The organism is Frigoribacterium sp. PhB107 (assembly GCF_003751515.1).
Taxonomy (GTDB): Bacteria; Actinomycetota; Actinomycetes; order Actinomycetales; family Microbacteriaceae; genus Frigoribacterium.
The window spans coordinates 1,017,984-1,129,174 of record NZ_RJKU01000002.1; the positions used below are offsets into that span (position 1 = coordinate 1,017,984).

Annotated in this window: 102 protein-coding genes, 5 tRNA genes and 1 riboswitch (1 of these 108 only partly in view); of the genes, 68 read left to right on the top strand and 39 right to left on the bottom strand. The window is 72.7% G+C overall.

What is annotated here, in order from left to right; translation table 11 throughout:
• Both EDF18_RS12965 and EDF18_RS12970 read left to right on the top strand, forming a co-directional pair.
• Window positions 1–74 carry the 3' end of an ABC transporter permease gene (locus EDF18_RS12965; protein ID WP_123548163.1) on the top strand. It extends 1,492 nt beyond the left edge of the window, so the window shows 74 of its 1,566 coding nt (coding positions 1,493–1,566); its start codon lies beyond the left edge, outside the window; it ends in the stop codon at window positions 72–74.
• 15 nt (window positions 75–89) lie between these two features.
• Window positions 90–350 carry a DUF3039 domain-containing protein gene (locus EDF18_RS12970; RefSeq protein WP_123548164.1) on the top strand — a complete coding sequence of 87 codons (261 nt, stop codon included), beginning with the start codon at window positions 90–92 and terminating at the stop codon, window positions 348–350.
• Between the two features lie 28 nt (window positions 351–378).
• Here the strand turns inward: EDF18_RS12970 and EDF18_RS12975 are convergent, their stop codons facing one another.
• Complete coding sequence (locus EDF18_RS12975; protein WP_123548165.1) at window positions 379–1,671, bottom strand: nicotinate phosphoribosyltransferase; 1,293 nt, start codon at window positions 1,669–1,671, stop codon at window positions 379–381.
• A gap of 82 nt (window positions 1,672–1,753) precedes the next feature.
• Between EDF18_RS12975 and murI the strand changes: the two genes are divergently transcribed.
• The 3 genes from murI (at window position 1,754) to rdgB (ending at window position 4,069) form a co-directional block, all read left to right on the top strand.
• Complete coding sequence (gene murI / locus EDF18_RS12980; RefSeq protein ID WP_123548166.1) at window positions 1,754–2,611, top strand: glutamate racemase; 858 nt, start codon at window positions 1,754–1,756, stop codon at window positions 2,609–2,611.
• A gap of 112 nt (window positions 2,612–2,723) precedes the next feature.
• Window positions 2,724–3,470 carry a ribonuclease PH gene (gene rph, locus EDF18_RS12985; protein ID WP_123548167.1) on the top strand — a complete coding sequence of 249 codons (747 nt, stop codon included), beginning with the start codon at window positions 2,724–2,726 and terminating at the stop codon, window positions 3,468–3,470.
• Window positions 3,467–4,069, top strand: coding sequence for an RdgB/HAM1 family non-canonical purine NTP pyrophosphatase (gene rdgB, locus EDF18_RS12990; protein ID WP_123548168.1), 603 nt, complete (start codon window positions 3,467–3,469; stop codon window positions 4,067–4,069). The genes rph and rdgB overlap by 4 nt, the downstream gene beginning before the upstream one ends.
• Window positions 4,070–4,231: 162 nt before the next feature.
• Here rdgB and EDF18_RS12995 read toward each other — a convergent pair whose 3' ends face one another.
• The 3 genes from EDF18_RS12995 to EDF18_RS13005 all read right to left on the bottom strand — a co-directional run bounded on the left by EDF18_RS12995 (window position 4,232) and on the right by EDF18_RS13005 (window position 6,441).
• Window positions 4,232–4,981 carry a DedA family protein gene (locus tag EDF18_RS12995; RefSeq protein WP_123548169.1) on the bottom strand — a complete coding sequence of 250 codons (750 nt, stop codon included), beginning with the start codon at window positions 4,979–4,981 and terminating at the stop codon, window positions 4,232–4,234.
• 40 nt (window positions 4,982–5,021) lie between these two features.
• Window positions 5,022–5,103: transfer RNA gene (locus tag EDF18_RS13000), tRNA-Leu, on the bottom strand.
• Between the two features lie 66 nt (window positions 5,104–5,169).
• The gene (locus tag EDF18_RS13005) at window positions 5,170–6,441 is read right to left on the bottom strand and encodes an MFS transporter (RefSeq protein WP_123548170.1); all 1,272 of its coding nucleotides are present in this window, start codon (window positions 6,439–6,441) and stop codon (window positions 5,170–5,172) included.
• An 85-nt stretch (window positions 6,442–6,526) separates the two neighbouring features.
• Between EDF18_RS13005 and mnmA the strand changes: the two genes are divergently transcribed.
• The 10 genes from mnmA (at window position 6,527) to EDF18_RS13055 (ending at window position 17,983) form a co-directional block, all read left to right on the top strand.
• Window positions 6,527–7,648, top strand: a complete 1,122-nt coding sequence (gene mnmA / locus EDF18_RS13010) for a tRNA 2-thiouridine(34) synthase MnmA (protein WP_123548171.1) — start codon at window positions 6,527–6,529, stop codon at window positions 7,646–7,648.
• A complete protein-coding gene (ligA, locus tag EDF18_RS13015; RefSeq protein ID WP_233569135.1) occupies window positions 7,645–9,972 on the top strand; it encodes an NAD-dependent DNA ligase LigA in 2,328 nt (775 codons plus the stop codon). Before mnmA ends, ligA begins: the two co-directional genes overlap by 4 nt.
• Window positions 9,973–10,079: 107 nt before the next feature.
• The gene (locus tag EDF18_RS13020; protein ID WP_123548172.1) at window positions 10,080–11,585 is read left to right on the top strand and encodes an alpha/beta hydrolase; all 1,506 of its coding nucleotides are present in this window, start codon (window positions 10,080–10,082) and stop codon (window positions 11,583–11,585) included.
• Window positions 11,586–11,706: 121 nt separating this feature from the next.
• Complete coding sequence (gatC, locus tag EDF18_RS13025) at window positions 11,707–12,006, top strand: Asp-tRNA(Asn)/Glu-tRNA(Gln) amidotransferase subunit GatC (RefSeq protein WP_123548173.1); 300 nt, start codon at window positions 11,707–11,709, stop codon at window positions 12,004–12,006.
• Between the two features lie 2 nt (window positions 12,007–12,008).
• On the top strand, window positions 12,009–13,559 hold the full coding sequence (gene gatA / locus EDF18_RS13030) for an Asp-tRNA(Asn)/Glu-tRNA(Gln) amidotransferase subunit GatA (RefSeq protein ID WP_123548174.1): 1,551 nt from the start codon (window positions 12,009–12,011) through the stop codon (window positions 13,557–13,559).
• On the top strand, window positions 13,559–15,058 hold the full coding sequence (gene gatB / locus EDF18_RS13035; RefSeq protein WP_123548175.1) for an Asp-tRNA(Asn)/Glu-tRNA(Gln) amidotransferase subunit GatB: 1,500 nt from the start codon (window positions 13,559–13,561) through the stop codon (window positions 15,056–15,058). The genes gatA and gatB overlap by 1 nt, the downstream gene beginning before the upstream one ends.
• 37 nt (window positions 15,059–15,095) lie before the next feature.
• A complete protein-coding gene (locus EDF18_RS13040) occupies window positions 15,096–15,938 on the top strand; it encodes a hypothetical protein (protein WP_123548176.1) in 843 nt (280 codons plus the stop codon).
• A complete protein-coding gene (locus tag EDF18_RS13045; protein ID WP_199732431.1) occupies window positions 15,931–16,767 on the top strand; it encodes a DUF3097 domain-containing protein in 837 nt (278 codons plus the stop codon). Before EDF18_RS13040 ends, EDF18_RS13045 begins: the two co-directional genes overlap by 8 nt.
• 188 nt (window positions 16,768–16,955) lie before the next feature.
• Window positions 16,956–17,606, top strand: coding sequence for a spermidine/putrescine ABC transporter substrate-binding protein (locus EDF18_RS13050; protein ID WP_123548177.1), 651 nt, complete (start codon window positions 16,956–16,958; stop codon window positions 17,604–17,606).
• Window positions 17,603–17,983 (top strand): DUF3054 domain-containing protein, encoded by a 381-nt coding sequence (locus EDF18_RS13055; protein ID WP_123548178.1) that lies wholly within the window; start codon window positions 17,603–17,605, stop codon window positions 17,981–17,983. The genes EDF18_RS13050 and EDF18_RS13055 overlap by 4 nt, the downstream gene beginning before the upstream one ends.
• Before the next feature lie 40 nt (window positions 17,984–18,023).
• Here the strand turns inward: EDF18_RS13055 and EDF18_RS13060 are convergent, their stop codons facing one another.
• Window positions 18,024–18,347, bottom strand: coding sequence for an ATP-dependent DNA ligase (locus EDF18_RS13060; protein ID WP_123548179.1), 324 nt, complete (start codon window positions 18,345–18,347; stop codon window positions 18,024–18,026).
• 256 nt (window positions 18,348–18,603) lie between these two features.
• On the opposite strand from EDF18_RS13060, the gene EDF18_RS13065 reads away from it, so the two are divergent.
• From EDF18_RS13065 to EDF18_RS13085, 5 genes are all read left to right on the top strand, one after another.
• A complete protein-coding gene (locus EDF18_RS13065) occupies window positions 18,604–19,311 on the top strand; it encodes a DedA family protein (protein WP_123548354.1) in 708 nt (235 codons plus the stop codon).
• Between the two features lie 127 nt (window positions 19,312–19,438).
• Window positions 19,439–20,188: a hypothetical protein gene (locus tag EDF18_RS13070; RefSeq protein ID WP_123548180.1), complete on the top strand. Its 750-nt coding sequence runs from the start codon at window positions 19,439–19,441 to the stop codon at window positions 20,186–20,188.
• A gap of 74 nt (window positions 20,189–20,262) precedes the next feature.
• Complete coding sequence (locus EDF18_RS13075) at window positions 20,263–21,291, top strand: SDR family oxidoreductase (RefSeq protein WP_197980647.1); 1,029 nt, start codon at window positions 20,263–20,265, stop codon at window positions 21,289–21,291.
• Window positions 21,288–22,754 (top strand): NAD(P)/FAD-dependent oxidoreductase, encoded by a 1,467-nt coding sequence (locus EDF18_RS13080; RefSeq protein WP_123548181.1) that lies wholly within the window; start codon window positions 21,288–21,290, stop codon window positions 22,752–22,754. Before EDF18_RS13075 ends, EDF18_RS13080 begins: the two co-directional genes overlap by 4 nt.
• Window positions 22,751–23,206 carry an SRPBCC family protein gene (locus EDF18_RS13085; RefSeq protein WP_123548182.1) on the top strand — a complete coding sequence of 152 codons (456 nt, stop codon included), beginning with the start codon at window positions 22,751–22,753 and terminating at the stop codon, window positions 23,204–23,206. Before EDF18_RS13080 ends, EDF18_RS13085 begins: the two co-directional genes overlap by 4 nt.
• Before the next feature lie 40 nt (window positions 23,207–23,246).
• Here EDF18_RS13085 and EDF18_RS13090 read toward each other — a convergent pair whose 3' ends face one another.
• Window positions 23,247–24,647: a serine hydrolase gene (locus EDF18_RS13090; protein WP_123548183.1), complete on the bottom strand. Its 1,401-nt coding sequence runs from the start codon at window positions 24,645–24,647 to the stop codon at window positions 23,247–23,249.
• A gap of 81 nt (window positions 24,648–24,728) precedes the next feature.
• The gene (locus EDF18_RS13095) at window positions 24,729–26,411 is read right to left on the bottom strand and encodes a long-chain-fatty-acid--CoA ligase (protein ID WP_123548356.1); all 1,683 of its coding nucleotides are present in this window, start codon (window positions 26,409–26,411) and stop codon (window positions 24,729–24,731) included.
• 120 nt (window positions 26,412–26,531) lie between these two features.
• On the opposite strand from EDF18_RS13095, the gene EDF18_RS13100 reads away from it, so the two are divergent.
• The 3 genes from EDF18_RS13100 (at window position 26,532) to lepB (ending at window position 29,095) form a co-directional block, all read left to right on the top strand.
• A complete protein-coding gene (locus EDF18_RS13100) occupies window positions 26,532–27,350 on the top strand; it encodes an SDR family oxidoreductase (protein WP_123548184.1) in 819 nt (272 codons plus the stop codon).
• A gap of 198 nt (window positions 27,351–27,548) precedes the next feature.
• On the top strand, window positions 27,549–28,466 hold the full coding sequence (locus tag EDF18_RS13105; RefSeq protein WP_123548185.1) for an oxygenase MpaB family protein: 918 nt from the start codon (window positions 27,549–27,551) through the stop codon (window positions 28,464–28,466).
• 23 nt (window positions 28,467–28,489) lie between these two features.
• Window positions 28,490–29,095 (top strand): signal peptidase I, encoded by a 606-nt coding sequence (gene lepB, locus EDF18_RS13110; protein ID WP_123548186.1) that lies wholly within the window; start codon window positions 28,490–28,492, stop codon window positions 29,093–29,095.
• A 66-nt stretch (window positions 29,096–29,161) separates the two neighbouring features.
• Here lepB and EDF18_RS13115 read toward each other — a convergent pair whose 3' ends face one another.
• The gene (locus EDF18_RS13115) at window positions 29,162–30,865 is read right to left on the bottom strand and encodes a long-chain-fatty-acid--CoA ligase (protein ID WP_123548187.1); all 1,704 of its coding nucleotides are present in this window, start codon (window positions 30,863–30,865) and stop codon (window positions 29,162–29,164) included.
• 131 nt (window positions 30,866–30,996) lie between these two features.
• Window positions 30,997–31,554: a TIGR03086 family metal-binding protein gene (locus tag EDF18_RS13120; protein WP_123548188.1), complete on the bottom strand. Its 558-nt coding sequence runs from the start codon at window positions 31,552–31,554 to the stop codon at window positions 30,997–30,999.
• Between the two features lie 136 nt (window positions 31,555–31,690).
• Here EDF18_RS13120 and EDF18_RS13125 point away from each other — a divergent pair, with 136 nt between their 5' ends.
• Together EDF18_RS13125 and yidC are read left to right on the top strand one after the other, a co-directional pair.
• Window positions 31,691–32,002, top strand: coding sequence for a hypothetical protein (locus EDF18_RS13125; RefSeq protein WP_123548189.1), 312 nt, complete (start codon window positions 31,691–31,693; stop codon window positions 32,000–32,002).
• Window positions 32,003–32,062: 60 nt separating this feature from the next.
• Entirely contained in the window at window positions 32,063–32,809 is a 747-nt protein-coding gene (gene yidC / locus EDF18_RS13130; protein ID WP_123548190.1) for a membrane protein insertase YidC, read from the top strand.
• 107 nt (window positions 32,810–32,916) lie between these two features.
• Here the strand turns inward: yidC and EDF18_RS13135 are convergent, their stop codons facing one another.
• Window positions 32,917–33,468 carry a YceI family protein gene (locus EDF18_RS13135; protein ID WP_123548191.1) on the bottom strand — a complete coding sequence of 184 codons (552 nt, stop codon included), beginning with the start codon at window positions 33,466–33,468 and terminating at the stop codon, window positions 32,917–32,919.
• A 179-nt stretch (window positions 33,469–33,647) separates the two neighbouring features.
• Window positions 33,648–34,652 carry an aldo/keto reductase family protein gene (locus tag EDF18_RS13140; RefSeq protein WP_123548192.1) on the bottom strand — a complete coding sequence of 335 codons (1,005 nt, stop codon included), beginning with the start codon at window positions 34,650–34,652 and terminating at the stop codon, window positions 33,648–33,650.
• A 144-nt stretch (window positions 34,653–34,796) separates the two neighbouring features.
• Between EDF18_RS13140 and EDF18_RS13145 the strand changes: the two genes are divergently transcribed.
• The 7 genes from EDF18_RS13145 to EDF18_RS13175 all read left to right on the top strand — a co-directional run bounded on the left by EDF18_RS13145 (window position 34,797) and on the right by EDF18_RS13175 (window position 42,894).
• Window positions 34,797–35,345, top strand: a complete 549-nt coding sequence (locus tag EDF18_RS13145) for a GtrA family protein (protein WP_123548193.1) — start codon at window positions 34,797–34,799, stop codon at window positions 35,343–35,345.
• Between the two features lie 136 nt (window positions 35,346–35,481).
• On the top strand, window positions 35,482–36,975 hold the full coding sequence (locus EDF18_RS13150) for a glycosyltransferase (RefSeq protein WP_233569136.1): 1,494 nt from the start codon (window positions 35,482–35,484) through the stop codon (window positions 36,973–36,975).
• Complete coding sequence (locus EDF18_RS13155) at window positions 36,972–38,975, top strand: glycosyltransferase family 39 protein (protein WP_123548194.1); 2,004 nt, start codon at window positions 36,972–36,974, stop codon at window positions 38,973–38,975. Before EDF18_RS13150 ends, EDF18_RS13155 begins: the two co-directional genes overlap by 4 nt.
• A gap of 97 nt (window positions 38,976–39,072) precedes the next feature.
• Complete coding sequence (locus EDF18_RS13160; protein ID WP_123548195.1) at window positions 39,073–39,948, top strand: DUF4397 domain-containing protein; 876 nt, start codon at window positions 39,073–39,075, stop codon at window positions 39,946–39,948.
• Window positions 39,949–40,077: 129 nt separating this feature from the next.
• Entirely contained in the window at window positions 40,078–41,256 is a 1,179-nt protein-coding gene (locus EDF18_RS13165) for a glycosyl hydrolase family 8 (protein WP_123548196.1), read from the top strand.
• Window positions 41,253–41,954, top strand: coding sequence for a class F sortase (locus EDF18_RS13170; RefSeq protein ID WP_148050098.1), 702 nt, complete (start codon window positions 41,253–41,255; stop codon window positions 41,952–41,954). The genes EDF18_RS13165 and EDF18_RS13170 overlap by 4 nt, the downstream gene beginning before the upstream one ends.
• 133 nt (window positions 41,955–42,087) lie before the next feature.
• Complete coding sequence (locus EDF18_RS13175) at window positions 42,088–42,894, top strand: polyprenol monophosphomannose synthase (RefSeq protein ID WP_255416194.1); 807 nt, start codon at window positions 42,088–42,090, stop codon at window positions 42,892–42,894.
• A gap of 87 nt (window positions 42,895–42,981) precedes the next feature.
• Here EDF18_RS13175 and treZ read toward each other — a convergent pair whose 3' ends face one another.
• The 3 genes from treZ to glgX all read right to left on the bottom strand — a co-directional run bounded on the left by treZ (window position 42,982) and on the right by glgX (window position 49,465).
• Complete coding sequence (gene treZ / locus EDF18_RS13180) at window positions 42,982–44,739, bottom strand: malto-oligosyltrehalose trehalohydrolase (RefSeq protein ID WP_123548198.1); 1,758 nt, start codon at window positions 44,737–44,739, stop codon at window positions 42,982–42,984.
• Window positions 44,740–44,873: 134 nt separating this feature from the next.
• Window positions 44,874–47,270, bottom strand: a complete 2,397-nt coding sequence (gene treY / locus EDF18_RS13185) for a malto-oligosyltrehalose synthase (RefSeq protein ID WP_123548199.1) — start codon at window positions 47,268–47,270, stop codon at window positions 44,874–44,876.
• Window positions 47,267–49,465, bottom strand: a complete 2,199-nt coding sequence (glgX, locus tag EDF18_RS13190) for a glycogen debranching protein GlgX (protein WP_123548200.1) — start codon at window positions 49,463–49,465, stop codon at window positions 47,267–47,269. Before glgX ends, treY begins: the two co-directional genes overlap by 4 nt.
• Before the next feature lie 163 nt (window positions 49,466–49,628).
• Between glgX and EDF18_RS13195 the strand changes: the two genes are divergently transcribed.
• The 5 genes from EDF18_RS13195 (at window position 49,629) to EDF18_RS13215 (ending at window position 54,292) form a co-directional block, all read left to right on the top strand.
• Window positions 49,629–50,576: an NAD(P)-dependent oxidoreductase gene (locus EDF18_RS13195; protein ID WP_233569137.1), complete on the top strand. Its 948-nt coding sequence runs from the start codon at window positions 49,629–49,631 to the stop codon at window positions 50,574–50,576.
• Between the two features lie 31 nt (window positions 50,577–50,607).
• Window positions 50,608–50,718, top strand: a riboswitch (TPP riboswitch).
• Window positions 50,710–51,375 (top strand): ECF transporter S component, encoded by a 666-nt coding sequence (locus EDF18_RS13200; protein ID WP_123548360.1) that lies wholly within the window; start codon window positions 50,710–50,712, stop codon window positions 51,373–51,375. (Overlaps the previous riboswitch by 9 nt.)
• Window positions 51,376–51,469: 94 nt before the next feature.
• Window positions 51,470–52,873, top strand: a complete 1,404-nt coding sequence (locus EDF18_RS13205; RefSeq protein ID WP_123548359.1) for an ABC transporter ATP-binding protein — start codon at window positions 51,470–51,472, stop codon at window positions 52,871–52,873.
• The gene (locus tag EDF18_RS13210) at window positions 52,870–53,664 is read left to right on the top strand and encodes an energy-coupling factor transporter transmembrane protein EcfT (protein WP_123548202.1); all 795 of its coding nucleotides are present in this window, start codon (window positions 52,870–52,872) and stop codon (window positions 53,662–53,664) included. Before EDF18_RS13205 ends, EDF18_RS13210 begins: the two co-directional genes overlap by 4 nt.
• Window positions 53,665–53,680: 16 nt before the next feature.
• Window positions 53,681–54,292 carry an ATP-binding protein gene (locus tag EDF18_RS13215; protein ID WP_233569139.1) on the top strand — a complete coding sequence of 204 codons (612 nt, stop codon included), beginning with the start codon at window positions 53,681–53,683 and terminating at the stop codon, window positions 54,290–54,292.
• On the opposite strand, the gene EDF18_RS13220 is transcribed toward EDF18_RS13215, so the two are convergent.
• Entirely contained in the window at window positions 54,282–56,456 is a 2,175-nt protein-coding gene (locus EDF18_RS13220; RefSeq protein WP_123548203.1) for an acyltransferase family protein, read from the bottom strand. The two genes, EDF18_RS13215 and EDF18_RS13220, sit on opposite strands and share 11 nt — an antisense overlap.
• A gap of 122 nt (window positions 56,457–56,578) precedes the next feature.
• Here EDF18_RS13220 and EDF18_RS13225 point away from each other — a divergent pair, with 122 nt between their 5' ends.
• Entirely contained in the window at window positions 56,579–58,240 is a 1,662-nt protein-coding gene (locus EDF18_RS13225; protein ID WP_123548204.1) for a glycosyl hydrolase family 28-related protein, read from the top strand.
• A gap of 34 nt (window positions 58,241–58,274) precedes the next feature.
• Here EDF18_RS13225 and EDF18_RS13230 read toward each other — a convergent pair whose 3' ends face one another.
• The 5 genes from EDF18_RS13230 to EDF18_RS13250 all read right to left on the bottom strand — a co-directional run bounded on the left by EDF18_RS13230 (window position 58,275) and on the right by EDF18_RS13250 (window position 61,480).
• Entirely contained in the window at window positions 58,275–58,556 is a 282-nt protein-coding gene (locus EDF18_RS13230; RefSeq protein WP_123548362.1) for a metallopeptidase family protein, read from the bottom strand.
• Between the two features lie 372 nt (window positions 58,557–58,928).
• Window positions 58,929–59,004 (bottom strand) — tRNA-His (locus EDF18_RS13235).
• Window positions 59,005–59,044: 40 nt separating this feature from the next.
• A complete protein-coding gene (gene orn / locus EDF18_RS13240) occupies window positions 59,045–59,665 on the bottom strand; it encodes an oligoribonuclease (protein WP_123548205.1) in 621 nt (206 codons plus the stop codon).
• 97 nt (window positions 59,666–59,762) lie between these two features.
• Window positions 59,763–61,046 (bottom strand): MFS transporter, encoded by a 1,284-nt coding sequence (locus EDF18_RS13245; protein ID WP_123548206.1) that lies wholly within the window; start codon window positions 61,044–61,046, stop codon window positions 59,763–59,765.
• Complete coding sequence (locus EDF18_RS13250; RefSeq protein WP_123548207.1) at window positions 61,043–61,480, bottom strand: MarR family winged helix-turn-helix transcriptional regulator; 438 nt, start codon at window positions 61,478–61,480, stop codon at window positions 61,043–61,045. Before EDF18_RS13250 ends, EDF18_RS13245 begins: the two co-directional genes overlap by 4 nt.
• Window positions 61,481–61,608: 128 nt before the next feature.
• Between EDF18_RS13250 and EDF18_RS13255 the strand changes: the two genes are divergently transcribed.
• The 3 genes from EDF18_RS13255 to EDF18_RS13265 all read left to right on the top strand — a co-directional run bounded on the left by EDF18_RS13255 (window position 61,609) and on the right by EDF18_RS13265 (window position 62,355).
• Window positions 61,609–61,905 carry an oligoribonuclease gene (locus EDF18_RS13255; protein WP_123548208.1) on the top strand — a complete coding sequence of 99 codons (297 nt, stop codon included), beginning with the start codon at window positions 61,609–61,611 and terminating at the stop codon, window positions 61,903–61,905.
• 67 nt (window positions 61,906–61,972) lie between these two features.
• Window positions 61,973–62,233, top strand: a complete 261-nt coding sequence (locus tag EDF18_RS13260; protein WP_123548209.1) for a thioredoxin family protein — start codon at window positions 61,973–61,975, stop codon at window positions 62,231–62,233.
• Window positions 62,234–62,282: 49 nt separating this feature from the next.
• Window positions 62,283–62,355: transfer RNA gene (locus EDF18_RS13265), tRNA-Arg, on the top strand.
• 1 nt (window position 62,356) lies between these two features.
• Here the strand turns inward: EDF18_RS13265 and EDF18_RS13270 are convergent.
• The 3 genes from EDF18_RS13270 to EDF18_RS13280 all read right to left on the bottom strand — a co-directional run bounded on the left by EDF18_RS13270 (window position 62,357) and on the right by EDF18_RS13280 (window position 64,731).
• Window positions 62,357–63,181 (bottom strand): hypothetical protein, encoded by an 825-nt coding sequence (locus EDF18_RS13270; protein ID WP_123548210.1) that lies wholly within the window; start codon window positions 63,179–63,181, stop codon window positions 62,357–62,359.
• A gap of 83 nt (window positions 63,182–63,264) precedes the next feature.
• On the bottom strand, window positions 63,265–63,573 hold the full coding sequence (locus tag EDF18_RS13275; protein WP_233569140.1) for a hypothetical protein: 309 nt from the start codon (window positions 63,571–63,573) through the stop codon (window positions 63,265–63,267).
• A 138-nt stretch (window positions 63,574–63,711) separates the two neighbouring features.
• The gene (locus EDF18_RS13280) at window positions 63,712–64,731 is read right to left on the bottom strand and encodes an aldo/keto reductase (protein ID WP_123548211.1); all 1,020 of its coding nucleotides are present in this window, start codon (window positions 64,729–64,731) and stop codon (window positions 63,712–63,714) included.
• Between the two features lie 34 nt (window positions 64,732–64,765).
• Here EDF18_RS13280 and msrA point away from each other — a divergent pair, with 34 nt between their 5' ends.
• The 6 genes from msrA (at window position 64,766) to EDF18_RS13310 (ending at window position 69,057) form a co-directional block, all read left to right on the top strand.
• Complete coding sequence (gene msrA / locus EDF18_RS13285) at window positions 64,766–65,293, top strand: peptide-methionine (S)-S-oxide reductase MsrA (RefSeq protein ID WP_123548212.1); 528 nt, start codon at window positions 64,766–64,768, stop codon at window positions 65,291–65,293.
• A gap of 63 nt (window positions 65,294–65,356) precedes the next feature.
• Window positions 65,357–65,626, top strand: a complete 270-nt coding sequence (locus EDF18_RS13290) for a methyltransferase (RefSeq protein WP_199732432.1) — start codon at window positions 65,357–65,359, stop codon at window positions 65,624–65,626.
• Between the two features lie 112 nt (window positions 65,627–65,738).
• Complete coding sequence (locus tag EDF18_RS13295) at window positions 65,739–66,323, top strand: single-stranded DNA-binding protein (RefSeq protein ID WP_123548213.1); 585 nt, start codon at window positions 65,739–65,741, stop codon at window positions 66,321–66,323.
• An 84-nt stretch (window positions 66,324–66,407) separates the two neighbouring features.
• Entirely contained in the window at window positions 66,408–66,869 is a 462-nt protein-coding gene (locus tag EDF18_RS13300; protein WP_123548214.1) for a hypothetical protein, read from the top strand.
• Between the two features lie 27 nt (window positions 66,870–66,896).
• Complete coding sequence (gene ettA / locus EDF18_RS13305; RefSeq protein WP_123548364.1) at window positions 66,897–68,582, top strand: energy-dependent translational throttle protein EttA; 1,686 nt, start codon at window positions 66,897–66,899, stop codon at window positions 68,580–68,582.
• Window position 68,583: 1 nt separating this feature from the next.
• Window positions 68,584–69,057 (top strand): thioesterase family protein, encoded by a 474-nt coding sequence (locus tag EDF18_RS13310; RefSeq protein WP_123548215.1) that lies wholly within the window; start codon window positions 68,584–68,586, stop codon window positions 69,055–69,057.
• 48 nt (window positions 69,058–69,105) lie between these two features.
• On the opposite strand, the gene EDF18_RS13315 is transcribed toward EDF18_RS13310, so the two are convergent.
• Window positions 69,106–69,978, bottom strand: coding sequence for an acyl-CoA thioesterase II (locus EDF18_RS13315; protein WP_123548216.1), 873 nt, complete (start codon window positions 69,976–69,978; stop codon window positions 69,106–69,108).
• Between the two features lie 21 nt (window positions 69,979–69,999).
• Between EDF18_RS13315 and EDF18_RS13320 the strand changes: the two genes are divergently transcribed.
• On the top strand, window positions 70,000–70,665 hold the full coding sequence (locus EDF18_RS13320; RefSeq protein WP_123548217.1) for a hypothetical protein: 666 nt from the start codon (window positions 70,000–70,002) through the stop codon (window positions 70,663–70,665).
• Here the strand turns inward: EDF18_RS13320 and EDF18_RS13325 are convergent.
• From EDF18_RS13325 to pepN, 3 genes are all read right to left on the bottom strand, one after another.
• Window positions 70,646–71,053: a globin gene (locus tag EDF18_RS13325; protein WP_123548365.1), complete on the bottom strand. Its 408-nt coding sequence runs from the start codon at window positions 71,051–71,053 to the stop codon at window positions 70,646–70,648. The genes EDF18_RS13320 and EDF18_RS13325 overlap by 20 nt on opposite strands.
• 50 nt (window positions 71,054–71,103) lie before the next feature.
• Complete coding sequence (locus tag EDF18_RS13330) at window positions 71,104–72,111, bottom strand: mechanosensitive ion channel family protein (protein WP_233569141.1); 1,008 nt, start codon at window positions 72,109–72,111, stop codon at window positions 71,104–71,106.
• A gap of 140 nt (window positions 72,112–72,251) precedes the next feature.
• Window positions 72,252–74,792, bottom strand: a complete 2,541-nt coding sequence (gene pepN, locus EDF18_RS13335; RefSeq protein WP_123548218.1) for an aminopeptidase N — start codon at window positions 74,790–74,792, stop codon at window positions 72,252–72,254.
• Window positions 74,793–74,900: 108 nt separating this feature from the next.
• Here pepN and EDF18_RS13340 point away from each other — a divergent pair, with 108 nt between their 5' ends.
• The 5 genes from EDF18_RS13340 (at window position 74,901) to EDF18_RS13360 (ending at window position 79,324) form a co-directional block, all read left to right on the top strand.
• Window positions 74,901–75,527 (top strand): DsbA family protein, encoded by a 627-nt coding sequence (locus EDF18_RS13340; RefSeq protein WP_123548219.1) that lies wholly within the window; start codon window positions 74,901–74,903, stop codon window positions 75,525–75,527.
• 38 nt (window positions 75,528–75,565) lie between these two features.
• The gene (locus tag EDF18_RS13345) at window positions 75,566–76,051 is read left to right on the top strand and encodes a ribose-5-phosphate isomerase (RefSeq protein ID WP_123548220.1); all 486 of its coding nucleotides are present in this window, start codon (window positions 75,566–75,568) and stop codon (window positions 76,049–76,051) included.
• A 99-nt stretch (window positions 76,052–76,150) separates the two neighbouring features.
• A complete protein-coding gene (locus EDF18_RS13350; protein ID WP_123548221.1) occupies window positions 76,151–77,125 on the top strand; it encodes an Fpg/Nei family DNA glycosylase in 975 nt (324 codons plus the stop codon).
• A gap of 4 nt (window positions 77,126–77,129) precedes the next feature.
• Window positions 77,130–77,753 carry an FMN-binding negative transcriptional regulator gene (locus EDF18_RS13355; RefSeq protein WP_123548222.1) on the top strand — a complete coding sequence of 208 codons (624 nt, stop codon included), beginning with the start codon at window positions 77,130–77,132 and terminating at the stop codon, window positions 77,751–77,753.
• A complete protein-coding gene (locus EDF18_RS13360; protein ID WP_123548223.1) occupies window positions 77,750–79,324 on the top strand; it encodes an amidohydrolase in 1,575 nt (524 codons plus the stop codon). The genes EDF18_RS13355 and EDF18_RS13360 overlap by 4 nt, the downstream gene beginning before the upstream one ends.
• Window positions 79,325–79,419: 95 nt before the next feature.
• On the opposite strand, the gene EDF18_RS13365 is transcribed toward EDF18_RS13360, so the two are convergent.
• The gene (locus EDF18_RS13365) at window positions 79,420–79,911 is read right to left on the bottom strand and encodes a Dps family protein (protein WP_123548224.1); all 492 of its coding nucleotides are present in this window, start codon (window positions 79,909–79,911) and stop codon (window positions 79,420–79,422) included.
• Between the two features lie 182 nt (window positions 79,912–80,093).
• On the opposite strand from EDF18_RS13365, the gene EDF18_RS13370 reads away from it, so the two are divergent.
• Together EDF18_RS13370 and EDF18_RS13375 are read left to right on the top strand one after the other, a co-directional pair.
• On the top strand, window positions 80,094–81,518 hold the full coding sequence (locus tag EDF18_RS13370) for a sensor histidine kinase (protein ID WP_158614677.1): 1,425 nt from the start codon (window positions 80,094–80,096) through the stop codon (window positions 81,516–81,518).
• 36 nt (window positions 81,519–81,554) lie between these two features.
• On the top strand, window positions 81,555–82,193 hold the full coding sequence (locus EDF18_RS13375) for a response regulator transcription factor (RefSeq protein WP_192041457.1): 639 nt from the start codon (window positions 81,555–81,557) through the stop codon (window positions 82,191–82,193).
• Between the two features lie 22 nt (window positions 82,194–82,215).
• Here EDF18_RS13375 and EDF18_RS13380 read toward each other — a convergent pair whose 3' ends face one another.
• Together EDF18_RS13380 and EDF18_RS13385 are read right to left on the bottom strand one after the other, a co-directional pair.
• Complete coding sequence (locus EDF18_RS13380; protein ID WP_158614678.1) at window positions 82,216–83,019, bottom strand: SGNH/GDSL hydrolase family protein; 804 nt, start codon at window positions 83,017–83,019, stop codon at window positions 82,216–82,218.
• 167 nt (window positions 83,020–83,186) lie between these two features.
• Window positions 83,187–83,257, bottom strand: a tRNA-Gly gene (locus EDF18_RS13385).
• Window positions 83,258–83,409: 152 nt separating this feature from the next.
• Here EDF18_RS13385 and EDF18_RS13390 point away from each other — a divergent pair.
• From EDF18_RS13390 to clpX, 5 genes are all read left to right on the top strand, one after another.
• Window positions 83,410–83,482: transfer RNA gene (locus EDF18_RS13390), tRNA-Pro, on the top strand.
• A gap of 62 nt (window positions 83,483–83,544) precedes the next feature.
• A complete protein-coding gene (gene tig / locus EDF18_RS13395; RefSeq protein WP_123548228.1) occupies window positions 83,545–84,867 on the top strand; it encodes a trigger factor in 1,323 nt (440 codons plus the stop codon).
• Between the two features lie 215 nt (window positions 84,868–85,082).
• Window positions 85,083–85,670, top strand: coding sequence for an ATP-dependent Clp protease proteolytic subunit (locus EDF18_RS13400; protein ID WP_123548229.1), 588 nt, complete (start codon window positions 85,083–85,085; stop codon window positions 85,668–85,670).
• 40 nt (window positions 85,671–85,710) lie between these two features.
• Window positions 85,711–86,373, top strand: coding sequence for an ATP-dependent Clp protease proteolytic subunit (locus EDF18_RS13405; RefSeq protein ID WP_123548230.1), 663 nt, complete (start codon window positions 85,711–85,713; stop codon window positions 86,371–86,373).
• A gap of 161 nt (window positions 86,374–86,534) precedes the next feature.
• Window positions 86,535–87,815 (top strand): ATP-dependent Clp protease ATP-binding subunit ClpX, encoded by a 1,281-nt coding sequence (gene clpX, locus EDF18_RS13410; protein ID WP_123548231.1) that lies wholly within the window; start codon window positions 86,535–86,537, stop codon window positions 87,813–87,815.
• A gap of 84 nt (window positions 87,816–87,899) precedes the next feature.
• Here the strand turns inward: clpX and EDF18_RS13415 are convergent, their stop codons facing one another.
• Window positions 87,900–89,966, bottom strand: coding sequence for a M3 family metallopeptidase (locus tag EDF18_RS13415; protein ID WP_123548232.1), 2,067 nt, complete (start codon window positions 89,964–89,966; stop codon window positions 87,900–87,902).
• A gap of 35 nt (window positions 89,967–90,001) precedes the next feature.
• On the opposite strand from EDF18_RS13415, the gene EDF18_RS13420 reads away from it, so the two are divergent.
• The gene (locus EDF18_RS13420; RefSeq protein WP_123548233.1) at window positions 90,002–90,856 is read left to right on the top strand and encodes a methyltransferase domain-containing protein; all 855 of its coding nucleotides are present in this window, start codon (window positions 90,002–90,004) and stop codon (window positions 90,854–90,856) included.
• A gap of 322 nt (window positions 90,857–91,178) precedes the next feature.
• On the opposite strand, the gene EDF18_RS13425 is transcribed toward EDF18_RS13420, so the two are convergent.
• Together EDF18_RS13425 and valS are read right to left on the bottom strand one after the other, a co-directional pair.
• Window positions 91,179–91,433 carry a hypothetical protein gene (locus EDF18_RS13425; protein ID WP_123548234.1) on the bottom strand — a complete coding sequence of 85 codons (255 nt, stop codon included), beginning with the start codon at window positions 91,431–91,433 and terminating at the stop codon, window positions 91,179–91,181.
• Entirely contained in the window at window positions 91,433–94,063 is a 2,631-nt protein-coding gene (valS, locus tag EDF18_RS13430; RefSeq protein WP_233569142.1) for a valine--tRNA ligase, read from the bottom strand. The genes EDF18_RS13425 and valS overlap by 1 nt, the downstream gene beginning before the upstream one ends.
• 283 nt (window positions 94,064–94,346) lie before the next feature.
• Here valS and proP point away from each other — a divergent pair, with 283 nt between their 5' ends.
• Entirely contained in the window at window positions 94,347–95,891 is a 1,545-nt protein-coding gene (proP, locus tag EDF18_RS13435) for a glycine betaine/L-proline transporter ProP (RefSeq protein ID WP_123548236.1), read from the top strand.
• 128 nt (window positions 95,892–96,019) lie between these two features.
• Here the strand turns inward: proP and EDF18_RS13440 are convergent, their stop codons facing one another.
• Genes EDF18_RS13440 through EDF18_RS13455 form a run of 4 tightly spaced genes read right to left on the bottom strand, consistent with a single transcriptional unit; the run spans window position 96,020 to window position 101,343 of the window.
• Window positions 96,020–97,789, bottom strand: coding sequence for an ABC transporter ATP-binding protein (locus tag EDF18_RS13440; RefSeq protein WP_123548237.1), 1,770 nt, complete (start codon window positions 97,787–97,789; stop codon window positions 96,020–96,022).
• A complete protein-coding gene (locus EDF18_RS13445; RefSeq protein ID WP_123548238.1) occupies window positions 97,786–98,664 on the bottom strand; it encodes an ABC transporter permease in 879 nt (292 codons plus the stop codon). The genes EDF18_RS13440 and EDF18_RS13445 overlap by 4 nt, the downstream gene beginning before the upstream one ends.
• Window positions 98,661–99,728, bottom strand: a complete 1,068-nt coding sequence (locus EDF18_RS13450) for an ABC transporter permease (RefSeq protein WP_123548239.1) — start codon at window positions 99,726–99,728, stop codon at window positions 98,661–98,663. The genes EDF18_RS13445 and EDF18_RS13450 overlap by 4 nt, the downstream gene beginning before the upstream one ends.
• Entirely contained in the window at window positions 99,706–101,343 is a 1,638-nt protein-coding gene (locus tag EDF18_RS13455) for an ABC transporter substrate-binding protein (RefSeq protein WP_123548240.1), read from the bottom strand. Before EDF18_RS13455 ends, EDF18_RS13450 begins: the two co-directional genes overlap by 23 nt.
• 89 nt (window positions 101,344–101,432) lie before the next feature.
• Between EDF18_RS13455 and EDF18_RS16380 the strand changes: the two genes are divergently transcribed.
• The gene (locus EDF18_RS16380) at window positions 101,433–102,065 is read left to right on the top strand and encodes a TetR/AcrR family transcriptional regulator (protein ID WP_158614679.1); all 633 of its coding nucleotides are present in this window, start codon (window positions 101,433–101,435) and stop codon (window positions 102,063–102,065) included.
• Here the strand turns inward: EDF18_RS16380 and EDF18_RS13465 are convergent.
• On the bottom strand, window positions 102,062–102,562 hold the full coding sequence (locus EDF18_RS13465; protein ID WP_123548367.1) for a GtrA family protein: 501 nt from the start codon (window positions 102,560–102,562) through the stop codon (window positions 102,062–102,064). The genes EDF18_RS16380 and EDF18_RS13465 overlap by 4 nt on opposite strands.
• A gap of 266 nt (window positions 102,563–102,828) precedes the next feature.
• On the opposite strand from EDF18_RS13465, the gene EDF18_RS13475 reads away from it, so the two are divergent.
• Window positions 102,829–104,082 (top strand): LPXTG cell wall anchor domain-containing protein, encoded by a 1,254-nt coding sequence (locus EDF18_RS13475; RefSeq protein WP_158614680.1) that lies wholly within the window; start codon window positions 102,829–102,831, stop codon window positions 104,080–104,082.
• A gap of 67 nt (window positions 104,083–104,149) precedes the next feature.
• Here the strand turns inward: EDF18_RS13475 and EDF18_RS13480 are convergent, their stop codons facing one another.
• Window positions 104,150–105,154 (bottom strand): cation diffusion facilitator family transporter, encoded by a 1,005-nt coding sequence (locus tag EDF18_RS13480; protein ID WP_123548243.1) that lies wholly within the window; start codon window positions 105,152–105,154, stop codon window positions 104,150–104,152.
• Between the two features lie 281 nt (window positions 105,155–105,435).
• Here EDF18_RS13480 and ileS point away from each other — a divergent pair, with 281 nt between their 5' ends.
• The 4 genes from ileS to ndk all read left to right on the top strand — a co-directional run bounded on the left by ileS (window position 105,436) and on the right by ndk (window position 111,038).
• Window positions 105,436–108,717 carry an isoleucine--tRNA ligase gene (gene ileS, locus EDF18_RS13485; RefSeq protein WP_123548244.1) on the top strand — a complete coding sequence of 1,094 codons (3,282 nt, stop codon included), beginning with the start codon at window positions 105,436–105,438 and terminating at the stop codon, window positions 108,715–108,717.
• Window positions 108,714–110,117 carry a folylpolyglutamate synthase/dihydrofolate synthase family protein gene (locus tag EDF18_RS13490; protein ID WP_123548245.1) on the top strand — a complete coding sequence of 468 codons (1,404 nt, stop codon included), beginning with the start codon at window positions 108,714–108,716 and terminating at the stop codon, window positions 110,115–110,117. The genes ileS and EDF18_RS13490 overlap by 4 nt, the downstream gene beginning before the upstream one ends.
• A complete protein-coding gene (locus tag EDF18_RS13495; protein ID WP_123548246.1) occupies window positions 110,114–110,542 on the top strand; it encodes a DUF4233 domain-containing protein in 429 nt (142 codons plus the stop codon). The genes EDF18_RS13490 and EDF18_RS13495 overlap by 4 nt, the downstream gene beginning before the upstream one ends.
• Before the next feature lie 79 nt (window positions 110,543–110,621).
• Window positions 110,622–111,038: a nucleoside-diphosphate kinase gene (gene ndk / locus EDF18_RS13500; protein WP_123548247.1), complete on the top strand. Its 417-nt coding sequence runs from the start codon at window positions 110,622–110,624 to the stop codon at window positions 111,036–111,038.
• Window positions 111,039–111,191: the final 153 nt, after the last annotated feature.

Below are 111,191 nucleotides of genomic sequence, written 5' to 3' on the forward strand. Positions count from 1 at the left end.
TCGGCGTCGCGATCGGCTCGCGCACGTTCACTCGTCGTGCGCCCGAGCTGCTCGCCTTCACCCTGCGCAGCTGACGTACGATGGTCGCCATGAGCGACACACAGACCGGCGGCGGACTCGACGTCCTGGATCGCGAGCTCGAGAAGCTCCTCACCGAGGACGCCGTCGACCCCGGCGACCACGAGCGCTTCTCGCACTACGTGAAGAAGGACAAGATCATGGAGTCCGCGCTCAGCGGCAAGCCCGTCAAGGCGCTCTGCGGCAAGAAGTGGACGCCGGGGCGCGACCCCGAGAAGTTCCCCGTCTGCCCGACCTGCAAAGAGGTCTACGAGAAGATGAAGTCCGAGTAGGTCCCGTCCGTCACCCGGCAGGCACCGCTCACTCGTAGACCGTCGGCAGCACGGGGTCGCCCAGGCCGAGCCGGAACGCGCTCGGCGGCAGCTCGTCGACGGCGGCCTGACGGTGGTCCCGCGCGCGCTGCACGCCCTGCGGCCCGGTCCAGCGGTCGTCGACCACGCCGTCGGTGACGAGCGACACGAGCAGCGGTCGCTCCTCGCCCTCGCCCGGGCCCCCGTCGCCGATGCGCACGAGCTCGGTCGTCGCGACGCCGTCGACGAGCACGCGCACCGGTGCCTTGCGGCCGCCGATGGTCGCCTTGTCCGCGGACTTCTTCGCCACCGACGCCCACTCGCCGTCGGTGCCCTGACGGGCGACCAGCTTGAAGACCATCCCGGCCGCCGGGTGGCCCGAGCCCGACACGACGGACGTGCCGACGCCGTAGCTGTCGACCGGCGCCGCCCGCAGCGCCGCGATCGTGTACTCGTCGAGGTCGTTCGTCACGGTGATCTTCGTGCCCGTGGCGCCGAGGTCGTCGAGCTGCGCGCGCACCTGCGACACGAGCGCAGGGAGGTCGCCGCTGTCGATGCGGACCGCGCCGAGGCCGGTGCCGGCGACCTCGACGGCCGTGCGCACCGCCGCCGGGATGTCGTAGGTGTCGACGAGCAGCGTCGTGCCGGGCCCGAGGCTCGCGACCTGCGCCTCGAACGCCTCGCGCTCGGTGTCGTGCAGGAGGGTGAAGGCGTGGGCGGCGGTGCCCATCGTCGGGACGCCCCAGGTGCGTCCTGCCTCCAGGTTGCTCGTGGCGACGAAGCCCGCGACGTAGGCGGCCCGTGCCGCCGCCACGGCGCTGCGCTCGCCGGTGCGCCGCGAGCCCATCTCGGCCAGCGGCCGGCCGTCGGCCGCCGAGACCATCCGTGCCGCGGCGCTCGCGACGGCGGAGTCGTAGTTGAAGACGCTGAGGGCGAGCGTCTCGAGCAGCACGCCCTCGGCGAAGGTCGACTCGACGACGAGGAGGGGCGAGCCCGGCAGGTACACCTCGCCCTCGGCGTAGCCGCGGATGTCGCCCGAGAAGCGGTAGTCGGCGAGCCAGTCGACGGTGCGGTCGTCGACGATGCGGCCGTCGCGCAGCCAGGCGAGCTCGGCGTCGCCGAACCGGAACTGCGTCAGCTCGGCGAGGAAGCGCCCGGTGCCGGCCACGAGGCCGTAGCGGCGACCCTGGGGGAGGCGGCGGGCGAAGAGCTCGAACACGCATCGTCGGTCGGCGGTGCCGGCCTTGAGGGCCGCCTCCACCATCGTGAACTCGTAGCGGTCGGTCAGCAGGGCACTGGTCACCTCTCCACCCTAGGCGGGGGGAGGGGGCCGGGACCAGGGCGCCCGGGTGCGGCGCGCCTCCGTCCGGGTAGGCTCGACGACCGTGACGCACGCACCCATCGGAGTCTTCGACAGCGGCGTGGGCGGCCTGACCGTCTCGCGGGCGATCATCGACCAGCTGCCGCGCGAGTCCGTGCTCTACGTCGGCGACACCGCCCACTCGCCCTACGGCCCGAAGCCCATCGCCGAGGTGCGCGAGTACGCGCTCGCCGTCATGGACGACCTCGTCGCCCAGGGCGTCAAGCTGCTCGTGATCGCCTGCAACACCGCCTCGGCCGCGGTCCTCCGCGACGCGCGCGAGCGCTACACGACGGGTGCCGGCATCCCGGTCGTCGAGGTCATCCAGCCGGCCGTGCGCTCCGCCGTGGGCCAGACGCGGAACAAGCGCATCGGGGTCGTCGGCACCGAGGGCACCGTCCGCTCGCGCGCCTACGAGGACGCCTTCGCGGCGGCCTCCGACCTGCAGCTCTTCACGCAGGCGTGCCCGCGGTTCGTCGAGTTCGTCGAGGCGGGCGACACCTCGAGCCCCGAGCTGCGCGAGGTCGCCGCGGGCTACCTCGCACCGCTCCGCGAGGCCGGCGTCGACACGCTCGTGCTCGGCTGCACCCACTACCCGCTGATGTCGGCCGCCATCCAGTACGTGATGGGGCCGGAGGTGCGCCTCGTCTCCAGCGCGGACGAGACGGCCGCCGACGTCTACCGCACCCTCGTCGACCACGACCTCGAGGCGCCGGCCGGCAGCGTGCCGCACTACGAGTTCGAGGCCACCGGTGCGGACGAGGCGGCGTTCCTGCGGCTGGCGAAGCGGTTCCTCGGGCCCGAGGTGTCGCGCGTCGGCCACCTCGAGACCGGCGCCATCGAGCTGCCGGGCGGGCTGCGCGCCGGCGGTCCGCGCGCCTGACCGCGCCGCCACGGCCTGCCCGCTCCGCACCGCCCCGCACCGCCCCGCGCCGCTCCGCACTGCACGAGACCACGCCAGACCACACCAGATAGACCCGACCAGGGGAGACACCATGACCGAGACCACCACCGACCTCGTCCGCGCCGACGGCCGCCGCGCCGACCAGCTGCGACGCGTCACCATCGAGAAGGGCTGGAGCGCGCAGGCCGAGGGGAGCGCCCTGGTGTCGTTCGGCGACACGAAGGTGCTGTGCACCGCCTCCTTCACGAACGGCGTGCCGCGCTGGCTGGCCGGCAAGGGCAAGGGCTGGGTCACGGCCGAGTACGCCATGCTGCCGCGCGCGACCGGCTCGCGGAACGACCGCGAGAGCGTCAAGGGCAAGATCGGCGGACGCACCCACGAGATCTCCCGCCTGATCGGTCGCAGCCTCCGGGCCGTGGTCGACACGAAGGCCCTCGGCGAGAACACCATCGTGCTCGACTGCGACGTGCTCCAGGCCGACGGCGGCACGCGCACGGCCGCCATCACGGGCGCCTACGTCGCGCTCGCCCAGGCGATCGAGTGGGGCCGCGAGAAGAAGTTCATCGCCCAGAAGGCGGCCCCGCTGACCGACAGCGTCGCCGCCGTCTCGGTCGGCATCGTCGACGGCGTCCCGCTGCTCGACCTCGCCTACGTCGAGGACGTCCGCGCCGAGACCGACATGAACGTCGTCGTCACGGGCTCCGGCCTCTTCGTCGAGGTGCAGGGCACGGCCGAGGGAGCGCCCTTCGACCGGCGCGAGCTCGGCGAGCTGCTCGACCTGGCCGTCGCCGGCGGCGCCGACCTGACCACCCTCCAGGCGGAGGTGCTGGGCGCGTGACGCAGGTCGTCATCGCCACGCACAACCAGGGCAAGGTCCGAGAACTGCGGCTGCTGCTCGCCGAGACCGCACCTGGTGTGGAGCTGGTCGCCTACGACGGCCCGGAGCCCGTCGAGGACGGCGACACGTTCGCCGCGAACGCGCTGATCAAGGCACGCGCGGCGGCGGCCCACACCGGGCTGCCGGCGCTCGCCGACGACAGCGGCATCTCGGCCCACGCCCTCGGGGGCGCGCCCGGCATCCACTCGGCGCGCTACGCCGGCACCCGTGACGACGACGACAACATCGACCTGCTGCTGGCGAACCTGGTCGGCGTGCCCGACCGCTCGGCGCACTTCTCGTGCGCGGCGGCGCTCGTCGTGCCCGCGTCGGCGGACGGCACGGTCGCCGCCCGCGAGCTGGTGGAGCAGGGCGAGTGGCCGGGCGAGGTCCTGGAGGCGCGGGTCGGCACGGGCGGACACGGGTACGACCCCGTGTTCCGGCCCGAGGGCGAGACCCGCAGCGCGGCCGAGCTCACCCCGGACGAGAAGAACGCGGTCAGCCATCGGTCGCGGGCGTTCCGCGCCATCGCGCCGCACGTCGCGGCCCTCCCGGGCTGACCGCCTCTGCTGTTGCCCGCGGGCTGGCTGAGCCCTCGCGGGCCCGACCGCGCGGGCAACTCAGGAAGCGCCTCGACGGGGTTCGTGAACGCTGCAGCAGACAGGAAGATCGGCACCTGATCCGCGAGGATCAGGACCGATCTTCCTGAATGAGGAGGGGGGTCAGGCCTGCGTGGGCGTCTGGCCTGTGGGGGAGTCGACGGGCGCCGACTCGACTGCCGCGGCGTCGACCTCGGCGTCGGGGGTCGTGTCGTCGGCCTCGTGCTTCTTGGCCGTGTGCACGCCGTGGAAGTAGTGGATCGCGACGGGGATCAGCGTCGCGAGCACGGCGCCCAGCAGGATCAGATCGATGTACGAGCTGACGAAGTCGGCGACGGGCGGGATGTGGCCGATGCCGAAGCCGAGCATGGTGACGCCGAAGCCCCAGAGGACCGCGCCGATGCCGTTGTAGAGCGAGTAGCGCCGGTAGCTCATGTGCCCGACGCCGGCCATGATCGGCGCGAAGGTGCGGACGACCGGCACGAACCGGGCGATGATGACCGCGAGCGGGCCGAAGCGCTCGAAGAAGGCGTTCGTCCGGTTCACGTTCGCCTTGCTGAACAGCCCGCTCTCCTTCCGCTCGAAGATGCGCGGCCCGATCTTGTGGCCGATCAGGTAGCCGAGCTCGCCGCCGGCGAAGGCGGCGATGCCGATGAAGATCGCGATGAGCCAGATCGGCAGGCCGAGGGCGCCGGGGTTCGTGGCCGCCAGGATGCCCGTGATGATGAGCAGGGTGTCGCCGGGGAACAGGAACCCGATCAACAGCCCGGTCTCGGCGAAGACGAGCAGGCAGACGCCGAGCACGGCCCACGGGCCGAACGCCGACAGGAGGTACTCGGGGTCGAGCCACGAGATGGTCGCCAGGGGCAGCATGGGTCTCTTTCTCGAGGTGCCGGGAGGCCCAGGCTACTCGTGCGGGAGAAGGGACTTGAACCCTCACGCCCGAAGGCACAGGAACCTAAATCCTGCGTGTCTGCCAGTTTCACCACTCCCGCGGGCAGGACCGAGTGTACCGACGAGCACGAGCACGAGCACGAGCACGAGGCGGCGACGGCCTGGGCTCAGCGCAGCTCCCGCGGCACGTGCGGCGAGTACCGCGGCACGTAGCGCAGCAGGATGACGGCCCCGACGAGGCCGAGCACGCCCATCACCCCGCTCGCCAGCGAGATCGAGACCACGGCGGTCAGCCCCGAGATGAGCAGCGGTGCGGCCGCACTGCCCGCGTCGCCCGTGAACCGCCAGGCGCCGAGGAACGGCGCAGGGTCGGCCCGGTCGGCGAGGTCGGCGCCGAGGGTCATGAGGATGCCGCTGCCGATGCCGTTCGCGAGCGACATGAACATCGCCACCGCCACGAACCAGCCCACCCGGGCGTCGAGGTCGTGGGTGAGCGACAACGCCAGGTACGAGATCGAGAGGCCGACCATCGAGGGGACGGCGCTCCAGAGGCGGCCCCAGCGGTCCATGATCTGGCCGCTCGTGTAGAAGAGCGCGAAGTCGACGGCGCCCGCGATGCCGATGATCAGCGCCGTCTGCGGCGCGCTGATCCCGATGCTCACGGCCCAGAGCGGCAGGATCACCTGGCGCCCGGCCCGCATCGCGCCGATCAGCGCGGCGCCGCTGCCCAGCTTGACGAGGACGCCGCGGTGGCGGGCGAGCGTGCGGAACAGGCCCTCCGCCTCCTTCGCGACCTCCTCCTCGCCGACGGTCGGGGCGTCGACGGGGACGGCGGCCGCCGCCCGCCGCTCGCGGAGCACCTCGGACGGGTCGCGCAGCACGAGCAGCACGACGGCCGCGCCGAGGCAGCCGGCGACGTGGATCCAGAAGGCGGACTGCGTCGAGCCGGTGAGGTGGATGGTGCCGGCCGCGAGGAACGGGCCGACGAAGTAGCCGAGCCGGAAGACCCCGCCGAGGCTCGAGAGCGCCCGCGCCCGGACCTCGACCGGCACGAAGCTCGTCATGAACGCGTGCCGGGCCAGGGCGAACACGGCCGTCGAGAGGCCGATCAGCAGCACGCCCCCGGCCAGGACCCACTCGTTCGGCGCCCACACGCAGGTCAGCAGCCCGACGATGCTCACGAGCGCGGCGGAGATCATCGCGGTGCGCTCGCCGATGCGGGAGACGAGCCAGCCGCTCGGGACGTCGCCGATCAGCTCGCCCACCAGGATGAGCGCGGCGACGAAGGCCGCGAAGGGCAGGGTCGCCCCGAGGTCGCTGGCGACGACCGGGATGATCGGGATGATCGCACCCTCGCCGATCGCGAACAAGGCGGCGGGGAGGAAGGCCGACAGGGCGACGGACCGGAACGAGAAGGCGGGGGAGGGCGTCGACGTCATGGCACCGGCCACACTATGCCTGCCTCGGCCGGGGTCGACCGCCCTGGCCCCGCCGGGCCCGGGCGCGGCTGCTTACACTTGACGGATGAAGATCCTCGCAGCGATGAGCGGCGGCGTCGACTCGGCGGTCGCCGCGGCCAGGGCGGTCGAGGCCGGCCACGACGTCGTCGGGGTGCACCTGGCCCTCAGCCGGATGCCCGGCACCCTCCGCACCGGCAGCCGCGGCTGCTGCACCATCGAGGACTCGATGGACGCCCAGCGTGCCGCCGACGTCATCGGCATCCCCTACTACGTGTGGGACTTCAGCGAGCGGTTCAAGCTCGACGTCGTCGACGACTTCGTGGCCGAGTACACCGCTGGTCGCACCCCGAACCCCTGCATGCGCTGCAACGAGCGCATCAAGTTCGCCGCCCTGCTCGAGAAGGCCCTCGCGCTCGGCTTCGACGCGGTGTGCACCGGGCACTACGCGACCATCGTCACCGACGACCAGGGCGAGCGAGAGCTGCACCGCGCCTCCGCGTGGGCCAAGGACCAGTCGTACGTGCTCGGCGTGCTCACCGCCGAGCAGCTGGCGCACTCGATGTTCCCGCTCGGGGCCACGCCCTCGAAGGCCGAGGTGCGGGCCGAGGCCGCCGCCCGTGGCCTCAGCGTCGCGGCGAAGCCCGACAGCCACGACATCTGCTTCATCCCCGACGGCGACACCCGCGGCTGGCTCGCGGAGCGCGTCGGCGCCGAGCAGGGCGACATCCTCGACCGCTCGGGCGAGACGATCGGCACGCACCAGGGCGCGCACGCGTTCACGGTCGGGCAGCGCAAGGGCCTCAACGTCGGCTTCCCGTCGGACGACGGCAAGCCCCGCTTCGTGCTCGAGGTGCGACCGGTCGACAACACGGTGGTGGTGGGCCCGAAGGAGGCGCTCGACATCGCCGAGATCGCCGGCGGCTCGTACACGTGGGCCGGCCGCGCGCCGGTCGACCCCACGACGGCGTTCGGCTGCGACGTCCAGATCAGGGCCCACGCCGACCCCGTCCCCGCCGTTGCGCGGGTGTCGGTGGTCGAGGGTAGAACGGAGCTCGTGATCACTCCCCACGAGCCCCTCAGCGGCGTCGCCCCCGGGCAGACGGCCGTCGTCTACGTCGGCACCCGCGTGCTCGGCCAGTGCACGATCGACCGGACGGTCAGCGCCGTCCCGGTCCCCGCGCCGTGAGCGACGCGGCCGAGGCCGTCGTGCCCGAGGCGACTCCTGACGACCTCGCCGCCGCGCGTGACGAGGTCGAGCAGCTCACGTCGCGAGTGCTAGAGCTGCGCGACCAGTACTACGAGGGCAACGCCTCGACGGCGTCCGACTCCGACTACGACGCCCTGGTGCGGCGTCTCGCCGAGCTCGAGGGCGAGCACCCCGAGCTGCTCAAGGCGGACAGTCCGACGCAGACCGTGGGCGGCCGGGCCGAGACGACGCAGTTCGCCCCCGTCGAGCACGCCGAGCGCATGCTCAGCCTCGACAACGTCTTCAGCGACGACGAGCTCGCCGAGTGGGCCGGCAAGGTCGAGCGCGACGCCGGCGCCGAGCGTGTCCGTTTCCTCTGCGAGCTCAAGATCGACGGGCTCGCCATCAACCTCCGCTACGAGCAGGGCGTGCTCATCACGGCCGCCACCCGCGGCGACGGCGTCGTGGGCGAAGACGTCACGGGCAACGTCCTCACCATGGGGACGATCCCCGAGCGTCTCGAGGGCACCGGCCACCCTCCGATCGTCGAGGTGCGCGGCGAGATCTTCTTCCCGGTCGCCGAGTTCGACCAGCTGAACGCCCGCCAGCGCGAGGCGGGCGAGCGCGTCTTCGCGAACCCGCGCAACGCCGCGGCCGGGTCGCTGCGCCAGAAGGCCGAGGGCAAGAGCCCCGAGAAGCGCGCCTTGATGGACGCCCGGCTCCGCAGCCTGCGGATGCTCGTGCACGGCATCGGCGCCTGGCCCGTGCGCGAGCTCGAGCGCGACACCGACGTCCACAGCCAGAGCGAGGTCTACGACCTCCTCGCCTCGTGGGGCCTGCCCATCTCGACCCACCACCGCGTGTACGACACCGTGCCCGAGGTCGCCGCGTTCATCCACGACTACGGCGTACGACGGTCCAGCGTCGAGCACCAGATCGACGGCATCGTCGTCAAGGTCGACGACCTCGCGCTGCACGACGAGCTCGGCGCGACGAGCCGGGCGCCGCGCTGGGCCACGGCGTTCAAGTACCCGCCAGAAGAGGTCAACACCGAGCTGCTCGACATCGTCGTGAGCGTGGGCCGTACGGGCCGTGCCACGCCCTTCGCGGTGATGCGCAAGGTGGAGGTCGCGGGCAGCGAGGTGCGCCAGGCGACCCTGCACAACCAGCAGGTGGTCAAGGCCAAGGGCGTGCTGATCGGCGACACCGTCGTGCTGCGCAAGGCCGGCGACGTGATCCCCGAGGTGCTCGGCCCGGTCGTCGAGCTGCGCGACGGCAGCGAGCGCGAGTTCGTGATGCCGACCGAGTGCCCCGAGTGCGGCACGACGCTGCGGCCCGCGAAGGAGGGCGACATCGACCTCCGCTGCCCCAACGCCGAGAGCTGCCCCGCGCAGGTGCGCGGCCGCGTCGAGCACATCGCCTCGCGCGGCTCGCTCGACGTCGAGGGCCTCGGCGAGGTCGCGGCGGCCGCGCTGACGCAGCCCGTCGAGCCGGCGACGCCGCCGCTCCGCACCGAGGCGGGCTTGTTCGACCTGACCATGAGCGACATCTTCCCCGTGCGGGTGGTCGTGCGTGACTCCGAGACGGGCATGGAGAAGCTCGAGGCCGACGGGGTGCCCAAGCTCGTCACGCCGTTCCGGCGGCGTCGTGCGAAGAAGGACGGCCCCTTCGACCCCGGCGCCACGGAGTTCGCCGGTGACGAGACGAGCGTGCCGTCGAAGACGGCGATCGAGATGCTCGCCAACCTCGAGGCAGCGAAGACGAGCCCGCTCTGGCGCATCCTCGTCGGCCTCAGCATCCGCCACGTCGGGCCGGTGGCCGCCCGGGCCCTGGCCGGCCACTTCGGCTCGCTCGACGCGATCCGAGCCGCGACCCGCGACGAGCTGGCCGCGGTCGACGGCGTGGGCGGCATCATCGCCGACGCCCTGCGCGACTGGTTCGAGGTCGACTGGCATGTCGAGATCGTCGACCGCTGGGCCGCGGCCGGCGTCCAGCTGACGACGCCCGACCACCCGGGGCCCGGCGCGGCCGTCGAGGCGGGGGGAGTGCTCTCGGGCCTGACCGTGGTGGCCACGGGCAGCCTCGAGGGCTTCAGCCGGGAGGGCGCGCAGGAGGCGATCCTCGCGGCCGGCGGCAAGGCTGGCAACAGCGTGAGCAAGAAGACCGACTTCGTGGCCGCCGGCCCCGGTGCCGGGTCGAAGCTCACGAAGGCGGAGCAGCTCGGCGTCCGGATCATCGACGCCGCCGAGTTCGCTGTCCTCCTTAAGGAGGGCCCAGCGGGGCTCGCTGTCCCCGATTCGGGGGACGAATCCTCAGCTGGCTGACGAAAACCCTGGTCAGGCGGCACCTCGCGCTCTTAAGATGAGGGCGCGCATCGGCCGGGGCTGTAGGGGGTCGTGGCTCGGGTGCGCACGAGAGGGAAAGACCCGACGTGCTGTTCCTCGCCGCAGCCATCCTGTCCGCATCGATCCACCTCACCGGGGTGGTCGTCGGTCCCGTCGAGCCTGCCGCCGGGCCTGGGGCAGCGGGTGCCGAGGCGCACACGGTGTCCCCGGTGCGCACGGGGTCCGATACGCGAACGGGGTCCGAGACGTCAGCTCGCCAGGACCGAACCGAGTCCGAGCACGCCACGTCCGTCGGCCCGGGGACTTCGCCTGCGCCCACGAGCCTGGCCGAGCCTGCCCGCCCGGCCCTCTCCGACGTCTGCGCGGGAGCCGTCCCCGCGTCCTGCCTCGACGACCTCGCGACGGCGAGGCAGGACGAGCTCGAGGGCCTGGCCGCCTCCCTGGACGCCTCCGGCGACGACACCGGTGCGCTCGTCGACGCGGTCGCCTCCGTCCGGACCGCCTCCGAGGTCGCATCCTGGTGGGCCGGCCTCGACCCCTCGCGCCAGCTGACACTCGTCGCTCGCGTTCCCGGCCTGGTCGGCAACCTCGAGGGCGTGCCCTACACGGCCAGGGACGAGGCCAACCGCCTGTTCCTCGTGGCCGCGCGCACGGCGATCGACGAGCGTCGGGGCACCCGGGACGAACGGCGCGACGACGACGCCCGCGCCGAGATGCTCGACCAGGTCGCCGCGGCGATCGGGGGCCGCGCGGCCGGCGACGCTGAGCGGCACCTCGTCGTCCTGGACACGGTGCTGCCGGGCCGGGCCGCCGTCTCGGTGGGCGACCTCGACACGGCCGACGACGTCAGCGTGCTCGTGCCGGGCATGTTCTTCACCGTCGGCAGCCAGCTCGTCGACTGGACCGACACGGCCGGCGAGCTCTACGACGAACAGCGGTCGTGGACGTACCTCCTGGCGAGGGCCGACGGCGACGGGCTCGACCAGGTCGCCGTCGTGGCGTGGCTCGGCTACCGGACCCCCGACCTGACCAACGTCTACGGGCTCGACCTCGCCCGGGCAGGGGCCGACCGCCTCGGGGACGCGATCACGGGGCTCGACGCGGCCCGCGCCTCCTCGCCTGCCCGGGTGACGGTCGTCGCCCACTCCTACGGGTCGACGACTGCCACGCTCGCCCTGTCGTCCGGGGCCGTCTCGGTCGACTCCCTCGTGCTGCTCGGCTCGCCCGGCAGCGTCGTCCCGTCCGCGTCGATGCTCGACGTCGCCGGCGACGACGTCTACGCCGCGGCGGGCAGCTTCGACCCCGTGGCCGGCAGCGCGTACTTCGGCGCCGACCCCGGCACCGCCGGCTTCGGCGCCGTGCTGCTGCACACCGGGGGAGGCGCGGACGGCTACACGGGACGCGCCCTGGCCGCCGCCCTCGGCCACAACTCCTACCTCGTGCCGGGCACCGAGACCCTGCGCAGCACGGCCCTCATCGGGCTCGGCCGCGGCGACCTGGTGGACGGCGAGCCCGGCGACCCCCGACCGGTCGCCCCCGAGGCGCCCGACCTGTCGCTCGTGCGGCCCCAGGAGCTCTACGTGCGGGACTGACGCCCGCCGGACGCGACCTCGAGGCCGCAGCCGCCGGGACCAGCCGGGCCGGGCGCGGCCCCGTAAGATCGTGGGGTACCCCCAGCCGCGGTACCCCAGACGAACCACGTGACGGAGCAGCATGTCTGAAATCACGCGCGAACAGGTGGAGCACCTCGCAGGTCTCGCCCGCATCGCCCTCACCCCCGACGAGATCGAGACCATGACCCGGGAGCTCGGGCAGATCGTCGACAACGTCGCCAAGGTGTCCGAGGTCGCGACCGACGACGTCCCGGCGACCAGCCACCCGATCCCGTTGACGAACGTCTTCCGCGACGACGTCGTCGGCGAGACCCTCACGGTCGAGCAGGCGCTCTCGGGCGCGCCCGACCACGACGGCTCGCGGTTCCGCGTGACCGCCATCCTGGGAGAGGAGCAGTAGCCGTGGCCGACGCCTCCTCGATCATCCGCCTCAGCGCGGACGACCTCAGCACCCGCCTCGCCTCGCGTGACGTGTCGTCCGTCGAGGTCGTGCAGGCGCACCTCGACCGCATCGCCGCCGTCGACGGCGACGTGCACGCGTTCCTGCACGTCAGCGACCAGGCCTTGGCGACGGCAGCCGACGTCGACCGCCGCCGCGCCGCGGGCGACGCGATGGGCCCCCTCGCGGGCGTGCCGATCGCCGTCAAGGACGTCCTCTGCACGATCGACATGCCGTCGACCTCGGGCAGCCGCATCCTCGAGGGCTGGGTGCCGCCGTACGACGCGACCGTCGTCGCGAAGCTGCGCGCCGCCGATCTCGTGCTCCTCGGCAAGACGAACATGGACGAGTTCGCGATGGGCTCGTCGACCGAGTTCTCCGCCTACGGCCCGACGCACAACCCGTGGTCGCTCGACCGCGTGCCCGGCGGCTCGGGCGGCGGCTCGGCCGCGGCCGTCGCCGCCTTCGAGGCGCCCCTGGCCCTCGGCAGCGACACCGGCGGGTCGATCCGCCAGCCGGGCGCCGTCACCGGAACGGTCGGCGTCAAGCCCACCTACGGCGGCGTCAGCCGCTACGGCGCCATCGCGCTCGCGAGCTCGCTCGACCAGGTCGGCCCCGTCAGCCGCACCGTGCTCGACTCGGCGCTGCTGCACGACGTCATCAAGGGCCACGACCGCCGTGACTCCACCTCGCTGCGCGACGAGTGGCCGTCGTTCGCCGACGCCGCCCGCCGCGGCCTGGCCGGCGGTGCCCTGCAGGGCGTGCGCGTCGGCGTCGTCCGGCAGCTCGCCGGCGAGGGCTTCCAGGCAGGAGTGAAGGCGCGCTTCGCCGAGGCGCTCGACCTGCTGACCGGCGCCGGCGCCGAGGTCGTCGAGATCGACGCCCCGAGCTTCGAGTACGCGATCAGCGCCTACTACCTGATCCTCCCCGCGGAGGCCTCGAGCAACCTCGCGAAGTTCGACTCCGTGCGCTTCGGCATGCGCGTCGTGCCCGAGGGCCGCGGCACCGTCGAGGACGTCATGGCCGCCACCCGCGAGGCCGGCTTCGGCCCGGAGGTGAAGCGCCGCATCATCCTCGGCACCTACGCGCTGAGCGCGGGCTACTACGACGCCTACTACGGCAGCGCCCAGAAGGTGCGCACGCTCGTGCAGCGCGACTTCGCGGCCGCGTTCGAGAAGGTCGACGTGCTCGTCTCGCCGTCGGCGCCGACCACGGCGTTCCCGCTCGGCGAGAAGCTCGACGACCCGCTGTCGATGTACCTGAACGACCTCACGACCATCCCCGCGAACCTCGCCGGCGTGCCCGGCATCACGGTGCCGATGGGGCTCGCCGACGAGGACGGCCTGCCGACGGGCCTGCAGTTCATGGCTCCCGCCCGCGAGGACGCGCGTCTCTACACCTACGGCGCCGCCGTCGAGCAGCTCCTCGAGCGGGGCTGGGGACACACTCTCATCTCGCGTGCGCCCGACCTGAGCAGCACCGAGCAGACCGCCGCCACCGAGGGAGTCATCTGATGGCCAAGGCAGACCTGATGGACTACGACGAGGCGCTCGCCCGCTACGAGGTGGTGCTCGGCTTCGAGGTGCACGTCGAGCTCGGCACGAAGACCAAGATGTTCTCCGACGCGCCGAACTTCTTCGGCGGCGAGCCGAACACGAACGTGACGCCGGTCGACCTGGGGCTGCCGGGCTCGCTGCCGGTGGTCAACGAGCAGGCCGTGACCTACTCGATCAGCCTCGGCCTCGCGCTCGGCTGCTCGATCGCCGAGAGCTCGCGCTTCGCCCGGAAGAACTACTTCTACCCGGACAACCCCAAGAACTACCAGGTCAGCCAGTTCGACGAGCCGATCGCGTTCGAGGGCGAGGTCGAGGTCGAGCTGCCCGACGGCACCGTGTTCCACGTGCCGATCGAGCGGGCGCACATGGAGGAGGACGCCGGCAAGCTCACGCACGTCGGCGGCTCGACCGGTCGCATCCAGGGCGCCGAGTACTCGCTCGTCGACTACAACCGCGCGGGCATCCCGCTCGTCGAGATCGTCACGAAGCCGATCATCGGCGCGGGTGCCCTCGGCCCCGAGCTCGGCGCCGCGTACGTCTCGACGATCCGCGACATCGTCCGCAGCCTCGGCGTCAGCGAGGCGCGGATGGAGCGCGGCAACCTGCGCTGCGACGCCAACGTGTCGCTCCGTCCGCACGGCCAGGAGAAGCTGGGCACGCGCACCGAGACGAAGAACGTCAACTCGTTCCGCTCGGTCGAGCGCGCCGTCCGCCACGAGATCCAGCGCCAGGCGGCGATCCTCGCCGCGGGCGGGACGGTCACCCAGGAGACGCGCCACTGGCACGAGGACACCGGGCGCACCTCCGCCGGGCGCCCGAAGAGCGACGCCGACGACTACCGGTACTTCCCCGAGCCCGACCTGCTGCCGGTCGTCCCGTCGCGCGAGCTCGTCGAGCAGCTCCGCCTGGCCCTGCCGGAGGCGCCGGTGGCCCTGCGTCGCCGTCTCAAGGCCGAGTGGGCCTTCGCCGACCAGGAGTTCCAGGACGTCGTCAACTCGGGCCTCCTGCAGGAGCTCGTCGACACCGTCGCCGCCGGCGCGTCGCCCCAGGCGGCCCGCAAGTGGTGGACCGGCGAGATCGCCCGCACCGCCAACGCGGCCGGCGTCGAGCCGTCGTCGCTCGTGTCGCCCCTGCACGTCAGCGAGCTGATCGCCCTCGTCGAGTCCGGCGAGCTGACCGACCGTCTCGCCCGTCAGGTGCTCGAGGGCGTCGTCGCCGGCGAGGGCTCGCCCGCCGAGGTCGTCACCTCGCGCGGCCTCGCGGTCGTCTCGGACGACGGAGCGCTCATCGCCGCCATCGACGAGGCGCTCGCCCAGCAGCCCGACGTGCTGGCGAAGATCCGCGACGGCAAGGTCCAGGCGGCCGGTGCTGTCATCGGCGCCGTCATGAAGGCGATGAAGGGCCAGGCGGACGCCGCGCGCGTCCGCGAGCTCGTGCTCGAGAGGGCGCAGGCCTGACCACCCGCCTCGACGCCGCAGAGGCGGCCCGGTCACGATGACCGTGCCGCCTCTGCTCCGTGCCGCCGCGCCGATGGGCCTCGCCCTCGTCGCGGCGGCGCTCGTCCTGGTGACCGCCTCGCAGCTGCTGCCCGAGCGCGTGGCGGTGGTCCACCTCCGGGACGGGGCCACGGGGCTGGCGGCGAGCCGGTCCGACCTCGTGCTGATCGCCTCCTCACTGCTCGTCGGCCTCGTGCTGGCGTGGCTGGTGACGGCCGCCGCGCTCGCGTGGACGCCGGCTCGGCACCTGCTCGTGCCGTACGCCGCGCACTGGAAGGCGGCGCCCCGCCGTCGCGAGCTGCGGCTGCGCCTGGCTCGCTGGGCCGCGCGGGCCTTCGCCGCCGCGGTCTGGTTCGTGACGGCCCTCGTCGTCCTCGCGATCGCCGGGCAGAGCGGGGGGCCGCTGTCGGCCTGGTGGCTGCCGCTCGTCGCGTCGGGTCTCTACGTCCTCGTCGTGCTCGGCGGCTTCGCCTGGGCGTTCGGGCTCGGCTTCCGACCGGACGGATCCGCTGGCCCGACGGCTTCGGCGACGACGGCCCCGGCACGATCGGGGGCTGCCGCCTCGGCGTCGTCGTCCACAGCCGCCCCGGCCCTGCGCGCCGACCCTGCGTCACGCCCCACCGCGCCTGCCGACCGCCCCGGGCCCAGGTCGGGGCTCGGCTCCGCCACGGGCCCCGCTGTGGCTCCCCGCGCGACCCGCCCGCCGCCCTCGAGCACCGTGCCAGGGCGTCGACCGACGACGGGGCGCCCCGCCGGCGGCGAGCCCGACGGCAAGGGCCCGCCGCGCCCCTACCAGCCCCGACCCACCCGACCCACCCGAGGAGGACCGCCCCGTGGATGACGACCGCTACGGACAGGACGTGCTGAGCGGCGACTGGAAGCGCTCGTCGCGACCGGCGCCGACGCCCACCGACGCCGTCCGCGACCTCGTCGTCGAGGAGGCGCGCAGCGGCTTCACGGGAGCCGTCGTGCGGGTCGAGGCCGGCACCGTCGAGCTGGAGGACTGGAAGGGCCGCGTCCGCGCCTTCCCCCTCGGCGGGTCGTTCCTGATCGACGGCTCCCCGGTCGCGCTGCGCGTGCCCCGCGCGGCGCCCCAGGGGCGCGCACGGACGGCCTCGGGCTCGTTCGCGGTCGACGGGGCCAGGGCACGGGTCGCCCGCGAGAGCAGGATCTTCGTCGAGGGCCGGCACGACGCCGAGCTCGTCGAGAAGGTCTGGGGCGCCGACCTGCGGGTCGAGGGCGTCGTCGTCGAGTACCTCGAGGGCGTCGACCACCTGGCCGAGGTGCTCGCCGAGTTCCGGCCGACCGCGAGCCGCCGCGTCGGCGTGCTGGTGGACCACCTGGTGGCCGGGTCGAAGGAGAGCCGCATCGCCGACTCGATCGCCCGCGGGCCGTCGGGCGCTCACGTGCTCGTCGTCGGCCACCCGTTCGTCGACGTCTGGCAGGCCGTGAAGCCGGGTCGCCTGGGTCTCGAGGCGTGGCCCACCGTGCCGCGCTCGGTCGAGTGGAAGCACGGCATCTGCGAGCACCTCGGCTGGCCCCACGACGACCAGGCCGACATCGCCGCCGCCTGGCAGCGGATCCTCGGCCGAGTACGGACCTTCGGCGACCTCGAGCCCGCCCTGCTCGGCCGCGTCGAGCAGCTGATCGACTTCGTCACCGTCGACTGACCCGACCCGCCCGCCACCTCCTCATCCAGGAACATCTGTCCTGATCCGCGCGGGGAGGGGCGTGATCGTCCTGATCCGTGCACGGATCAGGACCGCGTGACGGCTCGTTCCTGGTCCCTGGGACGTCGGAGGTGCGAATCGCCCGACGGCAGCGGCCCCCGACGGGCTCCGCGCCCTAGATTCGTCGCATGGCCGATTCGATCGAGGGGCAGGTGCGCGGGGCGGTCGACGCCTGGCTGCGCTGGCTGCCGCGCTGGCGGATCGGTACGGCCCGCGGTCGCACCCGGGTCTGCCGCACCTGCTTCGGCTCGCCGGTCTCCACCGCCGCCGGTCTCGACCACGACGTGCCGCACGCCGTCCAGCACGCGCTGCTCAACCGCCTCCGGCACATCGTCGACGCGGAGGTCGACACCTACACGACCCGCAACCTGCCCCTGGTCGACCGCGAGCTGCGACGCGCCGCGGCGGGCGAGCCCGACGGGTACCGCCCGGAGGCCGACCTCGCGCCCGAGTTCGACGGCCTCGACGTCGACCCCGAGCCGGACCCGACCCAGCCGTTCCTGTTCACCCTGGCGGGCCTCGCCGCCGAGGACGCGCCTGCTGCAGGCGGGACCGACGAGGAGGCGGCGGCCGAGCCGGAGTTCACCGAGCAGGCCAAGCAGGCCCTCCGTCGCGAGCTCGCGCTCGCCGACGAGCACGCGCAGGCGGTCGGGACGGCCCTCTGCTTCGCCGTCGCCGGCCACCGCGAGCGCATCGCGGAGGCGCTGGCGCGCCTCGTCGAGCCCCAGGTCGACGACCTCCTCGCCGAGCTGTCGCGCACCCTGGAGCAGCCACGATGACGGCGCGCCGGTCGCCGTGGTGGGCCTTCGTCGCGGATCTCGTCCTTGTGGTGGCGTTCGTCCTGATCGGGCGTCGCAGCCACGACGAGGGGTCGGCGCTGGCCGGTGTGCTGACGACCCTGTGGCCGTTCGCCGCGGGGCTCGTCGTCGGCTGGGCCCTCGTGCTGGTGCGCGGGCGCGCTCTGTCGGCCCTCGGCTCCGGTCTCGTCGTGTGGCCCGCCACGGTCGTCGTCGGGATGGTGCTCCGTGTCATCAGCGGTCAGGGCACGGCGGTGAGCTTCGTGGTCGTCACGGTCGTCGTGCTCGGGGTCTTCTTGCTGGGCTGGCGAGCACTCGCGAGGCTGCGGCGCCGTCGAGCCCGCAGCTCGCGCCGCTGAGCGACCTGGGGGCTGACGCACCCACCGCCGCTCGGGGCGGCTACTTGCGCTTGGCGGAGTTGTCGAGGCTCGGCTCGTCGGTGAGCACCAGGCCGGACGAGCTGTTGGAGGAGGTGGTCAGCTCGGCGAGCCACTCGCGGCTGATCGTCGGGACGCGACCGCCGGAGTACTTGAAGTAGAGGGGAATGCCGGGATCGAGCCAGATGCTGCTGCGGCCGTCGCCGACCTTCTGGGTGTCGCGCCACGAGAAGAAGAACGACTCACGTCGTCGCAGCTTGGTGGCGATGACGATCTGCAGGTGCTCGAGCGTCCTGTCGTCGAAGTCGATCTCGATGCTCGACGTGCCGTAGATCAGCGATCCCATGGTGGTACCCGTTCAGTCCTGTCGTCCGTGCCGGACCGCGACTCGGGATGAGCGGAGCGGTCGGTGACAACCTACCGTGCGCCTCCGACAGGGCCGCCCCTGGTCCGGACGTGTCCCGGGCGAGGGGGCGGGCGCGCGTGGGGGCGAGGGTGCCGCGGTGCAGAGCGTGCAGCGTCCGGGGCTGCGCCCAGCCGTCCCTGCCATGCTCGACGAGCCGATCCGAGCCCTCGCGGGCCACGAACCGACCCAGGGACCCATGACCTCCACCGCCGCCAGCCCGTTCCTCCTCGCCCCGACCGCCACCGCCAGCGCCTCCGCCTCGCCCGGCTCGCTCACCGAGAGCGACGGCATCGTCGGCATCGCCTCCCGCGTCATCGACGCCGCCGGCGAGTGGGGCGTCGGCCTGCTCACCTTCGTCGAGACGGTGTTCCCGCCGATCCCCAGCGAGCTGATCCTGCCCCTGGCCGGTGCGCTGGCGGGCAGCGGCGACATGAACGTCGTCCTGCTCGTGGCCACGGCCACGCTCGGCGCGTACGTGGGCGCCCTGGTGCTCTACTGGCTGGGCGCCGTGCTCGGCCTCGAGCGCAGCATCCGCTGGCTGTCGAAGCTGCCCCTCGTCGACCGCGAGGACTTCGACTCCGCAGCGGGCTGGTTCCACCGCCACGGCCGGTCTGCGGTCTTCTTCGGGCGCTTCATCCCCGGGGTGCGGAGCCTCATCTCGTTGCCCGCCGGCGCGGACCGGATGCCGCTCGTCACCTTCTCGCTCTTCACGATCATCGGCAGCGGCCTCTGGAACACGCTCCTGATCGGGCTGGGCGTCGCCCTCGGCACCCAGTACGAGCTGATCGACCGCTACGCGAAGTACCTCGACTACGCCGTCTACGCGGCGATCGCCGGGGTCGTCCTCTGGCTCGTCGTCCGGGCGGTGCGCCGTCGCCGTGCGGCCGGGCGCACCGGGAGCTGATCCGTCCCGTCGTGCCGAGAGCGTGCTCGGAGCGGATCCCCACGGTCCGTCCAGGCGGGAGGACCGGGTCGTCCGTACTGTCGGAGGCCCGGGAGGCACCCGGGGCGACCGGAAGGAACGGCACACCATGGGATTCCTCGACAAGCTCCTCGGACGAGACGACCCACAGGACGGCGCGACCCCGCAGGGCGCGCAGCAGCAGGCCCCTCAGCAGACCGGTCAGCGCCCCGGCAGCCGCACCGACGACGAGATCGCGGTCGAGCGCTACCGCTACCTGCTCCGCACCGCGCCGCCGGAGACCATCGAGCAGGTGCACGCCGAGGCGTTCGCGACCCTGACGCCCGAGCAGCGCCGCACGGTCTTCGACGAGCTCAGCCGTCAGTCGCCCCAGGGCGAGCAGCCCCGCGGTGACGACGCGGGCTCGTTGGCCCAGGCGGCCACCCGCTCCGAGCTGCGTCGTCCCGGCACCCTCGAGCAGACCCTGGGAGGCGGCCCGCAGGGCGCGCAGGCCGGCGTCGGCCAGGCACCGGGCCGGCAGGGCGCCGGCATGGGCATGGGCTCGATCATCGGCGGCTCGCTGCTCGGCACGGTCGCCGGGTACGTGATCGGCTCGGCCCTCGTCAGCTCGTTCCTGCCCGACGGCGGGGACGCGACGGCCGACGGCGGCGACGCGGGCGACGCCGGTGCGGACGGCGACGCAGGGGCCGACGGCGCCGCGGACGCCGGTGCCGACGGCGGTTCCGACCCGCAGCTCGCCGGCGACGCCACCGGCGGCGACCCGGGCGCGGCAGGCGACTTCGGGGGCGGCGACTTCGGCGGCGGGTTCGGCGGCGGCGACCTCGGCGGGGGCGGCGGCTTCGGCGACTTCGACATCTGACCGGGACCCCTGGCCAGGACTATCGTCGACCACCCACGCCCCACGACCCCGTCGCAGACCGTCTGAGGAGACCCATGAGCAAGCTCGACCCCACCATCTCTCGCATCGCCGTCGTGACGGGGGGCAGCGCGGGGCTCGGCCGGGCCGTGGTGCGCGAGCTCGCCGACCGCGGGTGGGACGTCGCCGTGCTGGCGCGCGGCCAGGAGGGGCTGGACGGCGCCGTCGCCGACGTCCGGGCGGCCGGTCGCCGCGCCCTGGGCGTCCCCACCGACGTCGCCGACCGCGAGCAGGTCGAGGCGGCGGCGACGCGCGTCGAGGACGAGCTCGGCGACATCGGCCTCTGGGTCAACTGCGCCATGGTCGGGGTGTTCGGCGAGTTCCTCGAGACCGACCCCGACGACTTCGAGCGGGCCACCCAGGTGAACTACTTCGGCTTCGTCAACGGCACCCGCGCGGCGCTGTCGCGCATGACGCCGCGCGACGCGGGCCACGTGATCCAGGTCGGCTCCGCGCTCGCGCACCGGGGCATCCCGCTGCAGGCCGCGTACTGCGCCTCCAAGCACGCCGTGCAGGGGTTCACCGAGTCGGTGACGACCGAGCTGATCCACAACCGGAGCCACGTCGTCATCTCGACCGTCGACATGCCGGCCCTCAACACGATCCAGTTCAACTGGGTCCGGTCGCGTCTCCCCGAGCACCCGAAGCCGGTGCCGCCGATCTTCCAGCCCGAGGTGGGGGCCCGGGCGATCGCCGACGTCGCGGACAAGCCGCGTCGTCGCTCGTGGATCGGCGAGCCGACCGTCATGACGGTGCTCGGCAACCGGTTCGTGGCCAACTGGCTCGACGTGTACCTCGCCAAGACCGGCTACAGCGGGCAGCAGGCGCCCGAGAAGTCCGAGCCGATGTGGCCGGACAACCTCTACAGCCCCGTCGCCGGCGACCACGGCGCCCACGGCATCTTCGACGACCAGGCCCGCTCGACCAGCCCGCAGGTCTGGTACACGCGCAACCGCGGCGTCAGCTACGCGCTCGCCGCGGCCGGTGCCCTCGGCGCGGGCGCCGCCGTGGTGCGTGCCGTCGCCGGCAGCAGGCGCCGCCCGTGACGGCGTCGTTCGACGCAGTCGTCGTCGGCGCCGGGCCCAACGGCCTCTCGGCCGCGGTCGTGCTCGCGAGGGCAGGGCTCCGCGTCCAGCTGCTCGAGCGCGCCGACGCGATCGGCGGCGGCACCCGGACCGCCGAGCTCACCCTGCCGGGCTTCCGCCACGACATCTGCTCGGCGGTGCACCCCATGGCGATGGCCTCCGGCTTCTTCCGGCGGTGGGGGCTCCAGCAACGGGTCGAGATGATCGTGCCCGAGGTCTCGTACGGGCACCCGCTCGACGGCGGCACCGCGGGCGTCGCCTACCGCGACCTCGACCGCACCGTCGACGGCCTGGGCGTCGACGGCCCGACCTGGCACCGGATGTTCTCCCGCCTCGTCGACCTCGAGCCCGAGCTGTCGCAGTTCACGCTGTCGCCGATCCTGCAGGTGCCGCGCCACCTCGGCACCACGGTCGAGTTCGGCCTGCAGATCCTGCACCAGGCGGGTCCGTGGTGGGACGCAGGGCTCAGGACCGAGGAGGCGCGGGCACTGCTCGCAGGCGTGATGGCCCACGCGATCCGGCCCATGCCGAGCCTCAGCGCGTCGGCCGCCGGCCTCGCCCTCGCGGTGCACGGGCACGGCGTGGGGTGGGCGGTGCCCCGCGGGGGCAGCCAGGCCATCGCCGACGCGCTCGCCGACGACCTCGTCGCCCACGGCGGGGTGATCGAGACCGGCGTCGAGGTGACCAGCCTCCGTCAGCTCGACGCGTCCGTGCGGCTGCTCGACGTGACCCCGAAGCAGCTGATCGCGATCGCCGGCGACGAGATGCCCGCCGGGTACCGTCGCCGGCTGGAGCGGTTCCGGTACGGGGGAGGAGCCTCCAAGGTGGACTTCGCCCTCAGCGGCCCGGTGCCCTGGCAGGCCGAGGAGCTGCGCCGCACGCCGACCGTGCACCTGGGCGGCGACCGTGCGGCCGTCGCCCGGGCCGAGCACGACGTCGCCCGCGGCGTGCACCCCGCCGAGCCGTTCGTGCTCGCGGTGCAGGCGGGCGTCGTCGACGACACCCGCGCGCCCGCCGGGCAGCACGCCCTGTGGACCTACGCGCACGTGCCGAACGGCAGCACCGTCGACATGACCGAGGCGGTCACGCAGCAGATCGAGCGGTTCGCGCCCGGCTTCCGCGACCTCGTCCTCGCGTCCCGCGCCCACACGGCGTCCGACCTCGAGGAGCACGACCCGAACTACGTCGGCGGCGACATCGCGTCGGGGGCCCCCACGATGCGGCAGCTGATCGCGCGACCCGTGGTGTCGACCGACCCGTGGCGCACCCCGGTCGCGGGGACGTACCTCGCGTCGTCGTCGGTGCCGCCCGGCCCCTCGGTGCACGGCATGGGCGGTGCCTACGCGGCGCTGAGCGCCCTGCGCCACGAGTTCGGGATCGACCACCTGCCCCGGCTGGGGCCCGACGGAGGGACGACGACGTGAGTCGCGACCAGAGGTTCTTCGAGGCGTCGCCGCACGAGGTCTTCGACGTGCTGAGCGACGGCTGGCTGTTCCCGAGCTGGGTGGTGGGCGCCTCCCGCATCCGCGACGTCGAGCTCACCTGGCCGGCCGTCGGGGCGCGGATCCACCACTCGTTCGGCGTCTGGCCGCTCGTGCTCGACGACACGACGAGCGTGCTCGAGTGGCACCCGCCGCACCGGGCCGTCTTCCGGGCCCGCGGCTGGCCCTTCGGCGAGGCGCAGGTCGCCCTGACCGTGCACGAGCGCGCGGGCGGCTGCCTCGTCGTGATGGAGGAGGAGGCGGTCACCGGGCCGGGCGCGCTCGTCCCCGACGCGGTGCTCGACCCGGCGCTCGGCGTCCGCAACCGCGAGACGCTGCGCCGCCTGGCGTGGCTGGCTGAGGGCCGACTGCGCGACCGGGTCTCGCCGAGCTGACCCCCGCCTCCCGGGGCCCGGCCGCCTGCCGTCCTCGTCGCTAGAGCGGGGACGTCTCGCCGTGGCGCGGCGCTCGCAGCTGCCGCAGGGCAGGTGCGTGCAGCGGCGTCGTCTCCCACCGGACGTCGGCGGCGCCTCCGTCGAGCACCAGGTGCAGGCGGTGCGGCGTCTCGACGAACACCACGTCGACCTGCAGCGCCGCGCCCCGGCGGCCGGCGGTGACCGCGAGCGCGTCGGTGACGGTCCAGGCGCCGAGGACGACCTCGGCCTCGAGCACGTCGTCGCTCTCGTGCAGCAGCACGCGCCACGACGACCCTTCGCCCGCCAGCTCGACCGACGTCAACGACGGCTGCTCGCTCGACGACGTCGGCACGAAGGAGGCGGCACGCAGGTCGGCAGCGCCGGAGTCGTCCTCCAGGGTCGCCAGCCCGAGCGCGGCCGTGCGGCGGGCCAGCGCGTCGTCGGCGGCCGCGTCGCCCGGGCCCTCGAGGGCCGGCAGGAGGTGCTGCCAGGCGAGGTCGAGCACGGCCTGCATGTCGACGGTCTGGCCGGTGAGCGCGAGCACGACGTCGTGCTCGGGCAGCACGACGCAGAACTGGCCGTAGGCGCCGTCTCCGCGATAGCCGTGCCGGGCCATCCAGAACTGGAAGCCGTAGCCCTGGCTCCAGTCCGCGTTCGCCTCGTCGGGGTTCGCGACCTGCACCCGGGTCGCTTCGTCGACGTAGGAGGCGGGGAGCAGCTGCCTGCCCTGCCACACGCCCCGCTGCAGCCACAGCTGGCCGAGCAAGGCCACGGCCTCGGTCTGCGCGTGCAGCCCGCTGAAGCCGATCTCGCGGCCGCTGCCGTCGCGCTGCCAGCTAGCGTGCCCGACGCCGAGCGGCTCGAACAGCCGCGGGCGCAGGTAGTCGGTGAGCGACAGGCCGGAGGCGCGTTGCACGATCGCCGCGACCGCGTAGGTGCAGGGCTGGTTGTAGGCGAAGACCGAGCCGGGGTCGGCCTCCGGCGGCGTGAGGAGGAACCCGCGGACGAGGTCGGCCGCGTCGGCCTCGAGCGCGCGGCCGAGGGCCTCCGCGTGGTGTCCGCTCGACATCGCGAGCACGTCGCGGACGCGCATCGACCGGCTGCGCGGGTCGGTCACGTCGGCGTCGAGCTCGGGGAAGTGGCTGAGCACGGTGTCGTCGAGGCCGAGGAGGCCCTCGTCGACCGCGAAGGCGACGGCCGTCGAGGTGAAGCTCTTGCTCAGGGAGTAGAGCAGGTGGACACGGTCGGCCGAGTACGGGGCCCACCAGCCCTGCGTCACCACGGAGCCGTGACGCACCAGCACGACGCTGTGCGGCTCGACGCCGGGCGTGGACTCGAGCCCGTCGAGGAAGGCCGCGACGCCGGCGGCGTCGATCCCCTCGGCGGACGGCGTGCTGGTGGGCAGAGCGTCGATGGTCATGCCGTCCAGGCTAGCGCCGGCCGGCCGGAGCCGGTCGGCGACGCCGCGGCGGCGGCAGCGGCGGCGGCTGGTCGGCCCGGGTCAGCGGTCGGCGAGCTCGTCCCGCACCTTGCGGCGCAGCACCTTGCCGATCAACGACTTCGGCAGCTCGTCGACGACCACGATGCGACGGGGCACCTTGTAGGGCGTGAGGTGCTGGCGGGCGAAGGCGCGCAGCGCCTGCACGTCGACCTCGGCACCCGGGTGCAGCACGATCGCGGCCGCGACCTGCTCGCCGCCGGGGGAGGGCAGGCCGACCGCAGCGGCCTCGGCCACTCCCTCGTGACGCAGCAGCACCTCCTCGACCTCGGACGGGCTCACGTTGAAGCCGCCGGTGATGATGAGCTCCTTGATGCGGTCGACGATGCGGACGAAGCCGTCCGGGTCGATCGTGACGATGTCGCCGGTGCGGAACCAGTCGCCGTCGACGAACACCTCGCTCGACTCCTGCGGCTTGCGGTAATACCCGCTGAAGACCTGGGGGCCGCGCACGATCAGCTCGCCGCTCTCGCCGGCGGGCACGTCGACCGTCGGGTCCTCGGGGTCGACGACGCGCACCTCGGTGCTCGACAGGGGCAGGCCCACGGTGCCGGCGCGACGGGTCGGGCCGACGGGGTTGGCCATCAGCACGGGCGAGCACTCGGAGAGGCCGTAGCCCTCGACGAGCCAGCCGCCCGACTGCTCCTCCCAGGGCTCGACGACGTCGGCGGAGAGGGGCATGGCGCCCGAGATGGCCACCTCGACCCCCTTCAGCGAGACCCCGGCGTCGTCGGCGGCCTTCCGGAGGCGCGTGTAGATGGGCGGGACCGCCGGGAGGAAGGTCGGCGGGCGCTTCTTCATCACCTTGAGCACGAGGGCCGGGTCGAAGGCCGGGAACAGCACCAGGCGCGCGCCCATGCTCATCGCGAAGGTGAGGCAGAGCGTCAGGCCGTAGGCGTGGAACATCGGCAGCACGGCGTAGACGGTGCAGTCGCCCCGCGTGATGGTGGGCACCCACGCCCGGGACTGCGCCGCGTTCGAGAGCAGGTTCGCGTGGGTCAGCTGGGCGCCCTTGGGGGTGCCGGTGGTGCCGCTCGTGTACTGGATGACGGCGAGGTCGGCGGTCTCCGGCTTCGGGTGACGCGCCTTGATGCGCGACGAGCCGACGACCTTCTCCCACGGGACGGTGCCGCGGACGGTCGTGGTCAGGCGGTCGCGGGACTCGCGGGCCTTCTTGATCGGCAGGCGCAGGGCCGTGCGCGTCGCGAGGGGCATGCCTCGGGTGACGTCGATCGACACGATCGAGTCGACGGCGACGTCGGAGGGGAAGTCCTGCAGGGTCTCGACGACCTTGTCCCACGCGATCGCGATCTTCGCGCCGTGGTCCTCGAACTGGTGCCGCAGCTCACGCGGCGTGTAGAGCGGGTTGTGCTCGACGACGATCGCGCCGAGGCGCAGCACCGCGTAGAACGCCACCACGTGCTGGGGGCTGTTCGGCAACACGAGGGCGACGGTGTCGCCGTGGCGGACGCCGAGCTTGCGCAGCCCCTCGGCGGCGCGCGAGATCTGGTCGACGAGCTCGGCGTAGGTGGTGGTCGCACCGAAGAACTCGAGGGCCACCGACTTCGGGTACTCGGCGGCCGTGCCCTCGACGATGTCGAGGAGGGAGCCCGTGACGGGCTCGATGTCGTGGGGGACGCCGGGAGCGTAGGAGGCCAGCCAGGGACGAGCGGTGTCGATGGTCACGACCTCCACTCTAGGCCGAGATGCGCACCCTCCGAGCGGGCTGTGCGCGCGTCGGGGAGGCCGGGCGTTCAGTGGAGCCGCGCTCCCGACAGCGCGACACCACACGACGAGAGGAACACCGTGAGCAAGGTCTGGTTCATCACCGGGGCATCGAAGGGCTTCGGCCGTGAGTGGGCGGAGGCGGCCCTCGAGCGCGGCGACAGCGTCGCCGGCACGGCTCGGAAGCTGGAGGCGGTGGACGCGCTCGTCGAGCAGTACCCCGACACGTTCCTGCCGATCCAGCTCGACGTCACCGACCGCGCCGCCGACGTGGCCGCCGTGCAGCAGGCCGCCGAGCACTTCGGCCGCCTCGACGTCGTCGTCAACAACGCCGGCTACGGCCACTTCGGCATGGTCGAGGAGATCACCGAGGAGGAGGCGCGCGGCCAGCTCGAGACGAACCTCTTCGGCGCCCTCTGGGTCACGCAGGCGGCCCTGCCGATCATGCGCGAGCAGGGCTCCGGCCACATCGTCCAGGTCTCGAGCATCGGCGGCATCAGCGCGTTCCCGACCGTCGGCATCTACCACGCGTCGAAGTGGGCGCTCGAGGGCATCAGCCAGTCGCTCTCGCAGGAGGTCGCCGGCTTCGGCATCTCGGTCACGCTCGTCGAGCCCGGCGGCTTCTCGACCGACTGGTCCGGCCCGTCCGCCTCGCGGAGCGACGAGAACGAGGCGTACGCCGAGGTCCGCGAGGCCGCGTCGAAGCGTCCCTCGGCCGCCGACCCCGGCGACCCCACGGCCACCCGTACGGCGATCCTCAAGGTCGTCGACGCCGACGAGCCGCCGCTCCGCGTCTTCTTCGGCAAGGCGCCGCTGGGCATCGCCAAGGAGGACTACGAGTCGCGCCTCGCGCTGTGGGAGGAGTGGCAGCCCGTCGCCGAGGAGGCGCACGGCAACTGACGCCGTCCTGCCTGCTCTGCCCGCGCCTCCTCGTCTCGACACCGGGACGAGGAGGCGCGGTGCGTCCGGGCAGGACGGCCGGACCGTCTCGACCGTCTCGACTGCCTCGACTGCCTCGACTGCCTCGACTGCCTCGACGTCGAGACTCCCGGGCTCGCCGGGGGCAGGCGTCCAGCCCCCGCGGCGCATGATCGGAGGATGCCCGCCCTGACCGAGCCGCTCCGTGCCCGCCTGCAGTACACCTTCAACGGCCAGTACACGGGCACGCCCGAGTGGGTCACCGACCTCGCGAAGGGCGACGACGAGGGCTTCTTCGCACCGGGGTCGGCGGTCTGGGCCGTGCACGGCTCGAACACCGCGATCCTCGCCGGGGTGCGCGCCCTGCTCGTGCAGGCGCTGCACCCGGGGGCGCTCGCCGGGGTGCACGACCACTCGCGGTTCCGCGAGGACCCGCTCGGCCGCCTGGCCGGCACGATCCGCTGGATCTACACCGTGACTTACGGCAGCAAGGAGGCGGCGACCCACGCCTCCCAGTGGGTCAGCCGCCTGCACACGAAGGTCGTCGGCAGCTACGACGACCGGAACGGCGTCCCGCACGACTACGCCGCGAACGACCCCGAGCTGCTCAGCTGGGTGCACATGGCCTTCGCGGACTCGTTCCTCGCCGCGTACCTGGCGTGGGGCGAGGGCGAGGTGCCCGGCGGGCCCGACGCGTACGTGCGCGAGTGGGCGACCGCCGGCGAGCTCATGGGCGTCGTCGACCCGCCGCGCTCGGTCGCCGAGATGCAGGACCAGCTCATGGAGTTCGACCGTCGAGGGATCCTCGAGCGCACCGCCCGGACCGAGGAGGTGGTGGGCTTCATCAAGCGGCCGCCGCTGTTCCCGGTACTGCGCGCCGGCTACCCGGTGCTGTTCAACGGTGCAGTGGGGACGCTTCAGCCGCGCTTCCGCGAGCTGCTCGGCCTGCGCGCGCCGCACGTCGGGCCGGTATACCTGCCGACCACCCGGCCCGCGGGCGTGATGCTCGGGGCGATCGGCCGCGTGCTCGGCGACAAGCCGGTGGCCGAGGAGCACTCGCTGGCGCGGCTCGAGCGGCTGCGTCGGCCCGCGGGGTAGGTCCTTCGGGGGAGGATGGGGGCGTGACTGATCCTGCCGACGCCGCCGCGCCTCCTGCGACCCGGCGGGCGGGCGGACTGCGCTGGCTTCGCGACCTCGTCGTCATCGTGCTCGTCGCGCTGCTGGTCTCGTGGGGCGTGCGGACGTTCCTCGTCCGGTCGTTCTTCATCCCGTCGGCGTCGATGGAGCAGACCCTGCTGATCGGCGACCGCATCCTCGTGAACGAGCTCGTGCCCGGTGTGATGGACCTGCACCGGGGCGACGTCGTCGTCTTCGAGGACCCGGGCGGCTGGCTGGCGGCAGGCGAGGGCGACGACCTCGTCAAGCGCGTGATCGGGCTGCCCGGCGACACCGTCTCGTGCTGCGACTCCGAGGGGCGCCTGCGGGTGAACGGCGAGCCGCTCGACGAGCCGTACCTGAACGTGCCCGAGGGGGACCCGGCGTCGCTGACGCCGTTCGACGTCACCGTGCCCGACGGCGCCCTCTGGGTGATGGGCGACAACCGCGAGCGGTCGGCGGACTCCCGGTCGCACGTGACCGGCCCCTACGAGGGCTTCGTGCCGCTCGACCACGTCGTCGGCCGCGCGACGGTCGTCTTCTGGCCGCTCGGCCGCTGGGCGGTGCTGTAGGCCGAGGAGGCGCGGCGAGCGTCCGCAGCCGGCGCCAGCGGGTCAGCGCGCCAGCGGGTCAGCCCGTCAGCGACCGGCGATCAGCGCGTCGCGGACCTCGCGACGGAGCACCTTGCCGATCAGCGACCGGGGCAGCTCGTCCACCACGACGACGCGACGCGGCACCTTGTAGGCGGCGAGCTGCTCGCGGCAGTGGTCCCGCACCTCCTCGGGGTCGACCGTGCTGCCGGGCTCGACGACGATCGCGGCGACGACGTCCTCGCCGCCGCCGTCGCGGGGGAGGCCGACGACCGCGGCCTCGGCCACGCCCGCGACGCCGCGCACCGCCTCCTCGACCTCGGAGGGGGCGACGTTGAAGCCGCCGGTGACGATCAGCTCCTTGATGCGGTCGACGATCGTGACGTAGCCGTCGGCGCTCATGCTGACGATGTCGCCGGTGCGGAACCAGCCGCCGGGCAGGAACGCCTCGGCGGTCTCGTCGGGGCGGTTCCAGTAGCCGCGGAACACCTGCGGCCCCCGGAGGATCAGCTCACCGGCGGCGCCCGGCGTGACGGGGCTCTCGGGGTCGGGGTCGTCGCGGTCGACGACGCGCGCCTCGGTCGAGGGGAACGGCACCCCCACGGTGCCGGGGCGACGGGTCGGCCCCATCGGGTTGCCGAGGGCGACCGGCGACGTCTCGGTGAGGCCGAAGCCCTCGACGAGCATGCCGCCCGTGACCCGCTCCCAGGCGGTGACGGTCGAGAGGGGGAGGTTCATCGCGCCCGAGATCGCGAAGCGGGCGCTGCGGAGGTCGACGCCGCGCTGCTCGGCGGCCTCGGCGAGGCGCTGGTAGATCGGCGGGACCGCGGGCAGGAAGGTCGGCGGGTGCTTCGCCGCGGCCTTCAGCACGAGGTCGACGTCGAACTTGGGGAACAGCACGAGCCGCGCCCCGATCCGCATCGCGAAGGTGAGGCAGAGCGTCAGGCCGTAGGCGTGGAAGAACGGCAGCACGCCGTACACCGTTTCCTCGCCCTCGACGGCGCCCTGCACCCAGGCGCGTCCCTGCTCGGCGTTGCTGCGGAGCGACCGGTGGGTCAGCACGGCGCCCTTCGGCGAGCCCGTGGTGCCGCTCGTGTACTGCAGCAGGGCGACGTCGTCGAGGGCTGGGCGCGGGTGGCGCCTCTTCAGCGGGCGACCCGAGACGAGATCGGGCCAGCTGACGTCGCCGACGGCGCGGGCGGTGAGCGCCTCGCGGGACTTGCGGGCGGCCGGGATCGGCAGCTTGAGGGCGAGCCGCGTGCCGAGCGGCATGCCGCGGGTCACGTCGACCGACACGACCGTGTCGAAGCGGAGGTCGCCGGGCAGATCGCGGAGGCGCCCGACGAGCTTGTCCCAGGCGATGGCGACCTTCGCGCCGTGGTCCTCGAAGAGGTGGCGCAGCTCGCGGTCGGTGTAGAGCGGGTTGTGCTCGACGACGACCGCGCCGAGGCGGAGCGTCGCGTAGAAGGCCACCACGTGCTGCGGGCTGTTCGGCAGCAGGATCGCCACGCGGTCGCCTGCCGTCACGCCGAGCTTGCGGAGGCCCTCGGCGGCCCGGTCGATCTCGTCGCCGAGGTCGCGATACGTGGTCTCGCGCCCGAAGAACTCGAGGGCGACCTTGCCGCGGTGGGCAGCCACCGCGTCGTCGATCAGGTCGACGAGCGTGCCCGTCACGGGCTCGATGTCGGCGGGGACGCCCGGGGCGTAGCTGTGCAGCCAGGGGCGGGCGTCGGACTCGGCGTCGGCGGTCATGCCGACATCGAACCATCCCGAGGTCCGGGCGACCTGCGAGGGCGCCCGCTCCGCATGCCCCGCGTCAGCGAGCGGGTGCAGCCCGCGTCAGCGAGCCGGGGCAGTCGCCGTCAGCGGGCGGGCCCCCTCCGTCAGCGCGCGTCGCGGCCCGTCAGCGCGAGCAGGCGGACGAGCATCGGGGCGTCGTCGTCGACCGGCACGGGCGAGGCGAACAGGCCCGATGCCTCGAGGGCGTCCCGCTGTGGCTCGAAGACCGACCAGACGGCGGCGACGAGGTCGTCGTCCAGCTCCTCGTCCGAGCCGATGGCGCGGGCGAGGTCCCATGCATGGATGGTGACGTCGGCGACCTGCTCGGCGAGGTACTCGTGCACGGGCACGACGTCCGAGCTGAGCCGCACGGACGCCTCCGGGTCCGCCTCGCGCCACGCCTCGGCCGCGGCCCGCGACGACCGGTGCCAGGCGTCGACGAGGTCGTCGCCGAGCGGCTCGACCGAGGCCTGCGCCTCGCTCGGGTCGCCGCCCTCGAGCAGGACCGGCACCCACTGCTGCTCGCGGGTCACGTGGCGCACGAGGTCGCGCACGGCCCACTCGGTGTCGGGCGTCGGGGCGTCCCAGTCGGTGACGGCCTCGACCCGGCGCGCGAACTCTGCGTGCGCCCGGTGCTGCAGGGTGATCCAGTCGTGCGTCATGCGGGTCCTCCTCGGAGCAGGTGTGACGGTGTCAACGCAGGAGGCGCGCGAGCCTTCCCGAGGACGCCCGCGACATCGGAGGTCCGCCGTCAGCGTACCTACCGGGCGCCCCGGCGTGTCCTCTAGTGTCGGGTGCATGACCTCCCTGCTCGAGCTGCTGGTGCGCGTCGTCGCGCCGCTCGAGCTCGCGCTCGCGACCGGCCTGACCGTCGGCCACGCCGGGTCGCTGCCCGCGGGGGTCGTCGTCGGCCTCGTCGGCGCCGCCGCGGTGCTGGCGATCGTGGTCGTCGCCCGCGCGGTGCTGGCGCTCGCGGGGCTGGGCGCGGCCGTGCCGGGGCCGGTGCTGACCGAGGCCGCCGACGTGCGCCTCCTCGTCTTCGCCCGCGACCCCGACTCCGACGGACACGTGCGCGCCCGGGCGCCGGGACGGCTCTTCCCGGCCGTCTAGCCGCGCCCGCGGCGTCCGACGGCCAGAAGCGACCTCTTCCCTTCTGCCGTGAGGACCTCCATGGACCTGTCCGCCTTCCCGCCCCTCGCCATCGTCCTCGACGGCTTGCACGCTGTCGTCGTCGCGCTGAGCGACCTCGTCGAGCCGATCGCCGGTGCCTCGTCGTCCGCGCTCGCCGTCGTGCTCCTGACCCTGCTCGTCCGCGTCCTGCTGGTGCCCGTGGGGGTGTCGCAGGTGCGGGCGGAGATCGGCCGTCGCCGCCTGGCGCCCGCCCTCGCCGACCTGCGTCGGCGCATCCGCGACCCCCAGGCGCTGCAGCGCGCGACGGCGGCGCTCTACACGTCGGAGAAGGTCTCGCCGTTGGCGGGCTGCCTGCCGACGCTCGCCCAGGCACCGGTGCTCACGGCGGTCTGGTCGCTGTTCTCGCACCCCGTGATCGCCGGGCACGCCAACGCCCTGCTCGGGCACGTCCTGGCCGGGGCGGCGCTCGGCGCCTCGCTGGTGGGCTCGGTCGGTCCCGTCGTCGGCGGCGTCGCGGCGGGTGCCGTCTGGCCCTTCGTGCTGCTGCTGGTCGTGCTCGCGCTCGTCGTCGAGCTGCGACGACGGGCCGATCTCCGGGCAGCCGGCCCGCTCGTGGCGACGCCCGGGCAGGAGGCGGTGCCCGGCCTCGCCACGGTCGCGCGCGTGCTGCCCTTCGTCACCGTCGTCGTCGCGGCGTTCGTCCCGCTCGCCGCCGCCCTGTACATGGTGACGAGCGCGGCGTGGACGCTGGGGGAGCGGGCGGTGCTCCGCCGGGTGCTGGCCTAGGAGGCGCCGGCACGAGGAGGTGCGACCCACGACGGAGGGCCCGCCCCTGCGACTGCAGGTGCGGGCCCTCCGGGGACGCGTGCGACGTGCGCCCGCGTCAGGTGCGATTACGCCGCGAGGACGAACTGGATCTCGAGCGTGACGGTGACGTCGTTGCCGAGGGTGAAGCCGCCGGCCTCGAGGGCCGCGTTCCAGGTCACGCCGAACTCGGTGCGGTCGATCTTGGTGGTGGCCGAGAAGCCGAGCTTGGTCTGGCCGTAGCCGTCGACGACGAGGCCGCCGAGCTCGCTCTTCAGGGTGACGGGCTTGGTGACGCCGCGGAGGGTCAGGTCGCCGTGCACGAGGAACGCGTCGTCGCCCTTCTCCTCGATGCTGGTCGAGACGAAGGTCATCTTCGGGTGCTCCTCGGCGAGGAAGAAGTCGCCGGTCTGGAGGTGGCCGTCGCGGTCCTTCTGGTTCGTGTTGACCGAGGCCACGTCGATGGACGCGGTGACCTTGCTGGCGGTGTGATCCTCGTCGGTGACGAGCGAGGCGTCGAACGACTCGAACGAGCCCTTCACCTTGCTGATGGCGAGGTGGCGGACGCTGAACGAGACCTCGCTGTGCGTGGGGTCGAGGGTCCAGGTGCCGGCGGGGATCTTCTCTGCGGTGATGGCCATGGTGTTCTCCTGCTGTTCTGTGGGCTTCGTGGTGAGTCGTGCGGTGAGATCTGGATCGGTGACGTGTCACCGAAGGTCGGTACGAGTATATGCAAGCGCATCCTCCCGCGCGACATTCCCGATCTCCGACAGGAGATCGGGAACGTCGTCGCCGAGGTCGCGCGCGCGGGGCGGGCGGCTCAGGCCGGGCGCTGCGCGGGCGAGACCGTCTTGGCGGGGTCGCGCTCGGCCAGGTCGCCGAGCGCCTCGTCGATCCCCGTCATGACCTCGGCGGGCAGGGTGACGCCGGCCGCCTTGACGTTGTCGGCGACCTGCTCGGGGCGCGAGGCCCCGATGATCGCGGAGGCGACGTTGTCGTTCTGCAGCACCCACGCGATGGCGAGCTGGGCCATCGAGAGCCCCAGTTCGGCGGCGATCGGCTCGAGGGCGGCGACGCCCGTGAGGACCTCGTCGGTCAGGAAGCGCTTGATGGTGTTCGCGCCGCCCTTCTCGTCGGTCGCGCGGCTGCCGGCGGGCAGCTCGGCGCCCGGCTTGTACTTGCCGGTCAGCACGCCCTGCGCCACGGGCGACCAGACGATCTGGCTCAGGCCGTGCTGCTTGCTGGCCGGGACGACCTCCTGCTCGATGACCCGCCAGAGCATCGAGTACTGCGGCTGGTTCGAGATGAGCTGCACGCCGAGCTTCTCCGCGAGGGCGTGGCCGGCGCGGATCTGCTCGGCGTTCCACTCGCTGACGCCGATGTAGAGCGCCTTGCCCTGCCGGACGACGTCGGCGAAGGCCTGCATCGTCTCCTCGAGCGGGGTCTCGCTGTCGTAGCGGTGCGCCTGGTAGAGGTCGACGTAGTCGGTGCCCAGCCGCTTCAGGGAGCCGTCGATCGACTCCAGGATGTGCTTGCGGCTGAGACCGGTGTCGTTGTGGCCCGCGGGGCCGGTCGGCCAGTAGACCTTCGTGAAGATCTCGAGCGACTCGCGCCGCTCGCCAGCGAGCGCCGCGCCGAGCACCGTCTCGGCGCCCGTGTTCGCGTAGGCGTCCGCAGTGTCGAAGGTCGAGATGCCCGCGTCGAGGGCGGCGCGGACGCACTGCGTCGCGACGTCGTTCTCGACCTGGGAGGCATGCGTCAGCCAGTTGCCGTAGGTGATCTCAGAGATCTTGAGACCGCTGTGTCCGAGGTATCTGAATTCCATGGGCTCACGCTACGCGCGTCCCGGGCGCGGGGCGAGCGGGACCCGGGACGGCGATGTGAACAGCGCGTGACGTCAACCTGGCAACCAGCACACAAGGGCGTACCCCGGGCAAACCCCCGTCCGGGGGGCCCCCGAACCGGTGTCATGCCCGACGCCACTGCCCTCGACGAGAGGGTGACCACCCGACCGGCCGACGCTCCCGGCGTCGACCCAGCCGCCGCCTCCTCGGCGACGTCCTCCGTGCCCGCCCGCGCCGCCGTCTCGGTGCGCGTGGCGAGCCGCCTCCGCGAACTCGCGACCTTCGGCCTCGTCGGCGGCATCGCCTTCGTCGTCGACGTGGGCGTCTACAACCTGCTGCGCGTCACGCTGCTCGACGACAAGCCGATCGGCGCGAAGGTGATCTCGGTGATCATCGCGACCGCCGTCGCGTGGCTCGGCAACCGCTACCTCACGTTCCGTGCCGACCGCGGCCGTGCCGTGCTCAAGGAGGCCGTCGTCTTCGGCCTCGTGAACGTCGGGGGGCTGGCCATCGCCTCCCTGTGCCTCTTCGTGTCGCACTACGTGCTCGGCCACACCAGCCAGCTCGCCGACAACATCGCGGCGAACGGCGTCGGGCTCGTGCTCGGCACGGCGTTCCGCTACGTCGCCTACCGCTGGTTCGTCTTCCCGCCGGCCACGGCCGACGCCCGCTGACCGCACCACCTGCACCGCGCACCACCCGCACTGCGCACCACCTGAACTGGGCACCACCCGCCACACCCCGCTCGCGGCACCCGACCGTCGCGATCCGGAGACCACCATCCACCCCTGACCCGACAGGAGAACGACCGTGTCGACTGACCCGACGCACCCCGTGCACTCCCTGCTCGCCGCCGGCGAGCCACAGCCCCTGCTGACGCCGCAGGCACCCACGAGCCCTGACCAGTTCGTGCCCAACCGCGGTGCCACGTCCGGCGCGGGGGAGGCCCTCTCGGGCTTCTCGCTGCCCGACTGGAGCCCCTTCGAGTGGATCGGCTACTCGTCGCTCGTCCTCGTGTCGCTCTTGCTGACCGCGGTGGCCGTCTCGACGCTGTGGTGGATGCTGCACGCCTGGCGCTCGAAGGACAACCTCGAGGGCAGCCAGTTCAGCTCCGACCCCCTCGACGCGCGCCACTCGTTCACCCTGCTGGTCCCCGGACGGCACGAGGAAGAGGTCATGGGCCAGACCCTCGACCGCCTCGCGCTCCAGGACCACCCCGACTTCGAGATCATCGCGATCGTCGGCCACGACGACCCGGGCACCGAGCGCGTCGCCCGTGAGGCCGCGGCACGCCACCCCGACCTGATCCGCGTGGTCGTCGACTCGAGCGTCCCCAAGAACAAGCCCAAGGCGCTGAACCTCGCGCTGCAGACCTCGCGCGGCGAGATCGTCGGCGTGTTCGACGCCGAGGACGAGGTGCACCCCCGCCTCCTGACGCTCGTCGACTCGCGCTTCAGCGAGACCGACGCGGACGTCGTCCAGGGCGGCGTGCAGCTGATGAACTTCCAGTCGAGCTGGTGGAGCCTCCGCAACGTGCTCGAGTACTACTTCTGGTTCCGCTCGCGCCTGCACTTCCACGCCAAGGAGAAGTTCATCCCGCTCGGCGGCAACACCGTCTTCGTCCGCAAGGACTGGCTGGACTGGTCCGAGGGCTGGGACGCCGAGTGCCTCGCCGAGGACTGCGAGCTGGGCGTCCGCCTGTCGAGCGCCGGCGCGAAGGTCGTCGTCGCCTACAGCCCCGAGGTCGTCACCCGCGAGGAGACCCCCGGCACGTTCGTCTCGCTGCTGAAGCAGCGCACCCGCTGGAACCAGGGCTTCATGCAGGTCTACGGCAAGGGCGAGTGGAAGAAGCTGCCGCGTCTGCGCCAGCGCCTCATGGCCCGCTACCTGCTGACCATGCCCTTCATCCAGGCGGCCACGGGCCTCCTGATCCCCATCTCCGTCATCCTGATCTTCACGATCAAGGTGCCGACGGCCATCGCGCTCGTCTCGTTCATCCCGCTGGCGCCGACCCTGGTGCTGCTGGCCGTCGAGTTCACCGGCCTCCGGGAGTTCGGCCGCACCTACGGCCAGAAGGTCCGGGCCCGCGACTACTTCCGCCTGATCTGGGGTCTCATCCCGTACCAGATCTTCCTCGCCCTCGCCGCCGTGCGAGCCGTCTTCCGTCAGATCCGAGGCATGAACGCCTGGGAGAAGACGGAGCACACCGGAGCCCACCGCCCCGCCGAGGCCCCTGCCCCTCAGGAGGCGCCCCGCGCGTCCCAGCACGAGCCCGCCCTCGCCATGACCGGAGGTGACCGATGACCAGCACGCTGAACCGCCCGACGGCGGTCGACGACCGCATCGCCACGGCGCCGCGTCGTCCCGGCACGCCCATGCAGCCTGCCCCCGCACGCTCGCCGGGGTGGCTCCGCCGCCACGGCGCCAGCCTCGTCTGGCTGCTGCCCCTGATGGCGATCGCCGCCGTCGTGCAGGCCTTCAACATGGCCGGCTCGCCGCAGCGGATCGACGACGAGGGCACGTACACGGCCCAGGCCTGGGCCGTCCAGAACCTCGGAGAGCTCGCCCACTACACCTACTGGTACGACCACCCCCCGGTGGGCTGGCTGCAGATCTCGGCCTACACGGCCCTGACCGGAGCCTTCGACCGCTACGACGTCGCGGTGCTGGCCGGCCGCGAGGCGATGCTCGCCTTCACCGTCGTCGCGGTCGCCCTGCTCTGGCTGCTCGCCCGCAAGCTGGGCCTCAGCCGCCCCGCCGCGGCCGTCGCCGGCCTCGTGTTCGCCGTGTCGCCGCTGGCCCTCCAGTTCCACCGGACGGTCTACCTCGACAACGTGGCCACGCCGTGGCTGCTCGCAGCGTTCGTCTTCGCCCTCAGCAAGCGCTACCAGCTCGCCGGCTTCGCCGCCGCCTCCGTCTCGTTCGGCATCGCGGTGCTCTCGAAGGAGACGTACCTGCTCGCCCTGCCGTTCCTGGCCTGGATGATGTGGCGCGGCGCCGACAAGTCGACCCGTCGCTACACGCTCTCGATCGCGGGCAGCCTGCTCGTGCTCGTCGGCCTCGGCTACGTCGCGCTCGCCGCCGTCAAGGGAGAGCTGCTGCCGGGCGCCGGCCGGGTCAGCCTCCTCGAGGGCATCCAGTTCCAGCTCGCGACCCGTGAGGCGAGCGGCTCGGTGTTCGACACCGGCAGCCTCTTCTTCGCGACGGTCTCGCAGTGGTGGCAGCTCGACCAGGTGCTGATCGTGGTCGGCACCCTCGCTTCCGTCGTCGGCCTCTTCATGAAGCGGGTCCGCCCGATCGCCGTGATGATGGTCTTCCTGATCGCGTTCATGTTCCGTCCCGGCGGCTACCTGCCGGTGCCGTACGTCATCATGCTGCTGCCGTTCGCGGCGCTGCTGATCGCCGCGGTCACGGACGCCGCCGTGAAGTCGGTGCGGGCACGACGGGCCGGTGCCGTCTCGACGGCCGCGGTCCGCACGGGGTCCGTCACGTGGATCGCGCTCACCGTCGCCGCCGTGGTGGCGCTGGTGCCCCTCTGGGCCGTCCAGCTGCGCGGGTTCCTCGACTCCGACCTCGACGCGCCGATGCGCAACGCCGAGACCTGGGTCGAGACCAACGTCCCCAAGGACAGCCGCCTCCTCGTCGACGACGCGGTGTGGGTCGACCTGGTCCGTGCCGGCTTCGCCCGGGACAACGTGATCTGGTTCTACAAGATCGACACCGACGGCGCCGTGCAGGCGCAGTCGCCGAACGGCTGGCGCGACTCGGACTACCTGTTCGAGACCGAGTCGGTCCGGACCTCGGGAGCAGGATCGCCCGACGTGCGCTCGGCCCTCGAGAGCTCGACGGTCGTCGCCTCCTTCGGCGACGGCGACCAGCAGGTGAACATCCGCCGGATCGACAGCGACGGCGCCGCCGAGGCGCAGCGCTCCGGGGACGCCGCCGCCGCCGCGCGGTCCGCCGCCGGTGCCGAGCTCGCCCAGAACCCGGACCTGCAGGTGTCGGCCACGTTCGACCAGGCCCTGCGCGACGGCCGCCTCGACCCGCGTGCCCTGATCGTCCTCGGCCAGCTCGCGGCCGCGGCGCCGATCTCGGTCGCCGACCCGGCCGCCCTGCCGGGCGAGCAGGAGTCCGTGTTCCGTCAGTTCGACGTGACGCCGCAGGGCGCCGAGACCGTCGCGCAGCTCGACACGCTCCTCCGGGGCCTCGGCGACACCTACGAGCCCGCCTCGATCGAGCCGCAGGGAGACGGCCTCCGCATCACGTTCTCTGCGGTCGCCCCGTCGGGCGTCCTGTCCGACTGACCACCGCGCCGGGGGTCGTCCACACGACCCCCGGCCCCCTCCTCACCGCCGTCGCGCCTTCTCGGACGCGGCACCCGACCGGAAAGGAACCGCCCTCATGGCTTCACTCCACAGCAGCACCGCACGCACCGCCGACGTGACCGTCGCCTCCTCGACCACCACCCCGAGGCGCCGTCTCGTGACCGTCCTCGCGCTCACCGCGGCGACCGGCGTCGCCCTCGCCGGGTCGCTCGTCGGCGCGTCGCCGGCGCATGCCGCCGACGGCGACGGCTGGGTCCGCGTGGGCCACCTCTCGCCCGACACCAAGTCGGTCGACGTGACCCTGACCTCGCTCGCCGGCGGCCAGGTCGTCATGGACCTCGACGACGTCACGTTCGGCCAGGTCAGCCCGTACCAGGCGCTGACGCCCGGCACCTACGTCGTCTCGATGACCGCCGCCGACGCACCCGCCGACGCGAAGCCGGTCATCACGACGAACGTCACCGTCGACAGCGGGCAGCCGATCACGGCCCTCGCCTACGGCCCGAACGACGACCTCGAGACCCGCGTCGTCAAGGACGACCTGACCCCGCCCACGGACGGCCAGGCCAAGGTCCGCCTGTTCCAGGCCGCGACCGTCAGCAAGACCGTCTCGGTCGCGACGACGACGGGCACGACCATCGCGTCGAAGGCCTCGTTCGGCAGCGCGAGCGGCTACGCCGAGGTCGCCGCCGGCCCCTGGAGCCTCGACCTGACCGGCCAGAAGGTCACCGGCACGAGCGACGTCGACCTCGCGGCCGGCAGCATCAACACGCTGTTCGTGCTCGACAACTCGACCGGCGGGCTCACCGTCGTGCCCGTGGTCGACAGCGCGGCCACGGCGCAGGCCCCCGTGGGCGGCGTCCAGACGGGCGGCGGCTACCTGGCCGAGCACCCGGCGAAGGACGGGCCCGCCGGCTTCTGGGCCACCGTCCGCAGCTGGTTCGGGGCCTGAGTTCCCGAGGAGGCGCGGTGAGCGACCACCGTCGCCGCGCCTCCTCGAGATCCCCCCGGAGCACCCTGCACGCAGCACCCCGCACGGACCCCGCTCCGTGAGCCACACCGAGACCCTCAGAGGAACGACATGACGAAGAAGACGAAGGCACTGCTCGCCGCAGTGGTCGTCGCGGCCGTGGCCGTGACCGCCGGCATCGCCCTCCTCGTCGTCGGAGCACCCGGCGGCGCCCCCGACCGCACCGCCGGGGGGCCTGCCGAGAGCAGCGACCCCGGCACCGGCGACAGCACTCCCGACGCCCGCAGCGCCACGCAGATCGGCGAGGACTTCCTTGACGAGTGGGTGGACGACGACGGCCGCGTCGTCCGACGAGACCAGGGCGACGACACCGTCAGCGAGGGCCAGGCCTACGGCATGCTCGTCGCCGCGGCCGTCGGTGACGAGGACCGTTTCGCCGCCATCTGGGACTGGACGAAAGAGGAGCTGGTCCGTCAGGACGGACTGCTCGCCTGGCGCTGGGCCGACGGCGTCGTCGTCGACGACATGCCCGCCAGCGACGCCGACGTCGACGCCGCCAGGGCTCTCGTGCTCGCCGGTGCGGCGTTCGACCGACCCACCTGGACCACCGAGGGAGTCCAGCTCGGCACGCACGTGCTCGACGAGATGACGGCGAGCACCGACGTGGGGCGCATCCTGCTCCCCGGTCCCTGGGCCGCCGGCTCCGGCCCGTGGTCGTACAACCCCTCCTACGCCGCGCCGGCCGCTTTCGCGCAGCTCGGCCAGGCCAGCGGAGACCCCCGCTGGGCCGAGCTCGAGCAGGGCTCCCGCGCGGTCACGACGAACGTGCTGACCGCCACCGCCCTGCCGAGCGACTGGGCGCAGGTGCAGCAGGACGGCACCGTCGTCCCCCTGCCGAGCGCCGACGGCTCGTCGGGCACGGTCCAGTACAGCTACGACGCCGGCCGGCTCGCCCTGCGGTACGCCGAGTCGTGCGACCCGGTCGACGTGGCGCTGGCAGCGCGGCTCGCGCCCGTGCTGGAGCGCTACCCCGACCTGCCGATGCAGCTCGACCTGGGCGGCCAGGAGGTGGGCCAGGACCAGAGCCCGCTTGCCTACGCTGCCCGGGCCGCCGCGCTCGCCAGCGCGGGGGAGCCCGACGCCGCCGCGGCCGACCTCGGTCGTGCCGACGCTCTGGCGCAGTCGACGCCGACCTACTACGGCGCGGCCTGGGCCGCGCTCGCCGCCCTCCAGCTCGACGCCGAGGGCTCGGCCCTCGGCGCCTGCTCGCCCCTGGCGGTGTCCCGATGACCGTGTCGCAGTTCGTCTCGTCGCACCGACGTGCCGCGATCGCGCTCGGCGCGGCCGTGCTGCTGCTCGCCGGGGGCGCCACGGTCGCCGCCGTCGCGGCGCAGCCGGGCGGGTCCGGCGCGGACGCACAGGGCCCGGCCTCGACCGCGGCACCGACGACGTCCGCCTCGCCGAGCGCCGACCCCGCCAGCGGGGCCGCGGGCTCGTTCCAGGACCCGGCGGCGCAGTCGTACACCCCGCCTCCTGCGGGCGCGACGCCCGAGCGGGTGCAGATCCCGTCCATCGGGGTCGACTCCGGCCTCGAGGACCTCGGCCTCGGCGCCGCCGGCGAGCTCGACCCGCCGCAGGCGTGGGAGTCGGCCGGCTGGTACCGCGACGGCACCGTGCCCGGCGCGGTCGGCCCGGCGGTCATCGCCGGCCACGTCGACTCGGGCAGCGGACCCGCCGTGTTCGTCGACCTGGCGAAGCTGGCCGTCGGCGACGAGGTCCAGGTGACCCTGTCGACCGGCACGGTCGAGACGTTCCGCGTCACGGGCAGCGAGCGGACCCCCAAGGCGACGTTCCCCACCAGCGACGTCTACGGCTCGACCCCGACGCCGAGCCTGCGCCTCATCACCTGCGACGGCACGTTCGACCGCTCGACCGGGCACTACGTCGACAACCTCATCGTCTTCGCCGACCTCGTGTCGACGAGCTGACGCCCCACACGCCCTCCGCCACACGACCCCGCGGCCGACGCACCCGACACGTCCGGTCCGCACCGCACCACCGCACCACCTCACCCGACCCGCACCGCCCTTCTCTCCGACCCGACCGGAAAGGACCACCACCGTGAACGACGCGCTCGTGATCATCCCCACCTACGACGAGAGGGACAACCTCGACATGATCGTCAGCCGGACCCTCGCGTCCGGCGCTGCCGTCGACGTGCTCGTCGTCGACGACGGCTCGCCCGACGGCACCGGCGACCTCGCCGACAGCTGGGCCGCCCGCGAGCCCCGCGTGCACGTGATGCACCGCACCGAGAAGGCGGGCCTCGGCGCCGCCTACCTCGCTGGCTTCGCCTGGGGCCTCGAGCGCGGCTACGACGCGATCGTCGAGATGGACGCCGACGGCTCGCACCACCCCGAGGACCTGCCGCGTCTTCTCGGGCTGCTCGCCGACGACGACCTCGTACTCGGCTCGCGCTGGGTGCCGGGCGGCGAGGTCGAGAACTGGCCGCTGCGGCGTGAGCTGCTCAGCCGCGGCGGCAGCTGGTACACCCGGGGCGCCCTGGGGATCCGCGTGGCCGACACGACGGGCGGGTTCCGCGCGTTCCGTGCCTCGGCCCTCCGCCGCATCGACCTCGACGCCGTCGAGTCGCGTGGCTACTGCTTCCAGGTCGACCTGCTCTGGCGCGCCCTCCAGGCGGGCCTCCGGGTCGTCGAGACTCCGATCACGTTCACCGAGCGCGTCCACGGCGCCTCGAAGATGAGCGGCTCGATCGTCAGGGAGTCGCTGACCAAGGTGACCCTCTGGGGTCTCCGCCGGCGAGGGCGTGCCCTCGTCGAGCTGGTCGTGCGACACCGTCGCCTGCCGAGCGTCCGCGCGACGTCGCACCGGGTCGGGCCCGTCGTGCGCCACGCGCAGGCGCGCTAGCAGGGAGGCGGCACCGTCCGCACGGCAGGGGTGGTCAGCCCCGGCCGTGCGGACGTCGTCATGTCCGGCCTCGGTCGAGCGCCCCGGCTAGCGGACCACCGCGACCGAGTGCGGCGGCAGCACCAGCTCGGCGCCGGCCGCGATCGAGTCGTCGCTGGCGAAGAGCACGGAGGAGGCGGGCACGTCGACCCGCGCCTCCTGCGTCCCGAAGTTGACGGCCACCCGGATCGTGCCCCGGGTCATCACGAACCAGCCGGCCTCGGCGTCGTGCTCGACCGAGGTGAGGCCGAGGCGCGGGTCGGTGAGCTCGGGCTCGGCCCGGCGGAGCGCCGTGAGCTGCTGGTAGGCGTCGAGCAGCAGGGCGTGGCGCCCCCGCCCGAGCTCCGACCAGTCGAGCTTCGAGTCCTCGAACGTCTGCGGGTCCTGGGGGTCGGGCACGACCGACTCGTCCCAGCCCGACTTCGCGAACTCGGCGATGCGGCCCTTCGCGGTGGCCTCGCCGAGCTCCTTCTCGGGGTGCGACGTGAAGAACTGCCACGGGGTCGAGGCGCCCCACTCCTCGCCCATGAAGAGCATCGGCGTGTACGGCGAGGTGAGGGTCAGCGCCGCGGCGATCTGCAGCTGCCCGTCGTCGAGGGTCGCCGCGAGGCGGTCGCCGACGGCGCGGTTGCCGATCTGGTCGTGGTTCTGGTTCGCGACGACGAGGCGCCAGGCGGGCATGTGCTCGACGTCGACCGGGTGGCCGTGGTCGGCCTCGCGGAACGACGACCAGGTGCCGTCGTGGAAGAACCCCTTCGTGACGACCTTTGCCAGCGAGTCGAGCGACGCGAAGTCGGCGTACCAGCTGTTCGTCTCGCCGGTCAGGGCGACGTGGAGCGCGTGGTGGAAGTCGTCGCTCCACTGCCCGTCGAGGCCGTAGCCCTGGCGGTGGTCGGGGCCGAAGCCGCCGCCGTCGCGAGGCGTGACGAGGCGGGCGTCGTTCAGGTCGCTCTCGGCGATGAGCGTCAGCGGGCGGCTCAGGTGGGCGCTGAGGGCGGCGGTGCGCTCGCCCATCTCCTGCAGCAGGTGCACCGGGCTGTCGTCGACGAGCGCGTGCACGGCGTCGAGCCGCAGGGCGTCGACGTGGAACCGCTCGAACCACATCAGCGCGTTGTCGAGGATGAACTCGCGCACCTCGTGCGAGCCCTCGTCGTCGAGGTTGACGTTGTCGCCCCACGTGTTCGCGTGCTTGCTCGACAGGTACGGGCCGAAGGCGGGCAGGTAGTTCCCCGAGGGGCCGAGGTGGTTGTACACGACGTCCTGCACGACGCCGAGCCCGGCGGCGTGGGCGGCGTCGACGAAGCGCTGGTACGCGTCGGGCCCGCCGTAGTTGTCGGTCACCGTGAACCAGTCGACCCCGTCGTAGCCCCAGTTCCAGCGGCCGTTGACGCCGTTGACCGGCAGCAGCTCGACGAGGTCGACGCCGAGCTCGACCAGGTGCGGCAGCTTCTCGATCGCCGAGTCGAGCGTGCCGTCGGGCGTGAAGGTGCCGACGTGCAGCTCGTAGACCACCGCGCCGGCGAGCTGACGACCCGTCCAGGAGGCGTCGGTCCAGTCGAACGAGTCGCCGTCCCAGGTCTCGCTGAGGCCGTGCACCCCGTCGGGCTGGCGCCGCGAGCGCGGATCGGGCAGCGGCGTCTCGCCGTCGTCGACGAGGAACCCGTACCGGTGGCCGGGGGAGCGGTCGAGGTCGGCCGGCGCACGCCACCACCCGGTGGAGGCCTCGTGCTCGAGCGGCAGCACGTCGCCGTCGAGGTGCAGCTGCACGGTGGTCGCGGTGGGTGCCCAGACGTCGTAGACGCTCATCGGTCTCCTCGGGAGGTGTGGTGGTCGGGAAGGTGCAGGTGGTCGGGTGGCCGCGGGCAGGACGACGAACCGCCGACCCGCAGGGGGTCGACGGTAGTCGTGCGGAGGTCCGCTGTTCCTGCCCTGCGGCGTCCTTACTGCTCTTCCGCAGGGACGATCAGCGCGACGGGGTACGTGTCGAGCACGTCGGCGAGGCGGAGGCGCCCGCCCTCGTGCACGCGCCCGGTGAGCACGTCGCGCCAGCGGCGGCCCTGGACGAGGACGACGGTGTCGCCCCAGCCCCCGGCCTGCTCGAGGGCGACGGGCAGGCGCGTCGCGATCGTCAGCGCGCCGCCGCGGTCGGCGGCCACGGCCGAGTCGGCCTGGTCGCCGAACACCGGCAGGGCGCCGTAGCGCGTGAACAGCTCCGGGCGGTCGCGACGGAGCGTCAGCGCCCGGTGCGTGACGAGCAGCTTCGCCGCGCCCGTCTCGTCGACCGGCGGCGTCTCGCCGGCCGCGACCTGGTCGAGGAGGCGGCGGCGCAGGGCGAAGTCGACCTCGCGACGGTTGTCCGGGTCGACGAGCGAGTGGTCCCACAGCTCGCCGCCCTGGTACACGTCGGGACTGCCGGGGCCGGTGAGCTGGAGCAGGGCGAGGCCGAGCGAGTTGCTGCGGCCGGGGGCGCGGACGACGTCGACGATCCTCTCGATCTCGTGCCGCACCTCCTCGTGGTCGACGACCGCGTCGATCGCCGCGTGCATGCGCTCCTCGAAGGCCTCCGCGTCGGCGGTGCGGTCGGTCCACGTGGTCGAGGTGCTCGCCTCGCGGCTCGCCTTCTCGGCGTAGGCGTGCAGTCGCTCGCGCGACGCGGGCCAGGCGCCGACGACGCTCTGCCAGAGGATGTTCTCGAACGGGCCGTCGCCGATCGGGGCGAGGTCGCGGAGGCGCTCGAGGGTCGCCGTCCACTCGTCGCCGATCTCGGAGAGCACGGTGATCCGCGAGCGCACGTCGGCGCTGCGCTTCGTGTCGTGCGTCGACAGCGTCGTCATGCCGAAGGGTCGCTCGGCCAGGCGGGCCTGCTGGCGAGCGTGGAACTCGGCGGGCGTCAGCGAGAACTCGGCGGGGTCCGCGCCGACCTCGGTGAGGGTGGCGAGACGGCTGTAGCGGTAGAACGCCGTGTCCTCGACGCCCTTGGCCATCACCATGCCGCTGGTCTGCTGGAAGCGCACGGACGCCGGGTGCGACTCGTCGGCCAGGACGGCGACGACGCGGGCGATCTCGTCCGCGAGGTCGGGGCGGCTCCCGGTCGCGACGTCGGCCGCGCGGGCCAGCTGGTCGGCGCCCTGCGGGAGGTAGCTGCGGTAGACCGGGAACGCGGCGGCGAGCTCGGCGAGGGCGTCGACGACGGCGTCGTCCGCGCGTCCGTCGTCCGAGACGAGGCGGGCCAGGCGACGGATCTCGCTGCCGAGGATGCCGTCGGCGATGCCGCGCTTGGTGCCGAGGATCATGCGGTGCCAGTCGACCGCCTCGTCCGACGCGCGGGCGTCGCCGTCCGCGGGCGAGTGCGCGCTGTCGTCGTCGGCGCGGAGGCGCGAGTCGAGGCCGTCGAGCGCGGCGGCGCCTCGGGGGTCGACGAAGACCCGGTCGAGGTCGGCGAGGGCGTCGTAGCCGGTGGTGCCGTCCGTCGCCCAGTCCTCGGGGAGGCGCTCGTCGCCCTCGAGGATCTTCTCGACGAGCACGTGGGCGCCGCCGGTCAGCGCGGCCAGCCGGTCGAGGTAGCCGCCCGGGTCGGCCAGGCCGTCCGGGTGGTCGACACGGAGACCGTCGACGAGGCCCTCACGGAACCAGCGTCCGATCTCGGCGTGCGACTCGTCGAACACCCAGCCTTCCTCGACGCGGATGCCGGCGAGGGTGTTCACCGCGAAGAAGCGACGGTAGTTGAGGTCCGTGTCGGCGCGCTTCCAGTGCACGAGCTCGTACGACTGGCGGGCGTGCACAGCGGCGGCGTCGGCAGGGCCGTCCGCGGCGTCGCCGAGCGTGCCGGGTGCGATCGGGTAGACGTTCTCGTAGTAGTGCAGCTCGCCGTCGACGACCTCGAGGCCCTCGATCCGGCCGTCGGTGCCCGCGGGCTCGCCGAGCACGGGCAGCAGCACCTTGCCGCCGCCGGCGGCCCAGTCGACGTCGAACGCGTCGGCGTACGTGCTGTCCCGACCGTGCGTGAGCAGGTCCCACCACCAGGTGCTGGCCTTCGGGGTCGCGACGCCGACGTGGTTCGGCACGATGTCGACGAGCACGCCGAGGTCGGCGCCGTGGGCACGCTCGGACAGGGCGTCGAGGCCCGCCGCGCCGCCGCGGTCGGGGTCGACCCGGCTGTGGTCGACGACGTCGTAGCCGTGGTCGCTGCCGGGCTCGGCCTCGAGCACGGGCGACAGGTAGACCCAGTCGGCGCCGAGGTCGCGCAGGTACTGCACCTGGTCGGCCGCCGCGAACAGGTCGAAGCCCGCCCTGATCTGCAGCCGGTAGGTGGAACGGGGGTGGTCGTGTCGGGTCACGCGGGCTCCTCGGCCGTGGCTCGGAGGACGACGAGGGAACGGCCCGCCACGGGGAGCCGGTCGCCGGCGAGCAGCGCCGCAGGGATCTGCGGCGTGCTGGGGGGCTGGACGGTGGTCGCGGTCCGCGTCGCCGTCGGCGTGCGCGGTGCCGCCTGGGCAGGGGGCGGAGGCGCGGACACGGTGCTGTCGACCACCACCTCCCAGCCCTCCGCGTACTCGTCGGGCGGCAGGACGAAGGTGACCGTCTCCGCGCTCGCGTTGAAGTACAGGACGAAGTTCACGTCGGTGATGCGGCCGCCGCGCTGGTCGCGCCCCCGGATGCCGTCCCCGTTGAGGAACATGCCGATCGCCTTGGCGTAGGACTCGTTCCACTCGCCCTCCTGCATGGCGTCGCCCTCGGGCGTGAGCCAGACGATGTCGGGCAGCGGCTCGCCCTCGCCCCGGGTGACGGGACGGCCGTTGAAGTAGCGCTGACGACGGAACGTGGGGTGGTCGTGCCGCAGCTTGATCACCTCGGCGACGAACTCGACGAGCTCGCGGTCCGCCGCCTCCCAGTCGATCCAGCTGATCGGGCTGTCCTGGGCGTAGGTGTTGTTGTTGCCACGCTGGGTGCGGCCCAGCTCGTCGCCGTGCAGCAGCATCGGGACGCCCTGGCTGAGCAGCAGGGTCGCGAGGAAGCTGCGCTGGCGCTGCTCGCGGAGGGCGCGCACCTGCGGGTCGTCGGTCTCGCCCTCGACGCCGCTGTTCCATGAGCGGTTGTGGCTCTCGCCGTCGGCGCCGCCCTCGCCGTTCGCGTCGTTCTGCTTCTCGTTGTAGCTGACGAGGTCGCGCATGGTGAAGCCGTCGTGCGCCGTCACGAAGTTGATGCTCGCGACCGGGCGGCGTCCGTCGCGCTCGTAGAGGTCGGCCGAGCCGGTGATGCGGCTCGCGAACTCGCCGAGCGTCGAGGGCTCGCCGCGCCAGAAGTCGCGGACGGTGTCGCGGTACTTGCCGTTCCACTCGGTCCACTGGGGCGGGAAGTTGCCGACCTGGTAGCCGCCGGGGCCGACGTCCCACGGCTCGGCGATCAGCTTGACCTGGGACACGATCGGGTCCTGCTGCACGAGCTCGAAGAAGGTCGACAGCCGGTCGACCTCGTAGAACTCGCGGGCGAGGGAGGCGGCGAGGTCGAAGCGGAAGCCGTCGACGTGCATCTCGGTCACCCAGTAGCGCAGGCTGTCCATGATCAGCTGCAGCGAGTGCGGGTGACGGACGTTGAGGCTGTTGCCGGTGCCCGTGTAGTCCATGTAGTGCTTGGCGTCGCCGTCCATCAGCCGGTAGTAGGCGGCGTTGTCGATGCCCTTGAACGACAGGGTCGGCCCGAGGTGGTTGCCCTCGGCCGTGTGGTTGTAGACGACGTCGATGATGACCTCGATGCCCGCGGCGTGCAGCACGCGGACCATCGTCTTGAACTCCTGCACCTGCTGGCCGATGTCGCCCGTGGCCGAGTAGGCCGCGTGCGGCGCGAAGAAGCCGATGGTGTTGTAGCCCCAGTAGTTGCTGAGGCCCTTCTCGAGCAGCGTGTTGTCCTGCACGAACTGGTGCACGGGCATCAGCTCGAGGGTCGTGATGCCGAGCTTCTTGAGGTGCTCGATGATCGCCGGGTGGGCGACGCCGGCGTAGGTGCCGCGCTCGTCCTCGGGGATGTCGGGGTGCGTCTCGGTGAGCCCCTTGACGTGCGCCTCGTAGATGACGGTCTCGTCGTAGCTGTACTTCGGGGGGCGGTCGCCCTGCCAGTCGAAGAACGGGTTGATGACGACGCCGAGCATCATGTGCGGGCCGCTGTCGTCGTCGTTCCGCGAGTCGGGGTCGCCGAAGTGGTACGCGAAGAGCGACTCGTCCCAGTCGATCTCGCCGCAGGTGGCCTTGGCGTACGGGTCGAGCAGCAGCTTGGCGGGGTTGGCCCGCGAGCCCGTCGCGGGGTCGTAGTCGCCGTGCACGCGGTAGCCGTACTTCTGCCCGGGCTGCACGGTCGGCAGGTAGGCGTGCCAGACGTAGGCGTCGACCTCGGTGAGGGGCACGCGCGTCTCGGCGCCGTCGGCGTCGAAGAGGCACAGCTCGACCTTGCTGGCCGCCTCGCTGAAGATCGCGAAGTTGGTGCCGCTGCCGTCGTAGGTGGCGCCGAGCGGGTAGGGGTTGCCTGGCCAGGTGTGCAATCGGACCTCCGGGTCGTGGACCACGTCAGCCTACGGGCAGCGGGCGCACCGGGGCCGCCGCGCCTAGCGTCGGGGCCATGACGACCGCAGCGCTGCCGACGACGGCAGCTGTCCTCGACCCCCGCCCGCGCCTCCTCGTCGGGGCCTCGTCGTGAGGGTCGTCGTGATCGGCGCCACCGGGCACGTCGGCGGCTACCTCGTGCCGCGGCTCGTGCTCGCGGGGCACGACGTCGTCGCCGTGTCGCGCGGCGCCTCGGCGCCCTACCGCGAGCACGCCGCCTGGGCGAGCGTCGAGCGCGTGCAGCTCGACCGCGACGCCGGCGACGCCGACGGCTCGTTCGGCCGGGCGATCGCCGAGCTGCACGCGGACGTCGTCGTCGACCTGATCTGCTTCACGCCCGCCTCCGCCCTGTCGCTCGTCGAGGCGCTGCGGGGCAGCGGCACGGTGCTGCTGCACTGCGGCACCATCTGGGTGCACGGTCCGTCGGCGGAGGTGCCGGTGACCGAGGAGGCGCGGCGCACGCCGGTCGGCGAGTACGGCACGCAGAAGGCCGAGATCGAGCGCCTGCTGCTCGCCGAGTCGCGACGACCCGGCGGCGTGCAGAGCGCCGTGTTGCACCCCGGCCACATCACCGGGCCCGGCTGGCCGATGGTCAACGCCGTCGGCAACCTCGACCTCGACGTGTGGGAGGCGCTCGCCGCGGGTCGCGAGGTCGTCATGCCGGGGCTCGGGCTCGAGACCGTCCACCACGTGCACGCCGACGACGTCGCGCAGGCGTTCCAGCGGGCCGTCGAGCGTCCGGCGCAGGCGGTGGGGGAGTCGTTCCACGTCGTCAGCGAGCGCGCCGTCACCCTGCGCGGCCTCGCCGAGCAGGTCGCGAGGACCTTCGGGCAGGAGGCGCAGCTCACGTTCGCCTCGTTCGAGGACTTCCGAGCGCAGCGCAGCCCCGAATCGGCGGACGCGTCGTGGCAGCACCTGTCGCGCAGCCACTCGATGAGCATCGACAAGGCCCGGCGCCTGCTCGGCTACGCGCCGCGGTGGACGTCGGTCGAGGCGATCGTCGAGGGCCTCGAGTGGCTGCGGGCCGACGGCCAGCTCACGCTCGCCTGACGCAGTCGGGCCGCGGCGGCGGTATGATCGGCGGCACACACACGGGAGTCCGGTGATCCGGGCTGAGAGGAAGCGATCCACGCTTCGACCGTCGAACCTGATCTGGATCATGCCAGCGCAGGGAGGAGAGAACATGTCTGTTTCCGTGTCCGCGAACGAGGCTCAGCCCGCTCGCCAGGATCGCCCCACAGCCTCGGGGCCGCAGAGGTCGCCGAGGCCGTCGCGTCGCTGGCGCGTCGTCGACATCGTCGTGGCCAGCGTGATCGGGGTCGCCTGCGGCGTCGTCTTCTGGGCCTGGGGCCTCGCGTGGGAGCCGCTCAGCAACCTGCTGGCCTTCACGCCCGGCCTCTCGGGCCTGCTGTCGGGCGGCTGGCTCTTCGCCGGGGTGCTCGGCGGGCTGATCATCCGCAAGCCGGGCGCCGCGGTCTACACCGAGGTGATGGCGGCCGTGGTCTCGATGCTGATCGGCACGCAGTGGGGCTTCTCGACCCTGATCTGGGGCGTCGTCGAGGGGCTCGGCGCCGAGCTCGTCTTCGCGGCGTTCCTCTACTCGTCCTTCCGCCTCCACGTCGCCCTCCTCGCCGGGGCCGGCGCGGGCGTCGCGGTCGCCCTGCTCGACACCTCGTTCTCGTCGATCGCCGCGACCGCCGTCGAGTTCAAGGTCGTCTACGGCATCAGCGCGGTCGTCTCCGGGGTCGTCCTGGCCGGCCTGCTCTCCTGGCTCGCCGCCCGGGGGCTCGCCCGCACCGGCGCGCTCAGCCGCTTCGCCTCCGGCCGCTCGGCCGAGGCACGCGTCTGAGCATCGCGACCTCGACGACGTGACCGCCTCCCCCGGCGCCCGGGTCGACGCCCGCGGCTGGGGGTGGCGGCACGCCGGCCGGATCCTCCCGGCCGTGTCCGAGCTCGACCTGGTCGTCGAGCCGGGCGAGCGCGTGCTCCTGCTGGGCGCCTCCGGGGCCGGCAAGTCCACGCTGCTGGCCGGGCTCGCCGGCGTGCTGGGCGGCGACGACGAGGGCGACGCCCGCGGCGAGCTGCTCGTCGACGGGCGGCCCCCGGCCGAGCAGCGCGGCCGCGTCGGGCTGGTGCTGCAGGACCCCGACTCGCAGGTCGTCCTCGCCCGCGTCGGCGACGACGTGGCCTTCGGCTGCGAGAACATCGGCGTGTCGCGCGACGAGACGTGGCGCCGCGTCGACGACGCCCTCGACGCCGTCGGGCTCGACCTGCCTCGCTCGTGGCCGACGGCCCAGCTGAGCGGCGGGCAGAAGCAGCGCCTCGCGCTCGCCGGTGCGCTCGCGATGCGACCGGGGCTGGTGCTGCTCGACGAGCCGACGGCGAACCTCGACCCCGAGGGCGTCGTCGAGGTGCGCGACGCCGTCGCCCGGGTGGCCGAGCGGACCGGTGCGACGCTCGTCGTCGTCGAGCACCGCGTCTCGGTCTGGTTGCCCGTCGTCGACCGCGTCGTCGTGCTGGCGGCCGGCGGGGGAGTCCTCGCCGACGGTGCCCCCGAGGAGGTGCTCGACCGGCAGCGCGGACGGCTCACGGAGGCGGGGGTGTGGGTCCCCGGGGTCGTGCCGGAGCCGCCCGTCCGGCGTCGCGTCTCCTCGCGGGCCCCGCTGCTCGAGGCTGCGGGGCTGGCGGTGGGCCACCGCGGCCCGCGCGGCCGTGCCGTGGCCTCCGACATCGACCTGACGGTCCACGACGCCCGCACGCTGGCCGTGACCGGCCCCAACGGCGCGGGCAAGTCGACGCTCGCCCTGACGCTCGCCGGCCTGCTCGCCCCGGTCTCCGGCGAGCTGCGTGCCACGCCCGAGCTCGCGGCCGGGGCGGGCGAGGCACCAGTGCGGTGGCGCTCGCGCGAGCTGCTCACCCGGATCGGCACGGTGTTCCAGGACCCGGAGCACCAGTTCCTCACCCCCACCGTGCGTCGCGAGCTGGCGGTCGGGCCGGAGGCGCTCGGCGAGCCGGCCGCACAGGTCGCCGAGCGCGTCGACGAGCTGCTGGCCCGCCTCCGGCTCGACCACCTCGCCGGCGCGAACCCGTTCACGTTGTCCGGGGGCGAGAAGCGGCGCCTGTCGGTGGCGACCGTCCTCGCCTCGCGGCCCCGCCTCCTCGTGCTCGACGAGCCGACCTTCGGGCAGGACGCCCGCACCTGGCGCGAGCTCGTGGCTCTGCTGGCGGCGCTCGTCGACGAGGGCCGCAGCGTCGTCGCGGTCACGCACGACGCCGAGTTCGTCGCCGCGCTGGCCGACGACGTGGTCGTCCTCGAGCGGCCCGTCGTCGCCGAGGGGTCACGATGAGCCTGCTCGAGGCGGTCGAGACCGACCGCGTCGTCGGGCGGGTCAACCCCGTCGCGAAGCTGCTCGCCGCGCTCGTCGTGTCGGTCGTGCTGCTGCTCTCGATCGACTGGGTGTCGGCGGGGGTGGCGCTCGGTCTCGAGCTGCTGCTGCTGCCCTGGGCGGGGCTCTCGGCGAGACAGCTGCTCCGGCGGACCGCGCCGCTCTGGATCGCCGCGCCGACGTCGGTCGTCGTCACGGTGCTCTACGGCCGCGACGACGGCGCCGTGCTGCTGCAGTTCTGGTGGATCAGCGTGACGGAGGGGTCCGTCTCGTTGGCCTTCGCCATCGGCCTGCGCATCCTCGCGGTCGGCATCCCCGGCATCGTCCTCCTGGCCACGACCGACCCCACCGACCTCGCCGACGGCCTCGCCCAGGTGCTGCGGCTGCCGGCGCGGTTCGTGCTCGGCGGCCTCGCGGGCCTCCGGCTGGCGGGGCTCTTCGCGGACGACTGGCGTCAGCTGGCCCTCGCCCGTCGGGCGCGCGGCGTCGCCGACGCGCGCGGCCCGGTCGCCGCCGCACGTCGCCTCGCCGGGCAGGCGTTCGCGCTGCTCGTCCTGTCGGTGCGGCGCGGGAGCAAGCTCGCGACGGCGATGGAGGCGAAGGGCTTCGGCTCGGACACGGCGCGCACCTGGGCCCGGCCGTCGACCGTGGGGCTGCGGGACGCCGTGCTGGTCGCGATCGGCGTGCTCATCGCGGCGGCTGCCGTCACGGCCGCGGTGCTCGCGGGGACGTGGGAGCTCGTCCTTGCCTGAGGAGGGGGCGGCCGACGTGGGCCAGCCCGACGCCGACGCGCGTCGTGTCGTCGTCGACCTGCTGAGGAGGGCGCAGGAGGCGCGGGTCGGCCAGGACCGCGTCGTGCTGCTGGTCGACGGCCGGTCGGGCTCGGGCAAGACCACGTTGGCGCGTCACCTGGTCGATGCGTGGCCGGTCGACCGGCTCGGGCCGGTCCAGCTCGTCCACCTCGACGACGTGTACCCGGGGTGGCACGGGCTCGAGGCGGCGTCGCGGGTGGTCGAGTCGACGATCCTCGCGGCGGCGGACCCGGGGTGGACGACGTGGGACTGGGAGCACGGCGTGCCGGGGGAGCGGCGGACGCTCGACCCGGCTGTGTCGGTGGTCGTCGAGGGCGCCGGGGCGCTGACCCGCGCCTCCTCCGCCCTGGCGACGCTGCGTGTCTGGCTCGACCTGGATGACGAGACGCGGCGGGCCCGTGCGCTGGGGCGCGACGGCGCGACCTACGAGCCGTGGTGGGACGTCTGGGCCGAACAGGAGGAACGTCACCTCGCGGCCGAGTCCCCGCGGGAGCTCGCCGACGTCGTCGTCCAGGTCGAGGTCGGGGCCGTGGTCGACCGGGACGGGACGGGACGGGTCACGGGATGACGCCCTCCGCACGGAGCAGCTCGCCGAGCACCGGGGACGCGGCCTGCTGGAAGACCCTCGTGAGGTGCACCCTGTCCTGCTTGACGGGGGCGGTCCCGACGAAGGCCGGGCAGAGCTGCCCGAGGCACGTCACGGGCAGGGTGTCGACGAGGTGCCCGCCGACGGCCTCGACCGTGGCCCGGTCGGACGTGGCCCTGGCGTGCCACGTCGACGACGGCCGGCTGATGCAGTCGGCCGGCGTGCTCACCCGCGTGTAGCACGAGGCGATGTCGGCATCGTCCGGCGGCGGGGCGAGCACGGCGACGGACCCCGCCGACGCGGCCAGCTCCGTGACCACGGGCTCGAAGCCCGCTGCCCAGCGGGCCGGCGTCACCGGGCCGGCGCCCACCTCGTCGAAGTCCTGGTAGGAGTTCGTCACGAGCACCACGTCCGGTCGCATCTCGGCGATCACGGCGCGTGCGGCCTGCTTGTGCGCTCGACAGGTCTCGACGTTCCGAGCGACGTCGTTCTCGATCGTCAGATCGACGAACGGGCAGGCGAACTTCGCCTGGACGACCAGCTGCCAGCCGCTGCCCGGCGCCTCGGCCAGGTCGGCGAGGGCGTCGACCCAGTGCATCGCCGTCGAGTCGCCGACGAGCACGACCGTCATCCCGTCGGCGGCCCCGAACGTGCAGTCCGACCGCGAGAGCCCCCGTGCCTCGGCGTCGCCGCACGCCAGTCGGGGGCCGCTCTCGCGGGCCCCCTCGAGGACGGCCTCGACGGTCGGTTGCAGGGTCGGCCACGTGGTCGCCTGGAGCGCGGCACGGATCTGCTCCCGCCACGCGGCCGTGAGGGGCGCCTCGGGCTCGTCCCCGGGGTCGGCCGCCTCGTTCCCCGTGCCGGCGGCACCTCCCTCCCGTCCCGACGCGGAGGCCTCCTCGACCTCGAGGAGGGGCGGCGGAGCGGTGACGGGCGCGGTCGACCCGAGGGCGAGGGCGACAGCCACGAGACAAGCCGTCACGAGGACGGCGACCCCGCCCCGGACGCCGACCCTGGCGTGACGTCGCCGCCAGGCGCGCCAGGCCGTGCCTGCCGGGTCGGCGGAGAAGAGGGGCGAGTCGATCAGGGGCCGCTCGACGAGGTGGTAGCTGATCACCGACAGCAGGAGGGTCGCCACGACCACGACGGGCCACAGCGTGGAGGGCTCGTCGCCGAGCAGGGCCGTGGCGAGCACCAGCACCACGAAGTGCCAGAGGTACACGGAGTACGAGAGGTCGCCGAGCGCGAGGACGGGCCGCGTCGTCAGCGGGCCGAGCCGCGGGGGCCGCGCGGCGCCCGTCCCGGCGGCGAGCACGAGGAGGGTCGACACCACGGGCAGGAGGGCGCCGGGTGCGGGGAACCCGGCAGCGGGGTCCGTGCCGAGCGCGGCGACGGCGATGCCGGCGAGGCCCACGACGGCGAGGAGCGGTCGGCACCAGGCCGGCAGGCGAGCCGCCCCGGCGGCGCACGTCGCGAGGAGGCCGCCCGCCGCGAGTTCCCAGGCGCGGGTCGCGGTCGAGAAGTAGGCGAGGGTCGGCGCCTGGGCCGTCTGGGCGAGCGCGAGCGCGAAGGAGGCGCTGCCCACGACCGCGAGGACGGCACCGAGGGCGAGGCGCGGCGTGCCGCGCCGGCGGCGACCTGCCCCCGCGACGAGGACGACGACCACCAGCGGCCACACGAGGTAGAACTGCTCCTCGACGGCGAGCGACCAGTAGTGCTGGAAAGGCGAGACGGGCCCCTGCGAGGCGAAGTAGTCGGTGCCCTGGGCGGCGAAGTGCCAGTTGGCGACCGACAGCCCGGACCAGGCCGCGTCGACGAGCACGCCCGGCGTCCGGCCGGGACCGAGCAGCGCCCAGGAGGCGACCGTCCCGGCGACGAGGACGACCAGGCTCGCCGGGAGGATCCTCTTCGCGCGCCGGCGCCAGAACGCCCCCAGCGAGACGCGTCCCGTGCGGTCCGCCTCCTTCAGCAGGAGGCCGGTGATGAGGAACCCGGACAGGACGAAGAAGACGTCGACGCCGACGAAGCCGCCCGTGGGCCGTCCGGTCACGTGCTCGGCGACGACCACGGCCACCGCCACCGCGCGGAGGGCCTGGACGTCGTCGCGGAGCCCGGGGCGTCCAGACGGCGGGCGGCCAGGGCGCACGACAGGCGGTCCGCCCCTGCGGTGCTGGTCGGGTCCGGCCGTGTTCCGGTGGGTGGCGTACAGGATGTCCTCCGATGATGGTGATGAGGCATATATTACCCAGTCTCGTATAGATTGTGGTCATGTGCCCTCGACCCGACCGTCCGACCCTCCCGCCGTCGCTCCCCGGCGATCGTCCCGTCCCGGTGCGGACGCGACGCGGCTTCCTCGCCGCGGGCGCGCTCGCCGCCGGCGCGCTCGCCGTCTCGTCCCGGTCGACGTCGGCGCTCGCCGCGGAGGGCAGCAGCGCTGACGGGGGCGTCGCCGACCGGAGCGCCGCCGACGCGGACGGTGCCGGCGGGCCGGTCGTCTCCGTGGCCGATCCGTCCACGGGCGTCGACGTGCGCGACCACGGGGCGAGGGCCGACGGCCGCTCCGACGACACCGCGGCCTTCGCCGCGGCGATCGCCGCGGCGGCTGCCGTGCGCGGCCGCGTGCTCGTCCCTGCGGGCACCTACGTCGTCGACTCCGTGACCGTCCCGCTGCTCGTCAAGGTCGTGGGCGTGGGGGCCGACGTGAGCCGCTACGGGGCGAGCACCGACGGAGGCGTCAACCTGCGTCACCTCGCCACGTCCGGCCGGCCCATGATCGTCGTCGACGGCAACGGGGTGAGCCTCGAGAACCTCACCCTGCAGGCGAACGGGTCGTCCGCACCGCTGCTCGAGGTCGTCAACGGCTTCGAGTCCCGGTTCGATCGCGTCCATCTGTCCAACGTGGCCGGCACCGCGCTCCTCGTGCACCGGGTGAACAACAACCTGTGGACAGACCTCTTCGTCAACAACTGCGGCGGGGACGACGAGGCGGCCGTCGTCGTGAAGTCGCCGACGGCGCCCGGGACGAACACGAACACGTTCACGTGCGTGAACCTCCACATCGAGGGCAGCGCCAACGTCGCCCTCGATCTCGCGTGGGGTCCGACGTCCGACTTCTTCGTCGAGTTCGTGCGCCTCGTGGCACCGCACATCGAGACGCTGCAGCAGGCGGCCGGCACCGACGCGACGATCCGCATCGGGAACGTGCGGCAGGTCGAGTTCGTGGCCCCGACGATCTACGGCGGGCCAGGACCCCTCATCGAGCACGGGGAGCAGCGCCGGCGCGGGGTGCCGCTCGACGGCGGCGTGCGTGTCGTCGGCGGGGCGCTGCTCGGGGCCGACCCGGAACGCGTCACGGCGAGCGAGACCCCGGTGCGCCTCACGAAGGGCGACGACTTCTGGCTGGTGGGCACGCGCCTGGGGCGGTTCACGGTCTCGGGCGTCAGCCTCGGGCCCGACTACGGTTCCCGGTTCGGGGTGGATCCGTCCACCCGCATCGACGCCGTCGGGTCCGCCGTGGCCGTCGCCGACCGCCGGACCGTGGCCGGACGACCCGAGTGGTCGGCGCCCGGCGACGTGGTGGTGGGCAGGCGGCTGAGGGGTTCCGACGCCGGGGCGGGCCTCACCACGTCGGTCCAGGGCAGGAACGGCCTCGGGGCGCCGGAGGCGACCGTCTCGGGATCTGACATGCGCGGCACGCTCTCGTTCGGCTCGGGCGCGGTGCCCCGGGCGGGTGGCCAGGTCAGGGTGCGCTTCGCTGCTCCCTACGCCGCGCCTCCGGTGGTCGTCCTCACCCCGGCGACGTCGCGGGCCGCGACGTCGGGTGCCTTCGTGACGACGACGCCCGACGGTTTCGTCCTCGAGACGGCCACGGCCCTGCCCGCGGGCCTCCCCGGCGACGCACTTCGCTTCTCGTTCCACGTCGTGGGCTGAGCCCGGCGGGGCTGGGCGGCCCCGTCGTCGAGTGCTAGGCCCAGCCGAGCTCGTGCAGCTGGTCGTCGTCGATGCCGTAGAAGTGCGCGATCTCGTGGACGAGCGTGACGTGGATCTCGTCGCGGAGCTCGTCCTCGGTGTCGACGACGGCGAGGTGCGGCTCGCGGTAGAGGATGATCCGGTCGGGCAGCTCGCCGAAGCCGTAGGTGCCTCGCTCGGTGAGGGCGACGCCGTCGTAGAGGCCGAGCAGGTCGAGGGAGCCGTCCTCGGGGCGGTCGTCGGTCACGAAGACGACGTTGTCTAGGCCGTCGACCATGTCGTCGGGCAGCTCGTCGAGCTCGGCCACCACCAGCTCGTCGAACCGCGCGAGGCTCAGCGTCGCCGGGTCGATGCCCGCCGCTGCCGCCGCGCCCTCCACTGTCTCGTCGTCCACCCGCCCAGCGTCCCACAGCCCCCTGGGCGCCGATGGCGGCCGCCGGGTCCCCACGCAAGAGCGACGAACCGTCGCGGAACATCGCGTCGCCTTGTCGCTTCCGAGCAGCGTCGCCGCAGCAACGAGCGAAGCGACGTTGCCCTCCAGCGGTGCACCCGCCCGGCCACCTACGACGTCTTCGACGCGGAACGCGTCGAAGACAAGAAGGCACGGAACCCCAAAAAGGCCCTGCCGAGTAGGGCAGGGCCTTTCCATTGGGGTGAGTAACGGGGCTTGAACCCGCGGCCTCCTAGACCACAACCAGGCGCTCTACCAGCTGAGCTATACCCACCATGCGCGACTGCCGGAGCGATCGCAACGAGAAGACTCTACTACAGCCGGGGCGCCCATTCGTCCACGACGGCCTTCGAGATCGCCTGGACGTCGTCGGTGGTGGGGCCGGGATCGGCGACGAAGCCGGCGCGGCGGTAGTACTCGAGCTCGCGGATGGACTCGAGGATGTCGGCGAGGGCACGGTGGCCGCCGTGCTTCTGCGGCGCGTTGAAGTAGACGCGCGGGAACCAGCGGCGTGCCAGTTCCTTGATGGAGGACACGTCGACGCTGCGGTAGTGCAGGTGGCCGTCGACGCGGGGCATGTACTTGGCGAGGAACGCACGGTCGGTGCCGATGGTGTTGCCGGCCAGGGGCGCGTGCTGCTCGGTGGGGACGTACTTGAGGATGTACTCGAGCACCTCGTACTCGGCCTCGGCGAGGCTGGCGCCGTTCGGGATCTCATCGATCAGCCCGGAGGTCGTGTGCATCTCGGTGACGAAGTCGCCCATGTTGTCGAGGGCGGACTGGTCGGGCTTGATGACGATCGTGAAGCCGGGGTGGACGGGCACGAGGTCGAAGTCGGTGACGACGACGGCCACCTCGACCAGCTCGTCGACGGCGATGTCGAGGCCCGTCATCTCGCAGTCGATCCACACCAGTCGGTCGTTCGTCGTAGCCATGCGGCCACTCTAGTCCGGGCCTCCGGCACGGCCCGGCCCGCGCCTCCTCGTCCGGTGATCGAGGAGGCGCGGGCCGGGCAGGGCGGGCGGGCTGCGGCTACGAGACCTCGCCGGCCGAGATCGCCTCGGCCTCGACGCGGGTCGACTCGGGTCCGTCGTCGACGCGGCGCAGCGCGCGACGCCCCGCCAGGATGATCACGAGGCCGACGGCGACGCTCGCCGCGGCGAAGACGTAGGCGGCGCTCGGCGCGATGCTGTCGGCGAGCAGGGTGGCCACGGGCGGGGCGATCGCGCCGCCGATGAACCGGACGGCCGAGTACGCGCTCGAGGCCACCGAGCGGGGCAGGTCGGTCGCCTCCATCACGCTCTCGGTGAGCACCGTGTTGAGCACGCCCAGCACGAGGCCGCCGACGACGACGCAGGTGACGAGGGCCGCGGGCGTCCCGACGAACAGGGCCGCGGCGAGCAGGTCGAGAGTGAGCAGGGGGAGGGCGATGCGCAGCACCGTCGTCCGCTTCATCCGGGCGGTCAGCAGCGGGGCGACCCACACGGAGGTGATCGCGAGGCCGACGCCCCAGCCGAAGAAGGTGAGGCCGATGCCCATGGCGCCGAAGCCGAGCGGGTACGGGGTGTACGCCAGCAGGACGAAGAAGCCGATGTTGTAGAAGAACGCGGTCGCCGCGAGGGTGCCGAGGGCCGGCACGGCCAGGGCGCGGAACGGCGCCGAGAGCCTCGTGGGCGTCGGCTTCTCGATCGCGCCGCCCTTGAGGAACACCGCGATGGCGATGAACGCGATCGCCATGAGCACGGTGACGCCGAAGAACGGCCCACGCCAGCTCACCGAGCCCAGCAGGCCGCCGATGAGGGGGCCGATCGCGATGCCGAGGCCGAGGGCGGCCTCGTACAGGATGATGGCGGAGGCGGTGCCCCCGGAGGCGGCGCCCACGATAGTCGCGAGCGCGGTCGAGATGAAGAGGGCGTTGCCGAGGCCCCAGCCGGCACGGAAGCCGATGACCTCCCACACGTCGCCGCTCGTGGCCGCGAGCACGGCGAAGACGACGATCAGGGCGAGGCCGATCATGAGGGTCTTCTTGGCGCCGAGGCGGCTCGAGACCCAGCTGGTGAAGAACATCGCGATGCCGGTGACGGCCAGGTAGCTGGTGAAGAGCAGCTCGGTCTGCGTCGGGGTCGCCTTCAGCGACTCGGCGATGGCGGGGAGGATCGGGTCGACGAGGCCGATGCCCATGAAGGCGACGACGCAGGCGAACGCGATCGCCCAGACGGCGGTGGGCTGCTTGAGGATGCTCGGCTTCGCGGTGCCGGTGCCGGTGCCGGTGCCGGTGCCGGTGCTCGCGGCCGGGCCGCGGCTCGCGGCGCTCATGCGGACACCGCCTCGGACGCGACGCGGGTGCTCAGCAGCTGGGCGGCGTGGTCGAGCACGCGCCACTCGTCGTCGTCCAGGTCGTCGAAGAGGTGGCCGAGCGCGGCCGCGAGCTGGCCCTTCCACTCGGCCAGCGCCTCCGTGCCCTTGGGGGTGATGGCGATGAGCCAGGCGCGGGAGTCGTCGACGTCGGCGATGCGGCGGACGAGCTCGTCGTCGGCCAAGCCGTGGATGAGCTTGGTCATCGTCGGCTGGCTGACGCGGCTCGTCCTGGCGAGGTCGCCGACGCGCATCGAGCCGTCGGTCGTGAGGATCGAGAGCGTGCGCCAGACGGCGGGCGAGGTCGTGCGGCCGGTCTCCTGCGCGGCGATCCGCGTCAGGCGATGGGTCGACGTCAGGAGGTTCTCCAGGATGTCGGTCGGCTGTGAAGTCATCCGGCAAGTGTATAGCCAATCTATATAGCTTGGCAATGTGAACCGGCTCGGCGATTGGAAGGGGCGGATGCCGGGGGAGGCGCGCCCAAGCTGGACGCGGGATCGGTGCCTCCTGGTAGAACGGCTCCATGACAGACAGCAAGCCCACCGTGGCCGAGGGATCCGAGTACGTCGTCTTCTTCGAGGGCGGCCCGAGCGACGGCCGGACCGACACGCGCATCAGCACCAACGGGTCCTACGACGAGGAGATCGTCGACTACGTCCTCGTCGAGGGCATCGAGACCGGCTTCGTCTACACGGCCCGCGAGGCCAAGATGAACGCGGACCAGCTCCAGGTCCACTACGAGCTCGACGAGAAGGACAGCGACCCCGTCGACGACCTCGAGAACCGAGGCGACCGTACCGACCAGGCCGGCTCCGTCTGAGCTCGGTCCGGCACGACACGAGGAGGCGCGAGGGAACATTCCCCCGCGCCTCCTCGTTGTCCCGGCCATGAAGCTCGAGCTGTACACGTCCGCGTTCTGTGCTCCCTGCCACGCGGCCCGCGCCGTGGTGGCCGAGGCTCAGGCTCTCGTCCCTGCCCTCGTGGTCGACGAGGCGGACGTCGCCGCGCGTGCCGACCAGGCCGAGGCGCGGGGCATCACGAGCACGCCGACCATGATCGTGCTGACCGACGACGGCACGGAGGTGTTCCGCGCGGCGGGTGCACCTCGCCTCGACCAGGTGCTGAGCGCACTGGCCCTCGCCGTCTGACGGCGTCGCCGCCCGGGCGGACCGGACCCACGCGCTATCGTGGAGGCACGCCCTCGTAGCTCAGCGGATAGAGCAGGAGCCTTCTAATCTCTTGGTCGCAGGTTCGATTCCTGCCGAGGGCACCTACGCGTCGGGCGTCGTCCGACGACGGACGTCCTGGGCGCTGACCTGCTGGCCGTAGGAAGTCGTGTCTGGGTCGGAGTCCGTGTCGTCGTCGGGCGACTGGGTCACGACCGCCGTGGTGCGGGTCTCGGACGGGGCCTCGCGAGCCGGGGCCGGCTCGTCGGCGGGACGGGTCGCGGGGGAGGCCGGCGCGCGCCACTGCTCGTAGGCCGGCGCGGCGGTCTGCGCGGGCTGCGCCGACGTGGTCGGTCGTGCGTCGCGGGAGGCCGCGGCTGCTTGCTCAGCGTCCCAGGCCTTCTGCCGTGCGTCGAGGCCCTTGTCGACGTCCGCCTCCTCGTAACTCCACCGCTCGAGGTCGGCCCGGAACAGCTTCTTCGCACGGCCGGGCTTGTTCTGCCACTCGATCAGTCGGTCGCGCAGCTCGTCGAGGGCGTGCCCCGAGTCGTAGCTGAAGCTGGCGGAGTTGCGCTTGAGCTCCGCGATCTCGTGCTCGGCCCAGCTGGCCGCGGTGCCGGCTCCGGACACCGGCAGCAGGCGGAGCCGCACCTCGCTCTCCTGGGCGAGGTGGTCGGCGTAGGCGCGCTCCTCCGGCCCGAGCGAGCTCCAGATCGCCGCCTTGCGAGCGGCCGAGACGATGCCGGCGACCGCTGTGGCCTTCGCCTCGTCGTCGTGCATCGCGACCACGCGGCGCATGGCCGCGCGGCCGATCAGGGCGGCGAGCACGCCCGCCAGGACGATGGCCACGAAGGGCACGACGGCCCCGCTGACGATGCGCCACCCGGCGTCCGAGGACGCCCACTCCACGAAGCTGTTCCACCACTGCATGCGGCGAACTCTACAGCTGAGGTCGAAGGTCGAGCGGGCACGGACGGGAGGCTGCCGAGCGTGTCGCGCGCAGCGTGCCGTGCTCAGGCGAACCGGAAGCAGTCCGTGGCGTCGGACCGGCTCCAGAACTCGCCGATCTCGACGAACCGACGCTCGCGGGCGACGAAGCGCTTGGCGCGCCAGCGGTCACCGAGCGGGTCGTCGAGCCGCTCGACGTAGCCGAGCACCTCGCCCCCGGCCCGGGTGACCCGAGCGAGGTCGTCGCGGACCTGCACCAGGCGGAGACCGCCGCGGGTCTCGGTGAGGGCCTCGCGCGTCGCCGGCACGGCGGGTGTCGTCGTGGCGGCGCGGGTGGCGTCGGGACTGAGGATCGTGGTGCTCGTGAGGGTCACGTGGTGCTCCTGAGGGTCATCCGGCCGATGCTGTCGAGGACGAGCTCACGGTACGGACGACCACCGACATCGACGACGCCGCCCGCTCCCTCGGGGGAGCGGGCGGCGTGACGGTGCGGACCGGGAAGACCCCGCGTCTCAGCGGTCGGTGCCGTCCACCGCGAACGGCTCGATCGCGGCGATCTCGTCGTCGCTCAGCGCCGCCCCGTGCAGGGCGTCGAGGCTGTCGTCGAGCTGCGCGACCGACGACGCGCCGATGAGCGCGCTGGTCACGGCCGGCTGGCGCAGCACCCAGGTCAGGGCGAGCTGGGCGAGCGACTGGCCGCGCGCCTCCGCGATCTCGTTCAGCCCGCGCACGCGCTCGAGGTAGGTCTCGTCGAGGGCGTCCTCGGTGAACCAGCGCCCCTCGGCGGCGCGCGACCCGACCGGGGCCTTGCCCGAGAGGTACCTGTTCGTCAGCAGGCCGCCGGCGAGCGGCGAGAAGACGATCGAGCCGACGCCGTTCTCGAGCAGGGTGTCGAAGAGCCCCTGCTCGGGCGCGCGGTCGAACATGTTGTAGCGCGGCTGGTGGATGAGCAGCGGCACGCCCTCGTCGGCGAGGGCGTCGATCGCCGCCTGCGTCTGCTCGGGGCCGTAGTTCGAGATCCCCGCGTAGAGCGCCTTGCCCTGGTGCACGGCCGTCGCGAGGGCGCCCATCGTCTCCTCGATCGGGGTCTCGGGGTCGGGGCGGTGCGAGTAGAAGACGTCGACGTAGTCGAGGCCGGTGCGCTCGAGGCTGGCCTCGAGCGAGTTCAGCAGGTACTTGCGCGAGCCGCCGTCGCCGTACGGCCCGGGGCGCATGTCGTAGCCGGCCTTCGTGGAGATCACGAGCTCGTCGCGGTAGGGCACGAGGTTCGCCGCGTGGATGCGGCCGAACTGCTCCTCCGCCGAGCCGTAGGGCGGCCCGTAGTTGTTCGCGAGGTCGAAGTGGGTGACGCCGCGGTCGAAGGCGCGCAGCACGATGTCGCGCTGCGTCTCGAGTGCGCGGTCGGTGCCGAAGTTGTTCCAGAGGCCGAGGGAGATGCGGGGCAGCTTGAGGCCGCTGCGCCCGGTGCGGACGTAGTCCAGCTTCGAGTACCGCTCGTCGTCGGCGACGTAGGGAGTGAAGGGTGATCTCATGTCGTCAGCCTAGGGCGGGAGTACCCTCGCCGACATGACCACGTTCGTGCTCGCCGGCGGCTGCTTCTGGTGCCTCGACGCGGTGTTCCGAACCCTCGACGGGGTCTCGGCGGTCGTGTCCGGCTACACGGGCGGCCGGACGGCGCACCCCTCGTACGACGACGTCTGCACGGGGACGACCGGGCACGCCGAGGCGGTCGCGGTGACGTTCGACCCTGCGGTGCTCCCGGCCGACGTCGTGCTCGACGTGTTCTTCACGCTGCACGACCCGCGGCAGCTCGACCGACAGGGCGCCGACGTCGGCACGCAGTACCGCTCGGCCATGTTCGCCGCCGACGACGCGCAGGTCGAGCTGTTCGAGGCGGCCCGCGACCGTGCGGCCGAGACGTGGGGCGGAGGCGTCGTCACCACGGTCGAGCGACTCGGCCCGTGGTTCGAGGCCGAGCCCGAGCACCAGGACTTCTTCGAGAAGAACCCGGGCCAGGGCTACTGCACCGCGGTCGCCCTGCCCAAGGTGACGAAGGTCCGCAAGAGCTTCGCGAGGTGGGTGCTCGCGACCTGAGCGCGCGTCGCGCAGCTGCGCGACGCGCTCGATGATCCACTGCAGAGAGGACGGTGCTCGACGATGAGCGACCAGACCAGCACGACCAGCACGACCAGCACGACGGACACGAGCAGCACGAACGACGCCGCGGACTCCGCCGGCCAGACCTGGGTCGCCGTCGGCCCCGCGGGGACCGTCGGGTCGATCGGGCGCACCGGGGGCGGCTTCGTGGTCCGCCTCGCCGCCCGTTCGGAGCAGAGCGGCGAGTACCCGACCCTGGCCGTGGCCAAGAGCGCGCTCTTCGCCGCCCTCGGCCCGGGCGCCGACTACCCGGAGTTCCACGAGCACTGATCTCCCTGGGGGGCGGCCTTCGTCCCTCCCCGTCGCGGCGGGCCGGGCACTCCCTCCACAAGGAGGCGCGGTGCCCGCCCGCCCGCCGGCCCGGTCCCGTGAGACTCCCCGCATGACAGACACCATCACCCTCACCGGGATCATCGCCACCGACCCTCGCGTCGTCACCACCGAGGCCGGCCTCGACATCGCCAGCTTCCGGCTCGCCTCCACCCACCGGCGCTTCGACCGCGTCAAGGACGAGTGGGTCGACGGCGACACGAACTGGTACACCGTCACCGCCTTCCGGGCGCTCGGCGCCAACGCGGGGCAGAGCCTCCACAAGGGCGAGCGGGTCGTCGTCCTCGGCCGCCTCCGCGTCCGTGCGTGGGAGGCCGGCGACAAGTCGGGCACGACCGTCGAGGTCGACGCGGACGCGATCGGCCACGACCTGCGCTGGGGCCGCTCGGCGTTCGTCCGCTCGACGTCGGCTGCGGCGGCCCCCTTGGGCTCGTCCGAGGCGGCCGCAGGAGGCGCGGCGGGCGACGCCGCGACCTCTCCCGGTGCCGAGTCGCCCGCCTCCTCGTCCGGCGGGTGGGCCACGGACGGCGGCCCTGCCGTCGACGAGCAGGCCCCCTCGGCGGCCGGCACCCCCGGAGAGGCCGCGCGCCACGAACCCGCCGACGCCGTCGACCGGGTGGGCGTGCCGCCCTTCTGACCGGCCGGGGGCGTCGGCATCCGACCCCGGCCCGCGTCGTAGGATCGTCACGGCCCTGACCGGGCCCGCCGAGGAAGGCCCCCCGTGACCCGTCTCCCACTCGTCGCCCTGCGCGCGGGCGCCGTCGTGCTCGTCGCCGTCGCGCTCGCCGGCTGCACGTCGGGCGAGACCGCCCCGAGCCCCGCGCCGACCACGGACGGCGCGACGCCCGTGCCCGACCCGACGCTCACGGCCGACTCCACGACCGACGAGGCGAAGGCGTTCTTCGACATGACGGTGTCGCGCCACCTCGACGGCGGCGGAGCCGGCGACGGCCGCACGATCGTCGACACGCTCACGGCGGCGGGCTTCGACAAGGCGGCCATGCAGGTGACCCCGGACTCGACGTCGATCGGGCGCGCGGCCGACACCGTGCAGTTCTCGGTGCTCTGGGGCAGCGACTGCCTCGTGGGCCAGACCGGGGCGACCGGGTTCGCCAGCGAGGTCGCGCCCGTCCTCGGCACCGGGTCCTGCCTGGTCGGCACCACCCGTTCGATCGACTGGTGACGGCGCCCCACCGATAGACTGGTGGGCATGGCCGAATACATCTACTCCATGGTCCGTGCCCGCAAGGCGGTCGGCGACAAGCTGATCCTCGACGACGTGACCATGTCGTTCATCCCCGGCGCCAAGATCGGCGTCGTCGGCCCCAACGGTGCCGGCAAGTCCACGATCCTCAAGATCATGGCCGGGCTCGACACCCCCAGCAACGGCGAGGCCAAGCTCTCGCCCGGCTACACCGTCGGCATCCTCATGCAAGAACCGGAGCTCGATGAGACGAAGAGCGTCCTCGAGAACGTGCAGGAGGGCGTCGGCCCGATCAAGCAGAAGCTCGACCGCTTCAACGAGGTGTCGGCCGCGATGGCCGAGCCCGACGCCGACTTCGACGCGCTGCTCGCCGAGATGGGCACCCTGCAGGAGGAGATCGACGCGGCCGACGCGTGGGATCTCGACTCCCAGCTCGAGCAGGCCATGTCCGCCCTGCGGACGCCTCCGGGCGACGCCGAGGTCGCGAACCTCTCGGGCGGTGAGAAGCGCCGCGTCGCGCTCTGCAAGCTGCTGCTGCAGAAGCCCGACCTGCTGCTCCTCGACGAGCCCACCAACCACCTCGACGCCGAGAGCGTGCTCTGGCTCGAGCAGCACCTCAGCAAGTACCCCGGTGCCGTCCTCGCCGTGACGCACGACCGGTACTTCCTCGACCACGTCGCCGAGTGGATCGCCGAGGTCGACCGCGGCCGCCTCTACCCCTACGAGGGCAACTACTCGACCTACCTCGAGAAGAAGGGCGAGCGCCTCCAGGTGCAGGGCAAGAAGGACGCGAAGCTCGCCAAGCGCCTCTCGTCCGAGCTCGAGTGGGTGCGCAGCAACGCCAAGGGCCGCCAGGCCAAGTCGAAGGCGCGTCTCGCCCGCTACGAGGAGATGGCGACCGAGGCCGAGCGCACGAGGGTCCTCGACTTCGAGGAGATCGTGATCCCCGTCGGGCCGCGTCTCGGCTCGCAGGTCATCGACGCGAAGAAGCTGCGCAAGCAGTTCGGCGAGCGGGTGCTGATCGACGACCTCACCTTCACGCTGCCCCGCAACGGCATCGTCGGGGTCATCGGCCCGAACGGGGTCGGCAAGACCACGCTCTTCAAGACGATCGTCGGCCTCGAGCCCCTCGACGGCGGAGACCTGCGGGTCGGCGAGACGGTCGACATCTCGTACGTCGACCAGAGCCGCGGCGGCATCGACGCGAACAAGAACCTGTGGGAGGTCGTGTCCGAGGGCCACGACTACATCACGGTCGGCAAGACGGAGATCCCCTCGCGGGCCTACGTCTCGCAGTTCGGCTTCAAGGGCCCGGACCAGCAGAAGAAGGCCGGGGTCCTCTCCGGCGGTGAGCGCAACCGCCTCAACCTGGCCCTGACCCTCAAGCAGGGCGGCAACCTCCTCCTGCTCGACGAGCCCACCAACGACCTCGACGTCGAGACCCTGGGCAGCCTCGAGAACGCGCTGCTCGAGTTCCCCGGCTGTGCCGTGGTCATCACCCACGACCGGTGGTTCCTCGACCGGATCGCGACGCACATCCTCTCGTGGGAGGGCCTGAACGACGACGGCACCCCCAACTGGTACTGGTTCGAGGGCAACTTCGAGTCCTACGAAGAGAACAAGATCGAGCGTCTCGGCGCCGACGCGGCGAAGCCCAGCTCCGCCACGTACCGCAAGCTGACGCGCGACTGAGATGGCCCGCCTGCACGTGCCGACCCGGGTCCGGTGGAGCGACCTGGACGCGTACCGGCACGTGAACAACGCGTCGATGCTGCGCCTCCTCGAGGAGGCGCGCATCGACGCGTTCTGGGTGTCGGACGGCACGGTCGGCGAGACGTCGGGCGCCGCCGTGCTGGACGGCCGGCCGGACGCCGCAACGATGACCCTCATCGCGCGACAGGAGCTCGAGTACCTGGTGCCGGTGCCGTACCTCCGCGCGCCCCTCGACGTGCAGATCTGGATCGGCCGTCTCGGAGGCGCCAGCCTCGAGGTCTGCTACGAGGTCTGGTCGCCCGCGGCGGTCGAGCCCGTCGTGCTCTACACGAAGGCGTCCACCTCGATCGTCCTCGTCGACACGGCGTCGGGGACGCCGCGACGCATCACCGACGACGAGCGAGCAGCCTGGACGCCGTTCGTCGAGGATCCGCTGACGTTCCGTCGCCGCTGACCGGGGCCGTGAGCCGTCGATCGCGGCCCTCGACCGCGCTCGACCGGGTCAGGCGCGGGGGACCCGCACCATCCCCTCCTGGGCGACGCTCGCGACGAGCGTGCCGGCGCGGTCGTAGATGCGCCCGAGGGACAGCCCGCGGCCACCGACGGCTGTCGGGGACTCCTGCACGTAGAGCAGCCACTCGTCGACGCGGGCCGGGCGGTGCCACCACATGGCGTGGTCGAGGCTCGCGACCTTGAGCCCGGGCGTCACGAGCGGCACGCCGTGGCGCCGGTAGATCGGCTCGAGCAGGGTGTAGTCGCTGGCGTACAGCAAGGAGGCGCGGTGCAGGTCGGGGTCGTCGGGCAGCGTCCCCGTCGCGCGCAGCCACACGGCCTGGTGCTCGACCCGCGCGCCCTCGACGCTGAAGTAGACCGGCGACGGCACGTGACGCATGTCGAACGCACGATCGGCCGCCCAGGCCTGGGCGATCGGGTGGTCGACGGCGCCGAGCAGCTCGGCGTCGCTCGGCACGTCCTCCGGCTCGGGCAGGCCGTCGGGCATGGCGACCTGGTGCTCGAGGCCGTCGTCCGGCGTCTGGAAGGACGCGATCATCGAGAAGATCGGCAGTCCGTCCTGGGACGCCTGCGTCCGGCGGGTGGCGAACGACCGACCGTCGTGGATGCGGTCGACCGTGAACGTGATGGGGATCGTGAGGTCGCCCGGCCGGAGGAAGTACCCGTGCAGCGAGTGGACGGGTCGGTCGCCGACGATGGTCCGCTGGGCGGCGACGAGCGCCTGCGCCATGACCTGCCCGCCGAAGACCCGGCCGAGCGGCTCGGGCTGCGACGTGCCGGTGAAGACGTCCTGCCCGCCGACGATGCCGGCCGGGGCGAGGTCGAGGGTGGCGAGCAGGTTCTGCAGGGGATCGGCGCTCATCCGATGTAGTTTAGGGGGCCGATGAGCCGTACATTCGCCCTCCCCGATTCCCTGTCCCTCAGCGACCTCGCGACCTTCCTGGGCCGTGCCGGCCGTGTCGAGGACGGCTCCGTGCGCCTCGTCGCCGGCTCCGGCGTCCTCGCGGTGTACGCCGCCGTCTTCTACCCGCTGGGGCTGCTCGACTCGAGCCCGACGGTGCTGGGCCTCCGCACCTTCCAGCTCGACGACGCCCCCGAGTTCGACGCGGTGGTCCCCGTCCGCTCGCTCAAGGAGCGGCTCGTCCGGCTGCAGAACGACGTCGTCGACCCGACGGCGCCCGTGACGGTCACCCTGCCGATCGAGGTCGCGACGGTCACCTGGGCGGCGATCTCGCCGCCGCGCGGCGGCTGGGTGCCGAAGGGCGCCGCCGACGCTCCCTCGCTCGACGCCGCGGCGACGGCGGGCATCGACGAGATCGCCTCCGCCCTGCCCGAGAACGCGGGCGAGCAGATCGTCCACCGCGTGCGGTCCGAGGTGTGGTCGCGCCCGGTGGACGGCGTCGAGGCCGTCCCGGCCGGGGCCGCGTTCGCGGCGCTCAGCCTCGGGTTCCTCGGTGACGGCGAGGCGGTCTCGCTCTACGAGACGGGTGCCTGGACCCGGCTGACGACCAGCCGCGGGCACGTGCTGGTCAAGCGCCGGGGGCGTTGACCATGGCGTGGGCCGCCCGGTCGAGGTAGGCCCACAGCGTCGCGTCGTGGAGGGGCGAGAGCTCGAGCTCGTCGACCGCGGTGCGCATGTGGTGCAGCCACCGGTCGCGCGCCTCCGGCGTGACCGTGAACGGCATGTGCCGCATCCGCAGCCGCGGGTGCCCACGCTCGTCGCTGTAGGTGGTCGGGCCGCCCCAGTACTGTTCGAGGAACCCGGCGAGGCGCTGGATCGCGCCCTCGAGGTCGTGCTCCGGGTACATCGGCCAGAGGACGTCATCGGTCTGCACGCCCTCGTAGAAGCGGCGGACGAGCCGCTCGAAGGTCGGCCGGCCGCCGATCTGCTGCCAGAAGTTGCCCTGAGCGTCGTCACGCCCCGCGCCGCTGCGCAGGGTGATCGGCTGGGAGGCGCCCGCAGGAGGCGGGCCGAGGGGGAGGTCGGTCACGAGCGCTTGCCCTTCGAGGGTCGGACGTGCGGGGTGGGCACGGTCTGCGGCGGGCGGGCGCCCTGCACCGAGGAGGCGCCGTCGAAGCCCGTGAGGACGACGCTGCTGAGCGAGGGGAGCGTGATGCCCAGCTCGTCAGTCGCCTTCTTCAGGCGCGACCGCAGCTCGCGGTCGACGTTGTCGCGCTCGGACGACCGGGTCTTGGACACGATGCGGATGACGACGTGCTCCTCGGCGATCGATTGCAGGCCCCAGACCTCGGGGGCGTCGATCATGCTGCGCCCCCACTTCGGCAGCGCCGCCATGTCGGTGGCCGCCTTGAGCATGGCCGCCTGGACCGTGTCGACGTCGGCCTCGTAGGGCACGGCGAGGTCGATGACGACCCGGGTCCAGCCCTGCGACATGTTGCCGACCCGGAGGATCTCGCCGTTCCGGACGAACCAGAGCACCCCGTTGACGTCGCGGATCTGGGTGACGCGGATGCCCACCGCCTCGACGACCCCGGTCGCCGGCCCGACGTCGACGACGTCGCCGACCCCCAGCTGGTCTTCTGCGACCATGAAGATGCCGTTCAGCAGGTCCTTCACGATGTTCTGCGCGCCGAAGGCGAGACCGGCGCCGACCACGCTGGCCGCGCCGACGATCGCGACGACGTCGAAGTTCAGCTCGCCGAGCACGAGGACGAGCGCGACGCCGGCGATCAGCACCGTGACGACGTTGTTGAGCACGCTGCCGAGCGTGCGGGTGCGCTGCACGACGCGGACCGCCTGCAGGGGCGAGGCGATCAGGGCCTGGGTGTCGTCGACGTTCTGCTTGCGCTTGATGCCGTTGACGACCTGGTCGACCACGCGGCGGATCATGAAGTGCAGCGCGACCCGCAGCAGCACCGCGACGACGATGATCGCGAGGATGCGGATGGGCACGCCCCACATCGCCCAGAAGGCTGCCCAGTCGAACTCGACGGGAGGGGTGTCGGTGGGGGCCGCAGCGAGGAAGTCGATCATCCCGTCAAGCTTCGCACGAGCCGCCGACGCCGGCCGAGAGCCGCCTGGACGCGAGAACGGCGGACCCTGTGAACAGGGCCCGCCGTCCGACGGTGACGCAGGAGGCGCGCAGGGACCCCGAGGGACGCCCGCGCCGCTGACTAGCGCGCGTCGACCGCCTGCACGCGCAGGGCGCGCTCGACGCCCGAGAGGCTCTCGACCACGATGCGGCGGAGCGCCGGAACGTCCGGGTTCGCGTCGAGCCAGGCGCGCGTCGCGTCGACCAGCTGCTGGTCGGCGAGCCCGGCCGGGTAGAGGCCCGAGACGAGCGTGTCGGCGATGTGGTAGCTGCGCGACTCCCAGATTCCCGTGATCGACGAGAAGTAGCGCTCGACCACGGGCTGCAGCACGGCCGGGTCGTTCGTGTGCTGGAAGCCCTGGGCGGTCGCGCGCACGATGGCGTTCGGCTGCTCGGCGCTGTCGACGACCGACGCGAAGGCGGCGAGCTTGCCCTCGGCCGTCGGGATCGCCGCGCGGGCGCGGGCGGCGGCCTGGGCGCCGTTGGCGGTGTTGTCCGCCTCGAGCGCGGCGTCGATCTCGGCCTCGCCGGCGACGCCGACGAGCACGAGGCCCTCGAGCAGCTCCCAGCGCAGGTCGGTGTCGACCTCGAGCCCGTCGAGCGCCAGCGACCCGTCGTGCAGGGCACGGAGCGCGTCGGCGTGCGCCGGGGTCGACGCAGCGGCGGCGAAGAACTTCACGAACTGGAACTGAGCGTCCGACCCGGCCTCCGCCTCCTTCGCCAGGTCGAGGAGGCGGTCGCCGACCTCGGCGAGCACCTCGGCGCGACGGGACGGCGCCACGTAGCTGCGCGCGGCCTGCACCAGCTGGGTCAGGGTCGTGCGGATCGTCGTCGACTCGGTCTCGCTCGCGATGTTCGACAGCACGAGGCGGACGTAGTCGGAGGGCGAGGTCTCGGCGTCGCGCGTGGCGTCCCAGACGGAGCCCCAGACGAGGGCGCGGGCCAGCGGGTCGGAGATCGACGCGAGGTGCTCGATCGCGGTGGCGAGCGACTGCTCGTCGAGGCGGATCTTCGCGTAGGCGAGGTCGTCGTCGTTGGTGAGCACGAGGGCCCCGCGGCGCTGGCCGACGAGCTCGGGCACGTCGGTGCGGGTGCCGTCGACGTCGATCTCGACCCGGTGCGTCCGCACGAGGGCGTCGCCGTCGAAGTCGTAGAGGCCGACCGCGAGGCGGTGCGGGCGGATCGTCGGGTAGTCGGCCGGCGCCTCCTGCAGGAGGGCGAACGAGGTGATGACGCCGTCGGCGTCCGTCTCGATCTCGGGACGCAGCGTGTTGACGCCCGCGGTCTCGAGCCACTTCTCGCTCCAGCTCGTGAGCTCGCGCCCCGAGGTGGCCTCGAGCTCGACGAGCAGGTCGCGGAGCTCGGTGTTCGAGTGGTGGTGCTTCTGGAAGTACGCGGCGACGCCGGCGTAGAACGCGTCGATCCCGACCCAGGCGACGAGCTGCTTCAGCACCGAGCCGCCCTTGGCGTAGGTGATGCCGTCGAAGTTGACCTGGACGTCCTCGAGGTCGTTGATCGTCGCGACGACGGGGTGCGTCGAGGGCAGCTGGTCCTGGCGGTAGGCCCAGCTCTTCTCCATCGCCTGGAACGTCGTCCAGGCCTCGGTCCACTCGGTGGCCTCGGCCGTCGAGATGGTCGACGCCCACTCGGCGAACGACTCGTTCAGCCAGAGGTCGTTCCACCACTTCATGGTGACGAGGTCGCCGAACCACATGTGGGCTAGCTCGTGCAGGATCGTGACGACCCGGCGCTCCTTGATCGCGTCGGTCACCTTGCTGCGGAACACGTAGGTCTCGACGAAGGTGACGGCGCCTGCGTTCTCCATCGCGCCGGCGTTGAACTCGGGCACGAAGAGCTGGTCGTACTTGTCGAACGGGTACGGGTAGCGGAACTTCTCCTCGTAGTAGGCGAAGCCCTGACGCGTCTTCTCGAAGATGTAGTCGGCGTCGAGGAACTCGGTGAGCGAGCGACGCGTGAAGATGCCGAGGGGGATCGTGCGGCCGTCCGAGCTCGTGAGCTCGCTGCGCACGACGTCGTAGGGACCGGCGACGATCGCCGTGATGTAGCTCGACAGCACCGGGGTGGGCGAGAACGTCCAGGTGGCGACCTCGCCGTCGACCGCGGGCTCGGGCGTCGGCTGGTTCGAGACGACCTGCCAGCGGGAGGGGGCGGTCACGGTGAACTGGAACGTCGCCTTGAGGTCGGGCTGCTCGAAGACCGCGAAGACGCGGCGGCTGTCGGGCACCTCGAACTGCGAGTAGAGGTAGACCTCGTCGTCGACGGGGTCGACGAAGCGGTGCAGGCCCTCGCCGGTGTTCGTGTACTCGGCGTCGGCGACGACCTCGAGCACGTTCTCGGCGGCGAGGTCGTCGAGCTGGATCCGCACACCGTCGTTGACGGCCGCCACGTCGAGGGCGGCGCCGTTCAGCGTGGCCGAGTGCACGGTGCGCGTGAGGGCGTCGATGAAGGTCGAGGCGCCGGGCGTCGCGGTGAACCGGACCGTCGTCGAGCTGCCGAACACCTCGGCCCCCCGGGTCAGGTCGAGCTCGATCTCGTACGACTGCACGTCGACGACGCTCTTGCGCTCCTGCGCCTCGAGTCGGGTCAGGTTCTCTCCGGGCACGCTTGCTCCATCCGTCTTGAGGTGTCGTTCTTGAGGTGACGATGCGGGACTCGTGGTCCCCGGACGAGCCTAGACCGGCCCCCCGACGCCGGGGTGTTCACTGGGGGCATGACCGACACCGTCGCCCCCGCGCCCCACACCTCCGTCGACTTCTGGTTCGACCCCTCCTGCCCCTGGGCCTGGATGACCAGCCGCTGGGTCGACGAGGTCGCTCGTCACCGCGACCTCGACGTGACGTTCCACATCATGAGCCTGGCGGTGCTGAACGAGGGCAACGACGTCAGCGACGAGTACAGGGCGGCCTTCGCCCGGATGCTGCGCTACACGCGCCTCGTCACCGCCGCCGGCGAGCTGCACGGCCAGCAGATCGTGAAGCCCCTCTACGACGCGCTCGGCACGCGCATCCACCCGGGCGGCGAGACCGACGCCGACGTCGTCATCCCCGCCGCGCTCGCCGAGGTCGGCCTGCCCGCGGAGTTCGCCGCCCACGCCGACTCGGACATGTACGACGAGCAGATGCGGGCCAGCCACTTCGACGGCATCGGCCGCGTCGGGCAGGACGTCGGCACGCCCGTGATCGCCGTGAACGGCACCGCCTTCTTCGGACCCGTCATCTCGCCGGCGCCGAGGGGCGAGATCGCCCTGACCCTGTGGGACGGCGTGGTCGCCGCCGCCTCGTACCCGGGCTTCTTCGAGATCAAGCGCACGCGCACGGTCGGCCCGATCTTCGACTGACGCAGGGCCGTGGCCGGGGCCGTCCTAGGATCGACAGCATGCGCATCCACGTGGCGACCGATCACGCCGGTCTCGACTTCAGCAAGACCGTCATCCGTCACCTCTCCGACGCCGGCCACGACGTCACCGACCACGGCCCGACCAGCTACGAGCCGCTCGACGACTACCCGTCGTTCTGCATCGCGGCGGCCCGGGCCGTCGTCCGTGACCAGCGGGCCGGCCACGAGGCCCTCGGCGTCGTCTTCGGCGGCTCGGGCAACGGCGAGCAGATCGCCGCGAACAAGGTCGAGGGCGTCCGTGCCGCCCTGGTCTGGAACGACTCGACCGCGAAGCTCGCCCGTCAGCACAACGACGCGAACGTGATCGCCATCGGCGCCCGTCAGCACACGGAGGCGGAGGCGCTGGCCTTCATCGACGCGTTCGTCGCCGAGCCCTTCAGCCACGACGAGCGCCACGTCCGCCGCATCGCCCAGGTGGGCGAGTACGAGACCACCGGGGCGATCGCCGGGCACCCGGTCGACTGACGACGTAACGTCGGGAGCGGCGGGACCTCCGGGCCCCGCCGCTCCGTCGTCCCCGTCGGACCGGCTCCGGCCGGTCGACCCAGCCAGTGAGGTGCCGCCGTGCCCGAGGGCCATTCCGTCCACCGCATCGCCAACCAGTTCGAGCAGACCTTCGTGGGGAGCCGGTGCGAGGTGAGCTCGCCCCAGGGGCGGTTCGCCGCCGGGGCCGAGAAGCTCGACGGCGCGACGATGGTCGACGCCAAGGCCGTCGGCAAGCAGATGTTCCTCGAGTTCGACAACGGCCTCTGGCTGCACGTGCACCTCGGCCTCTACGGCGCGTGGGACTTCGCGGGCGACATCGCCACGGGCCACTCGATGGCCGAGTCGCGGACTCGTCGGGCCCGCACCCGCAAGGCGGAGGCGGCCCCCGACGACGACGGCGAGGACTCGATGGCGAGCATCGGCGCGCCACGTCGCAGCCGCGTCCGGATGGCCGAGCAGGAGAAGGCCGAGGACGACATCGAGTCGTTCCCGCCCGAGCCCGTCGGCCAGGTGCGGGTGCGCCTGCTCACCGACACGGCCGTCGGCGACCTGCGCGGCCCCACGAAGTGCGAGGTCCTCGACGCCGCCGGGGTCGACACGGCGATCGCCAAGCTCGGCCCCGACCCGCTCGTCGACTCGCCGAAGAAGGGGAGCGACCGCTTCGTCACGACGGTGCGGAAGAAGCGCACCCCGATCGGCCTGCTGCTGATGGACCAGAGCGTCGTGAGCGGCATCGGCAACATCTACCGTGCCGAGCTGCTCTTCCGGGCGCGGCTCGATCCGCACACCCCCGGCAACCAGGTGCCGGAGGACGTGCTGAAGGCGATCTACAAGGACTGGACGAAGCTGCTCCGGAGCGGCGTCGAGCTCGGACAGATGATGACGATGGACGGCCTCACGAAGGCGCAGCACGCGAAGGCCCTGCGCAGCCGGGCCGACCGCCACTGGGTCTACCACCGCGAGGGCCTGCCCTGCCGGGTCTGCGGCACCAACATCGTGATGGAGATGGCCGCGGGTCGGAAGCTCTACTGGTGCCCGGTCGACCAGACTTGAGCCCATGCGCCACACTCCGCACTTCGTGCAGTCCGACGTCGACGAGGTCAAGCGGCTGATCCGCGAGAACCCGTGGGCCACGATCGTCGCCTCGACGGCGGAGGGGATCGTCGCCTCGCACTACCCCGTCGTGCTCGAGGACGACCCTGCCGACCCGGCTGCGATCGTGCTCGTCAGCCACGTGGGCAGGCCCGACGAGCGGTCGCTCGAGCTGGGCGCGGCCGAGGTGATGGTGATCGTCCAGGGGCCGCACGGCTACGTGTCTCCAGGCTGGTACCCCGCCGAGCAGATCATCCCCACCTGGAACCACGTCACGGCGCACCTCTGGGGCACGCCCGAGATCCTGTCGGACGACGAGAACTTCCGCGTGCTCGGCGAGCTCGTCGACCACTTCGAGCGCGTCATGCCCGAGCCGTCGACCCTGACGCTCGACGAAGCGGGCTCGCGCCGTGTCGCCAAGGGCACGGTCGGCATCCGGCTGCGGGTCACCCGGTTCGACGCGCGCGCCAAGCTGAGCCAGAACAAGGCGCCCGAGGTCGTCGACCGCATCGTCGACGAGCTCGAGCACGGGGAGCACTACGCCCAGCCTGCCCTCGCGGCCGAGATGCGCCGGGTCCGCGACCGGTGAGCAACAGCCAGCCGAGCTCCGGGACCGCCTCTGGGCAGGGCACCGGCACCGCCCCCGAGGAGGCGCCTCCCGTCCTCCTGAGGAACGCCCGCCTCACCGGCGTCCACAGCTCGGAGGACGCCGACCGCGTCGACGTCCTCCTGCGCCACGGCGTCGTCGCCGAGATCGGCCAGGGGCTCGCCGTCCCCGACGGCGCCGAGGTCGTCGACCTCGACGGCCGGTGGCTCGGCCCGGGCCTCTGGGACTCCCACGTGCACATGGACCAGTGGGCGCTCGTGCGTCGCCGGCTCGACGTGTCGTCGGCCGGGTCGGCCGCGGCGGCCGCGTCGCTCGTGGGGGAGCGCCTCCGCTCGCAGCCGCCGGCGCCCGGGCAGCCCCTGATCGGCTACGGGTTCCAGGACGCGCTCTGGGCCGACGAGCCGACGCGGGCACTGCTCGACGCCGTCTCCGGCGACGTCCCCGTCGTGCTCGTCAGCAAGGACCTGCACTCCGTCTGGCTCGACTCCCGCGCCCTCGAGGCCCACGGCCACGGCGGCCACCCGACGGGCCTGCTGCGCGAGGCGGACGCCTTCGCCGTGAGCACGGCGGTCAGCGCCGTCTCGGAGGACCAGCTCGACGAGTGGGTCGGCGAGGCCGCCGAGGCTGCCGCCGCCCGGGGCGTCGTCGGGATCGTCGACCTCGAGATGACCCTCTCGGTCGACCGCTGGGCGCGGCGGGTGGCGGCGGGCACGACCTGCCTCCGCGTGCGCGCCGGCGTCTACCCGGCCGACCTCGACGAGGTCGTCGGGCGCGGACTGCGCACCGGAGACGTCGTCCCCTACACGCACGGACTCGTCGAGATGGGGCCGGCCAAGATCATCACCGACGGCTCGCTCGGCACCCGGACCGCGTGGTGCCACGACTCCTACGTGGGCATGGAGGGCGACCCCGCGGCGCGGGGCGTGGCGACGTACGGCAGGGAGGCGCTCGTCGACCACCTGAGACGCGCCTCCTCGGCGGGCCTGGTCCCCGCTGTGCACGCGATCGGCGACGCGGCGAACGCGTCGGCCCTCGACGCTCTCGAGGAGGTCGGCTGCGGCGGCTCGATCGAGCACGCGCAGCTGCTCGACCCGGTCGACGTCGAGCGTTTCGCCCGGCTCGGGATCGTGGCCAGCATCCAGCCCGAGCACGCCATGGACGACCGCGACGTCGCCGACCGGCTGTGGGCCGGACGCACCGGGCGGTCCTATGCGTGGGGGAGCCTCGCGGAGGCCGGGGTGCGCCTGCAGCTCGGCTCGGACGCACCGGTCGCTCCGCTCGACCCCTGGGTCGCGATGGCGGCTGCCGTGTGGCGCGCGAGGGACGGCCGCGACCCGTGGCACCCGGAGCAGCGTCTGGCGGCCCGGACAGCCCTCGCCGCGTCGACCGGGGGCCGGACGAGCGTCGAGGTCGGCTCCGTGGCCGACCTGGTCGTGACGGAGATCGACCCGCTGACCGCGACTGACCACGACCTGCGCACGATGGTCGTCTCGGCGACCCTGCTCGGGGGACGGTTCACGCACCTCACGCACCTCACGCTCCTCACTCCCTGAGGCGCGCAGCTCTGCCGTGCCCGCGACGGGGCAGCGCACGACGGAGGCCGCCGCCCCGAGGGGCGACGGCCTCCGTTCGTCAGGAGGGAGCGGACTCAGCCAGCGACGTGCGCGGCGAGGAACCAGCGGTCCTTCTCGAGGCCGCGCGAGATCTCGATGGCGACGTCCTGGCTGGACGCGTCGAGTTCACCGAGCTCGTCGATGGCCGTGCGGACGGCGACGAGGGAGGCGTCGATCTGGGCGACCAGCTCGGCGATCGTGCGGTCGATCTGGTTGAAGCCGGGCGAGGTCGTCGGGATGCTCGTCTTGGCGGCGACGGTCTCGATGCGGGCGTCGACGGGCAGGCCGAGGGCGACGACGCGCTCGGCGGCGAGGTCGGCCCACTCGCGGGCGTGGTCGACGACCACGTCGATCAGCTCGTGCACGGCGACGAACGCGATGCCGCGCACGTGCCAGTGCGCCTGCTTGCCGTTGACCGACAGTGCGGTGAGGTCGGTGACGATCGGGCTGAGGAACTGGGCGACGCCGGCGGCGACGTCGGGGTCGACGGAACCCTGGGGGACGGTGATGGTGGTGGCGTCGGTCATGGCGGTGTCCTTTCCTAGACGATCTACCCCACGGTAGAGGGCTGAGCGGATTCCGCAAGCAAGCTGAGGCTCGGCTCACCGAGGCCAGCCTCGCCTCACCTGCCCGGGCGGGGGATAACCCCACCGCCCTCTCGGGCGCTGGCACCATGGGACGGTGCCCGCGCCTCCGCGAGGCTCGAGGCATGACCCAGGAGAGCACCATCAGCGCCCCCACGAACCCCTACCTCTCGCCGCCGCCCCCGCCCGGCGGCTACGGGCGTCGCTGGCGTGCGCTGCCGCGCGAGCTCGGCTACGTCGCCCTGTCGGCGGTGCTGGTCGTCGTGATCGGCGGCCTCTCCACCCTCTTCTTCCGGTCGCTCGGCCAGGCCGACAACTCGGTCGTCGGGTTCGTCTTCCTCGCGGTCGTGGTCTTCGCGAGCCTGTGGCTGGCGCGCTGGTTCGGCACGTTCGAGGTGATCCGCCTGCGCTGGGCGATCGACCGGCCCGTGCGTCCCGTCGACTGGACGCCGAACACGACCTGGGGCCGCTCCGACAACCGCGGCGTCCGCGCGCTCTCGGCCTTCGCGAACCCGCACTACTGGCTGTACCTGCTCTACGGCCTCGTGGTGTTCCCGGCTGCGGCCGCCCTCACGACCACGGTCGTCGTGCTGCTCGTCGCGGGCCCCGCCCTGTTGTTCGTCTTCGGCGGCGTGGTCGTCGGCAGCGTTCCTGGCGGCGACGGCCTGCACGCGGTCGTCGGCGGCGGCGGCGGGCTCCTGCTCCTCCTGCTCGGGGCCGTCGTGCTCGCGGGCGTCGTGCTGCTGATGCCCTTCGTCGTGCACGGCTTCGTCGTGATGCACCACGCGATCGCCGCCGCCATGCTCGGCGGCTTCCGCAGCGACCAGCTCGCCGTCGAGCTCGCCGACCGAGAGATCTCGCGCACGGCGGCCCTGTCGGCCGAGGGCACGGCCCTCCGTCGCCTCGAGCGAGACATCCACGACGGGCCGCAGCAGCGTCTCGTGCGCCTGCAGATGGACCTCGCCGCGGCGGCCAGGGCCGTCGACTCCGACCCCGAGAAGGGCAAGGCCCTGATCGAGGAGGCGCGGGCCCAGTCCCGCGAGGCCCTCGAGGAGCTGCGCGCCCTGTCCCGCGGCTTCGCGCCTCCTCTTCTGCTCGACCGGGGCCTGGTCGCGGCGCTCGAGTCGCTCGTCGACCGCGCGGTCATCCCGACGACCCTGCTGGACCGGGTGCCCGCCCACGTCGTGCTGCCCGCGGAGATCCAGCGGAACGCCTACTTCATCGCCTCCGAGCTCGTGACCAACACGGGCAAGCACTCGTCAGCGATCTCGGCCGACCTCGTGCTGCGCACGCGGACCGCTCCCGACGGCCGGGGCACCCTGCTCGAGCTCGTCGTCACCGACGACGGCCAGGGCGGCGCGGGCCTCCGCGACGGACACGGGCTCGCCGGCGTGCAGGAGAGGCTCGTGGGCCTGGGCGGGTTCCTCGACATCTCCAGCCCGGCGGGCGGGCCGACCATCGTGACGGTGAGCATCCCGCTCGTCGACGACTCGCCCACGGAGGTCGAGGCGACCGGTCCGGCTGCTCCCGCCGCGCCGCCCGCTCCCTAGACTGGCGGGGTGCCCGAGCGACCTGTGACCCCCGCCCTGCGCGTCGTCGTCGCGGACGACTCGGTGCTGCTCCGCGAGGGCCTCGTCCGCCTCCTCGACGAGATCGGCGCCGACGTCGTCGGTGCCTACGGCGACGCGGACTCCCTCCTGGCCGAGCTCGACGAGAAGGCGCCCGACGTCGCGGTGCTCGACGTGCGGATGCCCCCGACCCACACCGACGAGGGGGTCCGCGCCGCGATCGAGGCCCGACGCCGCCGTCCCGGGCTCGGCATCCTGCTGCTCTCGCAGTACGTCGAGGTGGCGTACGCCCGCGACCTGCTCGAGGCGGGCAGCGGGGGAGTGGGCTACCTGCTCAAGGACCGCGTCGCCTCCGTGGACGAGTTCGGCGACGCGCTCGGCCGGGTGGCCGACGGCGGCACGGTGCTCGACCCCCAGGTCGTCTCGCAGCTGCTCGGCCGGCGAGGCGACCCGCTCGCCGCGCTGACGCCCCGTGAGCGCGAGGTGCTCGGCCTGATGGCCGAGGGTCGCACCAACGCGGCCATCGCCGCCGCCCTCGTCATCGGCACCGGTGCGGTGGAGAAGAACGTCACCTCGATCTTCCAGAAGCTGTTGCTCGAGGACAGCGGCAGCGACCACCGCCGGGTGCTCGCCGTCCTGGCCTTCCTCCAGCGGTGAGGTCGTGGCGGCGGTCGACCGGCTAGCTGGTCCGCGACCGGTCGCCCTCGGCCGTGCCGTCCGCCGCAGGGCCGGCCTGGAGCAGGTCGCCCCGGGTGCCGCCCACCTCGAGGATCGTCTCGCGCAGCGACTCGCCGACGCGCTGGTACCCGACCGTCGTGGGGTGGATGCCGTCGGGCGACGTCCCGGCCGCGAACACGAGGCCGTCGCGGGCGAAGCCCCAGGGGTCGGTCCAGGTCCAGCCCCTGTCGAGCACGTACCGCTCGAGGGCCCTCTGGTACACGGCGGCGGCGGCGGGCGCCCGGTCGTAGGGCGGGATCGCCGCGACGACGACGTGGCGCGGGGCGACGGTGGCGACGACGGCGTCGTACGAGGCGGCGGACGCGGCGAAGCCGATCCCCTTGCGCACGTCGTTCGTGCCCGACATCAGCACGAGGACGTCGACGTCGGCGACCGGGGTCACCGCCGCGGCCTGCTCCTGGATGGTGCTGCCGCCCTTGGCCCACCCGCCCACCCACTCGACGCCGTCGCCGCGCGCGTACGTCATCCAGGTGTTCGCGTCGAGGCCGTCGCTGAGCAGTCGCCCGCCGCCGGCCGTCAGGGAGTCGCCGACGATGGCGACGCGCACGGCGTCCTCACGGCGCAGGTCGTCCTCGCCTGCGCCACCGCCCGTGACGTCGCCCGGTGAGGCGGAGGCGGCGGCCTGCGGGGCCCCGGTCGGGGCCGACCCGGGGGAGGCGGTGGTCACGCCGGCGCTGCACCCCGTCACGAGCAGGGCGAGGGCCGCGCCCACGAGCGCGGCCCGGGCGGTCTTCGCGCGATCCATCCTCAGATCATGAAGCATCGCGGCAGACGCCCAGTACCGAGACGGCACCGGACGCGCCCCCTCTTCGGGGATGCAACGTCGAGGGCGTCGAGCGACGAGTGACATCGAGAGGAGGATTCATGCACGGTGCCTGCGGCACCGGACGCCGGAGGCGTCGAAGGATCGAGAGGGGATGACGGGAATCGAACCCGCGCCATCAGTTTGGAAAACTGAGGCTCTACCATTGAGCTACATCCCCGTGGGCGGCCTGGGCCGCTCGGGTGTCCACAACTATAGAGCATCTCCGCCAGGGGCTCGAACGGCGTGCCCTGTGGTCGGCTAGACTCCCTCGAGGCTTGTCTCCACCCGACCTCAACGGGACCAACGGAGCTCGCCGTGCCAGGTGATATACGGGGCGTAGCGTAGTGGCTAGCGCGTCCGTTTTGGGGGCGGAAGATCGCAGGTTCGAGTCCTGTCGCCCCGACGATCGTCTACCTGCTGTCTCGGACGTGAGTTCAGCACCACCAACACAGGAGAAGCCCCACATTGGTCCAGACCACCGTTGAGAAGCTCAGCCCCACGCGCGTCAAGCTCAACATCGTCGTCAGCCCTGACGAGCTCAAGCCCAGCGTCACGCACGCCTACGGCCACATCGCGGAGTCGATCAACATCCCCGGCTTCCGCAAGGGCAAGGTGCCGCCGCCCATCATCGACCAGCGCGTCGGTCGCGAAGAGGTCCTGAACCACGCCGTCAGCGAGAGCCTCGACAAGTTCTACCGCGAGGCCGTCTCCGAGACCGAGATCCGCGTGCTGGGCCGCCCCGAGGCCGACGTCGTCTCCTGGCCCGACGTGAAGGACTTCTCGGGCGACCTGACCATCGCCGTCGAGGTCGACGTGCGTCCCGACTTCGACCTGCCCGACTACGAGGGCATCGAGCTCACCGTCGACTCGGTCGAGATCAGCGACGACGAGGTCGAAGAAGAGCTGTCGAACCTGCGCACGCGCTTCGGCACGCTCGTCACGGTCGACCGTCCCGCCACCACCGGCGACTTCGTCCAGATCGACCTCACCGCCACCATCGGCGACGACACCGTCGACACCGCCCAGGGCGTGTCGTACGAGCTCGGCTCCGGCGAGCTCATCGAGGGCATCGACGAGGCGCTCGAGTCGCTCACCGCCGACGAGAGCACCACGTTCGAGTCGAAGCTGCTCGGCGGCGACCGCGAGGGCGAGACCGCCCAGATCGCCGTCACCGTCACCGCCGTCAAGGAGCGCGAGCTCCCCGAGGCCGACGACGACTTCGCGCAGATCGCCAGCCAGTTCGACACCATCGACGAGCTCAAGGGCGACCTGAAGGAGCAGCTGGCCAAGTCGAAGACGTTCGGCCAGGGTGCCCAGGCGCGCGACCAGGTCGTCGAGAAGCTCCTCGAGTCCGTCGAGATCCCCGTGCCCGAGAAGCTCGTCGAGGACGAGGTGCACCGTCACCTCGAGCAGGAGAACCGCCTCGAGGACGCCGAGCACCGCACCGAGGTGACCGAGAGCAGCGAGAAGGCCTTCCGCAACCAGATCCTCCTCGACGCGATCGCCGAGAAGGAAGAGGTCAAGGTCGAGCAGGACGAGCTGACCCAGTACCTGATCCAGGGCGCCGCCCAGTACGGCATGGAGCCCGGCGAGTTCATCAAGGTGCTCGACCAGAACGGCCAGATCCCGGCCATGGTCGGCGAGGTCGCCCGCAGCAAGGCCCTGGCGGTCGTGCTGTCGAAGGCCAAGGTCGTCGACGGCGAGGGCAAGGAGGTCGACCTGTCGGCCTTCACCGCCACCGCGGGCGTCGGCGGCGACGACGACCACGAGGGGCACGACCACGCGTGAGCTGAGCTGACGCGTCGGCGCCGATGAGGCGCTGACGTCGAGAGGGCCGGGTGCTGGTGCACCCGGCCCTCTGTCGTTCCCGGACTGCACCCGCGCCTCCTCGGCTCGGTCTGGTCAGCGAGGGGCGGAAGTTATTGCCGTGGGCGAACAGCCCGGAACCCGTGCGTTCCACCGGATAGATTCGACGACAAGCGACAACGAATGGGAGCTCCACCATGGCCGACGTGACACTGCCCAACAGTGTTTTTGACCGACTTCTCAAGGACCGCATCATCTGGCTCGGTTCCGAGGTGCGGGACGAGAACGCCAACGAGATCGCAGCGAAACTCCTGCTCCTCGCCGCTGAGGACAGCGAGAAGGACATCTACCTCTACATCAACTCGCCCGGCGGGTCGATCACGGCCGGCATGGCGATCTACGACGCCATGGAGTTCGTGCCGAACGACATCGTGACCGTGGGCATCGGCATGGCGGCCTCGATGGGCCAGCTGCTCCTGACGGCCGGCACCAAGGGCAAGCGCTACATCACGCCGAACGCGCGCGTCCTGCTGCACCAGCCGCACGGCGGCTTCGGCGGCACCAGCTCCGACATCCAGACGCAGGCCCAGCTCATCCTCTCGATGAAGCAGCGCCTGGCCGAGATCACCGCTGCCCAGACGGGCAAGACGGTCGAGCAGATCAACGAGGACGGCGACCGCGACCGTTGGTTCACCGCCGAGGAGGCCCTGGAGTACGGCTTCGTCGACCACATCCGCGGCTCGGCCACCGACGTCGTCGGCGGCGCCGGCACGGACCAGTCGTAGACCTCCCTCCCCGATCGTCAGCAGAGAAAGAGACACACTCATGGAACTCCCGATGATGGGCGGCGCGGGCCGACTGCAGACCCCCAGCTCCCGGTACATCCTCCCCAGCTTCGAAGAGCGCACGGCCTACGGGTACAAGCGCCAGGACCCCTACGCCAAGCTCTTCGAGGACCGCATCGTGTTCCTCGGCGTGCAGGTGGACGACGCCTCGGCCGACGACATCATGGCGCAGCTCCTCGTGCTCGAGAGCATGGACCCCGATCGCGACATCACCCTGTACATCAACTCGCCCGGCGGCTCGTTCACGGCCATGACGGCGATCTACGACACGATGCAGTACATCCGTCCGGAGATCCAGACGGTGTGCCTCGGCCAGGCTGCCTCGGCGGCCGCGGTCCTGCTCGCGGCCGGCCAGCCCGGCAAGCGCCTCGCCCTGCCGAACGCCCGCGTGCTGATCCACCAGCCCGCGACCGGCGGGAGCAGCGGCGGCCAGGCGTCGGACATCGAGATCCAGGCGAAAGAGGTGCTGCGCATGCGCACCTGGCTCGAGGAGACGCTGTCGAAGCACTCGAACAAGACGCCCGAGCAGGTCAACCGCGACATCGAGCGCGACAACATCCTGGGCGCCGACGAGGCTCTGGCCTACGGCCTGGTCGACCAGGTGCTGACCTCGCGCAAGAACCAGCCGGCGCTCACGCGCTAGCCGACCACGCGTCGCGAGCACGACGACGGAGCCCCGGGCGAGCTGCCCGGGGCTCCGTCGCGTCCGGGCCGCAGGTCGGTCCCGGAGTGTCGGGGGATCGGGTTAGGCTCGGTGCACGACGTCCGACAGGGGGCGACGACGATCTCGTAGGGAGGCCGGGCATGGCACGCATCGGTGAGAGCGCTGATCTGCTCAAGTGCTCGTTCTGCGGCAAGAGCCAGAAGCAGGTCCAACAGCTGATCGCCGGCCCCGGCGTCTACATCTGCGACGAGTGCGTCGAGCTCTGCAACGAGATCATCGAAGAGCGCCTGGCCGAGGCGGGCGACGAGCCCACGAGCGAGTTCGACCTCCCCAAGCCCCGCGAGATCTACTCGTTCCTCGAGGAGTACGTCATCGGGCAGGACGCCGCGAAGCGCGCCCTCTCCGTGGCCGTCTACAACCACTACAAGCGCATCCGCGCCGCGTCGACGCTGACGGCGGCCGAGTCCCTCGCCGACGAGGTCGAGATCTCGAAGTCCAACATCCTGCTGATCGGCCCGACGGGCTGCGGCAAGACCTACCTCGCGCAGACCCTGGCCAAGCGGCTGAACGTCCCGTTCGCCGTCGCGGACGCGACTGCCCTCACCGAGGCGGGCTACGTCGGCGAGGACGTCGAGAACATCCTGCTCAAGCTCGTCCAGGCGGCGGACTACGACGTCAAGCGCGCCGAGACGGGCATCATCTACATCGACGAGATCGACAAGATCGCGCGCAAGGCCGAGAACCCGTCGATCACCCGCGACGTGTCGGGCGAGGGCGTCCAGCAGGCACTGCTCAAGATCCTCGAGGGCACGGTCGCCTCCGTGCCTCCCCAGGGTGGTCGCAAGCACCCTCACCAGGAGTTCATCCAGGTCGACACGACCAACGTGCTCTTCATCGTCGCCGGGGCGTTCTCCGGCCTCGAGGACATCATCTCCAACCGTGCGGGCAAGCGCGGCATCGGCTTCGGTGCCCCCCTGCACAGCAAGGAAGACGAGGCGGCCCTCTTCAGCGAGGTCCTCCCTGAAGACCTGCACAAGTTCGGGCTGATCCCCGAGTTCATCGGGCGCCTCCCGGTCGTGACGACGGTGACGCAGCTCGACCAGGCCGCCCTGATGCAGATCCTCACCGAGCCGAAGAACGCCCTCGTGCGGCAGTACCAGCGCATGTTCGAGATCGACGGGGTCGAGCTGCAGTTCGAGCACGAGGCCCTCGAGTCGATCGCCGACCTCGCCGTCCTGCGCCAGACCGGTGCCCGCGGCCTCCGGGCGATCCTCGAAGAGGTGCTCGGGCCGATCATGTTCGACGTCCCTTCCGACGACACCGTCGGCACGGTCGTCGTGACCCGCGCCTCCGTGCTCGAGAACGCGGCGCCGACGATCGTTCCCCGTCTCGTGGACGAGCGCGTCGAGAAGTCGGCCTAGTCCCGCCGCCTCCCCGCGCCTCCTGAACGCCCCGGCCCCACTGGTCGGGGCGTTCGCGTGCGTGTCCCCACGATGTCGACGGGGTCAGGCGAGGCCGCGGCGTTCCAGCAGCGGCTCGACCCGAGCGTCGCGGCCACGGAAGTCGCGGTAGGCCTCGAGGGGGTCCTTCGACCCGCCGACGCCGAGCAGACGCGCCCGGAACCGGTCGCCCGCTTCCCTGCTCAGTCCGCCGTTCTCCTCGAACCACTCGACGGCGTCGGCGTCCAGCACCTCGCTCCAGATGTACGAGTAGTAGCCCGCGTCGTAGCCGCCCGAGAAGGTGTGAGCGAAGTACGTGCTCGAGTAGCGAGGGGGCACCTGCGGGCGGTCCAGGCCGACCGCGGCCAGCGCCTCCTGCTCGAACGCCTCGACGTCGTCGACCCGGTCGGCCTGCTCGGGCGACAGCCTGTGCCACGCCTGGTCGAGCAGGGCGCTGGCGAGGTACTCGCTCGTCGCGAAGCCCTCCCCGTAGGTGCGCGAGGCGACGAGCTTCTCGACCAGCTCGCGGGGCATCCGCTCGCCCGTGACGTGGTGGACGGCGTAGTTCTCGAGCACCTCCGGCCAGAGCATCCACATCTCGTTGACCTGGCTCGGGAACTCCACGAAGTCGCGGAACACGTTCGTGCCCGAGAACGACGGGTAGGTGACCCGGGCCAACAGGCCGTGCAGGGCGTGGCCGAACTCGTGGAACAGCGTCGTCACCTCGTCGAGCGTGAGCAGGGTCGGCGAGCCGGCCGCGGGCTTCGAGACGTTGAGGTTGTTGACGACGACAGGCGGCAGGCCGAGCAGGTCCGACTGCGACACGAGCGGGTTCATCCACGCCCCGCCGCGCTTCGAGTCGCGGGTGTAGAGGTCGAGCACGTACAGGCCGACGGGCGCGCCGCCGTCCTCGGTCACCTCGAAGACCCGGGCCTCCGGGTGCGGGCCGACGAGGTCCCGCCGCTCGGCGAACTCGAGGCCGTAGAGGCGGGAGGCGGCGTGGAAGACACCGTCGTGCAGCACGCGGTCGGCCTCGAAGTAGTCGCGCATCGCGGCCGTGTCGACGTCGAAGCGCTCGGCACGGACCTTCTCGGCCCACCAGGTCCAGTCGGAGGCGCGGACCTCGCCGCCGTCGGTGTCGCTTCCGCTGCCGCTTCCCGCCTCGCTCGAGGCGAGCTGGCGTAGATCGGCGAGCTCGGCGGCGGCGTTCCGCGCCGCGGGCACCGCGAGCCGGCCGAGCAGCTCGGCGACGGCTGCCGGGCTGCCGGCCGTCTCGCCCGCCGTCACCCAGGAGGCGTGGTCCGGGAACCCGAGCAGGACGGCGCGCCGGGCCCGCAGCCGGGCGATCTCGAGCACGAGCGCCCGGGTGTCGTGCTCGCCGCCCCGCCGTCCGCGCGACAGGGAGGCGGCCATCACGCGCTCCCGCAGCGCCGGGTCGTCGAGCGACGCCAGCAGCGGGTGCCCGGTGGGCAGCACGAGCGACACGACCCAGGCGTCCTCGAGCCCGCGCTCCCGTGCCGCCTCGGCTGCCGCCCCGAGCTGGCCCTCGGTGAGGCCGCGCAGCTCGGCAGGGTCGTGCACGACGACCGCGAGGTCGTTCGTGTCGGCCAGCAGCGCCTTCTCGAAGCGGGTGGTCAGGGTCGAGAGCTCCTGGTTCAGCCTGCGGAGCACCTCCTTGTCGTCGTCGCCCAACGCGGCACCGGCCCGGCCGAAGTCGGCCACGGTGCGCTCGAGCAGGTAGCGCTGCTCGGCCGTGAGGTCGAGCTGGTCGCTCCTCGCGTCGAGAGCCTCGAGGCGACGCCACAGTCGGGGGTCGAGGCGGATCGCGTCGGCGTGCTCGGCGAGCCGTGGGGCGAGCTCGAGCTCGAGGGCGTCCGTGACGTCGTTCGAGTCGCTCGACGCCTTGTCGAAGAACGCGTGCTCGACGCGGGCGAGGATCCGCCCGCTGTGCTCGAGCGCCTCGAGGGTGTTCGCGAAGGTCGGCTCGGTCGGGTCCGTCGCCATCGCCTCGAGCTCGGCCCGCTGCTGCTCGAGGCCGGCCTCGAACGCCGGCAGCCAGTCGTCGTCGGTGATCTCGGCGAAGGGCGGCAGCGCGTACGGCAGGGAGCTCGGCTCGAGGAACGGGTTCGTCATCCGCCCACACTAGGAGGCTCGCTAGGGTCGGGCACATGAGCGAACCGACCGCACCGCGCGAGCCGACCGCACCGGGCGGACCCGCCGCACCGCGCGCGACGTACACCCACGGGCACCACGAGAGCGTGCTGCGGAGCCACGCGTGGCGCACGGTCGAGAACAGCGCCGCCTACCTCGTGCCGCACCTGCGCCCCGGGCTGTCGCTGCTCGACGTCGGGTGCGGGCCGGGCACGATCACCGTCGACCTCGCCGAGCGGCTCGCCCCGGGGCGCGTCGTCGGGGTCGACGCGGCGGCCGGGATCGTCGCGCAGGCCGCCGGGCTTGCAGCCGAGCGCCGGGTCGAGAACATCGAGTTCGTCACGGCCGACCTGTACGAGCTTCCCTTCGACGACGACACGGTCGACGTCGTGCACGCGCACCAGGTGCTCCAGCACGTAGCGGATCCCGTCGGGGCGCTCCGCGAGATGCGTCGAGTCGCCCGGCCCGGGGGAGTCGTCGCCGTGCGCGAGGTCGACTACCACGGCACCATCTGGGCCCCGGAGTCGCCCGGCCTCGACCGGTGGATGGACGTCTACCAGCAGGTGCACCGCGGCAACGGCGGCGAGCCCGACGCCGGGAGGCGCCTCAAGGGCTGGGCGCTCGAGGCCGGCCTCGAGGCGGTCGTCAGCACCGCCTCCTCGTGGTGCTTCGCCTCTGACGAGGAGCGCACCTGGTGGGGCGACAGCTGGGCCGCGCGCGCCACCGAGTCCGCGTTCCACGGGGACGCGATCGCGAAGGGGGTCGCGACCGACGCGGAGTTGCACGGGATCGCCGACGCGTGGCGCGCGTGGCGGGACGCTCCCGACGGGTGGCTGCTCATGCCGCACGGCGAGATCGTCGCCCGAGCCTGACCCGCGTCTCGGCGAGCGCCTTCCGCAAATGCCGACCTCAGCCCCCTGATAGCGGGAAATCCGGGTACGGGACGGGCTGAGGGGGCTCGACAGTCGGCATTTGCCGAGTTGCGGGGTGCGGGGTGCGGGGTGTCGGGTGCGAGGGGCGACGTGCGAGCAGTGTCGGGGCAGAGCAGGGCAGAGCAGGGCAGAGGCGGGGAACACGGAGAGCGAGAGGGATCCGCGGCCGCGCGAACGGTCTGCAGGGGCAGACCGGGCTCGGCGGGGCGGATCCCTCTCGGACCACGGGGGTGAGGACTCGGAGGTGGGTGCTCGGCCCGGGCTAGTCCTCGTCGGGGGCGTCGTCGGGCGCGTGCACGTGTGCCTCGCCCGTGACGGCGTCCACGCGGATCACCGTGCCGTCGTCGAGCTCGACGACGGGTCGGTGCTCGAGGTACGTGAGCGTCCAGCGCCAGGACGACGCGTCGACGCCCTCGTCGGCGAGCTCGCGCTCGACCTGGGCGACCGCGCCGAGCACGGGGGCGGGGAGGCTGGCCGGAGCCGCGCCTCCCACGCTCCACCGCGTGCCGAGCTGCATCAGGCGCCCGCAGCCGGGGTCGGTGCCGCCGCAGCAGGCGCGACCGCCGCCTCCGGCAGCTCGCCCAGCTCGATCGCGGTCACCGCCAGCGACTCGCCCTCGACGAAGTCCAGCGACTGGATCTTGCCCACGGCGGCCAGGTCGGAGGCTGCCCCGCGGAGCACCTCGAGCTGGTCGGCCGGCGCCGAGATGGTCGCCGAGACGACCGGCGTCTTCTGCGAGGCCTTGGCGTCCGACTTCGCCCGGCGGACGCCGATCAGCGCCTCGCCGACGAGACCGAGCAGGCCGGTGGGCACGCCCACCTCGCCGAGCTCGGCTGCCGTCGGCCAGGAGGCGCGGTGCACGGAGTCGTCGTGCGTCCACGACCACACCTCCTCCGTCGCGAACGGCAGGTACGGCGCCAGCAGGCGCAGCAGGCCGTCGATCGTCGTGCGCAGGGCGAGCACGGCCGAGGCCTGCTCGGCCGGCGTCGTCGCCCCGTAGGCGCGCTCCTTGACGAGCTCGAGGTAGTCGTCGCAGAAGGTCCAGAAGAACTTCTCGGTGACCTCGAGCGCACGGGCGTGGTCGTAGCCCTCGAGCGCCTCGGTGGCGGTCGAGACGACGGCGGCGAACGACGCGAGCAAGTCGCGGTCGAGCGGCTCGGTGATCGAGAACTCGCCCGACGGCAGCTCGAACGAGTACACGAACTTGGCCGCGTTGAGCACCTTGATCGCCAGGCGGCGGCCGATCTTGATCTGCTTCGGGTTCTGCGGGTCGAAGGCCGCGTCGGTGCCGAGCCGGCTGGAGGCGGCCCAGTAGCGGACCGCGTCGGAGCCGTGGTCGTCGAGCATCGCGGCGGGCGTCACGACGTTGCCCTTCGACTTCGACATCTTCTTGCGGTCCGGGTCGACGATGAAGCCCGAGATCGAGGCGTCCGTCCACGGCACCGTGCCGTGCTCGAGCTGCGACCGCAGCGCCGTCGAGAACAGCCAGGTGCGGATGATGTCCTGGCCCTGCGGGCGCAGGGAGTACGGGAACACGAGCTCGAACAGCTCAGGGTCGGCCTCCCAGCCGCCGGCGAGCTGGGGCGTGAGCGACGAGGTCGCCCAGGTGTCCATCACGTCGAGCTCGCCCTGGAACCCGCCGGGCACGCCGCGCTGGGACTCGTCGTAGCCGGGCGCCGGGTCGCTCGACGGGTCGACGGGCAGCGACGCCTCGTCGGGCACGATCACGTCGTCGAAGACGGGGTTGCCGTCGGCGTCGAGGGGGTACCAGACGGGCAGCGGCACGCCGAAGAAGCGCTGGCGCGAGATGAGCCAGTCGCCGTTGAGGCCGTTGACCCAGTTCTCGTAGCGCACGCGCATGAAGTCGGGGTGGAAGCCGACCTCGCGGCCGCGCTCGAGCAGCGACTGCTGCAGGGCCTCGTCGCGGGCGCCGTTGACGATGTACCACTGGCGGGTCGAGACGATCTCGAGCGGCTTGTCGCCCTTCTCGAAGAACTTGACGGGGTGCGAGATCTTGCGGATCTCGCCGATCAGCTCGCCCGAGGCCGTCAGCTGCTCGACGATGGCGGCCTTGGCGCTGAAGACCGTCTTGCCGGCGAGCTGGGCGTAGGCCTCGCGGCCCGCCTCCGACTCGATCGCGGCCGGGGCCTCGCTGACGAAGCGGCCGTCGAAGCCGATCACGGCACGGTTCGGCAGCTGCAGCTCGCGCCACCACACCACGTCGTTCGTGTCGCCGAAGGTGCAGACCATGGCGATGCCCGAGCCCTTGTCGGGCTGGGCGAGGTGGTGCGCCACCACGGGGACCTCGACGTCGAAGAGCGGCGAGCGCACGGTGGTGCCGAAGAGGGCCTGGTAGCGCTCGTCGTCGGGGTGCGCGACGAGGGCCACGCAGGCGGGCAGCAGCTCGGGACGCGTCGTGTCGATCAGCACGTCGCCCTCGCCGTCCGTGCGGTGGAAGGCGAGCTTGTGGTACGCGCCCGGCACCTCCTTGTCCTCCAGCTCGGCCTGCGCGACCGCGGTGCGGAAGGTGACGTCCCACAGGGTGGGCGCGTCGGCCTGGTAAGCCTCGCCGCGGGCCAGGTTGCGGAGGAACGCCTTCTGCGCCATCGCCTGCGAGCGGTCGTCGATCGTGCGGTAGCTCTGGGTCCAGTCGACCGAGAGGCCGAGCTTGCGCCAGACGTCCTCGAACTGCTTCTCGTCCTCGACGGTGAGGCGCTCGCAGAGCTCGACGAAGTTGCGGCGCGAGATCGGCACCTGGTCGGCGGCCTTCGCCGACTTGCCGTCGCCGCCCTCGAACGGCGGCGTGAACGACGCGTCGTAGGGGAGCGACGGGTCGCAGCGCACCCCGTAGAAGTTCTGCACGCGACGCTCGGTCGGCAGGCCGTTGTCGTCCCAGCCCATCGGGTAGAAGACGCTGGCGCCGCGCATGCGCTCGAAACGCGCCTTGACGTCGGTGTGCGTGTAGCTGAAGACGTGGCCGATGTGCAGGCTGCCCGACGCGGTCGGCGGCGGGGTGTCGATGGAGAACACGGAGGCGCGGGTCGCCTGGTCACGGTCGAACCGGTAGGTGCCCGACTCCTCCCAGACCTGGCCCCAACGGGCCTCCAGCCCCTCGAGGGCGGGCTTCTCGGGCATCGGTGACGTCATGGGCTGCTCCGGTTCTGTGGGCGGCGCCGTGTCGGTGGGGAGGCGCCTGGTTGTGGGACTGCCCCAGTGTACGCGCGGCGGGGACGGCGGCCGGGGCGACGACGAGGGGCGGCGACAGGGCGGCTGCGGAGGAGGCGTCATGGTCGTCGTCGACGAAAAGTGCGGTCAGGGCACTGTTGCGACCACTGCACTGGATCTGACATGCCGGTCTCTGTTAGCCTCGTCCGGTTTTGCCCGACACCGTGGTCGCGCTCCGTCCGACCACCCGGAGGTATCCCGACACATGGCCTTACGCAAGAACGACACCCGCAAGAACAGCCCGGAGGCCGCGCGCCGCGAGCTCACCACGGACGACGTCACCGTCGTCGAGGAGTCGATGCTCAAGCGCGCCGTCAGCGCCGCCGCGCTCGGCAACGCCATGGAGTGGTTCGACTTCGGCGTCTACGCCTACATCACCACGACCATCGCGCAGGTCTTCTTCCCGCCCGGGAACGACGCCCTCAACATCCTCTTCACCTTCGGCACCTTCACCGCGGCCTTCGTGGTCCGCCCGATCGGCGGCGCGTTCTTCGGGCCGCTCGGCGACCGCATCGGCCGGCAGAAGGTGCTCGCCATGACCATGATCCTGATGGCCGCGGGCACGCTGGCGATCGGCCTCATCCCGTCGTACGCGACCATCGGCATCTGGGCCCCGATCCTGCTGCTGCTGGCGCGCCTCCTGCAGGGCTTCTCGACCGGCGGCGAGTACGGCGGTGCCGCGACCTTCATCGCCGAGTACTCGCCCGACAAGCGCCGCGGCTTCATGGGCTCGTGGCTCGAGTTCGGCACCCTCGGCGGCTACGTGCTCGGCGCCTCCCTCGTGACCGCCCTGCAGCTCGGCCTGAGCGAGGAGGCGCTGCTCGGCTGGGGCTGGCGCATCCCGTTCATCGTCGCCGGGCCGCTCGGCCTGATCGGCCTCTACCTGCGCCTCAAGCTGGAGGAGACCCCGGCGTTCCAGAAGCAGCAGGCGGAGGCGTCGGAGCGCGAGCACCAGAAGGTCCCGTTCCTCAAGCTCTTCCGTGAGAACTGGCGTGCGCTCATCGTCTGCGTGGGCCTCGTGCTGGTCTTCAACGTGACCGACTACATGCTGCTGTCGTACATGCCGACCTACCTGACCAACACCCTCGGCCGCGACGCCACGAGCGGGCTGCTCTTCATCATCGTGGTGATGGTGCTGATGATGCTCGTCATCACGTTCGGCGGGCGGCTCAGCGACCGCTTCGGTCGCCGGCCCGTGCTCTTCGCCGGCTGCATCGGGTTCCTGGTGCTGTCGTTCCCGGCGCTCCGCATGGTGCAGAGCGACAACGGCGTCCTGTCGTTCGCGGGCCTGCTCGTGCTCGGCCTCGTGCTCGTCACCTTCACGTCGACGATGCCCTCGACGCTGCCCGCGCTGTTCCCGACGATCATCCGCTACGGCGCCCTCGCGATCGCGTTCAACGTGTCGGTGTCGCTCTTCGGCGGGACCACCCCCCTCGCCACGGAGGCGCTGGTCGTCTGGGCAGAAGGCCGCGGCTTCGGCTGGGCCCACGACATCCCCGCGTTCTACCTGATGGCCGCCGCGGTGATCGGCCTCGTCGCCGTCTCGTTCACCAAGGAGACGGCCAACGAGCCGCTGCTCGGCTCGGGCCCGTCCGTCGCGACCGACGCCGAGGCCCAGGAGCTGATCGCCGCGTACTCGGACGAGTCGAGCGACGTGTCGAAGTCGGACTGGGCGCTCGCGTTCGCGGAGTCGGGACCGATCCAGGTCGTCCGCCCGCCGGCCGACGACGAGGCGTCCGCGAAGGCCTAGCGCCCCGCGTCCCCCTTCACGTCGAGACCCCTCGGACGCGCGCGCACCCGCGTGCGCGGCGAGGGGTCTCCGTGGTTCTCGGGGTGTCGGCGCAGCGGCGCGGCGCAGCGCGGCAGGGCGGCCCCGCGCTAGGGGCGCGCCGCGAGCAGGGCCCGCGTGTGCTCGTGCCGGGGAGCCGCGAACACCTCGGCCGTCCGGCCCTGCTCGACGACCCGCCCGTGCTGCATCACCGCGACGCGGTCGGCCATGTGCCCGACGACGTCGAGGTCGTGCGAGATGAGCAGGTAGGCCAGGCCCTCCTCGCGCTGCAGGTCGTCGAGCAGGTCGAGCACCTGGGCCTGCACCGAGACGTCGAGGGCCGACACCGGCTCGTCGCAGACGATGACCCTCGGGCGTGCGGCCAGGGCGCGGGCGATCGCCACGCGCTGCCGTTGACCTCCCGACAAGGAGGCGGTGCCCCGGTCGGCCAGGTCGGCCGCGAGCCCGACCCGGTCGAGCAGGGCGACCACGTCGCGACGGAGGGCGCCGCTGCCGACGCGCGTGCGGTCGCCGCCCGTGAGCGCGTCGGCGAGCAGCCTGCCCACCGGCAGCCGCGGGTCGAAGGAGCTCGCCGGGTCCTGGTAGACGGCGCCCAGCAGCCGGCGTCGGGCACGGCGGTCCCGTTCGTGCAGCGGTGTCCACGGCTCGCCGAGCAGTTCGACCGTGCCGGCGTCGGGGGCGTCCAGCCCGAGCAGGAGGCGCGCGGTCGTCGTCTTGCCGCTCCCGGAGGCGCCCACCAGGCCGAGCGTCTCGCCCGCGCGCAGCTCGAGGGAGACGCCGTCGACGGCGACCCGGTCGGGCACCGCGCCGCGCGCCGGGAACACGCGGCGGAGGCCGCTTGCGGAGAGCACGACGGGCGCGGCCGGCGTGTCGAGCGCCCGTGCCGCCGCCGTTTGCGCTTCGGCACGCGATGAACTGCGTTCCGGACGATGAACCGGGACATGCCCCGGTTCATCGTCCATAACGCGGTTCACGGAGGACGACACGGCACGAGTCGGCGCCTCGGCGGCTGGCGCGGGCTGATCCGCGTCCGGCGGCGTGCCGGCGCTCGCGGCAGCCGGCGCGGACAGCCGCGCGCCGCGGGGCGCCCCGGCAGGCAGGGCCGCGACGAGCATGCGCGTGTACTCGTGCTCGGGCGCGTCGAGCACCTCGGCCGTCGGCCCGGTCTCGACGACCTCGCCCGCCCGCATCACGACGACCCGGTCGGCGAGTCGGCGCACGACGCCGAGGTCGTGGCTGATCATCAGCACGGCCGTCCCCCCGTCGCGCAGCGCGCGCAGCCGGTCGACGACGACCCGCTGCACCTCGGCGTCGAGCGCTGTGGTTGGCTCGTCGGCCACGACCAGCTCGGGCCGGACGGCGAGGGCTGCCGCGATCAGCGCCCGCTGGCGCAGCCCGCCCGACAGCTCGCCCGAGCGGGAGCCGAGCCGCGCCTCCGGGTCGGGCATGCCCACCTCGACCAGCGCCTCCAGGGCCCGCTCCCGCCGCTGTCGGGGCGTCAGGCGGGTCTGCAGCCGGAGCGCGTCGTCGATCTCCCGGCCGATCGGGCGGAGCGGGTCGAGCGACACGAGCGCGTCCTGCAGCACGAGGCCCACCCGCGCGCCGCGCACGCGACGCCAGGCGCGCTCGCCGAGGCCCGCGAGGTCGGTCTCGCCGAGCGTCAGCCGGCGGGAGGCGACCGTCCCGCCCGTGAGCCCGAGCAGCGCGCGCGCGGTCACGCTCTTGCCCGACCCCGACTCGCCCACGATCGCGACGCACTCGCCGGCCGCGAGCGTGAACGAGACCCCGTCGACGACCGTGCCGGAGCCGAACGACACGCGGAGGTCGTCGACGACGAGGAGGGGAACGGAGGCGGTCACGAGGCTCCTCCGCCCCGGCGCGCGAGCCCCCGGCCGAGCACCGTCGCCGAGGCGGCGGTCAGCACCACGGCGAGCCCGGGGAACACCGTCATCCACCACGCGCTCGTGACGTACAGGCGGCCCGCCGAGAGCATGGCGCCCCACTCCGGGGCGGGCGGCGGCGCGCCGAGGCCGAGGTAGCTGAGCGACGACGCCCAGACGACGGCCTGGCCGAGGCCCAGCGTCGCGAGCACGACGACGGGCGCGAGGGCGTTCGGCAGCACGTGCCGCCAGAGCACGGTCGCGGGGCGGCGGCCCAGCACGACCGCGGCCTCGACCATGGCCGAGCGCCGGACGCGGACGACCTGGCTCCGCACGATGCGCGCGTAGCCCGGCGCGGTGGCGAGGCCGACCGCGACGGTCGCGGGGAGGGCGCCCGGCCCCGTGAACGCGATGACGACGAGCGCGAGCAGGAGGCCCGGCAGCGCGAACATGACCTCGAGGAGGCGTGACACCGCCACGTCGGCGACGCGCCCCGGCAGGCGCCCGCCCCCGAAGCCCGCAGCCACGCCGAGGAGGACGCCGAGGCCCGTGCCGATCACCGTCGCGGCGGCCCCGATCGCGAGGCTGGCGCCGGCTCCGTGGACGATGCGGGTCCAGATGCCGCGGCCGGACTCGTCCGTGCCGAGGGGGTGCGCGAGCGAGGGCGCCGTGAACGCGTTCGTCGGCGAGACGGCCAGGGGATCGGCGGGGGCGAGCAGCCCCGGCGCGATCGCCGCCACGACGACGAGCGCGAGGGCGACGGCGGCGACGACCTCGGGGACGCGGAGGCGCGGGCGAGGCGATCGGGTGCGGAGCCGGCCACGCGCCGGCCGGGTGCTCGACACGACGCTCACGACGCCCGCGCCCGAGGGTCGACGAGCCGCTCGGCCAGGTCGCCGAGGGCCACGACGACCACGTACGAGAGCGCGGAGGCGAGGGCCACGCCGGTGACGAGCGGGATGTCCCGCAGCGTCACGGCCCCGAGCAGGGTGCGGCCGAGGCCGGGCCGGGCGAAGACCGACTCGACGACGACCGCCCCGCTCAGCAGCGAGCCGAAGGCCCAGCCGGAGAGGGCCAGGCCGGGCAGGGCGGCGTGCCGCAGCAGGTGCCGCCCGAAGAGCCCGGAGGTCGACTCGCCCCGGGCGCGGGCGGAGAGGGCGAACGGCGACGAGGCCGCGTCGAGCAGGGAGTCGCGCGTCACCTGGCCGAGGAACCCGGCGACGGGCACGGCCAGCGTCACCACCGGCAGCACGAGGCCGATCGGGGTGCCCGTGCTCACCGGGGGCAGCAGGCCGAGCTGGGTGCTGAGCACCAGCACGAGCACGCTGCCGAGCCAGAAGTGCGGCACCGCGGCCGCCACGACCTCGAGGCCGGACGAGACGGCGGCGGCGACCCGGCCGCCCAGCGTGGCCCACCAGGCGGTCCCCAGCGCGATCAGCCAGGCGACGGCGAGCGCGCACGCCGCCAGCACGACCGTGCCGGGCAGCTGGTCGAGCAGCAGCGCGCCGACGTCCGTGCGGAGCGAGTACGAGGTGCCGAGGTCGCCGGTCGCGAGACGGCCGAGCTGGGCCAGGTACTGCAGGAGGAGGGGGTCGTCCAGCCCGTACTGCTCGCGCACCAACGCCAGCGCCTCGGCCGACGCCTGCGACCCCGGACCCCCGAGGATCGCCTCGGCGGGGTCGCCGGGCACCAGCCGGATCGCGAAGAAGACCATGGTCGCGACCGCCCAGAGCACGACCACGCCGCCGACGACGCGACCGGCCAACCACCGGGCCGCCGCTGCCGCGCGCCCGCGCCTCCTCCGCTCCGTCCCCGCGAGCGACGGCGAGGACGCGTCGTCGGTGGTGGGGGGAGCGGTCGAGGAGGCGCGGCTCGCCGCGGCGTCGCGCCCCGGCTCAGTCGGTACGGGAAGCGTCATACAGGGTGACGGCCGAGACCGGCGGCAGGGCGCGGACGCCGGTCACGGACGAGCGCACGAGGTAGTGGTTCTGCTGGTCGTAGAGCGGCAGCACCGTGTAGCTCTCGAGGACGATCTCCTGTGCCTGCTGGTAGAGGTCGGCCCGCTCGTCGGGGTCGCTCGTCTGCGCGGCGTCGGTCAGCAGCTGGTCGAGGTCAGGATCGCTCAGCTGCGCCAGGTTGGCGAAGTAGCCGCTCGGCGCGGGCGTGATGCCGGCCGTGTCGTAGAGGATGCGCAGCACGTCGGGTCCGACCTTCGTGTACGGAGCGCTGACCAGGTCGTAGTCGTTCTCGGCGAGGGCGCCGTACCAGCTCGACAGGTCGAGGGGAGACAGCACGACCTCGATGCCCAGCTGCTTCGCGCCGGCCTGGATCTGCTCGAAGAGCGACTGCTCGGCGGGGATCGACTGGTTCGTGCTCACGGGGAACTCGAGGGAGAGGCGCTCGCCGCCCTTGGTGCGGTAGCCGTCGGAGTCGCGCTCCGTCCAGCCGGCCTCGTCGAGCAGGTCGCCGGCGGCGTCGGGGTCGACGTCGAACAGCGACTCGTCCGAGTACGCGAGCGGCTCGACGCTCGAGAGGGGCGAGTACGACCGCTCCGCCGTGCCGAAGAAGAGCGAGTCGATGCCGTCGTTCACGTCGACCCCGGTGATGAAGGCCTGACGCACTCGCTCGTCGTCGAAGGGCGCCTTGCCCGAGTTCAGCTCGATGCGGTTCGCGGCGCCGGGGCGGGGCGCGTCGATCTCGTCGAGCGAGTCGTCCTTCTCGGCGGCGACGAGGGTGTCGGGCTGGACGTTGTCGATCACGTCGACCTGCCCGGCCTGGAGGGCCGCGTAGCGGGCGGCGGAGTCCGGGACGAAGCGCCAGACGACCTCGTCGAGGTGGGCGGGGCCGTCGTGGGAGGCGTCGGCGGGCGGCGACGAGTAGTCGTCGTTGCGGCTCAGCACCACGCGGTCCTGCTTGGTCCAGGACTCGACCACGAAGGGGCCCGTGCCGACCGGCGACTCGCAGTTCGCCTCCTGGGAGCGCTCGAGCGCCTCCGGCGACTCCATGGCGAGCCACGGCTGCGTCAGCGACTCGAGCAGCGCGCTGTCGGGCTCGCTCAGGTCGAAGCGGGCGGTCCGGGCGTCGACCGCCTCGACGCCGGTGACCTTCTGCAGGGCGAGGTAGCCGGTCGACGAGAGCGTCTCGGGATCTTGCAGATGCGCGACGTTCGCGGCGACGGCTGCCGCGTCGAAGGGTGTGCCGTCGGTGAACGAGACGCCGTCGCGCAGGGTGAAGGTCCAGCTGAGGCCGTCGTCCGACTCCTCCCACGAGTCGGCGAGCCACGGCACGATCTCGCCCGCCGAGTCCTTCGACACGAGCGACTCGAGGTACTGCGTCGAGACGAGAGCCTGAGGGTAGTTGCCGCCGACGTGGGGGTCGAGGCAGGTGGGCTCGGCGTCGCCCGTGGCGTAGGTCAGGGTGCCGCCGGCCCGCGGGGTCCCGTCGTCGGACGAGTCGCCGCCGGGGGCGCAGCCCGCGAGCAGCAGGGCGCCGGCCGAGGCGAGGGCGAGCAGGGGGAGTGAGCGCGTGCGCATGGGGCTCCGGAGGTGTGCGGCGAGGTGGGTTGGTTTGTTGAACTGGGTACAACAAGGCCGTGGACGAGTCTAGCGGCATGATTGACCCCATGTCAGACGAGACGACGTCCCGCAGCGCCCGGCCCTCGGGACGGCCGCGACGGTCGTCGGCCGACGTCCTCGCCGACGCCGCGGCCGAGCTGTTCCTCGAACAGGGCTGGTCCCGCACGACGGTGGACCAGATCGCGCAGCGGGCAGGGGTGAGCCGCGGCACGTTCTTCAACTACTTCGAGTCGAAGGCGGACACGTTCTGGCTCGACCTCGACGCGACGGCGGCGGGCCTCGGGGACGCCCTCCGCGCCTCCTCGGGCACCTCGCCCGTGCGGCGGGTCGAGGCCGCGCTCGTGCAGCTCGCCGCCGCGCACCCTGCCGACCGTGTGCCGTGGGCCCTCACCCAGTCGGAGGCGATGGGCCTCGGCGACGACCTCGTGTCGTCGGCGGCCGTCCGCCTCGTGCGGATCCGCGCGACGGTCGCGTCGTTCCTCTGCGAGACCGCCGACGCGCCGCGCGGGGACGTCGGGGCCGAGGTGGCGGCGTCGGCGCTGCTGGCGGCGGCGGCCACCGCCGTCGTCACGTGGGCGCGGACGGGCGTGCGCCGACGACCACTCGACGAGGAGGTGGCGGCGGCCCTGGCTCCCGTGGCCGACGGCCTCGCGCGCACCGACCGCCTCGCGGACGGCTAGGCCGTGGGGGTGGAGGCGGTCGAGGGCGAGACGGGGGACAGCACGTCGTCGAGCTGGGCGCGCTTCGGGAACACCCACTTGTTCATCGCCCAGTAGCGGAAGACCATCGCGAGCATCGTGCCGATGACGGGGCCGCTGACGAAGTCCGCGATCTCCTGGGTCGTGCGTGAGACCTGGGGCACCTCGAAGCCGAGACCATAGCGCGACAGGTACAAGGGGGCCGAGTTGATCGCGACCCCGATGACGCTGACGACGACGAAGAGCAGCATCTCCTGGCCGGTGTGGCGGTCGCCGCGGTCGTCGAACGACCACTTCTTGTTCATCCAGTACGACACGACGGTCGCGACGATGATGCCGAGCGACAGCGCGGTCACGGGGTGCTGGGGGATGACGAAGAGCTTGAGCCCGTAGTTGATCACCATGGTGATGACGAAGCCGATGCCGCCGACCACGAGGAAGCGGAGGGCGGAGGGGTGGGCCTTGGCCAGCCGGATCATCGTGCGCACAGATCGACGCTACAGGGGCTCCCTAAGAAGGCGCCGGGCGTTGTCCCCTCCGCGCAGGCGAGTGGTCCGGTCGGTCGGGGAGATGAGGCGGGTCGGTCGGGAGGATGACTTACGGCAACGGTCCGGTCACGGCATGAGGATCGCTCGTCACGTGCCCCTACTGTGAGCGGAGGACGGCCTCACGAGGCCGGGAGCGCCGTGCTCGGGGGTGGGTCGAGGGCACGGCGGCCACCTCGACTCACACGAGAGAGAAGATCATGAAGAACACTGTGTCGGCCGCTGTGGCGCTGCCGACTGCCATCGTCATCGCCCTGGGGGGACTCCTGATGACGACGCCCGCGGCACATGCCGAGACGGCGCCCGTCGAGCAGGCCGACGGGGCGGCCGCCCCCGTCGCGGTCGACGCGCCCAGCGTCGCCGCGGAGCCGGATGCCGCGTCGGACGTCGGGGACGCGACGCCCGCCGAGCCGTCCCCGGAGGAGGGCGACGCAGGGACCGCCGTGGAGGCGCCGGACGCCGAGGAGGTGCCCGACGGCGAGGTCGCGCCTCCTGTCGTCGAGGCGCCTGTCGCCGAGGCACCGGTCGCCGACGGGGGCGTCCTGACGCCCGCGGAGGTGCCGGTCGTCGAAGACGAGGCGGCAGCCGACGAGGCAGCAGCCGCGCCCGGCTTCGAGGTCACGTCCCCGACTGCGGAGGGCGAGCTCGCGTTCCGCGGCGGCGTCGTCGTCACCGGGACCGTCCCGGAGGGCAGCAGCGTCAGCATCGTCGTGAGCAACGGGACGTCGCTCCGGGCTGCGGTCACGGGGACGACCTTCCGCGAGGCGATCGCCATCGACCCCGCTCCGTTCATGGTCGACTACCAGGTGACGGTCACGGCGTCCGCGGCCGACGGGAGCCCGCTCGGCTCGATCGTGCGCGAGGTCCTCGTGCTCGGGCAGCTGGCCTCCGACGCTCCCGTCATCACGTCGCCCGTCGACGGATCGCAGGTGGACGGGGACGTCGTGCCCTTCGGGGACACCGACACGCGGAGGTTCGTCGTCTCGGGGACGGGGACGCCGGGAGAGCTCCTGGACATCGAGCTCTTGATGCTCGACCCCGAGACGGGCTGGGGATACGGGCACGACCCCGTCTCCGTCGGGGCGGACGGCACCTGGTCGACCCCGGTGTGGCTCCCGGTGGGCCTCGCACGCGTCTCCATCGCCCAGCAGTCCTACGACGAGGACGGATTCGCCACGACGCTGCCGTCGGCGTTCGCGAGCATCGACGTGCGGGTCGGGCCGGAACCGGCGCCCGTCGTGCTGGCGCCCTCGGCACCGGCGCCCGTCGTGCTGGCGCCCGTCGTCGCCCCGAGTGCCGTCCGCCCGGCCGCCGTGGTCCCGCGGACGACGTCCTCGCTGGCCCACACGGGCACGGACGAGGCGACCCCGTGGGCGGGAGCGCTCGGCCTCGGGCTGATGCTCGCGGGCCTCGGCGGAGTCGGCGTGGCCCGGCGTCGAGCGCGGCGCGCCTGACGCACGGACACCACGGAGGGCCCGTCTCCTGCTCGGAGGCGGGCCCTCCCGTGTGGCGGAGCAGACGTCAGCGACGCGGCTGCAGGCTCGGCTCGTCCGGCGTCGAGAGGGTGAGCACCGCCTCCTCGACGACGTCGTGCTCCTCCAGCTCGCGCTCGACGCGGCGGAGCGCGACGGCGACGTGCTCCTCGGTGTCGTCACCCGTCATGTCGACGGCGGCGACCAGGTAGAGGCGGCTCGGCCCGACGAACTCCGTGTGCAGGTAGGTGACGCGGGCGATCTCGGGCCGGGCGAGCAACCGCTCGAGCACCGTGGTCTCGAGCTCGTCGCTCGGGCTCTCGCCGACCAGGAACCTGCGGTTGCGGTCGACGAGCACCAGGGCGACGACCCCGAGCAGCACGCCGACGAGGATCGAGCCGACGGCGTCGAACACCGCCGAGCCCGTGACCTGGTGCAGGAAGATGCCGAGGAACGCGATCAGCAGGCCGACGAGAGCGGCGGCGTCCTCGGCGAAGACGGCGCGCAGGGTCGAGTTCGAGCTCCGGAGCACGTAGCGCAGGGTGGGCACCTGCCCGGCCCGGGCGCTGCCGCGGGCCTGGCGGAAGGCCTGGAGGAACGACGTCCCCTCGAGGAGGAAGGCCACGCCGAGCACGACGTAGTTGACGAGGTAGTCCTCCGCCTCCTCGGCAGCGCCGAGCTGGGAGATGCCGTGTTGGATCGACACCACGGCGCCGACGGTGAACAGCCCGAACGCCGCGAACATCGACCAGACGTAGGTCTCCTTGCCGTAGCCGAGCGGGTGGTCGTCGTCCCTCTTCTTCACGCCCCGCTTGTCGGCGATGAAGAGGAAGATCTCGTTGCCCGTGTCGGCCCACGAGTGCGCCGACTCGGCCACCATCGACGCGGAGCCCGTGAGGAACGCCGCGACGGTCTTCGCCACGGCGATCAGCAGGTTCGCGAGGAACGCCACGATCACCGTCGTCGTGCTCTCGGGCTTCGGCGCGGACCCGGCGCCGGGCTCGGTGGGCGGCTCGGTCGCCGCGGACGGCGCCGCGGAGGGCTCTGGTGTCATGCTGCCGATTCTGCACTGCCTGCACCTGATCGCGTCCCGCCTCCTCGGCTCGTATGATGGACGAGCACTGATCCGGCCATCACCGGGGAGCACTCGGCAGAACGCGTCGATCGTCCCGACACCGGGGCAGGAGGCGTCACTAGACCCGAGCGGGGCAGGCCCGTCACAGCCGCAGCAGAGAGGTCGTCCCGCCAGGGGCGGCAAGCGAGGTGGTACCGCGCCGACCGAGAACCCTCGGCAGGCGTCCTCGTGGACGGACATCCGCAGCACCTGGAGCCCCCATGGCCTACAAGCCGGTACCCGCATCGCCCCGGTTCCCCGACGTCGAGCAGGGCGTGCTCGCCTTCTGGCGTCGCGACGACACCTTCCAGGAGTCGATCCGCGCCCGCGAGGGCAGCGACGAGTGGGTCTTCTACGACGGCCCGCCCTTCGCCAACGGCCTGCCGCACTACGGGCACCTCCTCACCGGCTACGCCAAGGACGTGTTCCCGCGGTACCAGACCATGCGCGGCAAGCAGGTGCACCGCCGGTTCGGCTGGGACACCCACGGCCTGCCCGCCGAGCTCGAGGCCATGCGCCAGCTCGGCATCACCGAGAAGCACCAGATCGACGACATGGGCATCGGCGCGTTCAACGCCGCGGCGCGCAGCTCGGTGCTGCAGTACACCGACGAGTGGCAGGGCTACGTCACCCGCCAGGCCCGCTGGGTCGACTTCGACGACGACTACAAGACCCTCGACGTCAGCTACATGGAGAGCGTCCTCTGGGCCTTCAAGCAGCTGTGGGACAAGCAGCTCGCGTACGAGGGCTTCCGGGTGCTGCCCTACTGCTGGCACGACCAGACGCCTCTGTCGAACCACGAGCTCCGCATGGACGACGACGTCTACAAGATGCGCCAGGACCAGACGGTCACCGTCGCGTTCCCCCTCGTCGGGGCCAAGGCCGAGTCGCTCGGCCTGACCGGCGTCGAGGCGCTCGCCTGGACGACGACCCCGTGGACGCTGCCGACGAACATGGCGCTCGCCGTGGGGCCCGACATCTCGTACGTGACGGTGCCGCACGCCCTGCTGCCCGGCGAGCGCACGGGCGACCAGCAGCTGCTCACGGGCAGCGTGTTCCTGCTCGCCGCCGACACCCTCGCGGCCTACGCGAGGGACCTGGGCTACGAGTCGCCCGAGGCGGCCCAGGCCGCCGTCACGGCGACCTTCGCCGGCGCCGAGCTCGAGGGCGTCGAGTACGACCGCATCTGGGACGTCTACGCCGACACGGAGGCGTGGGGCACCGAGAACGCCTGGCGCCTGCTCGTCGCCGACTACGTCGCGACCGGCGAGGGCACCGGCATCGTGCACCAGGCGCCCGCCTACGGCGAGGACGACCAGCTGGTCTGCGCCGCCGCGGGCATCCCCGTCATCGTGTCGGTCGACGAGGCCGGCCGCTTCCTGCCGATGTTCGACGAGCTCGGCGTCGCCGGGCTGCAGGTGTTCGACGCCAACAAGGTGCTCGTGCAGCGCCTCCGGGCCGACGGCCGCCTCGTACGGCTCGCGAGCTACGAGCACAGCTACCCGCACTGCTGGCGCTGCCGCAACCCGCTGATCTACAAGGCGGTCTCGAGCTGGTTCGTCCGCGTCACCGACGTGCGCGACCGGATGGGCGACCTCAACCAGGAGATCACCTGGGTGCCCGAGAACGTGAAGGACGGCCAGTTCGGCAAGTGGGTCGCGGGCGCCCGCGACTGGTCGATCTCGCGAAACCGCTACTGGGGCTCGCCGATCCCCGTCTGGCGCAGCGACGACCCGGCGTTCCCGCGCACCGACGTCTACGGCTCGCTGGCCGACCTCGAGGCCGACTTCGGCCGCCTGCCGACGAACGAGCAGGGCGAGCCCGACCTGCACCGTCCGTACATCGACGACCTGACCCGGCCGAACCCCGACGACCCCTCGGGGCAGAGCACGATGCGCCGCATCGAGGACGTCTTCGACGTCTGGTTCGACTCGGGCTCGATGCCGTTCGCGCAGGTGCACTACCCGTTCGAGAACCAGGAGTGGTTCGAGTCGCACGCCCCCGCCGACTTCATCGTCGAGTACATCGGGCAGACGCGGGGCTGGTTCTACGTCATGCACGCGCTGTCGACGGCGCTCTTCGACCGGCCCGCGTTCTCGAACGTGATCAGCCACGGCATCGTGCTCGGCTCGGACGGACAGAAGATGTCGAAGAGCCTCCGCAACTACCCCGACGTCTCCGAGGTCTTCGACCGGGACGGCGCCGACGCGATGCGCTGGTTCCTGATGTCCAGCTCGGTCATCCGCGGCGGCAACCTCGTCGTCACCGAGGAGGGCATCCGCGAGGGCGTCCGGCAGTTCCTGCTGCCGCTCTGGAGCACCTACTACTTCTTCACCCTCTACGCGAACGCCGCCGACGGCGGCAGCTCGGGAGGCGAGGGCCGGCACGTCGCGGACGGCCTGGTCGCGACCTGGCGGACCGACTCGACCGACGTGCTCGACCGGTACCTGCTGGCCAAGACGCGCCTCCTCGTGACCGACGTCGAGCGGCACCTCGACGCGCTCGACTCGCCGCTCGCGGCGGCCGCCCTGCGCGACTTCGCCGACGTGCTCACCAACTGGTACGTGCGCCGGTCGCGCGACCGTTTCTGGGCCGGCGACGACCGCGACGCCTTCGACACGCTCTTCACGGTCCTCGAGACGGTCACGCGCGTCGCCGCGCCCCTGGCGCCGCTCGTCACGGAGGAGATCTGGAAGGGCCTCACCGGCGGTCGCAGCGTGCACCTCACCGACTGGCCCGACGCCTCCTCGTTCCCCGAGGACGACGCCCTCGTCGCCTCGATGGACGCCGTCCGCGCGATCGCGTCGTCGGGCCTGGCGCTCCGCAAGGCGACCGGCCTGCGCGTGCGCCTGCCGCTGGCCCGCCTCACCGTCGTCGCGCCCGACCCAGCCGGCCTCGAGCCGTTCGGCTCGATACTCCGCGACGAGCTGAACGTCAAGGAGGTGGCGTTCACGCCCCTGACGGAGGAGAGCCTCGGCGAGTGGGGCGTCACCCGCAAGCTGACCGTCAACGCCCGTGCGGCAGGGCCCCGCATCGGCAAGCAGGTGCAGCAGGTCATCCCGGCCGCCAAGAAGGGCGACTGGGCCCCCGCCGGCGAGAACGTCGTCGTCGGCGGCGTCGAGTTGCTGCCGGGCGAGTTCACCCTCGAGCTGGCGGTCGACGACCCGTCGGCGGCGATCGCCTTCGTCGGCGACGGCGGCTTCGTGCTGCTCGACACGGCCACGACGCCCGAACTCGAGGCCGAGGGCCTGGCCCGCGACGTGGTCCGGGCCGTGCAGCAGGCACGCAAGGCCGCGGGCCTCGACGTGTCCGACCGGGTCGTGACGACCGTGGCGACCGACGCGGTCGCGGCCGCGGCGCTCGGGACGCACCGCGACATGGTGCAGGCCGAGACCCTGACGACCGAGCTGGTCGTCGACGTGCAGGACGACGTCGCGGGACGCGACGGGAAGGTCGCGGTCGGCTCCGGCTCAGCCGTGACGGTGGAGGTGCGACGAGCGTGAGCCCGAAGAAGAGCAAGAAGGACGACGGCGCGGGCCAGGGCGACGGCGAGTTCGCCGCCGAGGCGACCCGGGTGCACGACGAGCTGCTGGCCCGCGTGGGGGAGTCCGCCCCCGAGCCGCGCCTGTCGGCCACGCGCCGGGCCGTCGAGCTGCTCGGCGACCCGCAGCGTGCCTACCCCGTGATCCACATCACGGGCACCAACGGCAAGACGTCGACGAGCCGCATGATCGAGAGCGTCCTCCGCGCCCACGGACTCCGGACCGGGCTCATGACGAGCCCCCACCTGGTGCGACTCAACGAGCGCATCGTCGTCGACGGCGAGCCGATCAGCGACGAGCGCCTCGTCGCCAACTGGGACGACATCCAGCCTTACCTGACGATGGTCGACACCGAGCTCGAGGCGGCGGGCGAGCCGACGCTCACGTTCTTCGAGGCGCTCACGGCGCTCGCCTTCGCGTGCTTCGCCGACGCCCCGGCCGACGTCGTCGTGCTCGAGGTAGGCATGGGCGGCGAGTGGGACAGCACGAACGTCGCCGACGGCCAGGTCGCGGTCTTCACGCCGATCGCGCTCGACCACCAGGCCCGGCTGGGGTCGACCGTCGAGGCCATCGCCCGGACCAAGGCCGGCATCGTGAAGCCGGCCGCGTCGGTCGTCAGCGCGGCCCAGCTGCCGGAGGCGCTGGCCGAGCTGCAGCGCGCGGCCGAGCTCACCGAGTCGTCGCTGGCCGTCGAGGGCGTCGCCTTCGGCGTCGAGTCCACGACGGTGGCGGTGGGCGGCCAGGTCGTCACGATCCGCGGCGTGGCCGGCCGCTACGAGGACTTGCTCCTGCCGCTCTTCGGCGACCACCAGGCGCAGAACGCGGCCGTCGCGGTGGCCGCGGTCGAGTCGTTCCTCGGCAGCGGCAGCCAGGCGCTCGACCACGACGTGCTCGCCGAGGGGCTCGCCGCGGCGACGTCGCCCGGGCGGCTGCAGATCGTGGCCAACGAGCCGACCATCCTCGTCGACGCGGCCCACAACCCGCACGGCGCGCGAGCACTCGCCAAGGCGATCGACGACTACTTCCAGTTCGGACGCGTCGTCGCGGTGCTCTCGGTCCTCGCCGACAAGGACGCGGCGGGCATCGTCCGCGCGCTCTCGGGCACGGTCGACCAGTTCGTCGTCACGCAGAGCGGCTCCGACCGCTCCGTGGACGCCGACGAGCTCGCGGCCGTGGCGGTCGGCGTCGTCGGGGCCGCACGCGTCGTGGTCGAGACCGACCTCGTGGCGGCGCTCCGCACGGCCCGCGACCTCGCGGACGAGGCCGAGGGCGACGAGCCCGGCGGCGTCGTGGTGGCGGGGTCGATCACGCTGGTCGGCGACGTGCTCGCGCTCTCGCAGGCCGAGGGCGGGCTCTCGTGACCGAGGCCCCGCCTCCTGCGGACCCCACCGGCCGCGCGCGCCCGACGCGCCGCGCGCGCCCGACGCGCCGGGCGCGTCGACGCGGCGCGGCCGAGAGCCTGCTGTCGATCGTGCTCGTGCTCGAGGCCATGTCGCTGTTCTTCGTCATGCTCGTCGTCAACGGACGCGACCTGCTGCCCACGGGCGTTGCCTTCGGCGGCGGCCTCGGCGCCATCGTCCTGATCCTCCTCGTGTCGCGCACCCTGCGCTGGCGGTGGGGGATCGTGCTCGGCTGGGTCGTCCAGCTCGGGCTCGTCGCCTGCGGTCTCCTCGACCCCGTCATGTACGTCGTCGCGGCCCTCTTCGTCGCGATCTGGACCTACTGCCTCGTCAAGGGCACCCAGCTCGACCGCCTGAACGCGGCGCGCTTCGGCCCGCAGCCCTGACGGCTCGCGCCGCCGCCGCCCCGCGACCACAGCCCACCAGCCACCCGAACCACCACCCGCCCCACACGAAGGAGCACCAGTGACCGACCTCCAAGAGACCCTCGTCCTCGTCAAGCCCGACGGCGTCGCCCGCGGCCTCACCGGCGAGATCCTCCGCCGCATCGAGGCGAAGGGCTACTCGCTCGTCGACCTGCGCCTCGTCCAGGCCGACCGCGACCTGCTCGCCCAGCACTACGAGGAGCACGTCGGCAAGCCGTTCTACGAGCCGCTCGTCGAGTTCATGCAGAGCGGCCCCACCGTCGCGATCCGCGTCGCGGGCAACGGCGTGATCCCGGGCTTCCGTTCGCTCGCCGGCACGACAGACCCGACCACCGCCGCCCCCGGCACGATCCGCGGCGACCTCGGCCGCGACTGGGGCCTCGCCGTGCAGCAGAACCTCGTGCACGGCAGCGACAGCCCCGAGAGCGCCGCGCGCGAGCTCGCTCTCTGGTTCTGATCCCTTTGAACCCTTGACCGAGGAGGGGCGGGGGGGGGGGGGGGGGGCGGCGCCCCCCCCCCCCCCCCCGGGGGGGGGGGGGGCGGGGGGGGGGGGGGGGGGCGGGGGGGGGGCGGCGGGGGGGGGCGGGGGGGGGGGGGGCGGGCGGCGGGG

What these genes read in the sequence shown, in the direction of transcription:
- gatB (WP_123548175.1), top strand. Translation starts at nt 13,559, where the DNA reads ATGGCCAAGGCAGACCTGATGGACTACGACGAGGCGCTCGCCCGCTAC.
- rph (WP_123548167.1), top strand. Translation starts at nt 2,724, where the DNA reads ATGACCGAGACCACCACCGACCTCGTCCGCGCCGACGGCCGCCGCGCC.
- EDF18_RS13170 (WP_148050098.1), top strand. Translation starts at nt 41,253, where the DNA reads ATGACCGTGTCGCAGTTCGTCTCGTCGCACCGACGTGCCGCGATCGCG.
- EDF18_RS13210 (WP_123548202.1), top strand. Translation starts at nt 52,870, where the DNA reads ATGAGCCTGCTCGAGGCGGTCGAGACCGACCGCGTCGTCGGGCGGGTC.
- EDF18_RS13455 (WP_123548240.1), bottom strand. Translation starts at nt 101,343, where the DNA reads ATGCGCACGCGCTCACTCCCCCTGCTCGCCCTCGCCTCGGCCGGCGCC.
- EDF18_RS13415 (WP_123548232.1), bottom strand. Translation starts at nt 89,966, where the DNA reads ATGACGAACCCGTTCCTCGAGCCGAGCTCCCTGCCGTACGCGCTGCCG.
- EDF18_RS13420 (WP_123548233.1), top strand. Translation starts at nt 90,002, where the DNA reads ATGAGCGAACCGACCGCACCGCGCGAGCCGACCGCACCGGGCGGACCC.
- EDF18_RS13225 (WP_123548204.1), top strand. Translation starts at nt 56,579, where the DNA reads ATGTGCCCTCGACCCGACCGTCCGACCCTCCCGCCGTCGCTCCCCGGC.
- EDF18_RS13320 (WP_123548217.1), top strand. Translation starts at nt 70,000, where the DNA reads ATGAGCCGTACATTCGCCCTCCCCGATTCCCTGTCCCTCAGCGACCTC.
- EDF18_RS13355 (WP_123548222.1), top strand. Translation starts at nt 77,130, where the DNA reads ATGCGCCACACTCCGCACTTCGTGCAGTCCGACGTCGACGAGGTCAAG.
- EDF18_RS13400 (WP_123548229.1), top strand. Translation starts at nt 85,083, where the DNA reads ATGGCCGACGTGACACTGCCCAACAGTGTTTTTGACCGACTTCTCAAG.
- proP (WP_123548236.1), top strand. Translation starts at nt 94,347, where the DNA reads ATGGCCTTACGCAAGAACGACACCCGCAAGAACAGCCCGGAGGCCGCG.
- EDF18_RS13060 (WP_123548179.1), bottom strand. Translation starts at nt 18,347, where the DNA reads ATGGGATCGCTGATCTACGGCACGTCGAGCATCGAGATCGACTTCGAC.
- EDF18_RS13475 (WP_158614680.1), top strand. Translation starts at nt 102,829, where the DNA reads ATGAAGAACACTGTGTCGGCCGCTGTGGCGCTGCCGACTGCCATCGTC.
- EDF18_RS13050 (WP_123548177.1), top strand. Translation starts at nt 16,956, where the DNA reads ATGGCCGATTCGATCGAGGGGCAGGTGCGCGGGGCGGTCGACGCCTGG.
- ileS (WP_123548244.1), top strand. Translation starts at nt 105,436, where the DNA reads ATGGCCTACAAGCCGGTACCCGCATCGCCCCGGTTCCCCGACGTCGAG.
- EDF18_RS13245 (WP_123548206.1), bottom strand. Translation starts at nt 61,046, where the DNA reads ATGAGCGCCGCGAGCCGCGGCCCGGCCGCGAGCACCGGCACCGGCACC.
- EDF18_RS13340 (WP_123548219.1), top strand. Translation starts at nt 74,901, where the DNA reads ATGACCGACACCGTCGCCCCCGCGCCCCACACCTCCGTCGACTTCTGG.
- EDF18_RS13260 (WP_123548209.1), top strand. Translation starts at nt 61,973, where the DNA reads ATGAAGCTCGAGCTGTACACGTCCGCGTTCTGTGCTCCCTGCCACGCG.
- EDF18_RS12995 (WP_123548169.1), bottom strand. Translation starts at nt 4,981, where the DNA reads ATGCTGCCCCTGGCGACCATCTCGTGGCTCGACCCCGAGTACCTCCTG.
- EDF18_RS13230 (WP_123548362.1), bottom strand. Translation starts at nt 58,556, where the DNA reads ATGGTCGACGGCCTAGACAACGTCGTCTTCGTGACCGACGACCGCCCC.
- EDF18_RS13070 (WP_123548180.1), top strand. Translation starts at nt 19,439, where the DNA reads ATGGGATTCCTCGACAAGCTCCTCGGACGAGACGACCCACAGGACGGC.
- EDF18_RS12970 (WP_123548164.1), top strand. Translation starts at nt 90, where the DNA reads ATGAGCGACACACAGACCGGCGGCGGACTCGACGTCCTGGATCGCGAG.
- EDF18_RS13145 (WP_123548193.1), top strand. Translation starts at nt 34,797, where the DNA reads ATGCCCGACGCCACTGCCCTCGACGAGAGGGTGACCACCCGACCGGCC.
- EDF18_RS13155 (WP_123548194.1), top strand. Translation starts at nt 36,972, where the DNA reads ATGACCAGCACGCTGAACCGCCCGACGGCGGTCGACGACCGCATCGCC.
- EDF18_RS13380 (WP_158614678.1), bottom strand. Translation starts at nt 83,019, where the DNA reads ATGGATCGCGCGAAGACCGCCCGGGCCGCGCTCGTGGGCGCGGCCCTC.
- ettA (WP_123548364.1), top strand. Translation starts at nt 66,897, where the DNA reads ATGGCCGAATACATCTACTCCATGGTCCGTGCCCGCAAGGCGGTCGGC.
- EDF18_RS13160 (WP_123548195.1), top strand. Translation starts at nt 39,073, where the DNA reads ATGGCTTCACTCCACAGCAGCACCGCACGCACCGCCGACGTGACCGTC.
- EDF18_RS13480 (WP_123548243.1), bottom strand. Translation starts at nt 105,154, where the DNA reads ATGACACCAGAGCCCTCCGCGGCGCCGTCCGCGGCGACCGAGCCGCCC.
- EDF18_RS13105 (WP_123548185.1), top strand. Translation starts at nt 27,549, where the DNA reads ATGCCCGCCCTGACCGAGCCGCTCCGTGCCCGCCTGCAGTACACCTTC.
- msrA (WP_123548212.1), top strand. Translation starts at nt 64,766, where the DNA reads ATGACCACGTTCGTGCTCGCCGGCGGCTGCTTCTGGTGCCTCGACGCG.
- EDF18_RS13465 (WP_123548367.1), bottom strand. Translation starts at nt 102,562, where the DNA reads ATGATCCGGCTGGCCAAGGCCCACCCCTCCGCCCTCCGCTTCCTCGTG.
- EDF18_RS13140 (WP_123548192.1), bottom strand. Translation starts at nt 34,652, where the DNA reads ATGGAATTCAGATACCTCGGACACAGCGGTCTCAAGATCTCTGAGATC.
- EDF18_RS13255 (WP_123548208.1), top strand. Translation starts at nt 61,609, where the DNA reads ATGACAGACAGCAAGCCCACCGTGGCCGAGGGATCCGAGTACGTCGTC.
- EDF18_RS13065 (WP_123548354.1), top strand. Translation starts at nt 18,604, where the DNA reads ATGACCTCCACCGCCGCCAGCCCGTTCCTCCTCGCCCCGACCGCCACC.
- EDF18_RS13450 (WP_123548239.1), bottom strand. Translation starts at nt 99,728, where the DNA reads ATGACGCTTCCCGTACCGACTGAGCCGGGGCGCGACGCCGCGGCGAGC.
- gatC (WP_123548173.1), top strand. Translation starts at nt 11,707, where the DNA reads ATGTCTGAAATCACGCGCGAACAGGTGGAGCACCTCGCAGGTCTCGCC.
- yidC (WP_123548190.1), top strand. Translation starts at nt 32,063, where the DNA reads ATGGACCTGTCCGCCTTCCCGCCCCTCGCCATCGTCCTCGACGGCTTG.
- EDF18_RS13295 (WP_123548213.1), top strand. Translation starts at nt 65,739, where the DNA reads ATGACAGACACCATCACCCTCACCGGGATCATCGCCACCGACCCTCGC.
- EDF18_RS13120 (WP_123548188.1), bottom strand. Translation starts at nt 31,554, where the DNA reads ATGACGCACGACTGGATCACCCTGCAGCACCGGGCGCACGCAGAGTTC.
- EDF18_RS13125 (WP_123548189.1), top strand. Translation starts at nt 31,691, where the DNA reads ATGACCTCCCTGCTCGAGCTGCTGGTGCGCGTCGTCGCGCCGCTCGAG.
- EDF18_RS13345 (WP_123548220.1), top strand. Translation starts at nt 75,566, where the DNA reads ATGCGCATCCACGTGGCGACCGATCACGCCGGTCTCGACTTCAGCAAG.
- orn (WP_123548205.1), bottom strand. Translation starts at nt 59,665, where the DNA reads ATGGCTACGACGAACGACCGACTGGTGTGGATCGACTGCGAGATGACG.
- EDF18_RS13425 (WP_123548234.1), bottom strand. Translation starts at nt 91,433, where the DNA reads ATGCAGCTCGGCACGCGGTGGAGCGTGGGAGGCGCGGCTCCGGCCAGC.
- EDF18_RS13075 (WP_197980647.1), top strand. Translation starts at nt 20,263, where the DNA reads ATGAGCAAGCTCGACCCCACCATCTCTCGCATCGCCGTCGTGACGGGG.
- EDF18_RS13370 (WP_158614677.1), top strand. Translation starts at nt 80,094, where the DNA reads ATGACCCAGGAGAGCACCATCAGCGCCCCCACGAACCCCTACCTCTCG.
- EDF18_RS13290 (WP_199732432.1), top strand. Translation starts at nt 65,357, where the DNA reads ATGAGCGACCAGACCAGCACGACCAGCACGACCAGCACGACGGACACG.
- treZ (WP_123548198.1), bottom strand. Translation starts at nt 44,739, where the DNA reads ATGAGCGTCTACGACGTCTGGGCACCCACCGCGACCACCGTGCAGCTG.
- EDF18_RS13310 (WP_123548215.1), top strand. Translation starts at nt 68,584, where the DNA reads ATGGCCCGCCTGCACGTGCCGACCCGGGTCCGGTGGAGCGACCTGGAC.
- EDF18_RS13250 (WP_123548207.1), bottom strand. Translation starts at nt 61,480, where the DNA reads ATGACTTCACAGCCGACCGACATCCTGGAGAACCTCCTGACGTCGACC.
- EDF18_RS13135 (WP_123548191.1), bottom strand. Translation starts at nt 33,468, where the DNA reads ATGGCCATCACCGCAGAGAAGATCCCCGCCGGCACCTGGACCCTCGAC.
- EDF18_RS13270 (WP_123548210.1), bottom strand. Translation starts at nt 63,181, where the DNA reads ATGCAGTGGTGGAACAGCTTCGTGGAGTGGGCGTCCTCGGACGCCGGG.
- EDF18_RS13165 (WP_123548196.1), top strand. Translation starts at nt 40,078, where the DNA reads ATGACGAAGAAGACGAAGGCACTGCTCGCCGCAGTGGTCGTCGCGGCC.
- clpX (WP_123548231.1), top strand. Translation starts at nt 86,535, where the DNA reads ATGGCACGCATCGGTGAGAGCGCTGATCTGCTCAAGTGCTCGTTCTGC.
- EDF18_RS13365 (WP_123548224.1), bottom strand. Translation starts at nt 79,911, where the DNA reads ATGACCGACGCCACCACCATCACCGTCCCCCAGGGTTCCGTCGACCCC.
- EDF18_RS13280 (WP_123548211.1), bottom strand. Translation starts at nt 64,731, where the DNA reads ATGAGATCACCCTTCACTCCCTACGTCGCCGACGACGAGCGGTACTCG.
- mnmA (WP_123548171.1), top strand. Translation starts at nt 6,527, where the DNA reads ATGAAGATCCTCGCAGCGATGAGCGGCGGCGTCGACTCGGCGGTCGCC.
- EDF18_RS13090 (WP_123548183.1), bottom strand. Translation starts at nt 24,647, where the DNA reads ATGACCATCGACGCTCTGCCCACCAGCACGCCGTCCGCCGAGGGGATC.
- EDF18_RS13115 (WP_123548187.1), bottom strand. Translation starts at nt 30,865, where the DNA reads ATGACCGCCGACGCCGAGTCCGACGCCCGCCCCTGGCTGCACAGCTAC.
- EDF18_RS16380 (WP_158614679.1), top strand. Translation starts at nt 101,433, where the DNA reads ATGTCAGACGAGACGACGTCCCGCAGCGCCCGGCCCTCGGGACGGCCG.
- EDF18_RS13040 (WP_123548176.1), top strand. Translation starts at nt 15,096, where the DNA reads ATGACCGTGCCGCCTCTGCTCCGTGCCGCCGCGCCGATGGGCCTCGCC.
- EDF18_RS13330 (WP_233569141.1), bottom strand. Translation starts at nt 72,111, where the DNA reads ATGATCGACTTCCTCGCTGCGGCCCCCACCGACACCCCTCCCGTCGAG.
- valS (WP_233569142.1), bottom strand. Translation starts at nt 94,063, where the DNA reads ATGACGTCACCGATGCCCGAGAAGCCCGCCCTCGAGGGGCTGGAGGCC.
- EDF18_RS13200 (WP_123548360.1), top strand. Translation starts at nt 50,710, where the DNA reads ATGTCTGTTTCCGTGTCCGCGAACGAGGCTCAGCCCGCTCGCCAGGAT.
- EDF18_RS13055 (WP_123548178.1), top strand. Translation starts at nt 17,603, where the DNA reads ATGACGGCGCGCCGGTCGCCGTGGTGGGCCTTCGTCGCGGATCTCGTC.
- EDF18_RS13405 (WP_123548230.1), top strand. Translation starts at nt 85,711, where the DNA reads ATGGAACTCCCGATGATGGGCGGCGCGGGCCGACTGCAGACCCCCAGC.
- EDF18_RS13315 (WP_123548216.1), bottom strand. Translation starts at nt 69,978, where the DNA reads ATGAGCGCCGATCCCCTGCAGAACCTGCTCGCCACCCTCGACCTCGCC.
- EDF18_RS13005 (WP_123548170.1), bottom strand. Translation starts at nt 6,441, where the DNA reads ATGACGTCGACGCCCTCCCCCGCCTTCTCGTTCCGGTCCGTCGCCCTG.